The sequence below is a fragment of the Cohnella rhizosphaerae genome, from assembly GCF_029525575.1.
Lineage (GTDB): Bacteria > Bacillota > Bacilli > Paenibacillales > Paenibacillaceae > Cohnella > Cohnella rhizosphaerae.
This window is the reverse complement of sequence record NZ_JAPDIA010000003.1, coordinates 57,672-173,014: the sequence shown is the minus strand read 5'-3', so window position 1 is coordinate 173,014 and position 115,343 is coordinate 57,672. Positions and strand designations below refer to the sequence as shown.

General features: G+C 60.8%; 89 protein-coding genes, 2 tRNA genes, 3 rRNA genes and 22 pseudogenes (2 of these 116 cut by a window edge). 26 read left to right on the top strand and 90 right to left on the bottom strand.

Going from position 1 to position 115,343, the window contains the following annotated elements; translation table 11 throughout:
- From OMP40_RS06280 to OMP40_RS06240, 9 genes are all read left to right on the top strand, one after another.
- Positions 1-266, top strand: the 3' portion of a protein-coding gene (locus OMP40_RS06280; protein WP_277530051.1) for a hypothetical protein. The gene continues 151 nt to the left of window position 1, outside the view; the window shows 266 of its 417 coding nt (coding positions 152-417); its start codon lies beyond the left edge, outside the window; it ends in the stop codon at positions 264-266.
- A gap of 390 nt (positions 267-656) precedes the next feature.
- On the top strand, positions 657-2,441 hold the full coding sequence (locus OMP40_RS06275; RefSeq protein ID WP_277530050.1) for a TolB family protein: 1,785 nt from the start codon (positions 657-659) through the stop codon (positions 2,439-2,441).
- A complete protein-coding gene (locus tag OMP40_RS06270; protein ID WP_277533014.1) occupies positions 2,365-4,131 on the top strand; it encodes a carboxypeptidase-like regulatory domain-containing protein in 1,767 nt (588 codons plus the stop codon). The genes OMP40_RS06275 and OMP40_RS06270 overlap by 77 nt, the downstream gene beginning before the upstream one ends.
- Positions 4,055-4,681: a hypothetical protein gene (locus tag OMP40_RS06265; RefSeq protein ID WP_277530049.1), complete on the top strand. Its 627-nt coding sequence runs from the start codon at positions 4,055-4,057 to the stop codon at positions 4,679-4,681. The genes OMP40_RS06270 and OMP40_RS06265 overlap by 77 nt, the downstream gene beginning before the upstream one ends.
- A gap of 22 nt (positions 4,682-4,703) precedes the next feature.
- Positions 4,704-7,169 (top strand): S-layer homology domain-containing protein, encoded by a 2,466-nt coding sequence (locus OMP40_RS06260; RefSeq protein WP_277530047.1) that lies wholly within the window; start codon positions 4,704-4,706, stop codon positions 7,167-7,169.
- Positions 7,162-7,413, top strand: a complete 252-nt coding sequence (locus OMP40_RS06255) for an S-layer homology domain-containing protein (RefSeq protein WP_277530045.1) — start codon at positions 7,162-7,164, stop codon at positions 7,411-7,413. Before OMP40_RS06260 ends, OMP40_RS06255 begins: the two co-directional genes overlap by 8 nt.
- 238 nt (positions 7,414-7,651) lie before the next feature.
- Positions 7,652-8,086 (top strand): phosphotransferase, encoded by a 435-nt coding sequence (locus OMP40_RS06250; protein WP_277530044.1) that lies wholly within the window; start codon positions 7,652-7,654, stop codon positions 8,084-8,086.
- Positions 8,064-8,462, top strand: coding sequence for a phosphotransferase family protein (locus OMP40_RS06245; protein ID WP_277533012.1), 399 nt, complete (start codon positions 8,064-8,066; stop codon positions 8,460-8,462). Before OMP40_RS06250 ends, OMP40_RS06245 begins: the two co-directional genes overlap by 23 nt.
- On the top strand, positions 8,459-8,695 hold the full coding sequence (locus tag OMP40_RS06240) for a hypothetical protein (RefSeq protein WP_277530043.1): 237 nt from the start codon (positions 8,459-8,461) through the stop codon (positions 8,693-8,695). Before OMP40_RS06245 ends, OMP40_RS06240 begins: the two co-directional genes overlap by 4 nt.
- A 94-nt stretch (positions 8,696-8,789) precedes the next feature.
- Here OMP40_RS06240 and OMP40_RS06235 read toward each other — a convergent pair whose 3' ends face one another.
- Both OMP40_RS06235 and OMP40_RS06230 read right to left on the bottom strand, forming a co-directional pair.
- Positions 8,790-9,131: a hypothetical protein gene (locus OMP40_RS06235; RefSeq protein WP_277530042.1), complete on the bottom strand. Its 342-nt coding sequence runs from the start codon at positions 9,129-9,131 to the stop codon at positions 8,790-8,792.
- A 20-nt stretch (positions 9,132-9,151) separates the two neighbouring features.
- Positions 9,152-10,436, bottom strand: a pseudogene (locus tag OMP40_RS06230) (ArsB/NhaD family transporter).
- Between the two features lie 77 nt (positions 10,437-10,513).
- Here OMP40_RS06230 and OMP40_RS06225 point away from each other — a divergent pair.
- Positions 10,514-11,191, top strand: coding sequence for a hypothetical protein (locus OMP40_RS06225; protein WP_277530041.1), 678 nt, complete (start codon positions 10,514-10,516; stop codon positions 11,189-11,191).
- On the opposite strand, the gene OMP40_RS06220 is transcribed toward OMP40_RS06225, so the two are convergent.
- Entirely contained in the window at positions 11,192-11,479 is a 288-nt protein-coding gene (locus OMP40_RS06220; protein WP_277530039.1) for a hypothetical protein, read from the bottom strand. It abuts the gene before it with no gap.
- 18 nt (positions 11,480-11,497) lie between these two features.
- Positions 11,498-12,779 (bottom strand): annotated as a pseudogene (locus tag OMP40_RS06215) (ArsB/NhaD family transporter).
- Between the two features lie 305 nt (positions 12,780-13,084).
- On the opposite strand from OMP40_RS06215, the gene lepB reads away from it, so the two are divergent.
- The 3 genes from lepB to OMP40_RS06200 are packed head-to-tail and all read left to right on the top strand — an operon-like array spanning position 13,085 to position 14,465.
- Positions 13,085-13,567, top strand: a complete 483-nt coding sequence (gene lepB / locus OMP40_RS06210; protein ID WP_277530038.1) for a signal peptidase I — start codon at positions 13,085-13,087, stop codon at positions 13,565-13,567.
- A 16-nt stretch (positions 13,568-13,583) separates the two neighbouring features.
- On the top strand, positions 13,584-13,910 hold the full coding sequence (locus OMP40_RS06205) for a low molecular weight protein tyrosine phosphatase family protein (RefSeq protein ID WP_277533011.1): 327 nt from the start codon (positions 13,584-13,586) through the stop codon (positions 13,908-13,910).
- Positions 13,911-13,931: 21 nt separating this feature from the next.
- Positions 13,932-14,465 (top strand): GNAT family N-acetyltransferase, encoded by a 534-nt coding sequence (locus OMP40_RS06200; protein WP_277530037.1) that lies wholly within the window; start codon positions 13,932-13,934, stop codon positions 14,463-14,465.
- Between the two features lie 11 nt (positions 14,466-14,476).
- On the opposite strand, the gene OMP40_RS06195 is transcribed toward OMP40_RS06200, so the two are convergent.
- The gene (locus OMP40_RS06195; protein ID WP_277530035.1) at positions 14,477-14,959 is read right to left on the bottom strand and encodes a DinB family protein; all 483 of its coding nucleotides are present in this window, start codon (positions 14,957-14,959) and stop codon (positions 14,477-14,479) included.
- Positions 14,960-15,294: 335 nt separating this feature from the next.
- Here OMP40_RS06195 and OMP40_RS06190 point away from each other — a divergent pair, with 335 nt between their 5' ends.
- Positions 15,295-16,041, top strand: a complete 747-nt coding sequence (locus tag OMP40_RS06190) for a cupin domain-containing protein (protein ID WP_277530032.1) — start codon at positions 15,295-15,297, stop codon at positions 16,039-16,041.
- A 1,032-nt stretch (positions 16,042-17,073) separates the two neighbouring features.
- The gene (locus tag OMP40_RS06185; RefSeq protein WP_277530030.1) at positions 17,074-17,805 is read left to right on the top strand and encodes a L,D-transpeptidase family protein; all 732 of its coding nucleotides are present in this window, start codon (positions 17,074-17,076) and stop codon (positions 17,803-17,805) included.
- Positions 17,806-17,857: 52 nt separating this feature from the next.
- Here OMP40_RS06185 and OMP40_RS41235 read toward each other — a convergent pair whose 3' ends face one another.
- Positions 17,858-19,360 (bottom strand): GntR family transcriptional regulator, encoded by a 1,503-nt coding sequence (locus OMP40_RS41235; protein ID WP_420871901.1) that lies wholly within the window; start codon positions 19,358-19,360, stop codon positions 17,858-17,860.
- 150 nt (positions 19,361-19,510) lie between these two features.
- Here OMP40_RS41235 and OMP40_RS06170 point away from each other — a divergent pair.
- The 4 genes and pseudogenes from OMP40_RS06170 to OMP40_RS06155 all read left to right on the top strand — a co-directional run bounded on the left by OMP40_RS06170 (position 19,511) and on the right by OMP40_RS06155 (position 24,966).
- A tRNA-Pro gene (locus OMP40_RS06170) sits at positions 19,511-19,587 on the top strand.
- 148 nt (positions 19,588-19,735) lie between these two features.
- A pseudogene (locus tag OMP40_RS06165) lies at positions 19,736-20,420 on the top strand (response regulator transcription factor).
- A gap of 32 nt (positions 20,421-20,452) precedes the next feature.
- A complete protein-coding gene (locus OMP40_RS06160) occupies positions 20,453-21,856 on the top strand; it encodes a sensor histidine kinase (RefSeq protein WP_277530028.1) in 1,404 nt (467 codons plus the stop codon).
- A complete protein-coding gene (locus OMP40_RS06155; protein WP_277530026.1) occupies positions 21,853-24,966 on the top strand; it encodes an efflux RND transporter permease subunit in 3,114 nt (1,037 codons plus the stop codon). The genes OMP40_RS06160 and OMP40_RS06155 overlap by 4 nt, the downstream gene beginning before the upstream one ends.
- A gap of 71 nt (positions 24,967-25,037) precedes the next feature.
- Here OMP40_RS06155 and OMP40_RS06150 read toward each other — a convergent pair whose 3' ends face one another.
- The 33 genes and pseudogenes from OMP40_RS06150 to OMP40_RS05990 form a co-directional block, all read right to left on the bottom strand.
- Entirely contained in the window at positions 25,038-25,304 is a 267-nt protein-coding gene (locus OMP40_RS06150) for a hypothetical protein (protein WP_277530024.1), read from the bottom strand.
- 10 nt (positions 25,305-25,314) lie between these two features.
- Positions 25,315-26,218: pseudogene (locus tag OMP40_RS06145) on the bottom strand (Rpn family recombination-promoting nuclease/putative transposase).
- Between the two features lie 558 nt (positions 26,219-26,776).
- Entirely contained in the window at positions 26,777-27,457 is a 681-nt protein-coding gene (locus tag OMP40_RS06140; protein ID WP_277533008.1) for a GntR family transcriptional regulator, read from the bottom strand.
- 44 nt (positions 27,458-27,501) lie between these two features.
- On the bottom strand, positions 27,502-28,518 hold the full coding sequence (locus OMP40_RS06135) for a sugar kinase (protein ID WP_277530022.1): 1,017 nt from the start codon (positions 28,516-28,518) through the stop codon (positions 27,502-27,504).
- Positions 28,511-29,269 (bottom strand): 2-dehydro-3-deoxy-phosphogluconate aldolase, encoded by a 759-nt coding sequence (gene dagF, locus OMP40_RS06130; protein WP_277530021.1) that lies wholly within the window; start codon positions 29,267-29,269, stop codon positions 28,511-28,513. Before dagF ends, OMP40_RS06135 begins: the two co-directional genes overlap by 8 nt.
- A 1-nt stretch (position 29,270) precedes the next feature.
- Entirely contained in the window at positions 29,271-30,374 is a 1,104-nt protein-coding gene (locus tag OMP40_RS06125) for a DgaE family pyridoxal phosphate-dependent ammonia lyase (protein ID WP_277530019.1), read from the bottom strand.
- Positions 30,340-31,492 (bottom strand): annotated as a pseudogene (locus tag OMP40_RS06120) (amidohydrolase/deacetylase family metallohydrolase). Before OMP40_RS06120 ends, OMP40_RS06125 begins: the two are co-directional and overlap by 35 nt.
- A 311-nt stretch (positions 31,493-31,803) precedes the next feature.
- Positions 31,804-32,208: a hypothetical protein gene (locus OMP40_RS06115; protein WP_277530017.1), complete on the bottom strand. Its 405-nt coding sequence runs from the start codon at positions 32,206-32,208 to the stop codon at positions 31,804-31,806.
- Positions 32,209-32,415: 207 nt separating this feature from the next.
- Entirely contained in the window at positions 32,416-33,492 is a 1,077-nt protein-coding gene (locus OMP40_RS06110) for a hypothetical protein (protein ID WP_277530015.1), read from the bottom strand.
- Positions 33,493-33,643: 151 nt separating this feature from the next.
- Positions 33,644-34,571, bottom strand: a pseudogene (locus OMP40_RS06105) (YitT family protein); the annotation flags it as partial.
- 242 nt (positions 34,572-34,813) lie between these two features.
- A complete protein-coding gene (locus OMP40_RS06100) occupies positions 34,814-34,969 on the bottom strand; it encodes a small acid-soluble spore protein P (RefSeq protein WP_277530013.1) in 156 nt (51 codons plus the stop codon).
- 21 nt (positions 34,970-34,990) lie between these two features.
- On the bottom strand, positions 34,991-35,140 hold the full coding sequence (locus tag OMP40_RS06095) for a hypothetical protein (protein WP_277533244.1): 150 nt from the start codon (positions 35,138-35,140) through the stop codon (positions 34,991-34,993).
- Between the two features lie 44 nt (positions 35,141-35,184).
- Positions 35,185-35,532 carry a hypothetical protein gene (locus tag OMP40_RS06090; protein WP_217596726.1) on the bottom strand — a complete coding sequence of 116 codons (348 nt, stop codon included), beginning with the start codon at positions 35,530-35,532 and terminating at the stop codon, positions 35,185-35,187.
- 519 nt (positions 35,533-36,051) lie between these two features.
- Positions 36,052-36,140 (bottom strand) — tRNA-Ser (locus OMP40_RS06085).
- 78 nt (positions 36,141-36,218) lie between these two features.
- Complete coding sequence (gene serS / locus OMP40_RS06080) at positions 36,219-37,505, bottom strand: serine--tRNA ligase (RefSeq protein WP_277530008.1); 1,287 nt, start codon at positions 37,503-37,505, stop codon at positions 36,219-36,221.
- Between the two features lie 83 nt (positions 37,506-37,588).
- Entirely contained in the window at positions 37,589-38,176 is a 588-nt protein-coding gene (pdxT, locus tag OMP40_RS06075) for a pyridoxal 5'-phosphate synthase glutaminase subunit PdxT (RefSeq protein WP_277530007.1), read from the bottom strand.
- 160 nt (positions 38,177-38,336) lie between these two features.
- The gene (gene pdxS / locus OMP40_RS06070; RefSeq protein WP_277530005.1) at positions 38,337-39,218 is read right to left on the bottom strand and encodes a pyridoxal 5'-phosphate synthase lyase subunit PdxS; all 882 of its coding nucleotides are present in this window, start codon (positions 39,216-39,218) and stop codon (positions 38,337-38,339) included.
- Positions 39,219-39,304: 86 nt separating this feature from the next.
- The gene (locus OMP40_RS06065; protein ID WP_420871900.1) at positions 39,305-40,648 is read right to left on the bottom strand and encodes a D-alanyl-D-alanine carboxypeptidase family protein; all 1,344 of its coding nucleotides are present in this window, start codon (positions 40,646-40,648) and stop codon (positions 39,305-39,307) included.
- A gap of 150 nt (positions 40,649-40,798) precedes the next feature.
- A pseudogene (gene guaB, locus OMP40_RS06060) lies at positions 40,799-42,257 on the bottom strand (IMP dehydrogenase).
- A gap of 710 nt (positions 42,258-42,967) precedes the next feature.
- Positions 42,968-43,189 carry a hypothetical protein gene (locus tag OMP40_RS06055; RefSeq protein WP_277530001.1) on the bottom strand — a complete coding sequence of 74 codons (222 nt, stop codon included), beginning with the start codon at positions 43,187-43,189 and terminating at the stop codon, positions 42,968-42,970.
- 514 nt (positions 43,190-43,703) lie between these two features.
- Positions 43,704-43,820 (bottom strand): 5S ribosomal RNA (gene rrf / locus OMP40_RS06050).
- 182 nt (positions 43,821-44,002) lie between these two features.
- Positions 44,003-46,942: ribosomal RNA gene (locus OMP40_RS06045) — 23S ribosomal RNA — on the bottom strand.
- Between the two features lie 288 nt (positions 46,943-47,230).
- Positions 47,231-48,783 (bottom strand): 16S ribosomal RNA (locus tag OMP40_RS06040).
- The 16S, 23S and 5S rRNA genes sit together here, the layout of an rRNA operon.
- Before the next feature lie 502 nt (positions 48,784-49,285).
- Positions 49,286-50,807: pseudogene (lysS, locus tag OMP40_RS06035) on the bottom strand (lysine--tRNA ligase).
- Positions 50,808-50,947: 140 nt separating this feature from the next.
- Positions 50,948-51,424, bottom strand: a complete 477-nt coding sequence (greA, locus tag OMP40_RS06030) for a transcription elongation factor GreA (protein WP_217597019.1) — start codon at positions 51,422-51,424, stop codon at positions 50,948-50,950.
- A gap of 239 nt (positions 51,425-51,663) precedes the next feature.
- Positions 51,664-52,684, bottom strand: a pseudogene (gene dusB, locus OMP40_RS06025) (tRNA dihydrouridine synthase DusB).
- A pseudogene (folK, locus tag OMP40_RS06020) lies at positions 52,653-53,199 on the bottom strand (2-amino-4-hydroxy-6-hydroxymethyldihydropteridine diphosphokinase). Before folK ends, dusB begins: the two co-directional pseudogenes overlap by 32 nt.
- A gap of 50 nt (positions 53,200-53,249) precedes the next feature.
- Positions 53,250-53,610, bottom strand: a pseudogene (gene folB, locus OMP40_RS06015) (dihydroneopterin aldolase).
- A gap of 15 nt (positions 53,611-53,625) precedes the next feature.
- On the bottom strand, positions 53,626-54,489 hold the full coding sequence (gene folP / locus OMP40_RS06010; protein ID WP_277529999.1) for a dihydropteroate synthase: 864 nt from the start codon (positions 54,487-54,489) through the stop codon (positions 53,626-53,628).
- Positions 54,486-55,163 carry an aminotransferase class IV gene (locus OMP40_RS06005; RefSeq protein ID WP_277529998.1) on the bottom strand — a complete coding sequence of 226 codons (678 nt, stop codon included), beginning with the start codon at positions 55,161-55,163 and terminating at the stop codon, positions 54,486-54,488. Before OMP40_RS06005 ends, folP begins: the two co-directional genes overlap by 4 nt.
- 1 nt (position 55,164) lies before the next feature.
- A pseudogene (locus OMP40_RS06000) lies at positions 55,165-55,332 on the bottom strand (hypothetical protein); the annotation flags it as partial.
- A gap of 72 nt (positions 55,333-55,404) precedes the next feature.
- Positions 55,405-55,985 (bottom strand): annotated as a pseudogene (gene pabA, locus OMP40_RS05995) (aminodeoxychorismate/anthranilate synthase component II).
- Positions 55,982-57,598 (bottom strand): anthranilate synthase component I family protein, encoded by a 1,617-nt coding sequence (locus tag OMP40_RS05990; RefSeq protein ID WP_277529997.1) that lies wholly within the window; start codon positions 57,596-57,598, stop codon positions 55,982-55,984. The pseudogene pabA and the gene OMP40_RS05990 overlap by 4 nt, the downstream one beginning before the upstream one ends.
- A gap of 223 nt (positions 57,599-57,821) precedes the next feature.
- Between OMP40_RS05990 and OMP40_RS05985 the strand changes: the two genes are divergently transcribed.
- From OMP40_RS05985 to OMP40_RS05975, 3 genes are all read left to right on the top strand, one after another.
- A complete protein-coding gene (locus OMP40_RS05985) occupies positions 57,822-58,973 on the top strand; it encodes a copper amine oxidase N-terminal domain-containing protein (protein WP_277529996.1) in 1,152 nt (383 codons plus the stop codon).
- Positions 58,974-59,136: 163 nt separating this feature from the next.
- Positions 59,137-60,540 (top strand): NAD-dependent epimerase/dehydratase family protein, encoded by a 1,404-nt coding sequence (locus OMP40_RS05980; protein WP_277529994.1) that lies wholly within the window; start codon positions 59,137-59,139, stop codon positions 60,538-60,540.
- A gap of 117 nt (positions 60,541-60,657) precedes the next feature.
- A complete protein-coding gene (locus OMP40_RS05975) occupies positions 60,658-60,969 on the top strand; it encodes a hypothetical protein (protein ID WP_277529992.1) in 312 nt (103 codons plus the stop codon).
- 417 nt (positions 60,970-61,386) lie between these two features.
- Here OMP40_RS05975 and cysK read toward each other — a convergent pair whose 3' ends face one another.
- The 7 genes from cysK to nadA all read right to left on the bottom strand — a co-directional run bounded on the left by cysK (position 61,387) and on the right by nadA (position 68,705).
- Entirely contained in the window at positions 61,387-62,325 is a 939-nt protein-coding gene (gene cysK / locus OMP40_RS05970) for a cysteine synthase A (RefSeq protein WP_277529990.1), read from the bottom strand.
- Positions 62,326-62,498: 173 nt separating this feature from the next.
- Positions 62,499-63,428, bottom strand: coding sequence for a peptidylprolyl isomerase (locus OMP40_RS05965; RefSeq protein WP_277529989.1), 930 nt, complete (start codon positions 63,426-63,428; stop codon positions 62,499-62,501).
- 64 nt (positions 63,429-63,492) lie between these two features.
- On the bottom strand, positions 63,493-64,371 hold the full coding sequence (gene hslO, locus OMP40_RS05960; RefSeq protein WP_277529988.1) for an Hsp33 family molecular chaperone HslO: 879 nt from the start codon (positions 64,369-64,371) through the stop codon (positions 63,493-63,495).
- A gap of 75 nt (positions 64,372-64,446) precedes the next feature.
- A complete protein-coding gene (locus tag OMP40_RS05955; protein ID WP_277529985.1) occupies positions 64,447-65,211 on the bottom strand; it encodes a type III pantothenate kinase in 765 nt (254 codons plus the stop codon).
- A complete protein-coding gene (nadC, locus tag OMP40_RS05950; protein WP_277529983.1) occupies positions 65,208-66,107 on the bottom strand; it encodes a carboxylating nicotinate-nucleotide diphosphorylase in 900 nt (299 codons plus the stop codon). The genes OMP40_RS05955 and nadC overlap by 4 nt, the downstream gene beginning before the upstream one ends.
- Entirely contained in the window at positions 66,100-67,713 is a 1,614-nt protein-coding gene (gene nadB / locus OMP40_RS05945) for an L-aspartate oxidase (RefSeq protein WP_277529981.1), read from the bottom strand. Before nadB ends, nadC begins: the two co-directional genes overlap by 8 nt.
- Before the next feature lie 53 nt (positions 67,714-67,766).
- Entirely contained in the window at positions 67,767-68,705 is a 939-nt protein-coding gene (nadA, locus tag OMP40_RS05940; RefSeq protein WP_277529979.1) for a quinolinate synthase NadA, read from the bottom strand.
- A gap of 333 nt (positions 68,706-69,038) precedes the next feature.
- Here nadA and OMP40_RS05935 point away from each other — a divergent pair, with 333 nt between their 5' ends.
- Together OMP40_RS05935 and OMP40_RS05930 are read left to right on the top strand one after the other, a co-directional pair.
- A complete protein-coding gene (locus OMP40_RS05935) occupies positions 69,039-69,575 on the top strand; it encodes an RNA polymerase sigma factor (protein ID WP_277533007.1) in 537 nt (178 codons plus the stop codon).
- Between the two features lie 245 nt (positions 69,576-69,820).
- On the top strand, positions 69,821-70,714 hold the full coding sequence (locus tag OMP40_RS05930; protein ID WP_277529977.1) for a hypothetical protein: 894 nt from the start codon (positions 69,821-69,823) through the stop codon (positions 70,712-70,714).
- A gap of 88 nt (positions 70,715-70,802) precedes the next feature.
- Here the strand turns inward: OMP40_RS05930 and ftsH are convergent, their stop codons facing one another.
- From ftsH to OMP40_RS05850, 16 genes and pseudogenes are all read right to left on the bottom strand, one after another.
- Positions 70,803-72,821 (bottom strand): ATP-dependent zinc metalloprotease FtsH, encoded by a 2,019-nt coding sequence (gene ftsH / locus OMP40_RS05925; protein WP_277529975.1) that lies wholly within the window; start codon positions 72,819-72,821, stop codon positions 70,803-70,805.
- 104 nt (positions 72,822-72,925) lie between these two features.
- Positions 72,926-73,468, bottom strand: coding sequence for a hypoxanthine phosphoribosyltransferase (hpt, locus tag OMP40_RS05920; protein ID WP_277529973.1), 543 nt, complete (start codon positions 73,466-73,468; stop codon positions 72,926-72,928).
- Positions 73,469-73,491: 23 nt separating this feature from the next.
- Positions 73,492-74,034, bottom strand: a complete 543-nt coding sequence (gene tilS, locus OMP40_RS05915) for a tRNA lysidine(34) synthetase TilS (RefSeq protein ID WP_277529971.1) — start codon at positions 74,032-74,034, stop codon at positions 73,492-73,494.
- A gap of 64 nt (positions 74,035-74,098) precedes the next feature.
- Positions 74,099-75,886 (bottom strand): tRNA lysidine(34) synthetase TilS, encoded by a 1,788-nt coding sequence (tilS, locus tag OMP40_RS05910; protein WP_277529968.1) that lies wholly within the window; start codon positions 75,884-75,886, stop codon positions 74,099-74,101.
- Positions 75,870-76,623: pseudogene (locus tag OMP40_RS05905) on the bottom strand (vWA domain-containing protein). Before OMP40_RS05905 ends, tilS (OMP40_RS05910) begins: the two are co-directional and overlap by 17 nt.
- 113 nt (positions 76,624-76,736) lie before the next feature.
- Positions 76,737-77,138: pseudogene (locus OMP40_RS05900) on the bottom strand (hypothetical protein); the annotation flags it as partial.
- 10 nt (positions 77,139-77,148) lie between these two features.
- The gene (locus OMP40_RS05895; RefSeq protein WP_277529964.1) at positions 77,149-77,277 is read right to left on the bottom strand and encodes a hypothetical protein; all 129 of its coding nucleotides are present in this window, start codon (positions 77,275-77,277) and stop codon (positions 77,149-77,151) included.
- Between the two features lie 116 nt (positions 77,278-77,393).
- Complete coding sequence (locus OMP40_RS05890) at positions 77,394-77,876, bottom strand: GerAB/ArcD/ProY family transporter (RefSeq protein ID WP_277529961.1); 483 nt, start codon at positions 77,874-77,876, stop codon at positions 77,394-77,396.
- Positions 77,877-77,894: 18 nt separating this feature from the next.
- Entirely contained in the window at positions 77,895-78,128 is a 234-nt protein-coding gene (locus OMP40_RS05885; protein ID WP_277529959.1) for a hypothetical protein, read from the bottom strand.
- Complete coding sequence (locus OMP40_RS05880; protein WP_277529957.1) at positions 78,118-78,402, bottom strand: Ger(x)C family spore germination C-terminal domain-containing protein; 285 nt, start codon at positions 78,400-78,402, stop codon at positions 78,118-78,120. Before OMP40_RS05880 ends, OMP40_RS05885 begins: the two co-directional genes overlap by 11 nt.
- A gap of 101 nt (positions 78,403-78,503) precedes the next feature.
- Entirely contained in the window at positions 78,504-79,313 is an 810-nt protein-coding gene (locus OMP40_RS05875; protein ID WP_277529955.1) for a Ger(x)C family spore germination protein, read from the bottom strand.
- A 1-nt stretch (position 79,314) separates the two neighbouring features.
- Positions 79,315-80,754 carry a spore germination protein gene (locus OMP40_RS05870; protein ID WP_277529953.1) on the bottom strand — a complete coding sequence of 480 codons (1,440 nt, stop codon included), beginning with the start codon at positions 80,752-80,754 and terminating at the stop codon, positions 79,315-79,317.
- 820 nt (positions 80,755-81,574) lie between these two features.
- Positions 81,575-82,309 carry a hypothetical protein gene (locus tag OMP40_RS05865; protein WP_277529952.1) on the bottom strand — a complete coding sequence of 245 codons (735 nt, stop codon included), beginning with the start codon at positions 82,307-82,309 and terminating at the stop codon, positions 81,575-81,577.
- A gap of 59 nt (positions 82,310-82,368) precedes the next feature.
- The gene (locus tag OMP40_RS05860) at positions 82,369-84,744 is read right to left on the bottom strand and encodes an Ig-like domain-containing protein (protein WP_277529950.1); all 2,376 of its coding nucleotides are present in this window, start codon (positions 84,742-84,744) and stop codon (positions 82,369-82,371) included.
- On the bottom strand, positions 84,674-85,024 hold the full coding sequence (locus OMP40_RS05855; RefSeq protein WP_277529948.1) for a hypothetical protein: 351 nt from the start codon (positions 85,022-85,024) through the stop codon (positions 84,674-84,676). Before OMP40_RS05855 ends, OMP40_RS05860 begins: the two co-directional genes overlap by 71 nt.
- A gap of 264 nt (positions 85,025-85,288) precedes the next feature.
- A pseudogene (locus tag OMP40_RS05850) lies at positions 85,289-86,165 on the bottom strand (SDR family oxidoreductase).
- 118 nt (positions 86,166-86,283) lie between these two features.
- Between OMP40_RS05850 and OMP40_RS05845 the strand changes: the two are divergent.
- Complete coding sequence (locus OMP40_RS05845; protein WP_277529947.1) at positions 86,284-87,561, top strand: helix-turn-helix transcriptional regulator; 1,278 nt, start codon at positions 86,284-86,286, stop codon at positions 87,559-87,561.
- A 207-nt stretch (positions 87,562-87,768) separates the two neighbouring features.
- Here the strand turns inward: OMP40_RS05845 and OMP40_RS05840 are convergent, their stop codons facing one another.
- The 5 genes and pseudogenes from OMP40_RS05840 to OMP40_RS05820 form a co-directional block, all read right to left on the bottom strand.
- Positions 87,769-88,341, bottom strand: a complete 573-nt coding sequence (locus OMP40_RS05840) for a hypothetical protein (RefSeq protein WP_277529946.1) — start codon at positions 88,339-88,341, stop codon at positions 87,769-87,771.
- Between the two features lie 83 nt (positions 88,342-88,424).
- On the bottom strand, positions 88,425-89,564 hold the full coding sequence (locus tag OMP40_RS05835; RefSeq protein ID WP_277529944.1) for a SpoIIE family protein phosphatase: 1,140 nt from the start codon (positions 89,562-89,564) through the stop codon (positions 88,425-88,427).
- A gap of 100 nt (positions 89,565-89,664) precedes the next feature.
- Positions 89,665-89,916 (bottom strand): annotated as a pseudogene (locus OMP40_RS05830) (hypothetical protein); the annotation flags it as partial.
- A gap of 37 nt (positions 89,917-89,953) precedes the next feature.
- Positions 89,954-90,598, bottom strand: a pseudogene (locus tag OMP40_RS05825) (stage II sporulation protein E); the annotation flags it as partial.
- Positions 90,564-90,881, bottom strand: a complete 318-nt coding sequence (locus OMP40_RS05820; protein ID WP_277529943.1) for a hypothetical protein — start codon at positions 90,879-90,881, stop codon at positions 90,564-90,566. The pseudogene OMP40_RS05825 and the gene OMP40_RS05820, both read right to left, overlap by 35 nt.
- A 588-nt stretch (positions 90,882-91,469) precedes the next feature.
- Here OMP40_RS05820 and OMP40_RS05815 point away from each other — a divergent pair.
- A pseudogene (locus OMP40_RS05815) lies at positions 91,470-92,116 on the top strand (peptidylprolyl isomerase).
- Positions 92,117-92,543: 427 nt separating this feature from the next.
- Here OMP40_RS05815 and OMP40_RS05810 read toward each other — a convergent pair.
- The 23 genes and pseudogenes from OMP40_RS05810 to OMP40_RS05705 all read right to left on the bottom strand — a co-directional run.
- Positions 92,544-92,771, bottom strand: a complete 228-nt coding sequence (locus OMP40_RS05810) for a hypothetical protein (protein ID WP_277529940.1) — start codon at positions 92,769-92,771, stop codon at positions 92,544-92,546.
- A 150-nt stretch (positions 92,772-92,921) separates the two neighbouring features.
- A pseudogene (locus tag OMP40_RS05805) lies at positions 92,922-93,381 on the bottom strand (S1 domain-containing RNA-binding protein).
- Between the two features lie 144 nt (positions 93,382-93,525).
- A complete protein-coding gene (locus OMP40_RS05800) occupies positions 93,526-93,843 on the bottom strand; it encodes an FtsB family cell division protein (protein WP_277529937.1) in 318 nt (105 codons plus the stop codon).
- 119 nt (positions 93,844-93,962) lie between these two features.
- Positions 93,963-94,385, bottom strand: a complete 423-nt coding sequence (locus OMP40_RS05795; protein ID WP_277529935.1) for a hypothetical protein — start codon at positions 94,383-94,385, stop codon at positions 93,963-93,965.
- 16 nt (positions 94,386-94,401) lie between these two features.
- A pseudogene (yabQ, locus tag OMP40_RS41230) lies at positions 94,402-94,587 on the bottom strand (spore cortex biosynthesis protein YabQ); the annotation flags it as partial.
- Positions 94,584-94,865 (bottom strand): sporulation protein YabP, encoded by a 282-nt coding sequence (gene yabP / locus OMP40_RS05790; RefSeq protein WP_277529933.1) that lies wholly within the window; start codon positions 94,863-94,865, stop codon positions 94,584-94,586. The pseudogene yabQ and the gene yabP, both read right to left, overlap by 4 nt.
- 124 nt (positions 94,866-94,989) lie before the next feature.
- Positions 94,990-95,271, bottom strand: coding sequence for an RNA-binding S4 domain-containing protein (locus OMP40_RS05785; RefSeq protein ID WP_277529931.1), 282 nt, complete (start codon positions 95,269-95,271; stop codon positions 94,990-94,992).
- A gap of 3 nt (positions 95,272-95,274) precedes the next feature.
- Positions 95,275-95,547, bottom strand: coding sequence for an HU family DNA-binding protein (locus OMP40_RS05780; protein WP_090117831.1), 273 nt, complete (start codon positions 95,545-95,547; stop codon positions 95,275-95,277).
- Between the two features lie 190 nt (positions 95,548-95,737).
- A complete protein-coding gene (gene yabN, locus OMP40_RS05775; protein WP_277529928.1) occupies positions 95,738-97,222 on the bottom strand; it encodes a bifunctional methyltransferase/pyrophosphohydrolase YabN in 1,485 nt (494 codons plus the stop codon).
- A gap of 294 nt (positions 97,223-97,516) precedes the next feature.
- On the bottom strand, positions 97,517-99,208 hold the full coding sequence (locus tag OMP40_RS05770) for an oligosaccharide flippase family protein (RefSeq protein ID WP_277529926.1): 1,692 nt from the start codon (positions 99,206-99,208) through the stop codon (positions 97,517-97,519).
- 293 nt (positions 99,209-99,501) lie between these two features.
- On the bottom strand, positions 99,502-100,227 hold the full coding sequence (locus tag OMP40_RS41225; protein WP_420871899.1) for an alpha-galactosidase: 726 nt from the start codon (positions 100,225-100,227) through the stop codon (positions 99,502-99,504).
- A gap of 233 nt (positions 100,228-100,460) precedes the next feature.
- Positions 100,461-101,339, bottom strand: a pseudogene (locus OMP40_RS41220) (glycoside hydrolase family 36 N-terminal domain-containing protein); the annotation flags it as partial.
- Between the two features lie 19 nt (positions 101,340-101,358).
- Complete coding sequence (locus tag OMP40_RS05755) at positions 101,359-101,646, bottom strand: hypothetical protein (RefSeq protein ID WP_277529919.1); 288 nt, start codon at positions 101,644-101,646, stop codon at positions 101,359-101,361.
- Positions 101,647-101,774: 128 nt separating this feature from the next.
- The gene (locus OMP40_RS05750) at positions 101,775-103,940 is read right to left on the bottom strand and encodes a glycogen debranching protein (protein WP_277529917.1); all 2,166 of its coding nucleotides are present in this window, start codon (positions 103,938-103,940) and stop codon (positions 101,775-101,777) included.
- Positions 103,941-104,362: 422 nt separating this feature from the next.
- Complete coding sequence (locus tag OMP40_RS05745; RefSeq protein WP_277529916.1) at positions 104,363-106,468, bottom strand: spermidine synthase; 2,106 nt, start codon at positions 106,466-106,468, stop codon at positions 104,363-104,365.
- On the bottom strand, positions 106,419-106,787 hold the full coding sequence (locus OMP40_RS05740) for a hypothetical protein (protein WP_277529913.1): 369 nt from the start codon (positions 106,785-106,787) through the stop codon (positions 106,419-106,421). The genes OMP40_RS05745 and OMP40_RS05740 overlap by 50 nt, the downstream gene beginning before the upstream one ends.
- Before the next feature lie 7 nt (positions 106,788-106,794).
- Complete coding sequence (locus OMP40_RS05735) at positions 106,795-107,637, bottom strand: carbohydrate ABC transporter permease (RefSeq protein WP_277529911.1); 843 nt, start codon at positions 107,635-107,637, stop codon at positions 106,795-106,797.
- 6 nt (positions 107,638-107,643) lie between these two features.
- Positions 107,644-108,591 (bottom strand): carbohydrate ABC transporter permease, encoded by a 948-nt coding sequence (locus OMP40_RS05730; RefSeq protein ID WP_277533005.1) that lies wholly within the window; start codon positions 108,589-108,591, stop codon positions 107,644-107,646.
- A gap of 238 nt (positions 108,592-108,829) precedes the next feature.
- Positions 108,830-110,203 carry an ABC transporter substrate-binding protein gene (locus OMP40_RS05725; protein WP_277529908.1) on the bottom strand — a complete coding sequence of 458 codons (1,374 nt, stop codon included), beginning with the start codon at positions 110,201-110,203 and terminating at the stop codon, positions 108,830-108,832.
- A 104-nt stretch (positions 110,204-110,307) separates the two neighbouring features.
- Complete coding sequence (locus OMP40_RS05720; protein WP_277529907.1) at positions 110,308-112,467, bottom strand: amylo-alpha-1,6-glucosidase; 2,160 nt, start codon at positions 112,465-112,467, stop codon at positions 110,308-110,310.
- A gap of 144 nt (positions 112,468-112,611) precedes the next feature.
- The gene (locus OMP40_RS05715; protein ID WP_277529903.1) at positions 112,612-113,631 is read right to left on the bottom strand and encodes a LacI family DNA-binding transcriptional regulator; all 1,020 of its coding nucleotides are present in this window, start codon (positions 113,629-113,631) and stop codon (positions 112,612-112,614) included.
- Positions 113,632-113,831: 200 nt separating this feature from the next.
- Positions 113,832-114,374, bottom strand: coding sequence for a stage V sporulation protein T (gene spoVT, locus OMP40_RS05710; protein WP_277529898.1), 543 nt, complete (start codon positions 114,372-114,374; stop codon positions 113,832-113,834).
- Between the two features lie 312 nt (positions 114,375-114,686).
- A protein-coding gene (locus tag OMP40_RS05705) for an Ig-like domain-containing protein (RefSeq protein ID WP_277529896.1) crosses the window boundary here: on the bottom strand, positions 114,687-115,343 show its 3' portion. The gene runs 3,393 nt beyond the window's last position; the window shows 657 of its 4,050 coding nt (coding positions 3,394-4,050); its start codon lies off the right edge, out of view; its stop codon occupies positions 114,687-114,689.

Here is a 115,343-nt window from a genome sequence, read left to right as displayed (position 1 = left end):
CAGCAAGCTTGGCGGAACAATCGGTCACCCAAACGGTGAAGGTCGCCGAGATCGAGACGCCCGCAAGCGACGACAGCCTTCCGCCTGTTGACCCGAATCCGTCGCTCGGCGTCGCTGCCGCGGCGGACTGGAGTCAAGGCGAAGTCCAAATGAGGTGGGAATTGGCAGCTTACGACGAAATCGAGATTCGTTGGGACGCATTGACGATCCCCGACCCCAATGATCCCAATCAGCGGATCCCTGCGGAGGGGGGTCGACCATTATGAGCTGAAATGGAAGGTGGGAGGAACGTGGGAGACCTTAAAGGTAACGGAGGATGATTTCTATTTCCTCCATACCGGGCTGCCCGAGGCGAGCTTCGCGGACTACAGACTTTATGTCTACGACGAAACGGGCGGCAGCGTAGATTTCTTGTTCGGCGGAGCGACGAATCATAAGAGCGAACGGCCGATCCTCTCCGGCGTCGAACTCGGACTGTACGATGAGACCATCAGCGCGGACGGCCAGTCGGTTGTCTTTATGGCGAACGGCCAGGATCCTGCACTCCCCGGCTCGGCTGACGGCCAGAGCGGGCTTTATCTGTATCGCGCAGGGGGGCAACGGAAGCATCGTCAGGTTGGACGACGCCGCACCCCATATGGGGGGGAGCGGGCCCGATGCTGGCAATCAGCAGCGACGGCAGATATGTCGCTTATCCCAAGGGAGCGTACGATACGGGATATGGACTATACCGCTACGACACGGCCGACGGCACCAGTCAACTGGTCGCTCCGCTAGGCCCGGCCGGCTTCGATACCGTCGGCATGAGCGGAGATGGGAGCAAGCTGGTATTCGACTCCTCCTCCGCCGATCTGGTGCAAGGAGATACGAACGAAGTGATGGACGTATTCCTCTGCGACTTTGCGCTGCCCGAAGCCGACCGGCTGCGCCGGATCAGCCTGACCGCGGACGGCGGGCAGGCGCAGGATGACAGCATACAGCCGGCGATCAGCGCGGACGGACGTTATGTCGCGTTCGTATCCGAAGCGTGGGAATACGTGCCGGAGAAGGACGACAATGGCGAAGACCGCAGCCGGCTTTATCTCTATGACATGCACGCCGTGACGCACCTCGAGATCGTGGACGAAGAGACCGATTCCGGCACCTTCTTGTGGCCTTCTTTGTCCGCGGACGGCAGTAAAATCAGCTATCTGAACGAATATAACCGACGCAAAGTCCGCGTCGGCGTGTACGACCGGATCCAGTCCGCGGAGATCTGGCATTTGGGCACCATCAACAACATTTCAATGGATGTCCCGAAGCTGACGGGCGACGGGAATTATGTCTATGTCAAGCTGCACAACGCCGACATCTATTCCCCGGCGGAGCCTTATCGATCGCGCGCTTACGTGCGCTACGATATCCGCGAGGAAAATACGTACAGCTACGTCGGCAGGCCGTTGACCGACAGCTCGCTCAGTCTGAGCGAGGACGGAACGAGAGGCGTTTTTGCCTATGAGCGCTATGACAATCCGGACGATTATGAAAATTCGAGCGAACCCCAAGGCATTTACCTCCGATACGTATGCCTTGCCTCATCTTGCACGGACACGCTGCCTCAGGACGCTGTGACGAAAGCGAGCATCGAGCTGCCGCAGCAGGTGAACGGGGCCGTTCCGATGAACGGCAAGATGGTCATTCGCGCCCTGGCGCAGCCGAATTTGCAACTGCAAGCGAGCGTTGCCTACAAGTTGGCGGGGCAGGACGACAGCCTGACCGCCACCGTGACGCTTGCGGCCGCCGCCGATGAGCCGCGCGCGTACCGGGCGGACTGGACGGTGCCGGCCGGCGCGCGAGAGATCGTGTCCGTGCGCGTGCAACCGAAGGACAAACCCGAGAATGGGAAGACAGCCGACGGCGTACCGGTGGAAGTCGCGGGCGCGCTCAAGGTGAAGCTGACCACGGCGGACGCCGCCCAGCTGAAGGGCGCTCGCGTGAGTCTGTGGAGCCCGGCTGCCAAGCTTGGCGGATCGTCGGCTTTTCCGGACACGCTGGATACCGTGCTCGCGGCGAGAGCGGCGTCCGATTATACGCTGCGCGTGGTCGACGCAAGCGGCCAACTGCTGAAGGAAATGACGGGCGTTCAAGTGAAAGCGGGGGAACAAAGCGAATTGTCCGTTGATGTCGTGCCAGCAGCGCAACTTGCCGTTACGACGGTTGACGAAAGGGGAACGCCGGTTGCGGATGTGCGGGTGGAAATCCGCAGTTCGGCCGGCGGGGAATTGCTCTTTGGCGGAAAAACGGCCGGAGACGGACGGCTCAAGATTACGGGCAGCTTTTTCGCCGGACAGCAGGTCGAGATCCGATTATCCGCTCCCGCTCCTTATCAATCGCCGGCTCCGCAGGGGGGTTACCCTGAAGGCAGGCAGTCAGGACCGCGAGTTCAATCTGATCAACCTTAATTTCGGCACGCTGGAAGGAACCGCGATCAGCGACGGCAAGCCGATTGCCGGCGTGACCGTCAAGCTGCTGGCGGAGTATGGCGGCATCGTCGGCAAAACCGTAACCGACGCGCAGGGTCGATATCGGCTGCGGGCGATCGCACGTAAATATACGGTGGTGGGCGAACGAACGGAAGCGCCTTTGTATACGAGCAATAATCTGCAAGTAACGCTTGGAGAAGGAAAGACGGAAACGCTTGACCTCCCGCTGAGCAATCAGGGCTTCGGCCGGATCAAGCTGGACGTCAAGGTGCGGCTTGTGGACGGAAGCCTGAAGCCAGTCGCGATTACCGACTGGAGGACGGCCCTCGACTACCGGCTGGAGGTTAGCGCCGTCAATGCCGCGCAAGGCTACCGTTCAGGTACCGTTGACGAACGCGGCATAGCTGTGTACGGGACGCCGGGCGATGTATACCGGGTATGCGCCACCGGCATATGGGCCGGCTTTAGCAGCGCTTGCGCGCAAGTCACGCTGAATGACGCCCGGGAAGCCGCTGCGTCTCTTGAGATGAAGGAAGCAGCGCGGCTTACCGGCATTGTCGCCAATTACACCTTAAATACCCAAGGCACCTTCCAGTGGCGGGAGAAGGAAGACGACTACTGGATCCCCGGGCAGAGCTTGTCCTTTAGCGACAAAGGCGAGTACAGTCTGTCCATGCCTAAGCCCGGTCAGTATCGGCTCTATTTTTACGACAATAAAGGAGGATTGTCTTATCAGTCGAATGGAGAAATCGCCCAAGATCAGTGGGCGAGACTCCCCCCGGCCACAATGACTTCTTACCTGCCGCGGTTTGCGGAAAAACGGGGCAACGGCTATGCGCAGAGCGATCTCCGGGCAACGGCTGGCGGTACGGTAACCTTGCAGGCTGCTTATCGGCTTGACGGTGCTGCGGCGGTCGACGATGCCGTATTGATCATCTCCGTTCCGGCCGGCGCCACCTTGCTCCCGGACAGCGTCATGTTGAACCGGATGCCGGTCGCGGTTACCGACGAGGGCAGCGGAGCGTTTGCGATTAAGCTCGGCCGTCTGGCGTCGGGAGCGCAAGGCTCATTGTCTTATCGCGTCGCGCTCGACGAGATAGTCCCCTTTGAAATGCTGCACCAGATCTTCATGCGCTACAACAAGCCGCAGGACGGCGGCACGAACCGTGAAACCATCGGATCGGCCTATATCCGCACGGCCGAGGTCACTTTGGAAGCGCCGGAGACATCAAGCCAGCTCTCATTCACGGTCAACGGACGCGCCCCGGCCGGCAAACAGGTGCTTGTCTACGCCGATCGCGCCCTTGTCGGCACCGCGCAGTCGACTGCCGGGGGGGCTATGGCTCGCCAAAATCGACCTGCCGGACAGGGCGTCCGATCTGGTCTGGCGGAAGCAAGCCGTATATCGTCTGACCGCCAAGGTCGAGGAGGAGAACGGATATGTGGAATCCCGTCCTTCGCTCGTCGAATTCGACCCCGATGCGCCTGCCGTTGTAGAAGTGACGATGTACCAGGACGGCGGACGCAAGGCCGTATTCAGTCCGGCAGACGGCGTCGCCCGTTTTCCGTTCGTTATCGTTCCCGGTCAGTCGATGTTCTTCAACGTACACATTTCGAATGCCGAGCGAATCAGCAAGCCGACCGTCTCGATCGGCAGACAAACGGTTGAGCTGACGGAGAGCAGCCCCGGTCAATTCGAGGCGGTCCTCGCTCCCGATTATAATATGGGAGCCGGCGTATTTGTCAGCTACGACACGGCGCCGGCGGAATTCCAGGCAAGAGTCGAGGAACCGACCGAGGAACAATGGGAGGCGCAGCAAGCCGCACTGGCCGCCGATTGGGGTCCGGTCGAGGGCAGCGTCGTATCGAGCACGGACGGGCCGGATCCCGATGCGACGTATACGCCGACGTACAAGGTCGTGTTTCCTGACAAAAACCGTACGGAAGCGGAAGTCCGAATGAGCCTTAAAGCCGAAAAGCTCGGCGGCGCTCCCGTCCCGTACCGCGGCTTCACGCCTTACCTGGACTCGACGGGCGTGCTGACGGTGAAAGGCAGCATTTCCCGCGCCGCCTTGAGTCAGGATCAACTGCGCGAGCTGGCTGCATTTTCGCCCAAGCTGAAGGCGCTCGCAGACCCCGGGGACCCGTTGTCGACCGATTATCTCGGGATCGCCATCTCCGTCTCCTTCCCCCAAGGCAACGGCGGAATTCGCGGATAAATTCAATAAGACGTTCGGCGTATTGAACAGTCTGAAAAGCTATGTCAGCGACACGATGGACTTTATGGATTACGCCGACCAGCTGCTGCAATTCCAGGACTATGTCATTCAGAACGAATGCAACACGCCGAGCGTCAATTATTTCATAAACCGGACCAATGCGATGTTCGATTTGGCAAGCACCGGTCTGCTCCTCAAGAACACCCTCACCGGCGTCGGGCTCGTTGCGGGGTTTGTCACGGACAAGCTGCCGTCATGGGCGACAGGCTCCGCTTCCTTGTATATGACGATGGTCAACGACGCCATAGGGAGCAGTTGGACCAAAGGTTTGAAAGAATTGAAAGAAGAATTCGAGGAAAACAAGGAATGGCGCGACAAAATGGCTGCAGCCGGCGCCATCGAGCGCTGCAACGAAAGGCCGAAGGATGAGGAGGAGCCGCAGAAAAAGGTGGCCGATCCGGTATGGATCTGGGACCCGAGCGGTTACGTCTATGAAGCCGTGACCGGCAACCGGATCGAAGGCGTGACTGCGACGCTGCTGCAGGAGGATCCGGCGCATCCGGGCGAATGGAGACAATGGGATGCCGACTGGTACGGCCAGACCAACCCGCTGATCAGCGACGAGCTGGGCAAGTACGGCTGGGACGTGCCGGAGGGAAGATGGCGGGTCATGTTCTCCAAGGAGGGGTATCTGCCTGCGCAAAGCGAGGATCTGACCGTGCTCCCGCCCCACTTTGACGTCAATGTCGCGATGGTGTCGCTTGAGGCTCCGGTTCCGACTGCAGGCCAAGCTGTTGCCGGTAAACCGATCGGCCTCGCGTTCAGCAAGTATATGGTCGCAGATACGGTCGTATCCGGCGGCGTTATCGTGGAGAATGCCGCGGGGGATCAGGTGAGCGGCCATATCGAAGCCGTCGATCCGCAGACGGACGAGGCCGGCCAGACGCTAGCCCGCAGCTTCCGCTTCGTGCCTGAAGAGCCTGCGGCCCAGGGGGAAACCTACCGGATGCGCGTACTGGCGCACGTTCAAACCTACGCGCATGTCGGGATGGATATGGAACGAGCATTTGATCTGACCGTCCTGCCCGCCGATACTCCCGTACAGGAAGCGGCAAGCGGTTTGAAGGCGATCGCCGGTCAGCGCGAGCTGCTGGCGGAATGGAACAGGCAAGGCAGCGCCGATGCCAAGCTGTATCGGCTGACCGCCACGCCGCAAGGCCGCTCTGGCTGCGAGCCGGTTGCGGCGGAGATCGGCCTGGACCGCAGCAGCGCCTCGTTCACCGGACTGTGCCCGGGAACGGAATACGTGCTGCGATTGACCTCGGTAGATTTCAACGGCGCGGAATCGGCCGGAATCGGCGCGACCGCGATTACGAAGGCAGTAACGGAGCTGCGGGCCGATACGACGCCGCCGGGCGAGCCTGCGAACGCCTCGGCTCAATGGGATAACGGCCCGTTGATTGTAACCTGGACGGACCCCGCCGATGCGGACCTTCACCACGTGGAAGTATCTTACAAAGTCAAGGGCACGGCGGAGTTTGGCAATACGTCGTATGCGGCCAAGGGCGAGCAGCAGATCCGCTTGGCGGGGCTCGAAGCCGGCAAAACGTATGAAATTATGCTGCGTTCGTTCGATCAGCGGCTGAATGGTTCGACCGGCGTCGTTATTGACGGCCAAACTTCGGAGCCGGGGGGCAACCCTGGCGGCAATCCGGGCGGCGACCCGGCGGATCCGCTGCAGACCGAGATCGACCTGGACGCTTCGAAGGGCGAGCATTCGCTGTTCGAGGGCGCACTGCGGCTCACCTATCCGGCCGGCGTCTACAAGGAGCCGCGCAAGCTGAAAATCGAGCAACTGCCGATCGGCTCGTACCCGCACGCATCGGGCTTGATCCCGCTCAGTCCGGCGTTCTCGCTGACCTTGGATCAATCCGCTGCTGCGCCTGCGAAGCCGACCGTGCTGCAGATCAAGTACGATCCCGCGCTTCTGAAAGGCCAAGATGCGCGCAAATTGGGCGTGTATCGGCAGGATTCGGCCAATCCCGCGAACTGGATCTATGTCGGCGGCGTCGTGGACGTCGGCGCCTCGACGGTTCGGGCGGAGGTGTCCGCGTGGGGCGCGTATGCCGTCTTCCTGCGCGACATCTCGTTCGCGGATGCGCAAGGTCACTGGAGCCGTCCGGAGGTGGAGGTGCTGGCGAGCCGCGGCCTGCTGTCGGGCGTCGCCCCGGGTCGGTTCGAGCCGAACCGGCAGTTGACGCGCGCGGAGGCGGTGAAGCTGCTGCTCTCGCTGCTGCGAGCTTCCGGCAAGCTTCCGGAACCGCAAGCAGGCGCCGACGGCGTCGAATTCACGGACGTACGGAACGAATCGTGGTATGCGGCCGACGTCAGCCTGGCCAGCCGCCTCGGCCTCGTTCAAGGAGCGGGGGGGGCGATTCCGGCCGAACGATCCGATGACCAGAGAAGAGCTTGCCGCTATCGTGTATAGAACCGCGATCTGGCGCTCCGAGGAACAATCCGCGAACGACGATGCCTGGATGTCGGGATACGAGGACGCCGATTCCGTAGCAGCGTGGGCGATTCCAGGTATTCGGGCGGCGGTCACGGATGGCTGGCTGAAGGGGCGCACCGCAACCACGCTCGTGCCAAAGGCAAATATCACGCGCGGCGAAGCCGCCGTCATCCTGTACCGCTTTTTGGATGGGGCAGGTTTGATCGAGGATCAAAATTAATTTTTCTATTTCATAGGGAAGAGAAGCCGTCAGGGGAAATCAAATTCACCCTGACGGTTTTTTATGAATTTGGCCATGCTGACGGCGATCGGTCAGGCGATCTCAGGCCGACAGCACTTCGCCGTCCGACCGGGCCTCATCGTGATCCCGCGCTGCCCAGGTGCAGGTATAGCGCGGTATTGACGAACCTCCTAATTCAAAATATGATCCGTATAGATGAACGTAAAGGAGACTTGGCATGTACGGTACGCGCATCGGCGCCGGAAGAACGGCCGAGATTTACGAGTATGGCGAGCAGCGCGTCCTTAAGCTGTACCTGCCGGGCATGCCCGAGGCGCAGGTGGAGGCAGAGTACCGGATCAGCCAGGCAGCCTGTCGCGCAGGCGTCCGGACGCCAATGGCGCTGGCCCGCGTACGGCATGACGACAGGCACGGAATCGTATTCGAGAAGATCGCCGGCGGCACGATGCTCGCAGCGCTCGCGCGCCGCGACGGTGACGTAGAGCTGGAGTCCGCGCGAATGGCGCAGCTTCACGGTGAGATTCACCGCATAGCCGTACCGGGACTGCCCGACCAGAAAAGCAGTCTCCAGGATCGGATTGCGCACGCCCCTCTGTTGAGCGACGAGGTAAAAAAAGCGCTTGGCGCGGATGCTGCGAGATCTGCCCGATGACGACCGCCTCTGCCATGGCGATTTTCATCCCGACAATATTATGTGGGGCAATCAGGATTGGATCATCGACTGGATGACGGGGATGAGCGGACACCCGGCGGGCGATGCGGCCCGAACCGCGCTGCTGCTCCGATACGGGAGCTTGCCGGACGACGCGCCGGCCGAAGTCGCCGAATGGCTGGCCGACATGCGTGCCGAGCTGCTCGACGGGTACCTGCGCTCATATGCGAAGCAGACCGGAACGACGCGCGAGCAGATCGAACGCTGGATGCCGCCCGTCGCCGCAGCCCGCCTGTGCGAGGGAATTCCCGAGGCGGAAAAAGAAGCGCTGGCTACATTTGTTCTGCAAGCTCTGGAAGGGTATGAACCTGGATGACCGCGCGCGCGTGGCTTCTTGGCGCGGGAATCGCGGTCGCGTTCCCGGCGCTGGTTCATCTGCTGCTCGCTGCCGCATCGCGAATGTTAAGCACGAACGATACTGGCGACTTTGCTTATCACGATACGACGTTCGTCGTTTACCATATTGGATGGGCAGGAAGCATCGCCTTAGGCCTTGTTGCGTTTATCCTGTACACGCTGATGTTTGTGCGCTTACGGCCCAAGAAATAACGAAACCAAACCCGCTGCAAAAGCTATCCTAGCGGCTCAGCCGACTTGTGCCGTACGCTTCACGATCCTGCGGAGATAGAGCCGCTCACCCGTTTCAAACAGCAGACGTCCCGCCGATATGGATAAGCCAAGAACCATACCTCGCTGCGCCATCGCTCCCCCCTTCCAGCACGCCTAACAGCAGCCCTAAGACGACGGGAATCAGGATCAGCTCCCAGATAAAGCTTCTACTCCACATTCGACCGGAGGTTTTATGCACCGTGTAGTCTTCTCGCCTGATATCCTGCCGATACCGGAATCCGATGCTCGTCAAGATCACGAGCATGGACACGTACAGATGATCCGCGCCGTCCGCCGCGTAAAACGTCGCGACCATCGGGACGCCAAACAGAACGAGATAGAGCAGATATAGGACGTATTTGTCGATGCGCTTCACAGGGCAGCCTCCCCCCGATTCTAGATCAGGTATCGAAGATACACATACACGCTCGCGATCGCCACGGACAGCAGCATCAGCGGAAGGCCCACCTTAAGATATTGAACGAACCGGATCGGATAGCCTTCCTTGGCGGCCATACCTGCGACGATCAGGTTGGCGCTCGCGCCGATGAGCGTGCCGTTGCCGCCAAGACACGCCCCCCAGCGCCAGACTCCACCAGAGCGGCTCGAGGTTGCTCACGCCCATCGTGCCCATCTCCTGAATCATCGGAATCATCGTCGCCACGAACGGAATGTTGTCGATAAAGGCGGAGGCGATCGCGCTCAGCCACAGGATGAGCATCGAAGTCGCGACCAGGTCGCCGCCGGTGAGATCGACCGCCCGCTTCGCGAGCTCGGCGATGACGCCGGTCTCGACGAGACCCGATACGAGCACGAACAGGCCGACGAAGAAGAAGATGGTCATCCACTCGACCTTGGTGAGCGCATGCTCCAGCTTATGCTCGCCGGTGAGAAGCAGCAGGAGGAAAGCGCCGGCAAGCGCAACGGTAGCGGATTCGAGATGAAGCGTCTGATGGGTGAAAAAGCCGATCAGCGTCAATCCCAGCACGATCAAGCACTTGCGCAGCAGTTTCGGATCGGTGAGCAGTTCCTTCTCGCTCATCTCCATGATGCCGCGCTTCAGCTCGTCGGTCGTCCGGATTTTTTTTGCGGTACATCCAGATGAAGAGCGGCACGTAAACGGCCATGACCAGAATGGCGACGGGGGCCAGGTTCTCGATAAAGGCCATAAAAGTGAGCTCCGGGACGGCGCTCCCGATCATAATATTCGGCGGGTCGCCGATCAGCGTCGCCGTGCCCCCCGACGTTGGATGCGATAATCTGCGTGAGCAGGAACGGCGCCGGATGGACGCGCAGCTGCCGCGTAATGCTGAAGGTGACGGGTACGATGAGCAGCACTGTCGTCACGTTGTCCAAAAAAGGCGGAGCAGACGGCCGTGATGAGCGACAAAAGAATCAGAATGCGGATCGGCTCGCCTTTCGCCTTCTTGGCTGCCAGAACGGCGATATATTTGAACATGCCCGTCTCGGCCGTCGTGCTCACGATGATCATCATGCCGATCAGCAGCCCAAGCGTATTGAAGTCGATGTGATGGATCGCCGTCTCCTGATCGACGATGCCGAAGACGACCATGAGCAGGCCGCCGATCATGGCGACGATCGTCCGGTGAATTTTCTCCGAGATAATAAGTGCGTAGATCACCAAAAATATGCCGATGGCCCAAATCGCTTGCTGTTCCATTCCGATCCTCCCAATCAATTGAATACCTTCATCCATTTTAACCGACAATGGGAATTAATATGGATAGGAGGATCAACATGTATCGAATCCTCGCGGCGTTGGCCGCCTGTATGGTGTGGTTTGGCTATTCCCTTACTCCGATTGCCGTCGCGGACGCGGATCCTTATGCCGCGCTCAAGCGTCTGTCCGCCGGCGGCGGTACTTCCCTGAAGATCCGAATGGACGATCGCACGCAGACGCCGGCCCTGCTGGCCGGCGCCTTGTCCAAGCCCTCCAAGCATTCGCCGGCTTGGATCGCGCTTGAATTCGCGAACAAAACCAAGCGAATATACGGCATTCAAAGTCCCCACTCCACGATGCGGGTGGCGGAGATCAGCGGCCACTCGGCCTCGATTGTCCGCGTGCGGCTGGTCCATCTGCTCTACAAGACGCCCGTTTGGGGAGACGAGCTGCGAATCGATATCGATCGCGACGGGATCATCCGGCGCGTAGAAGGGCGAATACACCCGAATCTGGCGAAAGCGACCCTCAACAGGCCGCGTCATGCCGCCGTCAGCCGAGCGGAAGCCGTGCGCATCGCCGCGGCCGCGACCGGCATTGGACGCGCGGATGCCGGCCGTGCCGAGGTTCGTCCTTATTACCTCCCCGACCGCGCCGGCATCCCGCTCGTATACGCCGTAACTTTTCAACGCTCCGGCCAGCCGCCGCTGCACCTCACGATCCATGCCTTGACCGGCCGCGTCATCCCGCTATAGTCAGGCCTCGGCCCACCCTACGCGCTGCAGCAGGCGCTGCTTCATCAGCTCGAGCACGAAGTCCACGTAATAGTCTTTGCGCACGATCACTTTATATTCGTGATTCGGATAATGGTAGAACAATACGTCCGTATAGACACGATCCTGGTCGAATTCCTGCTGCACTCGCTTGAGCCCCTCCAGCAGCGACGGCTCGTCGGTCAGGAGAACGATATTGAACTCCACATCGTTCTCGTTGACGGACTCGCTTATACGCAGCACAGCTTCGTCATAGCTGTAATTTAACATCGTATGACCTCCCGGAGGTTAGATTAGATAGCGAAGATAGACGTACGCGCTTGCGATGACGATGGACAGCAGCATAAGCGGAAATCCGATTTTCAAAAACTGAACGAACCGGATCGGATGGCCTTCTTTGCCGGCCATGCCCGCGACGATCAGGTTGGCGCTCGCGCCGATGAGCGATCCGTTGCCGCCGAGACAAGCGCCCAGCGCCAGACTCCACCAGAGCGGCTCGAGATCGCTCACGCCCATGTTGCCCATCTCCTGAATCATCGGGATCATGGTCGCGACGAACGGGATGTTGTCGAGGAACGCGGAGGCGATCGCGCTCAGCCACAGGATCAGCAGCGACGTCGCGACCAGGTCGCCGCCCGTCAGATCGATCGCCCGCTTCGCGAGCTCGGCGATGACGCCCGTCTCGATCAGGCCGGACACGAGCGCGAACAGGCCGACGAAGAAGAAGATCGTCATCCACTCGACCTTCGTGAACGCCTGCTCCATCATATGCTCGCCTGTGAGCAGCAGCAGCAGGAAGGCGCCCGCAAGCGCGACGGTGGCGGATTCGAGGTGGAACATTTGATGGGTGAAAAACCCGATCAGCGTCAGTCCTAGCACCGTCAGACACTTGCGCAGCAGCTTCGGATCGGAGATCAGCTCCTTTTCGTCCATCTCCATGACACTGAGCTTCAGCTCGTCCGTCGTCTGGATCTTTTTGCGGAACATCCAGATGAACAGCGGTACATAAAGCGCCATAACGACGACGGCGACGGGCGCCAGGTTGTTGATGAACGCCATGAACGTCAGTTCCTTGACGGCGCTGCCGATCATGATGTTCGGCGGATCGCCGATCAGGGTCGCCGTGCCTCCGACGTTGGATGCGATAATCTGCGTCACGAGGAACGGCACCGGGTTGACGCGCAGCTGCCGCGTGATGCTGAACGTCACGGGCACCATGAGCAGCACCGTCGTCACGTTGTCCAGAAAGGCGGATCCGACCGCGGTGATGAGCGACAGCAGGATCAGGATGCGGACCGGCTCTCCTTTCGCCTTTTTCGCTGCCAGCACCGCAATATACTTGAATACCCCCGTCTCGGCCGTCGTGCTCACGATGATCATCATGCCGATCAGCAGCCCAAGCGTATTGAAGTCGATGTGATGGATCGCCGTCTCCTGATCGACGATGCCGAGGACGACCATGAGCAGTCCCCCGATCATGGCCACGATCGTCCGGTGAATCTTCTCCGAGATAATGAGCGCGTAAATGACCAAAAAAAATGCCGATTGCCCAAATGGCTTGCTGCTCCATATGCCCCCTCCTTCTGTCTTCCATGGAATAGAATGTCCGCTATCGTACCGCGTATGCCGTTCAATCCCATTTTGGAGAGGCCAAAAAAAGCAAAGAGAAGCCCCCAAAATGGCAGGCTCCTCCGGTATTTCCCGATATGCAGTTACTGTCTATATTAAACGAAAACGCCGCGCTTGTAAACCTTTTTAGGTCCGACGCCGACCGCCATCTTCGAATGCGATTCGTTCCCATGAGCGCCGATTTGCGCTATGCTGGTTTTATATTTGTATAAAACAGGTAAATTTGTGCTGGAGTACTCATTCTCGATGAAGAGAGGAAGCGAGACCGTGAAGAAGTGGATGTGCGTTCTCTTGCTGATGCTTGCGGCGACGCTCGCCGAGTGCACTTCGCCGCTATCCTTGAAGTCCTACGTGGCGGACGGCAACTCCATGTCCCCGACCTTGAACGATGGAGACCGAATGCTAGTCAGCACGGATCTATCGGAAAAAATCAAGGCGGACGATCTCCTTATCATTAAAGTGAGCGGTAAAGAATATTGCAAGCGCGTAATCGGCGTGGCAGGCGACCGAATCGAAGCTAAGGAAGCGGGGGTGTACGTTAACGACCGGCTGCTGTACAAAACCGATTTTATGCCTGAAAATGCCATAAAGCCCGCGATCGTCCTTGGCGAGGACGAGTATTATATGCTCGGCGACAATATCGACAACAGTCTGGACAGCAGGATGTACGGACCGATCCGAAGTGATCAGGTTATCGGGCGCGTTACGAAAATCATACCAAAGAAATGAGGGCGGGGAGGAGATGATGAAGCTCCTGTTCGTGTGCAGCCGCAACAAGTGGAGAAGCCTTACGGCCGAGCATATTTTTAATGCGCTCGAGGGTTATCAGGTTCGATCCGCAGGGACGGAGGACGCCGCACGGATTAAGGTGAACGAGGGCCATATCGGTTGGGCGGATCTGATCTTCGCGATGGAAAAGAAGCATGTGCGGCGGCTGCAAGAAAAGTTTCCGCACATGCTGCAGGGGAAGCGAATCGTCTGCCTCGGCATTCCCGACGAATACGGATATATGGACGAGGAATTGATCGAGACGCTTCGGTCGGGCGTATCGGAATATATCGAGATCTCGTGACAGTGAAACAGGAGGCAGCCCATGACTCAGAAGATCGTCATCAAACAACTGGCCGAAGAAGCCGAAGTACGCGAGTTGGATACTGTATTTTCCCGTACGTATCCCTGGTATCATCCCGGCCATTACGATAATCGGTACCTTGAGGAGAACCGCCAAGGTTTGAGAATTACGCTGATCGCCAAGGTAGACGGCAACGTCGCCGGGTGCTGCCATCTGCTGTATCGCTCGGATTATCCGGGATTCGCCGAAGCGGGCATACCAGAGGTTAACGCTCTGGACGTGCTCCCTGCTTACCGAAGATCAGGCATAGCGAGCCGCATGCTGCAGGCGTTGGAGGACATCGCCTCGCGCGGCTCCTCGTACATAGGATTAGGCGTCGGGCTGTATCGGGATTATGGGGCGGCGCAGATTTTGTATGCCAAACGCGGTTATGTCTTGGACGGACAAGGCATCATGTATAAAAACCGGGCGGTCGCCCCGGGACAGACTGTCGCCGTTGACGATGACCTGCTGCTTTACTTGATCAAAGATCTAACGAAAGCGAACAAAGAATAGCTCGATCTTCGTTACGTCGACGGTACAATTAATCCCTTTCGGATCACATTGGCAGACACCGGCGCGCGGCCGATCTCCCGCGCCCATACGGACAGCTGCCCGACATGGTGAATCTCGTGCGCGATGACGTGGCGCATCACTTCACCCCAGGCATGCACTTCGGACGTGCCGTCCGGACGCTCGCTCGGCAGCGGCCGCGTCTCCATGGACGGCTCCCAGGCCGTCACGAACGCCTCGACATCGGGCCGAAACCTGCGGTCCAGCGCCCGGATTTGTTCGAGCGAGGCGTACATGTCGAACGGATCCTCAAAGTCCGGTTGGTCTTGCATGAACATGATCCAGCTGTATTCCACGTCCACGATATGGAACAGCGTCTTCAGGATGCTCCCAACGCCGCCCGTACGGGCTTTAAGCAGCTCTTCTTCGGGTACCTCTTCGCACCATGCGTACCATTGCTCGCGGACGATCCAGTTGTATCGAAAAAAAGGTTGCATCGCGTACCTCCTGCTGGTTTAATCAGACTCAGCTGTCTATCAACGTCACGTCTCTTACCTATCAACGACTCTATTCTACTATATCCATTCTAATCGGGGTGTCTCATGGATCAAAGCGTCATTCGACAGGCGATAACATCGGCAGAGCAACTCGTCTGACAAGCAGGCGCCATCGCGCTGGAGAGATTCGACGTGAAGCCGGGAGAATGAACCGGACAACTTCGAATCTTAGCGAGCAGGACGAGTTTAATGAAGAAAATGTCGGAATGCCGCGCGCGCCTGCCTCATATACTTCTGCGATGCGATTCGAATCGCCTATGCGGGAGGTATGGAGGATGTCTTATTCCGAAGCGACCGTGCTCCAGACGTCGGCGCCTCAGACACCGGTGCTTCAATCGCCGGCTCTGAATTTGTCGGCCGACTCGACCCAGAAGGTCAATTATGCCAAAAACGATCAAAACGTCATCACACAGCTGTTCGCCGAGCAACTGCCCGCCGTCAGAACCGGTTTTTTCAACATCTATATGAGTCAGGGCGTCGTGGTCTCGCCGCACTGGCACACCAACGCTGCCGAGCTGGTCTTCTTGATTAGCGGCGAGCTTCAGACGTCCGTCTTCAATCCGTTCACCCAGCAGCTCATGACGTATCGGCTCAAGCCCGGCCAAGTCTCCCAGTTCCCGCTCGGCTGGTTCCACTGGCTGGTGGCGCTGACCGACCACACGCACCTGCTGACGATCTTCGACGTCCCGACGCCCGACATCGTGTACGCGGGCGATTTCCTGCGGACGCTGCCGCCCGAAGTCGCCGCGCGCGCCTACTGTATCAATCCGACTTCCTATGCGCAAACGGTGGCCCCGATGCAAAAGCCGGTCATCCTTGGCCCGCCTCCCGGCTGCGCTCCCGCAACCGGCGCCGTGCAGGGCGCGTCCGCGCAGGCCGGCTATCCGCATGCGGCCGCGCAAAGCGCGGCTTCGCCCGGCCCGATGTATCCCGGCACGATGCCGGGCGTGATGCCGCAAAGCGTCATGCCGCAGCAGGGAGTGGCGGCGGCGCCTTATCCCCCTGGGTCAGGGTGGAGATAGCGTTTGGCTTTGGCGAATCGGTAGGGAACCCACCATAGCAACAGCTCGAAGCCTGCGGCGGGTGCCGCAGGCTTTTTATATGTTTGCGTGAAAATGACAGGTGAAGGCTTCGAATGTACTGTCCAGGGAAAGCACATGGTCGAGGGCACGAGTCGCAGGCGCGAAAGTGCTGCCGTGGGAAAGCACATGCGCGGATTACTGGTGAAGGCGTCGAATGTGCTGTCCTGGGAAAGCGCTTGGTCGAGGGCACGAGTCGCAGGCGCGAAAGTGCTGCCCCAGGAAAGCTCATGCGCGGATTACTGGTGAAGGCGTCGAGTGTGCTGTCCTGGGACAGCGCTTGGTCGGGGGTACGAGTCGCAGGCGCGAAAGTGCTGCCGTGGGAAAGCACATGCGCGGATTACTGGTGGAGGCGTCGAATGTGCTGTCCTGGGAAAGCACATGGTCGAGCGTACGAGTCGCAGGCGCGAAAGTGCTGCCGTAGGAAAGCACATCCGCAGATTACTGGTGAAGGCGTCGAATGTGCTGTCCTGGGAAAGCACATGGTCGAGCGTACGAGTCGGAGGCGCGAAAGTGCTGCCGTAGGAAAGCTCATGCGCGGATTACTGGTGAAGGCGTCGAATGTGCTGTCCTGGGAAAGCGCTTGGTCGAGGGCACGAGTCGCAGACGCGAAAGTGCTGCCGTAGGAAAGCACATCCGCGGATTACTGGTGAAGGCGTCGAATGTGCTGTCCAGGGACAGCGCTTGGTCGAGGGCACGAGTCGCAGGCGCGAAAGTGCTGCCCCAGGAAAGCACATCCGCGGATTACTGGTGAAGGCGTCGAATGTGCTGTCCGGGGACAGCGCTTGGTCGAGGGCACGAATCGCAGGTGCGAAAGTGCTGCCGTAGGAAAGCTCATGCGCGAAACCGCCGCGAGAATCCGACAGCGCAAACACCCCATGTCTTCAAAGCACCCTCACGCGGCATACTACAAAGGCGCCACGCGATTCGCAATTCGCATCAAGAGGTACGCTTATAGAAAGGGGGGAACGCTTCATGAGATGGCGTCGACCGAAAGGCCAACCTACATATCCGATCGTCCTGGCTCTCATCGCAGCAGGGATCGTCCTCGCCATGCTGCCGGCGCTATCCCGGGCACCCGCTCATGCTGCCGCGGCCGGCTTCACGGCCTCTTGGCCCTACAAGGCCGACTTGCTCGGCGCGGAGCAGGTCGTCGTCGTCGAGACCAAGTCCCTCCGGTCGAGGACGGGTATTCTATCGCTGCGCGAGAAGCGGCCGGACGGCGGCTGGACCGTCGTCCTGTCGGGCATTCCTGTCGCGCTGGGCAAGAACGGCATCGCCAAGACGAAGGAAGGCGACGGCCGTACGCCCTCCGGCGTGTACCCGCTGGGCGATGCATTCGGCACCGCGAGCAAGCCAAAGGCGCTGAAGCTCGCTTACAAGCAAACGACCAAGCAAGATTATTGGGTCGACGACACGACTTCCGCCGATTACAATCGATGGGTCGCTTACAGCGGCGATCCGGACCGCAAATGGCATTCCTACGAGCGCCTCGATCAGCCGCTCTACAAATATGCGATCGTCGTGCGCTATAACGACGATCCGATCATGCCCGGCCGCGGCAGCGCCATCTTCCTTCATCTGTGGCGCGGGGCGGACAAGCCGACGGCCGGCTGCATCGCCATGTCCGAGCCGAACCTGCTCAAGCTGATGGCCGCGCTCGATCCGGCCAGATCGCCGGCGATTGCGATCGGACTGGCCGGTTAACGGCGACCCGGCACCGCCGAGCGGAGCGAACGGCACAGACACTTGTCGGCAGTCAGGCGAAAATCGCCACCAGCGCGATCACCGCGATCGGCACGAGCAGCATCGCGGCGAAAACGAGGATACCAAGCGGATGCGCGAAGTTGATCGTCCAGCCGACGCCGTATCTTTTCTCCGCCATTAACGCCGGATCCGCTTTGTTGTAGTAGAAAACGCCGCCGCGCCATGCTTCGTCTTCTTGCGTGCGAGCCGCACCGGACGCCTCGTCCAGGCCTTGCCGCGCCACGTACCAGACGAAGCCGAAAACGGCGAGGATGAGCAGCGCGGGCAGACCAAGCATCGCGGGACTTAGACGTCCTGTCGGCCAGCCGTACAGCGTCACGGATTGGCCCAAACCCAGCATCACGACGACGAACAGCGAGAGTGCGTAGATGAACACCGAGTTCGCCTTTCTGAACCGCAGTTGCTGCGCTCTGGAAGCCTCCGGGCGTTCTGGATCGAGCTGCTGCCGCGCCTGTCGAATGCTCATGTTGACCAGCAGGAACACGATGATCAGCACGAGCTGCACGATATTCAGCATAAAGACGGATCCGAATGCCTTGGGCGAATATTCGTCGGGCTCTCCGGTAATGCCGAAGTGGGTCGGTACCGGATTCGGGATAACGTCCCAATGCAGCGCGGCCGAAGCGGCGCATACCATAACGATCGCCGCATGAATCAAAAACCACCAGTTGCCCACGAGCCGCTGGCGCTGTCGGAACAGCAGATCGATGACGATCTTGGACGGCTTTTCGGCGCTCCAGTCCCTCGCGTGCTTCAAGCGCAGCGCCTGCGATCGTCCCGAGCGCCAGACCGGGATCAGGCCGCCGATCTGGATGATCAGCGCCGTGACGAGCGCCGTCTCCGGACGGCCGCCCGCCTCGCCGCCGACCGAGAGACCGACGGCCGCGCCTGCCGCCAGTCCCAGTACCCACAAGACGACCGTCGCGCCGACATGCCTGCCGCGAATTCGCCGGACCTCTTCGCTGCCGCGATCCGCCTCCGGCACGTACAATCCGAACAATAGATGCTTCGGCGCAAGATATACGACTACGATCATCATCAGCGAAATTACGATATCCAAAATTCCGATGACCAGCCATTCCATCTGCGTTGCGTTCATTTCGCATCCTCTCCCTTCTTCGTCAGTTGCCTGTAGACCGCTGCGCTCTGCTCGGCAAACTCCGCTTCCGTCATGCCGCGGACCGCCGCCTCCGCAGCGAGCGACCGAATGCCCCTCGCCAACTTGGCGCGAAACGCCGCGTCCGTACCGGGCATCCCGCCCGGCTGTACGACGACCCCCCTGTTTGCGGTGCACCTGGAGGAACCCGTCCTGCTTGAGTACCTGATAAGCCTTGTTCACGGTATGCAAATTAATGCCCAGATCCGCGGCGAGGCTTCGAACGGACGGCAGCGGGTCCCCGGGCTTCAGCTGCTTGGAAGCGATGCCCTCGATCAGTTGATCGACCAGTTGCGTATATATAGGCACTTCCGATTGCAGATCGATCTCCATCCACATGGCACGCCATCCTCTACTTTTCTGTTATATTTATTATATAACAAATAATTGTACGATAACAGACCATATGCTTAAAATAGCCTAAATCCGTTCTTTGCTTTTGCGCCGGGCTGTGCTATAATTTCTCTTGCCGCTAAAATTCGGCATCTTCGAGACGTGGCTCAGCTTGGTAGAGCGCTTGCTTCGGGAGCAAGAGGTCGCAGGTTCAAATCCTGTCGTCTCGACCATCCAATACAACGACGGAAGCCTTGCATTTCAAGGCTTCTTTTTATTTTCCCCCACAACTTGTAATCCCCCCGTACATATACGGTACAAATGGAAACGATACGATAAAAGGAAGAACGCAGACAGCCGCAGACGGAAAGGAGCGCCATTATGACAACCGTGATGGTCGTGGACGACGAAGCGCATATCCGCGAGCTGGTCCGGCTGTACCTCGAGGACGAAGGCATGGAGGTCGTGGAGCAATCGGACGGCGCGGCCGCATGGGCGTATATGCTGAAGCAATCGGTCGACCTCGTCGTGCTCGACGTTATGATGCCGAAGATGGACGGTTGGGATCTGTGCCGCTTGATCAGGGAGGAAGGCGATACGCCGATTCTGATGGTGACGGCCAAAGGCGAGCCTGCCGAGCGGATCAAGGGCTTCCGGCTGGGAACGGACGATTATCTGGTCAAACCGTTCGATCCGATGGAGATGGTGATGCGGGTAAAGGCGCTGCTGAAGCGCTACCGGATCTCGACCTCGCAGACCATTCGTCTCGGGAACGTCCTGCTCGACAAAAAAAAGTTATCTGGTGGCGTTCGAAAACACCGGGCAAACCGCTACCCTGCCCATGAAGGAATTCGAGCTTCTGTATATGCTGGCCAGCTACCCGGGACAGCTGTTCACCAGAGACATGCTGATTCAGAAAATATGGGGCATGGATTACGACGGGGACGAGCGTACGGTGGACACGCATATCAAGCGGCTCCGGGAGCGGTTCGCCGATTACGCTGCCGATTTCAAGATCGCGACGCTGCGCGGGCTCGGTTATCGGTTAGAGGCTTACCATGATTAAGTCGCTTTACGTCCGGATCGTTCTCACCTTTTTTGGCCGCCGTCATCGTTAGTCTGTTCCTGTCGTTATGGTTAATCGTCCGGCTGTCAGAGTCCCGGATCACCAGCTACGTCCAGGACGAGTTGATCGCAAACGGCAAGGACATCATCGAATCGTATGTCGAATCCTATCCCGCGCATGCCGAGATTCTGGCCAAAGGACTCGCCGTCACGTCTGCCGTCAATTTTTACGGTGCCGGCGGCCAACTGCTCCATGACGACGTATTGCCGACGGACAAACGGATCGCGGTCGACGCCGACAGGATCGGCTTCGTGCTGGACGGAGGCGTCTACCGCGGCAAATCCCGCGGTCCGGAAGCATTTGTCGTAGGACTCCCCTTTCAGATCGGCAGCGAGCGCTTTGCCTTATTCATGGCGCCGGCCATCGGTCCGTTCATGCGCTTGATCGTCAACTTTTTCCAGTTCGAGCTGCTGTTCGTTCTCCTCATCGGCAGCGTGTTGATCCTGATCGCGGCGCGATTCATCGTCCGACCGCTCAGGCGCTTGACCGATGCGACCCGCAGGATGAGCAAAGGCGACTTCGGCGTCGTGCTCCGGACGAAGCGAAAGGACGAGATCGGCCAGCTGACGCGCAGCTTCAACCTGATGGCGCAGGAGCTCGGGGCGCTGGAGAAGATCCGCCAGCAGTTCGTATCCAACGTTTCGCATGAGATTCAATCTCCCCTCACCTCGATCAAGGGCTTCACGAAGGCGCTCAAGCACAAGAAGATGGACGAGGAAAAGCGGCTGCAGCTGCTGTCCATCATCGAAGAGGAGACCGAGCGCCTGTCCCGTCTAGGCGACGATCTGCTTCAGCTGTCCTCCCTGGAATACGAGCACTTGGAGCTTAATCTTCGCGCATACCGGCTGGACGAGCAATTGCGCAAAGCCGTCATCGCCCTGGAACCCCAATGGACGCAAAAGGGGCTTCGCCTGGAGCTGGATCTGGCCTCGCTGGATATCGTCGCCGACGAAGATCGCATTTATCAGCTGTGGATCAACCTGCTCGGCAATGCGATTAAATTCACGGACCCGGGCGGAGAGATCCGGCTCGTCGCGGGGCAGCAAGGCGAGACGGCGGTCGTATCGGTTCACGATACCGGGTCCGGCATTCCCGAAGGACAGCTTGACGCGATCTTTCAACCTTTCTACAAGGTCGATCCATCTCGCACAAGCGCCGTCTCCGGCAACGGCATCGGCCTGTCGATCGTCAAGCGAATCGTCGGTCTTCACCATGGAGACATCCAAGTGACGAGCGTGCCGGGGAAGGGAACGACGTTCCATATTCTGCTCCCCCCTGGTCCCGCCTCCCCGCAATATGTAACCGACACTTCACATTGGCGACAAAATAGCCCGGTATACTCCTCTCAGACAAGGAGAGGAGAGAAAGAAAGATGAATATGCTAAGCCGCATCAGTCTTAAAAACGGGGCGGCCGTTATTATCCTATGCGTACTCGTGCTGGGTTACGGCTTCTATTCGACCACACAGATCAAGCAGCAGACGTTCCCGGACATCGAGCTGCCCGCCGTATCTATCCAGGCCGTCAATCCCGGCGCTTCCGCAGAGGAGATCGCGTCGGAGATCACCAAGCCGATTGAGGATGCGCTAAAAAGCTTCAAAGGATACGATTCCCTCACAAGCACGACGTTGGACAATGCAACCAGTCTGTTCATTCAATTCCCGTTCGGGACGGATATGGACAAGATGTCCGCCGACGTAGAGGCGGCGCTGGCGAAGCTGCCGCTGCCGAGCGGCGCCAACGTGACGGTCCAGCGGCTGTCAGCCGGCGCCGCGCCGATCTATCAGGCAGCTGTGTTCGCGGACGGGGGTGACGCCGACGCCGACGCGCTGGCGGCCAAGCTGGCAGCCGAGGTCGTACCGAAGCTGCAGAAGCTGGACGGCGTCAACTCGGTCACGCTGACCGGGACCGAGACGGAGAAGCTCAATATCGTCGTCGACAAAGACAAGGCGAGCCAGCGCGGCATCACGCTCGGCTCCATCCGCAGCGCGCTGCAGTCGCTTCAGTACGCACTGCCTCTCGGGAACGTCAGCCAGGATGAACAGACGATCCCGATCCGTCTCGTCGGCGGCGTCGATTCGATCGAGCAGATCCGCGCATTGGAGATCGGTGGCGCGTCTGCAGGACAAGCCGGGCCGGGAGGCCTCGATGCATCCGCAGGACAAGCCGGACCGGGCGGCGCCGGTGCGTCCGCCAAGGTCAAGCTGTCGGATATCGCGACGATCTCTACGGTCGCGTCCCAGGATACGATCGCCAGGTATAACGGCAAGCCGAGCTTCGTGATCGGCGTCGTTAAAGAACAGGACGCCAACACGGCTGACGTCGCGAACGAAGTGAAGGACGTTTTGAACGCCTATCAAGACAAGGGCGAACTGGACGTCCATATCATCGAGGACCAGGGCAAGGAGATCGAGGAGTCCGTGTCGGCGCTGGTCCGCGAAGGCGCCTTCGGCGCACTGTTCTGCGTCATCATCATCTTCCTGTTCCTGCGCAATATCAGGGCGACGCTAATCTCCATCGTCTCTCTGCCGTTATCGATTTTTGCCACGATCTCGGTTCTGAACCAGATGGATTATACGCTGAACATCATGACGCTGGGCGGCATCGCCGTCTCCATCGGACGCATCGTGGACGACAGCATCGTCGTCATCGAGAACATCTTCAGGTGGCGACAGGAAAAAGGAAGCGAACTGAAGGGCAAGGAGCTCGCTTTTAAAGCCACCAAGGAAGTCATCGGCGCCGTCGGTTCTTCGACGATCGCGACCGTCGTCGTCTTTGCGCCGCTCGCGTTCGTGAGCGGGATCATCGGCGAGTTTTTCCGTCCGTTCTCCGTGGCGGTCGTCGTCTCGATCCTGTCGTCCTTGCTCGTGGCGATCATGCTGATCCCCGTGCTCGGCGCGAAGTTCTTCAAGAACGTCAAGCCGCACAAGGAAGGCACCGGCGCGCTCGCCCGCGGCTACGAAAAGCTCATTCAAGGCGCTTTAAAACGCAAGGCGCTCGTCCTGAGCGCATCCGTGCTGCTGCTCGCCGGCTCGCTCGGCACGATCCCGATCCTCGGCGTCGCCTTCCTGCCGGCCGACTCGGTGCCTACCGCAACGATCGATGTGTCGCTGCCGGCGAAGAGCTCGCTGGCGCAGACGAACAAGGCAACGGAGAACATCGAAGCCTATGTTAAAGCGCTCAAGGGCGTGGAGAACTACCAGGTCACCATCGGCGGCTCCGGAGGTCCGTTCGGCGGCGGACCCGTGCAGCACAATCAAGCAAAGGTAACCGTTCAATTCGCTAAAAGCGCAAACGTAGAGAAGATGGTCGAGCAAGCCAATATCGACCTGCCCGCCTTGGTAGCCGCAGAGGTTGACGGCGCATCGATCAAGATTCAGGAAGGCGAGCAGCAAGGCTTGCCGGACGGCAGCGGCGTCAATGTCACGCTCTACGCCGACAATGTCGATCATCTGTCCCAGGCGGCCAAGCAAGTCGCTCAATTGATGCTCGCGAATCCGGAGCTGAAGGATATCGGCAACAACATGAGCGGCGTCTCGCCGAAGTGGGTGCTCACGTTAAATCAAAAAGGCATCGATGCGGGCGTCAGCGCCATGGCCGTGATGCAGGCCGTGAATGAACAGCTGAAGCCGATCGACGCCGGCACCTATCTGCTCGACGGTCAGAGCCAGGACGTCGTCCTCTCGTACGACCAGCAGATCGGCTCGCGCGCGCAGCTTGAACAGATCGCGGTTCCGACCGCGCTCGGCACGAAGAAGCTGCAGGAGATCGCCAATGTCGACGTTCAAAGTGCGCTGGCCACGATCAATCACGACGACGGCAGGACGTATGCGGCCGTCACCGCGAATATCAAGGCAGGCGGCGACACCGCGGCCGTCACCAAGCAGGTGGAGGCGGACATCCGCAGCCTGGCCCTCCCTTCCGACGTAGAGCTCAGTTTCGGAGGCGGACTCGCCATGATCAACGAAGGCTTCGCCAGCATCGGCATTGCGATGATCGCCGCGGTAGGACTCGTCTTCCTCGTCATGAGCGTGACGTTCGGCGGCATCGTCACGCCGCTGATCATCCTGTCTTCGCTGATCTTCATACCGGTCGGATCGCTCGGCGCTCTGCTGCTTACCGGCCAGGCCTTATCCATGAGTTCGATGATCGGGATGCTTATGCTCGTCGGCATCGTCGTGACGAACGCCGTCGTGCTTCTCGATCGCGTCGAGAAAAATCGCAAAGCGGGCATGGCCGTCACGGAAGCCATCGTCGAGGCTTGCAAGACGCGTCTTAGACCGATTCTGATGACCGCACTCGCGACGATGCTGGCACTGTTGCCGCTCGCCTTGTCCGGCTCCTCGACCAGTCTCATCTCGGGCGGCCTTGCCGTGACCGTCATCGGCGGGCTGTTCACGTCCACCCTGCTCACGCTTGTCGTCGTTCCGGTCATTTACGAGCTGGCTTGGAAGAAGCGGAAAGTGCGCGAGGTAGAGGATTTCTAAGATAACGATAGGTTAAGATAAAGACTGCCGGTAAGTTACGGCAGTCTTTTATATACGATAGAGGTTATATGCTACTCCATATTTTTCAACGCAAGGATCTCTTGCTCAGACAACCCGGTTGCTTGGGTAATGATCGAGATATCCACGTTCAATCGCAGCATGTTCTTGGCGGCTTCCTTGATGCCTTCCTCCCTGCCTGCCTTCATGCCTGCCTGCATGCCCGCCTGCTTCGCTCCTTCAAGCATCGACGCCTCATCATGCAGATACTTCTGGCGAGCTTCGTATAAAAGGCGGGCCTCCGAGTCTGGTTTATTCATCTTCAGCACCTCTACCAGCAATACTGTATATCTATTTACTATATTTCAACGCAAGAATCTCCTGCTCAGACAATCCAGTCGCTTGCGCAATGGTGGGGATATCCACGTTCAACCGCAGCATATTCCTGGCGGCTTCCTTCATGCCTTCCTCCCTGCCTGCTTTCAAGCCTTCCTTGATGCCTTCCTCTCTGCCTTCCTCCCTGCCCGCCTTCATGCCTGCCTGCATGCCCGCCTGCTTCGCTCCTTCAAGCATCGACGCCTCATCATGCAGATACTTCTGGCGAGCTTCGTATAGACGGCGGGCCTCCGAGTCTTGACTCAAGTATTGCAGCGTATCCATTGCTTTTTCTAGTCCCGGTTCATTCATCTTCAGCACCTCCCAGTAGGTCGTATCCACGCCTTTCAGAAAAAGCAGCCAGTTTTCCAAGCCGCCTTGCGTCGGGATCACGTCTTCCAGCTTCGTCAATTCGAGAAAATGCACTTCGATGTCGTCGCATAGCGTGATCAATGTCCGGTCTTCGCGAAGATGGAACACATTATGATACTCGCCGTTCGGCAAAAAGGCATAGTTCAAAATATTGATGGTGACGCACTTCTTCAGCGCTTGATATCGCTCGCCTTCCTGAAGCTGGCCGGCATAACGCTTGCTCCAATAGAACAACGTCCGCTTCTCAATATCGTATTTGTTAAAAAAGCTGCATTTCAATGTCAATCAGCTTGCCCTCCGCCGTCTTGGCATAAACGTCGAAGATGGATTGCTTGTCAAGCGGATCGTCCTTGTCGGTGTAAGGATTCATCAGGATAATCTCGGTCAATGGCGGCTCCCCGGTTTTGTTGAGTATCTGGTTGAGAAACGCCAACAGCACATCCTTGTTATTCTCGCTGCCGAAAATACGCTTGAATACAAAATCCACCCTTGGATCAAGCAATTCCATTCCGACCCACTCCAACTCGGTTTGATAGTCCCATTATAACAAAGTTTTCTGCCTTTTCTTTGCTAAAAGCGGCGTTTGAACCCTACTCGTCACAAAAGCGTGAGCGGCGCCTATACGTAATAAACCGTCAGGGGAGAACGTCCTGACGGTCTCTTTTATAGGTAGGCGGATATCCGAAAGTGGATTGGCGAGGAACGCCTGTCGATGTTTCATCGGGCAGCCATTCCGACAGGTTGGGCAATCGTAATACGAGTATCGCCTTGCGTCGTTCTTTCGTCGTAATGCCTGCAAATATACATCTATTTCCGCCGATATCGGCCCTTTTAAACAGGATTGATGCGAAAATGCATTTATTTTCCTCCATCTATCCCGATTCCGACTCGTGCTTTGAATTTACATGCATATTTGCAGGCATTTTATTAAGTGCCGTTCGTCGACAGAAAATACATGTACGGATGCAGGTTTTTTTGATCGGCAGAACGCTGTTCGCCTGCAGCGGCAGCTTTCTTCTGTTTTATCCTGTTGCCGCGCTTCAAGCCATCGTCCGGCGACCCTCGCTCACCCGTCGTAATTCACCACATAATGCTGCAGCGCCGTATTATAATACCCCTCGCTGTACTCGACCACGCCGCCCGCCTCGTCGTAGGCGTAGCGCAGCCGCTTGAGCAGCGGCGTGCCTGCCGCGAGGTTCAACTGCTCGGCAACGCCGGCAGGCACGGCCGACACCGCGAACGCATCCCGGAACCGCGCCAGCACGATGCCGCTCTCCTCCAGAAATCCGTACAGCGACTGCTCCGCCAGTCCCGTCAAATCCGCCTTCTCCAGCCGCGCCGGCAGGTAATGCGCATAGTGAATATACGGCGCCCCGTCCAGCAGATACAGCCGCTCGACCCGCAGGCCCTCGTCCCCCAGCAGCCGATGCGGCTCGGTGTCCGGCGCGTAACGGACGGCCTCCGCGCCAAGCAGCTTTTTCTGCATCGCATGGCCTTCCTCGACGAGCAGCTCGGTGAAGCTCTTCCACGTCGAGCGCTTGGCCGCCCGCGTATTGCGGATGACCCGCGTTCCCCGGCCGCTACTCGGCTCCAGGTAGCCTTCCTGCACGAGCTCCTTGATCGCGCCCCGAATCGTGATCTTGCTCACGCCGAACTCCTCCTCGAGCCGCGGCTCGGGAGGAATGTTGGTGTCGAGCGGATACTGCCCGTGCAGAATCCGGTCCTTCAATATATTTTTGATCTGCATGTACAACGGCCGCTTGTTGCGGGACAGATTCACGGTCTCGATCTCTACCTTTCTATGTCGCCTGCCGTCTCCGTCATGGCGCGGACGATCTCCGCCTCCGACGACATCGGCGTGTCGCCCTGCACCGTATGGGCCAGCATCGCCGCGGCAGCCGCGAATTCGACGGTCCGCCCGGACGGCATCCCCGTCAGCGCGCCGTGCAGGATGCCGCTCGCATAGGCGTCTCCTGCCCCAATTCTATCATAGACCGCGAACGTCAGCGTTCCAGAAAAAGCGAATTGCCGGTTTTCGTACAAAAAACCTTGCAGGGCATGCGTCCCGTCTCCGAGGATGGCACGATGGGTGCCCGCGATCGCGGCGATGCCGTAGGTATCGGCAACGGCCGGGATGAGCTCCTCGAGCTGATCCCTGCGGACCGTCCGGCTCGTCTCCATGCCGAGGATATGAATCGCGTCCTTCTCGTTCATCATCGCGAGGTCCGCAAGCCTCAGCATCTCGATATAATGCGGCTTCGCCTTCGCATAGCCGTCTTCTCCCCATAGCGTCGGACGGTAGTTGCAGTCGAAGACGACAAGACCGCCCTTGCGCTTGACCGCGCGCGCCAGCTCTACCATGTGTCCGCGCACCGTATCGTTCATCGCGAGCGTGATGCCGCAGAAATGCACGGCGTCCAGTCCCTCCGCGATCGCTTCCCAGTCGTAGGCACCGGCGGGCGCCGTGTTGAAGCTGCTCTCCAGCCGGTTCGTGTAGGTGACACGGCTCGGCCTGGCGCCGAAGCCGTTCTCGAGGAAGTAGAGGCCGACGTATTTCCCGTCCCGCCGAATGAAGTCCTGCGCTACGCCCAGCTTGCGCAAATACGCGACAGCGGCGTCGCCCAGCGGATTCGCGGGCAGCGTCGTGACCAGATAACCGTTATGCCCGAACCGCGCGAGCGCCGAGACGATGTTGACCCCGGTGCCGGAGAAAGAGTACTTCAGCGTATCCGCCTGGGTGAGCAGCTCGTAGCCCGGCACCTGCAGGCGCATCATCACCTCGCCGAAGGCGGCGACTTTTTTAGGCATACCGGTCGACCAGCTCCTTCATCGTCGCCAGCAGGCGGCGCACATCGTCGGTCTTCGTCTTGCCCGTCGCCTTGTCGACGATCGAGGAGTAAACGTGCGGGATTACCTGCGGCACGCCGGCCTCAAGCGCCATGCGAAGGATCGGCTCGAAGTTGTCCAGGTCGATGCCGCCCGTCGGCTCAAGCGCGAAGCCTTCCGCGGCGCAGGCCTCCACCACGGCCTTGTACTCGTCTTCGCGGCTCAGCCCGTTCATCGGAAAATACTTCAACGCGTTGCCGCCCATGTCGCGCACAAGCGCGATGGCCGCGCGGACGGGCAGAATCGCTTGCTCGGCCGCAGCCGCGCTGACCGGTCCCGTCGACACGTTGACATAGCCGACCCGGCCTGTCGGGGAGACGAGGCTGTTGATCCAGCTATCCTCGCCATCCAAGTTCGCCCGCGTCGCGCCGACTGCCGGGAACACCTGATTGATGTGGCTGCCGGGATAACGCTTGACGATCTCCGCCACGACGGCGGCCTGCCGATTGTCGCCGGCGCCGAGGCCGATCGATACCGCATCGTCGATCGCGCGGCCGTATTCCTTCATGGCCGCCACCGCGGCCTCCACAGTCGGATAATCCTTGGACAGCACGCCCACCAGCACATGCCCTTCGGCCGCGTCGAATACTTCCTTCGCGTTGTCCACGCTGTTCGCCAGGACGTTTAACGCCGCCCGCTCTTTGTACAGTCTCTTCGTCAAACCGCTCGTCATCTTATTGTCCTCCTGCCAGCTCGCGAATGCGCGACGCGATAATGTGAATGTCGTCGCCCTGAAGCGGGCGCGGGTCGATATCGAAGTAGCCTTGGCGGACGCCGTAATCGCGGGTGTAGATGGCGATGTCGCCCTCCTGCAGCGCCTTCGCCAGGCGCACGGCGGTCGTTCCCGAGAGCGCGGGATCGATCCGGACGCGTGCGCGGTAGATCGCGCGTCCCGCTTCGTCCTGCACGATCGACACCTGCACGCCGTTCAGATCGTTCAGGGGCGCCAGCGCCTGCAGCGATTTCTTTTCCCGCTCGCTCGTATCTTCCTTGACCATATACTCGTCCAGCGCCTGAAGCAAGCCGAACGTCGTCTCCTTGCCCACCTTCATGCTGCGCCCGATGCCGTGCAGCTGTACCTTCAGCCATTCGACATACTGGCGTTTGCCGCCGACGATGCCCGAGGTGGGGCCTTCGATCGCCTTGGAGCCGCTGTAGATCGCCAGGTCCGCGCACTTCACGTACTTTCGCACATCCTCCTCCGCCGCGGCGTCCACGATGAGCGGCACTCCGCGCCGCTGCGCAATTTCCCACGCTTCCTCGACGGAGATCATGTTCTTTTGAACCGCATGATGCGACTTCACGTATAAAATAGCTGCCGTCCGCTCGCCGATCGCGTCCTCGATATGCTCGGCTTTGCCTTCGTTGGCGTAGCCTGCCTCGACGACCTTGCCGCCCCCCAGGTATACCATCGTCTCCACAGGCGCGCCGTACTGTACATTGTGCCCCTTCAGCATCACAATCTCGTTTCGTGCGATCGGCTCCTGATGCAGACGCTCGCTGAGACGCCGGCTGCCCTGCGTGACGATCGCCGCCACCGACAGCGCGATGCCGCTCGACGCGGAGTTGACGACGACCGCCGCCTCCGAGCCGAGAATGCCCGCGATCCGATCGCCCGCCTTGTCGACCAGATCCGCGATCTCCACATATTGCTGCCCACCCTGCTTCATCGCTTCCATGACGGTGTCCGTCGGCGCGGACACGCCAAGGATGCTCATTCTCCCGCTTGCATTGATGACGCGCTTAAGTCCGTACTTCGCATGCCATGAATTCGCCATTCGTCACGACTCCTCTCGGTACGATCCGTTGATTGGCCTTTCGTTCGATGCCTTCTGAATCCAAGAGCGACGCCGGCTCTTCCCGGACCTCAAATACCGTCAGATGCGCGGGATCCCCCCGCCTGTATCCGTCCGAGCTCGGGTCGCCCGAGCCACTGCGCCGCGCCGGACGTGACCGCCGCGACGACTTCCTGCAAGGAATAGCCTAGATAAAGGAACTTGCTCATCACGTTCGCCAGGCTGTACACCGGACCGTTCAGGCGATTGCCCCGGTAAATGTCGGAGCTGATCGTATGCAGCCCGATGCCGTGCCGCTTCGCCGCCTCGGCGACACGGAACGAAAAGCTCGCCGTTCCGTGCCCAACGTCCAGACGCACGCCGCGCCCCAGCGCGTCCAGCAGCGCCGGAATCGGCCGGCCCTCGGCGTCGAACAGATTGTTGGGCTTGCCGTTGAGGTAGTGCGTGACGATATCCCCTTCCCTCAGGTAGGAGAGCACCTCCTCGATGGCCGGCGGCGCGGAGCCGATATGGACCATGAGCGACAATCCCGTCGATGCCGATAGCTCCCGGGCGACGCGCAGCGGCGCGATGCCGCTGTCGCCGACGACGCTGCGGCTGATGCGGGCCTTCAGTCCGACGATGAAGTCGGGGTAACGGGAGATCGCCTCGCGGACCCGCTCCCCGTCGAGCCATTCCAGCTGCGACAGTTCGTCGATTCGGCTCAGACCTATGCGCGAGATGTTCAGAAACGCCAGCAGATTCGTTTTCGCGCTCCCCCCGCTTGCCGCCAGCTCCCCGATCCGGTCCGCCCCGCAGCTGCCCGCGTCGACGATCGTCGCCACGCCCTGCTTCACGCCGATCTCGTCGATCTCGTCCCCGTAGGGGTCGAAGGCCGGAAAGGCATGCACGTGCATGTCGATCCAGCCGCTCGATACATAAGCGCCGCCGCAATCGATCGTGCCAATGTCAGCAGAGAAACCCGCGACGCCGTCCGATGCGCTCTGCGCCGCACCGTCTTCCCCCTCGACCACGCGAACGATTCGGCCCGACGCGATCTCGATGTTCACTTGCCGTCCGTCGAGCTGCTTCAGATTGCGCAGCAAGAAGCGATTGTCCATACTTTCACCCGCTTGTCGTGGAATTACGATTTTTTTCTAACCTCTGCTCTTTAAAGATAGCATATAACACGACAAATACAATATATCGTTATAATGTTTATGAAAAAAAGGGAGCAGTCCCGTCAAAAGACCTTTAACCAAAATGGAAAACGACGCTTCGCTATGCTTTAAAAGCCATCCCTTTCCCGCTTACATTTCATCCGAGAGCACACCACAGCGTAAATCATGATGCAGGATAGCGCCAATTATGGCTGCCCGGTTTTTCGTAAAATGCCAACTGCGCATTAAGAAATCCGACGGCAAGTCGGTCGTCATCGTGGAATTGCCGGGTGGGCCGGAAAGAGATATCGCCAGGTCTGGAACGTCCGTTGACGGATATCCGCAGCTTCATTGGCGCGGAATGCCTCTAGACGGCTCATCCGCGGCCGTTCCGACAGGCCCCGCCGACCGCGATCGTCGCCGCATCTTGCTTTCGCCGCAAAGCCTGCAGATTTACATCTATTTCTGCCGAAGTCGGCCCTATTGAACAAAATACCTGCAAATGCGCATTTATTTTCCTTCGTTGGGCCGATTGCCGGCTTGCGATCTGGAATTACCTGCACATTTGCAGGTTTTTTATCAACTGTCTGGGGCCGACAGAAAAAGCCTGCACAAATGCAGGCTTTTCGATCCACAACGGATGTATGATCTAAAAGTGTTTCTGCGTTTTGCAGCAAGATCCCGATTGTCGCATCGCGAGACCATGGTCGAGGGGCGAATGACGCTTCGCAGCGTTACCTGACGGATTTTACTTTCGCCGCCCTTAAGACGGCGATACGTTTTTATCGGAAAGATTCAGAAAAGTATAGGTAGAACTTATACTTTCTGAATCGTTAAAAAAGGCGGCCCGAAGGCCGCCTGCATAATTGGGTATCCGTATAATGTTAGAGACTGCCGCCGCCAAGTCCTGGCAGACCCAGCTGGCTCAGCTGATCCTCGGTCAGCACGTCTTCCGCCTTCGGCTCGCCCGACAGCTTCACGTCGCCGTTGATGTCGGTCAGCTCCTGGACGATCTTGAGCGTGCCGCTGGTAGTCTGACCATCCTCTGTGCCCGCGAACGCGATCTTGGCGTCGGTGTAGCTGGCATAACCCTTGCCGTCGATGCCGATGTTGGAGAGGATATCGAGCGTCTGCACGCTCTTTTTGAATTCCTCAAGATCCTTCGAAATATCGTTGTCTTTGGATTCGGCCAGGCTCTTCTTGGCTTCGTCCAGGTCGGACTGCTCGAGCTTCAGCATCTTGCGATACGCTTCGTTCTTGGAGAGCAGATCGATGACTTCCGGTCCGATATCGTTCGTGATCGTCTGGATGAGCGGTTCGACCTGATCCTTCGTCACGTGCGTCTGCACGACCTTATCGATGCCGTCCGTCGTAATGCCCGCATCCTTGGCGGAGACATCCTTCAGGTAAGTGTCCTCGTCGATATGCTTGAATACGATTGCGGACACGTCGTTCAAGAGCTTCTGCGTCGTGCCGATGTCGAGCGACTGGATATCTTGGCCCTCCTGCTCGGCCAGCTTCTTCAGGTCGACTTCGATATACTTGCCGACGATCTCTGCGGGCAGGCCCAGCATCGGGATATTCGGCACCTTGACCCAAAGCTTTTCCTTGTTCATGACGATCGGCACAGTGAAGGTCATCGCGAGATCGCCTTTAATATTGATCTGCAGGTTGATCTCGGCGAGCATCGGATCCTTGCGGTAGCCGCCTGTCCATGACAGCTCCGCGTTGCTCAGGAAGCCGCTGGCCATACTTGCATACCCTTCGTCGTCCGCGGTTTCGGGCAGCTTCAGATCGGAGACCTGGAGGCTTCCTTTCATGCTATAGGAATCGATTTGAGACGATTTCTTCAGGGCGTCTTGAAGTGTCTCCGATGCCGACTTGGAACCTGTGCAACCAGCCAGCAGGATGAGCACGAGGAGCGCTGCTATGGCGGCCAGTACTCTCTTATGGTTAAGCAAAGTAACAAAATCCCCCCTTCAAATTCTGGATGATTGCTTCTAGAAATAGAAGCAGCCTCCATTTTAGTCCATTAAGGACCAAGATGGAAGCTATTTTTGTTAAAGAGTTGATTAATCCGGATTGTAAACGGTTGCTCGCTAATGAATGTCCTTTTTTACGGAAGCGACCGCCCTTGACATCATGAATGTTGCCGACGGCGAGGAAGGCGACGGGGTCGAGCTCGTTGACGATCAGCTTGAGCTTGGCCTCCTCCAGACGGGAAATGACGCAGAAGATGACTTGCTTGGCATTGCCCGAATAGCCGCCTTCTCCGTTCAGATAAGTCACGCCCCGGCCGAGACGGCTCACGATGGCATCGCCGATATCGCGATAGTTGTCGCTGATGATCCAGACGGATTTGGACTCGTCGAAGCCTTCGATCGTCAGATCGATGACCTTGAACGCTATATAATAGGCGATCAGGGAGAACATGGCGTTGTCCCACCCGAATACCAAGCCTGCGCTTCCTCAGGATGAATACGTTGATGAACATGACCATTTGGCCGACGGAAAAAGGGCTGCGCTTGCTGAACAGGATTGCGACGATCTCCGTCCCGTCCGTCGTGCCGCCGAAGCGGATGACGATGCCGACGCCCACGCCGAGGAAGATCCCTCCGAAGATAGCGGCCAGCAGCGTTTGATCTGTAAAGGGTTCTACGTGGTGCAGCGCCTGCGTCGTGATCGCAAGCGTAACGACGCCTAGCAAGGTAGACAGCGCGAAGGTTTTGCCGATTTGCTTGTAGCCGATAATGAGGAAAGGCAGGTTAAAAAGGAACAGGAAGATACCGATAGGCCAATGCGTAAGATAGGCGACCATGATGGAAATGCCGGTGATGCCGCCGTCGATGATGGAGTTCGGAACCAGAAATACTTCAAGCGCCGCGCCGACGAGTACGGCGCCGACGATGATGGCGATGACGCGCTTCGCGATTTCAAAGACCGGAAGGCCTGTATGCTGCGCTTTCTTGGCCGGCGCTTGGACCGCCGCTTGGCTTTGAGCCGGGGGAGACTTGAGCTTGGATTTCTTCGAACTGGTCATAGGCACCTCCTGCTAAACAATTTCTGATTCTATTATAACAGTTTAAAGTATGCGGAGAAAAGACACAGTATTAAAAAAATGAGCATTTTTCAGCGAATTTGGCCATTTTCGACGCAAATAAGCGATTCAGGCCGCTCAGTAGCGGCTTAAATCGCTTAATGTTCGCAGGAGATGACGTTGCGGCCTCGCGCTGGGTTGCCGTTCGTCGCCTTTAGACCCTCGCGCGGCCGCTACGGACTCCGTTAACCCTGCGGATTATTGTGGCTCACATGATTGCGATTTTTGACTTTTTTGGAGCCGGACAACGGCGCCTGTCCGCCGCGGCGTCCCGGACTCCGCTCCTCCCGCTCTTCCTGCGGATTCGCCTCCGGCACCGGCTGCGATTTGGGCTTGCTCATCGGAAAAGCTCCCTTCGCTCGTTAGTCGTGGTGCTTCAGCGTCTTGTCGTTAACCGGCTGATCATGGTTCATCGAATCCTGGTGACGTCGATCGTTGTGCTGCTGATTAAGCTGCTGGGCGTGATGCGCGTTAACTTTTTCCTCCGCGAGATCCTCCACGACGTTGCTCAAGTTCTTATCCGCCATTCCGTTATCATTGGCCAATTCGTTCACCCCTAAGCATGCGTGTAAGGCTGCAGCGTCTGCGCGCATTCGTGCAGATGTCTGCGATAGTCGACGATAAGCTCCTGCAGCACGTCGCTGCGCTCATCCACCGCTTGACCGTCTCGTTCGACGTCGGAGAGACCGATCTCGATCTCGCGGCTGTCCACGTAGCGGACGGAGAAGTCGAATTCGAGGTTCTGACGTCCGGCGCTGCGAATCTGAACGAGCAAACCGTCCGGGTTCGCTTCGTCCGCGCGTACTTCGGCCTGGTCGCCGCCGTGCAGATGCTGCTGAAGCTCGCTCTGCCATCTTTGCACAAGCTCGGATTGGGGAATCGTAAGTTTATCTTCGGTTGACATGGATCATGCACCTCCGCTCCGTTAGATTGGCCCGGGACGGCGCAGTTCATGCAGAAAAGCCGGGACGCGTATGGAGAGCATACTCGGTCGCGAATACTTGCCGGGAAATGCTGAACGGCTTTGTTAATTTTTCCAAAAAAGCCGCAGTTTCTTCTAGGCGCGTAAGTCGCAGCCTTGCCGCACCTGTCGGTGCTGCCACGGCCAAAGCGACGATCACGCCGGGGCCTACGAACATGCCTTGGGGCATGTTCGCTTTACGGCCCGTTCGAATCCCACCCGCCATACGCAAAAAACGATTCCCTTGAGGGAATCGGCTTGTTTTTTTGCGTATGGCGGAGAGAGTGGGATTCGCTCCGTCGCAGCCATGGCACACCTGTCGGTGCCGCCATGGCCAAAGCGACGATCACGCCGGGGCCTACGAACATGCCTTGAGGCATGTTCGCTTTACGGCCCGTTCGAATCCCACCCGCCATACGCAAAAAACGATTCCCTTGAGGGAATCGGCTTGTTTTTTGCGTATGGCGGAGAGAGTGGGATTCGAACCCACGTGGGCTTGCACCCTAACGGTTTTCAAGACCGCCCCGTTATGACCGCTTCGGTATCTCTCCAAGAATAGAGCGCATTGGACTCCTCGCGTGAGGTCGGCCAACCCGCTCCGTAATCATATCATAGGCCCGAGAGCCCAATCAACCCCTGCGAGGCGCGATAATCTCAAGTCCGCCCATGTAAGGACGCAGCGCCTCGGGCACGACGACCGTGCCGTCCGCCTGCTGGTAGTTCTCGAGGATCGCGGCGACCGTGCGGCCCAGCGCAAGACCGGAGCCATTCAGCGTGTGCACGTACTCCGGCTTCGCGCCCGTCTCGCGACGGAAGCGAATGCCCGCGCGACGCGCCTGGAAGTCCTCGAAGTTCGTGCAGGACGAGATCTCGCGATACGTCGACATGCTGGGCAGCCACACCTCGAGGTCATACGTCTTGGCGGAGGCGAAGCCCATGTCGCCCGTGCACAGCGCGAGTACGCGGTAGGGGAGGCCCAGCTGCCGCAGCACGCGCTCGGCTTCGCCGGTCAGCGACTCGAGCGCCTCGTACGATGTCTCCGGATCGACGAGCTGGACAAGCTCGACCTTGTTGAACTGGTGCTGCCGGATAAGCCCGCGGGTATCCCGTCCGGCCGCGCCGGCTTCGGAACGAAAGCATGCGCTGAACGCCACGAGCTTGCGCGGCAGTTGGTCCTTGGCCAGAATCTCGTCGCGATGCAGATTCGTGACCGGCACTTCAGCCGTCGGAATCAGGTAATACTCCGTGTCCGCGAGCTTGAACAGGTCTTCTTCGAACTTGGGCAGCTGGCCCGTGCCGACGAGGCTGTCACGATTAACGATGTACGGAGGCAGGATCTCTTCATAACCGTGCTGATCCGCATGCAGGTCCATCATCAGGTTAATCAACGCACGTTCGAGGCGGGCGCCCAGACCTTTATAAAATACGAAACGCGAACCCGTAACCTTAGCCGCCGCCTCAAAGTCGAGAATGCCGAGTCCCTCGGCAATCTCCCAGTGCGCCTTCGGCTCGAAACCGAGGCTGACCGGCTCGCCGACGCGACGAACCTCGACATTGTCGGCTTCGCTCGCGCCGACCGGCACGCTCTCGTTCGGAATGTTCGGCACCGCGAGCAGCATTGCGTCGGACTCGGCTTCAAGCCCGCGAAGCTCCTCATCGATCTGCTTGATGCGATCGCCGACTTCCTTCATCTCGGCGATCAGCCCGTCGGCGTCGCCGCCGCTTTTTTTAAGCTTCGCGACTTCTTGGGAAACGACGTTGCGCCGGTTTTTCAGATTGTCGCTCTCGGTCTGCAGCTCGCGGCGTCTGGCGTCGATCGCCGGAAACGCGGCGATGAGCTCTTCCGAGGCGCCCCGCTTCTTTAGCGCGTCCGCTACCTTGCCGTAGTCGGCGCGCAGCAACTTGATATCGATCATCGGTAGGTGATCCTCCTGACCCTGCGAAGGGAAATATACGTCGGCGCAGGCGCGTGCCCTTGCCTATGCGCGAACAAGCATGCTTAGCGCTGGCCTTGACCGGCCGCCTCGCGCGCCATGTCGATGAACAGGCCGTGCAAGCGGTAGTCGTCCGTCAGCTCCGGGTGGTACGAAGCGGCGAGCAAATGACCCTGCCTTGCGGTGACGATCTCGTCCTTGTAGACGGACAGCACCTCGACATCCGGCCCGACCTCGGTGATGAGCGGGGCGCGGATGAACACCGCGCGAAGCGGAGACTCGATGCCCTTGACGGGCAGATCGGTCTCGAAGCTCTCGCGCTGGCGGCCGAACGCATTGCGCGCGACCGTCATGTCCATCAGTTGCAGATGCGGCTCCTCGTCGCCCGTCAGGCGCTCCGCCAGCACGATGAGACCGGCGCATGTGCCGAATACCGGCTTGCCGGCGGCAGCGTAACCGCGCACCGCTTCAATGAACCCGTACTTGCGCATCAGCTTACCGATCGTCGTGCTCTCCCCGCCGGGAATGATGAGACCGTCGATCTCCTCCAGCTGCTCCGTGCGCTTGACCGCCACGCCTTCGCCGCCGGCGAGCTCAATGCTTCGGATATGCTCCGCTACCGCGCCTTGCAGCGCCAGAACTCCGATTTTCATGGATGTACGACCTTCCTTCGTGTTCAGCCTTCTAAACCAATCGGGGCGGTCTCGCGACCGGCGATGTGCCGGGGCGAGACCGCCCGAATCTGTGGCTTGGCCGCGGCGACTCGCGTGCGCCCGTTCAAGCGATGGGCCGCCCGTAGGCGGCAAGCCGCGATTAGATGCCGCGGTCTTGCATGCGCTGGGACAGGTCCAGCTTGGAGATCTCGATGCCCTTCATCGGCGTGCCAAGGTTCTTGGAGACGCGGGCGATCAGCTCGTAGTCCTCATAGTGCGTCGTCGCTTCGACGATCGCGCGCGCGAACTTCTCGGGGCTGTCGGACTTGAAGATGCCGGAACCGACGAATACGCCGTCGGAGCCCAGGTGCATCATCAGCGCGGCGTCCGAAGGCGTCGCGATGCCGCCGGCCGCGAAGTTGACGACCGGGAGGCGGCCCGTCTCATGAACGCCAAGCAGCAGCTCGTACGGCACGCCCAGCGTCTTGGCCTCGTGGTACAGCTCGTCCTTCGCCAGGTTCTGAACCTTGCGGATCTGGCCCGAGATGAGGCGCATATGGCGAACGGCCTCGACGATGTTGCCCGTGCCCGGCTCGCCCTTCGTACGAAGCATGGAAGCGCCCTCTTGAATGCGGCGCAGCGCTTCGCCAAGGTCCTTGGCGCCGCAGACGAACGGCACCGTGAAGTCGCCCTTGCTGATATGGAATACGTCGTCGGCCGGCGTCAGCACTTCGCTCTCGTCGATGTAGTCGACGCCGAGGGACTCGAGCACCTTCGCTTCGACGTAGTGACCGATCCGCGCCTTCGCCATGACCGGGATGCTGACGACCTTCATGACTTCCTCTACGATCGTCGGGTCCGCCATGCGGGCGACGCCGCCGGCCGCCCGGATATCGGACGGTACGCGCTCGAGCGCCATGACCGCCGTAGCGCCTGCCGCTTCGGCGACTTTCGCTTGCTCGGCGTTCATGACGTCCATGATGACGCCGCCCTTTTGCATCTCTGCCATGCCGCGCTTAACTCTCGATGTGCCTGTCTCCATTTTACCTACGCCTCCAATACATTCTAAGCATTTATTTTACAGGAAGGGCCAAAGATAGACAACCCGTACGGTCGGGATTGTACCGATCAAAACAGATTGACGATCCCCTTGAAAAGACCGCTGAAAAATGCGCCGATCGCCCGCAGCATAAGCTTGAACCAGCCGGCCTTGTTCACGTCCTCGGTCGCGACCAGATCGACGGTGACCGACTTGTCCTCCTGCGTGACGGGATCCTTGTATGTGTAGGTGGCCTTGCCCACCTTATCCCCTTGCTTCAGCGGCGCGACCAGCGGATCGCTCGTCGGGACGACTTCCTTAAGCTGCGCTTCGACCTTGCTTGTCTTCGGCAGCATCACGGTGACATCCTGTCCGGTGACGACTTGCACCGACTTTTTGCCGCCTTTTTTCACCTTTAGCGTCTCGTGTTCGGCAATCGCCGTCTTGGGCTGCACAAGCGTCTTCTTCTCGAAGCTGCCGAAGCCGTAGTCGAACAGCTTGGCCGTCTCGAGGAACCGCTTGCCGTCGTTCGAGTTGCCCGGCACGCCCATGACGACCGCGATGAGCCGCGTGCCGTTCTGGAGCGCCGTCCCGGTGAAGCAATTGCCCGCATTGGAAGTATGACCCGTTTTCAGGCCGTCAACGCCGGGATAGGCGAATTTCTTGAAATTTTGCACGTTCTTGTTCGACTCGAGCATCCAGTCCCAGTTGATCAGCGGCTGTTTGTCGCGTTCGCGGAACTGATACGTCTGCATCTTGGAGTACTCCAGAAACTCCGGGTAGTCCTTCAATATATGGTAGGCCAGCAGCGCCGAATCGTGAGCCGACATCACCGTCTCGCCTTCGATCGAAGTGGGGCGATAAGCCTCCGGCATATCCGCGCGATCAAGACCGGTCGAGTTGATAAAATGGGAGTCGTTCATGCCGAGCTGCTTGGCCGTCTCGTTCATGAGTTTGGCAAAGGCCTCTTCGGACCCGCCGACCGTCTCCGCGAGCTGCGTCGTCGCGTCGTTGGCTGAGCCGACCGCCATCGCGATGTAGAGCTCCCGCACCGTATGCTTGTCGCCAACGGCCAGGAATACCCGGCTGCCAATCTGCTTGGCTGCGTTCTCTTGTACGGTGATCTCCTGGTCCCAGCTGATCTTGCCTTCTTGAATCGCCTTGAATACGAGATATTCCGTCATCATCTTGGTCATGCTTGCAGGCGGCAGCGCAGTATCCGCGTTGTTCTGATACAGCACCTGGCCGGTATCCGCATCCATCAGATAGGCGGACTTAACATTTAGTTGAAGACCGCTGATATCGTTCGTGGCGGCCGAAGAGCGCGGCAGCAGCATCGCTTGCAGCAAGGCGGCTAGAAGTAGGATGGCTAGAAGCTTGAACATGACAGCGCGGGATTGCTTCGCATAGCGAACATAAGCTTGATTCAACACGCGACTCTCCTTTTGCCTAACTTATTTATGAGTCGGACGAGGCCGTGAACTCCGTCTGTTATTGTAACATACCGCACCCAAAGGCAAAAGCCGCAAGGCGACGTTAGCTCGCCCTGCGGCTTTTCGTATCGATCGGGTGCAACATGCCGATTACATCGAATAGTTCGGCGCTTCCTTCGTGATCTGAACGTCATGCGGATGACTCTCGCGCAGGCCTGCGCCGGTAATGCGAACGAACTCGGTATCGTTCTTCAGCTCATCGAGCGTCGCCGTGCCGCAGTAGCCCATGCCGGAGCGCAGGCCGCCGAGCAACTGGTGCAGCGTGTCGCGCAGCGGCCCCTTGTATGGCAAGCGCCCTTCGATGCCTTCCGGCACCAGCTTGGAGTCGTCCTCCTGGAAATAACGGTCCTTCGACCCTTCCTTCATCGCGCCGATCGAGCCCATGCCCCGATAGGACTTGTAGCGGCGGCCCTGATAGATCTCGGACTCGCCCGGGCTCTCTTCGGTGCCGGCGAACAGACTCCCGAGCATGACCGCGCTCGCTCCTGCCGCGATCGCCTTCGTGATCTCGCCCGAATACTTGATGCCGCCGTCCGCGATGATCGGGACGTTGTACTCACGCGCGACCGTCGCGCAGTCGTAGATCGCCGTGATCTGCGGCACCCCGATGCCCGCGATGACGCGCGTCGTGCAGATCGAACCCGGCCCGATGCCGACCTTGACGACCGAAGCGCCGGCTTCGATCAAGTCGCGCGTCGCTTCGCCGGTCGCCACGTTGCCTGCCACGATCGTCAGTTCCGGGAACCGCTCGCGCAGCTTGCGGACCATCGTGACGATATCGATGTGGTGGCCATGCGCCGAATCGACGACGAGCACGTCGACGCCGGACTTCACCAGCGCGTCCGCGCGTTCGAACGTATCCTTCGACACACCGACGGCCGCGCCTGCGAGCAGGCGGCCTTGCTTGTCTTTCGCAGCGTTCGGGAACTGGATCGCCTTCTCGATATCCTTGATCGTAATAAGGCCCTTCAGCGTATTGGAATCGTCCACGAGCGGAAGCTTCTCGATCTTGTGCTTCTGAAGCAGCAGCTTCCGCCTCTTGAAGCGTCGTGCCCACCGGCGCCGTCACCAGATTTTCGCTGGTCATCACTTCTTTGATCTTAATGGAGTAATCGTGCACGAAACGCAGGTCGCGGTTCGTCAGGATACCGACCAGCTTGCCGCCGTCGTCCGTGATCGGCACGCCGGAGATCCGGTACTTGCCCATCAATTCTTCTGCGTCATAGACATGATGTTCGGGCGTCAGCGAGAACGGATTCGTGATGACCCCGCTCTCCGACCGCTTGACGCGATCGACTTCTTCGGCCTGCTGAGCGACGGACATGTTCTTATGAATGATGCCGATGCCGCCTTCGCGGGCGATGGCGATCGCCAGAGCCGATTCCGTGACCGTATCCATCCCGGCGCTGATCAGCGGAATATTCAGCTTCACGGAAGGGCTGAGCGCCGTCTGGACGCTGACGTCCCTCGGCAGGATCGACGACTTGCGCGGGATGAGCAGAACGTCGTCGAACGTCAAGCCTTCCTTGGCGAATTTATTTTGCCACACGAACTTTTTCCTCCTTTGGAAATGCGATAATTTATCGTTACCGAAATTGAATTATAGGCAATCTTAGCAGAGGCTCTTGGGGCTGTCAAGGCGCATGGCAGGCCTTATCGGGCGGTTTTGTTTATAGGACCATTCAACGATCCGCGCACGATTCCGATCCTTCCTTTTGCTGGCGAAAACGTCCTTCGAGACCGTCCGAAGGGAAACTGGAATCTCAACTAAACGCGCGACCCATCCGTGGCAGTCGTTTATCGGGCGATCCGTACCAGACTCGGATATAACGCTATTCCAGGTTCGCAGTATCTAAGGGGGCAAACGAAAGCGGCTCTAGAACACACCATCTGCTCGAGCCGATGATTCAACCGCTTCCAGGGAATTTAAACAATAGCCAGAAGTGCAGGAAATTTAAATAGAAGGGAGGCAACACTAACAAACCTTTTCGTTTAAAGGCAAGTTATCCTGAAGGATTTAGGAGGGAATATATGTACTGTACATGCTGGAACACAAAGATAGGTACGCTTCCGTTCGCGTCGGAGGAATCTGCAGGATCAACGGCTGCGGGAATCAACTTTAAAGCTTGTCCCGGCGGAAATGTGCGATGAAGCTCTCCCATGAGAACAGCATGACTAAGAAACTTGTTAACGACATCCTTGCGGTTTAAGCGATCCGCGAGGTACGCGAACGCCTAAGCTTGAATTCATTCCTATACGCTAACTTTGCACTTCCGCCGAAGCTCCGACCGTTCCGTCCTCGCTCTGATCTTCCGGCTGGTCGTTCGATCCGCCGCTGTTGACCAACGCCGCCATGCTCCACATCCATTGCTCCGTTTGCAGCTTTGCGCTAGACGTCGAAGCTTGTGCGCCGTTGCCCCAGAACGAACCGCCAATACTAATCGCAAGCGCCAGCGTACTTGCCGCTATGATCTTTGACATGAGATATCCGCCTTCCGATATTTCTCTTTATTAAGTGGTATGATTGTATCTTAACCTCTGTTTTTGAACTGAATATGAAATGCGCCTTAAGAGTTACTTAAGATTGGACTTGATTTAAAGCTGTTTACTATTCTTTACCCGCTCGAACAAGAAAGTACAACGTTTTGGGCGGATTCCAGATCCGTTATTTCTTGCGTTTTCGCACATACTTGGTTGATTCCGGCCCCCCCGTCGCTAAGCCCTCTGTACGCGGACCCAGCATACGTTATTTCCATTCTTTCCGCCCATTTAGGCGAGTCTGCGGACCCAGTTGCCGCTATTCGCACGGTCGCGGCGATTTTAAGCGACTTCGGCGCCAATAACGACTTTCCGGTCCGCAACTTACGCAAAACGATGGATATCCGCAAAATAACGGCCACTGTGTCCGCTAACCCATCCGAAGCCGCGCATCCCGCCCATACTGTTCGCAAAACACAAAAGAGAACCACCCTCCGAAGAAGGTGGTTCTCTTTTAGCCTGGCGACGTCCGACTCTCCCAGGACCCTGCGGTCCAAGTACCATTGGCGCTGGAGGGCTTAACGGTCGTGTTCGAGATGGGTACGCGTGGGACCCCTCCGCCATAATCACCAGACCTGTTGCGCAGCGAAGCGCGCAAAACGGTGTAGCCTGTTCAGGCTTAACCTCCTGTTTGGCATAAGCCAACCAGCTTTGCAGCTTCACAGAGCTTGCGCCCTGAAAACCGGATGCGAAACGAAGATGCGCTAGAAATGCTCTTACCTGTGCGGCTTGCCGTTTGTTCCTCGGAAGGAACGGTAGGATAAGCCCTCGACCGATTAGTACTCGTCAGCTACACATGTTGCCATGCTTACACCCCGAGCCTATCAACCTGGTGTTCTTCCAGGGGTCTTACATACTGGGAAATCTCATCTTGAGGCGGGCTTCGCGCTTAGATGCTTTCAGCGCTTATCCCTCCCGCACTTGGCTACCCAGCGATGCTCCTGGCGGAACAACTGGTACACCAGCGGTGCGTCCATCCCGGTCCTCTCGTACTAAGGACAGCCCCTCTCAAATTTCCTACGCCCGCGACAGATAGGGACCGAACTGTCTCACGACGTTCTGAACCCAGCTCGCGTACCGCTTTAATGGGCGAACAGCCCAACCCTTGGGACCTACTTCAGCCCCAGGATGCGATGAGCCGACATCGAGGTGCCAAACCTCCCCGTCGATGTGGACTCTTGGGGGGAGATAAGCCTGTTATCCCCAGGGTAGCTTTTATCCGTTGAGCGATGGCCCTTCCATTCGGTACCACCGGATCACTAAGCCCGACTTTCGTCCCTGCTCGACTTGTAGGTCTCGCAGTCAAGCTCCCTTATGCCTTTGCACTCTTCGAATGATTTCCAACCATTCTGAGGGAACCTTGGGGCGCCTCCGTTACGCTTTAGGAGGCGACCGCCCCAGTCAAACTGTCCGCCTGACACGGTCCCTTCACCGGATTCACGGTGACAGGTTAGAACCTAGATACGATCAGGGTGGTATCCCAACGGCGCCTCCATTGAAGCTTGCGCTCCAACTTCTTAGGCTCCCACCTATCCTGTACAGACCGTACCCAAGTTCAATATCAAGCTACAGTAAAGCTCCATGGGGTCTTTCCGTCACGTCGCGGGTAACCTGCATCTTCACAGGTACTAAAATTTCACCGGATCTCTCGTTGAGACAGCGCCCAAGTCGTTACGCCATTCGTGCGGGTCAGAATTTACCTGACAAGGAATTTCGCTACCTTAGGACCGTTATAGTTACGGCCGCCGTTTACTGGGGCTTCGGTTCACAGCTTCGGGTTGCCCCTAACCGCTCCCCTTAACCTTCCAGCACCGGGCAGGCGTCAGCCCGTATACTTCGCCTTACGGCTTCGCACAGACCTGTGTTTTTGCTAAACAGTCGCTTGGGCCTATTCACTGCGGCCCCCCTCGGGCTATTCACCCTACCGAGGCACCCCTTCTCCCGAAGTTACGGGGTCATTTTGCCGAGTTCCTTAACGAGAGTTCTTCCGCGCGCCTTAGAATTCTCTTCTCGCCTACCTGTGTCGGTTTGCGGTACGGGCACCTTCTCCTGGCTAGAGGCTTTTCTCGGCAGCGTGAGCACGGAACCTTCGGTACTGTAATTTTCCCTCCCCCATCACAGCTCAAGGTTAAAGCATGCGGATTTGCCTACATGCACCCCTCACTGCTTGGACGAGCTATTCCATCAGCTCGCGTTCTTGCCCTCCTGCGTCCCCCCATCGCTCATAACGGATTACGGTGGTACAGGAATTTCAACCTGTTGTCCTTCGACTACGCCTTTCGGCCTCGCCTTAGGTCCCGACTTACCCTGAGCGGACGAACCTTCCTCAGGAACCCTTAGGCTTTCGGCGGACAGGATTCTCACCTGTCTTTTCGTTACTCATACCGGCATTCTCACTTGAATGCAGTCCACCGGTCCTCTCGGTCCGACTTCTACCCGCATTCAACGCTCCCCTACCCAAGCGTTTCTAAAAGAAACGCGAGCCATAGCTTCGGTGGTGTGTTTAGCCCCGTTACATTTTCGGCGCAGAGTCACTCGACCAGTGAGCTATTACGCACTCTTTAAATGGTGGCTGCTTCTAAGCCAACATCCTGGTTGTCTTCGCAACTCCACATCCTTTCCCACTTAACACACACTTGGGGACCTTAGCTGATGATCTGGGCTCTTTCCCTCTTGACGACGGATCTTAGCACTCGCCGTCTGACTCCCGAGCATACATCCATGGCATTCGGAGTTTGACTGGACTTGGTAACCCTTGGCGGGCCCCGCACCCAATCAGTGCTCTACCTCCATGATGCTAAATCTCGAGGCTAGCCCTAAAGCTATTTCGGGGAGAACCAGCTATCTCCGAGTTCGATTGGAATTTCTCCCCTACCCCCACGTCATCCCAGAGCTTTTCAACGCTCACGAGTTCGGGCCTCCAGTAAGTGTTACCTCACCTTCACCCTGCACAGGGGTAGATCACCCGGTTTCGGGTCTACGACTACGTACTCAAGCGCCCTATTCAGACTCGCTTTCGCTGCGGCTCCGCATCTCCTGCTTAACCTCGCACGTAAACGTAACTCGCCGGTTCATTCTACAAAAGGCACGCCATCACCCCTAGATCGGGCTCTGACTTCTTGTAAGCGCACGGTTTCAGGTTCTTTTTCACTCCGCTCCCGCGGTGCTTTTCACCTTTCCCTCACGGTACTGCTTCACTATCGGTCGCCAGGGAGTATTTAGCCTTGGCAGATGGTCCTGCCGGATTCCCACGGGGTTTCTCGTGTCCCGCGGTACTCGGGATCCGTCTCGGAGGGAGCAGACTTTCGGCTACGGGGCTTTTACCCTCTATGCCGGGCCTTTCCAGACCTCTTCGCCTAACCTGCTCCTTTGTAACTCCATGTGAGACGTCCCACAACCCCTGAGAGCAAGCTCTCAGGTTTGGGCTAATCCGCTTTCGCTCGCCGCTACTGACGGAATCACTCTTGTTTTCTTCTCCTCCAGGTACTTAGATGTTTCAGTTCCCTGGGTGTGCCTTCTCATGAGCTATGTATTCACTCATGGATGACTGGGCATGACCCCAGCCGGGTTTCCCCATTCGGACATCCCCGGATCAAAGCCTGCTTACGGCTCCCCCGAGGCAATTTCGCTGTTCGCCGCGTCCTTCTTAGGCTCCTGGCGCCTAGGCATCCTCCGTGCGCCCTTAATAGCTTAACCTAACGCTCCGAGTTGTCGATGTCACTACGTTCTCCGATCAACCCGCCGTTCTGCTTGCGCAGTCCGGCCGATCCTCGAAAGGCTGTTCCATTCGACATCTCTTCGCTCTCAGCAAAGTCTACACAAGGCATTGTAGAGAATTTCTAATTTGCGCATTTTCGTTTCGCTATCCGGTTTTCAAGGTGCAAGCAAGTGATCGTAAGATCAGCTTGCTGAAGGATTTCTCCTTCAAAACTGAACTCGAGCGTTAAAACCACGGACTTCGTATTGCCCCGAAGGGCTCCTTAGAAAGGAGGTGATCCAGCCGCACCTTCCGATACGGCTACCTTGTTACGACTTCACCCCAATCATCTACCCCACCTTCGACGGCTGGCTCCCTTGCGGGTTACCCCACCGGCTTCGGGTGTTGTAAACTCTCGTGGTGTGACGGGCGGTGTGTACAAGACCCGGGAACGTATTCACCGCGGCATGCTGATCCGCGATTACTAGCAATTCCGACTTCATGCAGGCGAGTTGCAGCCTGCAATCCGAACTGAGACCGGCTTTGGTAGGATTGGCTCCGTCTCGCGACTTCGCTGCCCGTTGTACCGGCCATTGTAGTACGTGTGTAGCCCAGGTCATAAGGGGCATGATGATTTGACGTCATCCCCGCCTTCCTCCGGTTTGTCACCGGCAGTCGATCTAGAGTGCCCACCCGAAGTGCTGGCAACTAAATCCAAGGGTTGCGCTCGTTGCGGGACTTAACCCAACATCTCACGACACGAGCTGACGACAACCATGCACCACCTGTCTCCTCTGTCCCGAAGGAAAGGTCTATCTCTAGACCGGTCAGAGGGATGTCAAGACCTGGTAAGGTTCTTCGCGTTGCTTCGAATTAAACCACATACTCCACTGCTTGTGCGGGTCCCCGTCAATTCCTTTGAGTTTCAGTCTTGCGACCGTACTCCCCAGGCGGAGTGCTTAATGTGTTAACTTCGGCACCGAGGGGTGGACCCCCCCAACACCTAGCACTCATCGTTTACGGCGTGGACTACCAGGGTATCTAATCCTGTTTGCTCCCCACGCTTTCGCGCCTCAGCGTCAGTTACAGTCCAGAGAGCCGCCTTCGCCACTGGTGTTCCTCCACATCTCTACGCATTTCACCGCTACACGTGGAATTCCGCTCTCCTCTTCTGCACTCAAGTCTCCCAGTTTCCAGTGCATCACGGGGTTGAGCCCCGCACTTAGACACCAGACTTAAAAGACCGCCTGCGCGCGCTTTACGCCCAATAATTCCGGACAACGCTTGCCCCCTACGTATTACCGCGGCTGCTGGCACGTAGTTAGCCGGGGCTTTCTTCTCAGGTACCGTCATCGAACCAGCAGTTAACTGGCCCTTATTCTTCCCTGGCAACAGAGCTTTACGACCCGAAAGCCTTCCTCACTCACGCGGCGTTGCTCCATCAGGCTTGCGCCCATTGTGGAAGATTCCCTACTGCTGCCTCCCGTAGGAGTCTGGGCCGTGTCTCAGTCCCAGTGTGGCCGTTCACCCTCTCAGGTCGGCTACGCATCGTCGCCTTGGTGAGCCGTTACCCCACCAACTAGCTAATGCGCCGCAGGCCCATCCCAAAGCCACAGCTTGCACCGTGTTTCTCAGCAAGATGATGCCATCTCGCTGCCTATCCGGTCTTAGCATTCGTTTCCGAATGTTATCCCGGTCTTCAGGGCAGGTTGCCTACGTGTTACTCACCCGTCCGCCGCTAACCTCGTCAGGAGCAAGCTCCATCTGAGATCCGCTCGACTTGCATGTATTAGGCACGCCGCCAGCGTTCGTCCTGAGCCAGGATCAAACTCTCCATAAAGGGTAGTTCGACTTGCTCATGATAAAGCTGGTATAACTTTTGCCTCAGCCTCGAAAGGCTTCAGCGTCCGTTTGTTTTAACGCTCGATGTTCAGTTTTCAAGGAGCAATCTCGTCTTCGCTCTCGGCCTCTTGCTCGGCGGCCTCTCAGCGGCGACTTGAATAATATATCACAGGCGCCCAGACGATTGCAACACCTTTTTTTAAAAAGAATTTAAAAACATGAAAATCGGTCTGCACCGCATATCGGAGGCGTCTTGCCATGCGCCGCTATCCCCGCCAAACAGACGCTCTCTATATAGAAGCTTTCCCATAAACAACGCCCCAGTCTGCCGCCCCCAGTCCCCCTTCTTCCTGTGCAAAGGGGATACCGTTCAAACGGAGCACGCACGCAGTTGCATTGGATCATCGCTCCGTTCTGCGCCTGTCTCGCTACACTCACAAGCGCAACGAATAAAAAGGAGAGCCGACCGCCTCCCGGCGTTCGGCTCTCCTTTTATTCGATTATTCCCCGCGCATATGTGGGAACAGCAGCACGTCGCGTATAGACGGCGCGTCGGTCAGCAGCATGATCAGACGATCGATGCCGATGCCCAGACCGCCGGTAGGCGGCAAGCCGTACTCGAGCGCGCGGATGAAGTCCTCGTCGAGATCCTGCGCCTCGTCGTTGCCCGCCTCCTTCTCCACCAGCTGCGCTTCGAAGCGCTGGCGCTGGTCGATCGGATCGTTCAGCTCGGTAAAAGCGTTCGCGTGTTCGCGGGCCACGATGAACAGCTCGAAGCGGTCCGTGAAACGCGGATCTTCGGCGTTCTTCTTCGCCAGCGGCGAGATTGCCACCGGGTGCCCGGTCACGAAGGTAGGCTGAATGAGCGTGTGCTCGACAAACGTCTCGAAGAAGGCGTTCACGATATGGCCGAACGTCATGTGCGGCTCGACCGGCACCTTGTGCTCCTTCGCCAGGCGATGCGCTTCCTCGTCGCTCATGTCGACCGTGAAGTCGATGCCTACGGCCTTCTGGATCAGCGAGGTCATGGACTCCCTGCGCCAAGGCGCGGACAGATTGACCTCCTGCCCTTGATAGACGATCTGCGTCGTACCGAGAACTTCTTCAGCCAGATGGACGACCAGGTCTTCCGTCAGCTTCATGATGTCCTTGTAATCCGCATAAGCCTCATACAGCTCGAGCATCGTGAATTCCGGATTGTGACGCGTCGACATCCCTTCGTTGCGATAGACGCGTCCGATCTCGTATACCTTCTCCAAACCGCCGACGATGAGCCGCTTCAGGTGAAGCTCGATCGCGATCCGCATGTACAGCTGCATGTCGAGCGCATTGTGGTGCGTGATAAAAGGCTTGGCCGCGGCCCCGCCGGCGATGGCGTGCAGCGTCGGCGTCTCGACCTCGAGGTAGCCGCGTCCGTCCAGATAACGCCGCATCGACTGGATGATGCGCGAGCGCGTGATGAACGTCTTTTGCACGTCCGGACTGACGATCAGGTCTACGTAACGCTGGCGATAACGCGTCTCTACATCCTTGAGGCCATGGAACTTGTCCGGCAGCGGCAGCAGCGACTTGGTGAGCACGGTCAGCTCCGACACCTTGATCGAGGTCTCGCCGGTACGCGTCTTGAATACCGTACCCTTGACGCCGATGACGTCGCCGATATCGAGAATACCGAACGCTTTGTATTGATCCTCGGCAACGGAATCCTGACGCACGTAGATCTGAATCTTGCCGGTCAGATCCTGAATATGCGCAAAAGAGGCCTTGCCCATCGAACGCTTCTGCATGATGCGTCCCGCCAAGCTGACTTCTTCGGCGAGCTCGTCCAGCTCTTCGGTCGTCTTGGCGTCCAGACGCGCGAGGATATCCCCCCGCGGCAGCCGTCCGATCGAACTTCGCGCCGAACGGATCGATGCCCAGCTTGCGAAGCTCGTCCAGCTTGCCTCGGCGGATCTGCAGCATCTCGCTGAGTTCGGCGGCGGTAGGTTCGGTACTTGCTTGTTGCTCCAAATCTTGACTCATGATGTACACCCTTTCCCAACTGTTATCCGTCAGAACGCGGCCACCCCGCTTTCGTTCAAAAAAGCTTCCGCTGCCGGAAGCTTTTTTTGCGCTCACAGATGGCCTTTTTTTAGCTGGCTGGCACGAGGCCTCGCAGCAGATTACCGTTTGATATCGACGATCTTGTATTGAATAATGCCCGCGGGTACGCTGACTTCGACGGTCGTGCCCTTCGCCTTGCCGATGATCGCGCGTCCGACCGGGCTCTCGTTGGAAATCTTGTTCTTCAGCGGATCGGATTCGGCCGTGCCGACGATCGTATATTCAAGCGTCTCGTTGAATTCGAGGTCTTCGACGACGACGGTGGAGCCGATGCTCACGGTGTTCAGATCGATCTCGTCGTTGTTGATGATGCGGGCGTTGCGCAGCATCTTCTCGAGCGTGATGATGCGGCCTTCAATGAATGCCTGTTCGTTCTTGGCATCTTCGTATTCCGAGTTTTCGCTGATGTCGCCGTAACCGATTGCAACCTTGATCCGTTCGGCGACCTCGCGGCGCTTGACGGACTTCAGGTTCTCCAGTTCCTCTTCGAGCTTCTTGAGCCCATCCGGGGTCAGAAGCACTTCCTTTTCGCTCATCTCACCGATCTCCTGTCGAAGATATGATATCCATGCCGGGCATGAAGGCTTGCTTGCGGAGGCTGCGCCGCGAACCGCGCGGCGGACGCGCACCTTGAATACAGTTATATGGCGAATTGCCGCCGACATGACTGGGAATGTCCCGGCCAGCCGCGGCAATCTCGACCGTCTTGCGAATATTGCTTAGAATTATATTTCAACCCCTATTAAATGTCAATTAACAGGAATCGGACGTGAAATCAATGCACCACGGCGGGCCCGTCCTCAGTTTGCGCGGCGGCTTCGAGGTCGGCCAGCGACTCCACGTATTCGTCGAGCCTGCGCGCGACGTCGGCGCGGCGCGTCATTTCCATGATCTCGTTTTTCACTTGCGCGGCGTCCGGCAGTCCCTTGAGGTACCAGGCCAGATGCTTGCGCATCTCGCGTACCGCTTGCCCCTCGCCCTTGAGGTTGATCAGGCGGTCCATGTGAAGCATGGCGATGCGCATCTTCTCTGCAGGATCCGGGTCCGGGAGCTTCTCTCCCGTGGTCAGATAATGGACCGTCCGGTACAGCATCCACGGATTGCCCAGCGCGCCGCGGCCGATCATGACCCCGTCCACGCCAGTATGCGCGAGCATGCGCTCCGCGTCTTCAGGTGAGAACACGTCACCGTTCCCGATGACCGGAATGGAAACGGCCTCTTTGACGTCCTTTATGATATCCCAGTTCGCTACACCGGTATACAATTGTTCCCTGGTGCGTCCGTGCACGCTGACGGCCGCGCCCCCGGCGCGCTCGACGGCCCGGGCGTTTTCGACCGCGTAAATATGTTCGTCGTCCCAGCCGATCCGCATCTTGACGGTCACCGGCTTCTCCGCGGCGTCGACCGCATACGAGACCATCTCGTAAATCTTGGCCGGATCGAGCAGCCATCTGGCGCCCGCGTCGCACTTCGTGACTTTTGGCACGGGGCAGCCCATATTGATGTCGATAATGTCGGCGTTCGTGTTCTTGTCGACGAACTTGACCGCCTCGACGAGCGACTCCCGGTCGCCGCCGAAAATCTGCAGGCTGAGCGGCTTCTCCCGCTCGTCGACGAACAGCATCTCGAGCGTCCGCTGGTTGCCGTGCAGGATCGCCTTGTCGCTGACCATCTCCGCGCACACGAGGCCGCAGCCGAACTCCTTCGCGATCAGCCGAAATGCCGGGTTGCAAACCCCCCGCCATCGGCGCCAGCACTACGTTGTTATTCATCTCCACATTGCCGATCTTCAGCATGTGATGTCCCTCCTAGAGGCCGCGCGGCTCCAATCCCGAAGCCAGACGGCGAATGCCTTCCCCCCTCAAGCGTATCCGGCCCGAGCTGCGCTTCCCAAGGGAAAGCCTCGCCGGGCGCCCACACGTCCCGCAGCGGCGCAAGCACGAACGCCCGCTCCCCCCATGCGGGGGTGCGGGAGCGTCAGCTCGTCCGTCTCGAACGTCTCGTCCTCGTACGACAGCAGGTCCAGATCGATGACGCGCGGTCCCCAGCGGAACTCGCGGACCCGGCCCATCTCAAGCTCCAGCGCCAGAAGCGCGCGGAGCAGTTCGAGCGGCGGCAAGCTCGTAAGCAGCGCCGCCGCCATATTCAAAAAGTTCGGCTGGTCCGTATAGCCGACCGGATCGGTCTCGTACACGCCGGATACGCGCGCCACCCGCATGCCGGGCGTCTCGTCCAATCGGCGCAGCGCCTCCGCCAGAGACCGCTCCCGATCGCCCAGATTGGCGCCGAGCGCCACATAAGCCAGCTTCATCCTCGCTCAGTCCTTCTTGTCCCTGCGGGCGGCATTCCCCCCCGCTTCGGTCATCTGGCGCGCGTAAGCTCCACCGTGACGCCGTCGAACGTAATGTCGAAGGGCGGATTCGGCTTCGTCACGCCTACCGTGACTTCATGGATTATAGTATACGTACCGAGTACCGCCGTTGCAATGCTCGCGGCCAGCTTCTCGATGAGCTTTACGGGCGGGCCTTCCACGATCTGCTTGACGAGGGCGTGGACCTCCGCGTAATTCACCGTATCGGCGACGTCGTCGCTCTCTGCCGCGCGGCTCAAATCGAGCTTTATGTCCAGATCCACGTAGTACTTCTGGCCGAGCTTGTTCTCCTCGGGGTACACGCCGTGATATCCGAAAAAAAACCATGCGTTTCAGCTTCATCGTATCCATTCGTTCGTCGCTCCTTCAGGATCGTACGTCTTCGTGCCTGGCTTGGCGATACACGATCGCGTCAGTCATCGCCGCTACCCGCTTCATGGCGCGAACGTCATGGACGCGAACGATCTGGCAGCCCTGCGCGATGCCGAGCGCCGTCGTCGCGCCCGTTCCCTCGACCACGTCGTCGGCCGGAAGATCGAGGGTGCGCCGGATGAACGTCTTGCGCGACGTCGCCAGCAACACCGGGTAACCAAGCGCGTTCAGCTCGCCGAGGCATCCCATTAGCGCCAGGTTCTCCTCGTAATCCTTGGCGAAGCCGATGCCCGGATCCAGCCAGATGCGATCGTCCGCAATGCCGGCCGCCCGCGCCAGCGCCACGCTCTCTCGCAGGTCTGCCAGCACGTCGGGCACGAATTCGCGGTAATCCCGCTGCTTGCGGTTATGCATGAGGATAATCGGCGCGCCGGCGCGGGCCGCCACCTGCCCCATGCGAGGATCGTGCTTGAGCCCCCAGATATCGTTTAAAAGGTGCGCGCCGGCCCGAAGCGCGAGCTCGGCCGTCTCCGGCCTGTACGTGTCGACGCTGATCGGCAGCGGAACTGCCCTGCGGACCGCCTCGATAACCGGCAGTACGCGGCGCTGCTCCTCTTCGGCCGTCACGGGCTCGTGCCCGGGACGCGTGGACTCGCCGCCGATGTCGATCAGGTCGGCGCCCTCTTCCGCCATCTCGACCGCGCGCCGAACCGCCGTCTCGACCGAATCGAACCGGCCGCCGTCGGAGAACGAATCGGGCGTCACGTTCAGAATGCCCATGATGAGCGTCCGTTCGCCGAGCGAGAGTTCAAGACCGTCCGCGAACCGGTAGCGTCTATGGTAAACGACAGGATTCATGCTTCATCGCCTTTCTCCGCGGCTGCCCTGTAAGCGTCCATCAGCCTGCGGGTCCACGGACCCGGGACGCGCGCCGCATCCGCCGCGGCGCGATTCGAGGCGAGGCCGCCCGTGCCGCGTGCAAGCTGCCCGTCCGGCTCCTGCAGCGCGAGGACCGGGACGATCTCCTGGATCGAATTGGTTACGAAGCATTCGTCCGCACCCAGCAAGTCGTCCCAGGCATACCTGCTCTCCTGACAAGCGAGCCCCGCTCGGCGCGCCTGCTCCAGCACGTAGGCCCGGGTCACGCCGGCCAAAGGCCCCGTGTCGAGAGACGGCGTGTGCAGCACTCCGTCACGCACCCAGAACACGTTGCTGACCAGGCCTTCCACGATCTCGTCCCGCTCGTTCAGGAACAGCCCTTCGACGCTCGCCGAAGCGCCGCCGGCCTGAAGCTCCCGCTTTGCCGCGATATTGTTCATATAGTGGAACGACTTGAGCCGCAGCTCGCCTCCCTCCGGACGCGTCCGCCGCAGTCGCAGCAGCCGCAGCGTCTTGCCCGGCCGCGTCGCCGGATCGTCCGCCGTGAGCGGCTTGGCGTAGACGATCTCGCGCGGCGCTTCGTATTCGCCCGGGGGGAAGGCCGACTTCGCCGCTGCCTGCGGACACCGACCAGCGGATATAAGCGTCGCCAAGGCCGTTCGCCTCGAGGAGCCGCGCCACGCCGTCCGCCATCGCTTCCGGATCGGGCCGATAAGCGATGCCCAGCGCCGCGCAGCCCTCGGCTAACCGCTCCGCATGCCTGCGCAGGCAGCCATGGCCGACCGCCGTACGTGCGGAACGTCTCGAACAGGCCCATCCCATACAGGAAGCCGTGATCGTAGACTGAGATCACGGCTTCCCGGCTATCCGTCAATTGTCCGTCGAGCAGCAGCTTCATTGCCGCAAGCCCGACTTGTAATTCAGAAAATTCTGCAGCAGCGTGCGTCCATGGTCCGTCATGATCGACTCGGGGTGGAACTGCACGCCCTCGACGACGTATTCCTTGTGGCGCAGCGCCATAATCTCGCCGTCCGTCTCCGCGCTGATCTCCAGACAGTCGGGCAGCGTATCGCGCTTCACGATGAGCGAGTGGTAGCGCGTCGCCGTGAACGGCGAAGGCACGCCCTCGAAAATCGTGCGGCCGTCGTGCGACATCTCGCTCGTCTTGCCGTGCATGAGCTGCGGCGCGCGCACGACGTCGCCCCCCGAAGGCTTGTCCGATCGACTGATGCCCGAGGCAGACGCCGAAGATCGGAATCTCCCCCCTTGAAGCGATCGATCAGCGACAGGCTGATGCCCGCCTCGTTCGGCGTGCACGGTCCCGGCGAGATCAGGATGTGGTCGGGCTTAAGCGCCGCGATGCCGTCCAGATCGATCTCGTCGTTGCGCTTCACGACGATGTCCTGACCGAGCTCGCCTAAGTACTGCACCAGGTTATAAGTAAACGAATCGTAATTGTCGATGACCAGAATCATGTTATGCCCAGTCCCCCCTTCGCATCGGCTGCCGTCCCGTCCGGACTGAGCCGCTCCCCGTACTGTACGGCCTTCCAGAGCGCCTTGGCCTTGTTCAGGCATTCGTAGAACTCCCGCTCGGGATCGGAATCGATGACGATGCCGGCGCCGGCCTGAATATGGCAGAGGCCGTCCTTCGCCACCATCGTACGGATAACTATATTAAATTCCATATTTCCCGCGTAGTCAATCCATCCGATCGAGCCGGTATAAGCGCCTCTGCGCACGGGTTCGAGCTCCTCGATGATCTCCATCGTGCGGATCTTGGGCGCGCCGGTGATCGTGCCGCCGGGAAACGAAGCCGCCAGCACGTCGAGGCTGTCCTTGCCCGGCGCGATCCGCCCTTCGACCTGCGACACGAGGTGCATCACGTGCGAATAACGCTCGATCGTGAGCAGCTCCGGCACGTGCACGGAGCCGTAGGCGGAGACGCGTCCCAGATCGTTGCGCGCCAGATCGACGAGCATAATGTGCTCCGCGCGCTCCTTCACGCTCGAGAGCAGCTCGTCCGCCATCGCGGCATCCTCCTCCGGCGTGCGCCCGCGCCTGCGCGTGCCGGCGATGGGCCGCATGCCGACGCGTTCGCCCTGACGCTTCACCAGCAGCTCCGGCGACGCCGACACGAGGCTGAAGCCGGGCAGCCGCAGCAAGCCCATATAAGGCGAAGGATTGATCAAACGAAGCCACTCGTAGAGCGCTTCGGGAGTCGCCATCACGGGCATCGTCTGCCGGAGGGACAGGTTCACCTGGAAAACGTCGCCCTGACCGATATACTGCTGGATGCGGCGAACCGCGTCCTCGAACGCTTCTTTGGAAAAGGAGGTGCGCAGCCCTCGCGCGAACGCTTCGACGTCAAGCGCCAGCCCCTCCTCGGCCAGCAGCGCGCGCGCAGCCGCCAGCGCCGATGCGGCCTCGGGCGCCGCGGCCCTCGCCACGATCCGGTCCCAATCCGCCTTCATCCGCGCCGCATGCGCGCGGGCCGCGTCGTAAGCGGACGCGATCGCCGCCTCGCTCCTCGCATCGCCCGGGTCCATATGAACGGCGAGGTACAATTCGCCCGCCTCGTGATCGACGATCCACAGCTCGTCGATCAGCAGAAACGCGTAATCCGGCAGGCCCAGCTCGTCCGCCGCCGTCTCCGGCAGCCGCTCCAGCGAGCGGGCGACGTCGTAGCTCCAATAGCCGACGGCGCCGCCCGCGAACATCGGCAGGCCCGTGTCCGAAGGCGCGCGGAAGCCGTCCATCGCCCCGCGCACGACCGAGATCGGAGCGCCGCGCAGCCGCTCCGCGTCCCCGCCCGCACCCGCGCCGCCGCAGCGCCTAAGCTCGGCTTCCTCGCCGCTTCCGACCAGCACCGCGCTTGGCCGGAGGCCGAGGAACGTATAGCGGCCGCCTTTGCCGCTTTCCAGCACGAAGGCTTCCTCGCCCGCCGCCTCCCACGCGCCGCGCCAGAGCGGGACGCGATCTTCGCCCGGGGCCAAAGCATGCTGTTCTATATAAGGCAGACGGTTGTATCCTTCGCCACCCTCGCCTGCATCCGTCCGTTCGCCCAACCACTTCCGCCATTGCTCCAACGATATCCGCGCTTCCAACTCCGCATATCCCCCCTCGGAAGCTTTCTCGCCGGCAGCCGAACCGCGCCGCTTCCTATTATCTTCCCTAAAGTATACAAACAATCGCATGTCGAGGATAGACCGGCCGCGCTTGCGAGCGAGAAACTTTAACAACCTCCGAATCGTCTCTAAATATGGGTATTGAAGGATGCAGCATGAATAAGGAGATGAGGATGGCATGATCATGAAAAATAAAGTCCGGATGTCCGCGCTCGCCCTGCTGCTGGCGGCGGGTACCGTCGCGGCTCCCGGCGGTTCCCCGGCGCAGGCGGCGGCAGCCCCCAAGCCCATCAAACTGGTCGTCAACGGCAACGAGATCGCGGCCGGCGCCGCGGCGCCCTACCTCGACGCGAGCGGCAGCGTCTATATCCCGCTGCGCATGGTCTCGCAGCTGCTCAAGTCTTACGTCGACTGGGACGGCGCCAAGAAGCTCGTCTCCGTCTATGCGCCCAACCGTACCGTGAAGCTGACGCTCGGCAGCAAGACGGCGCAGGTGAACGACAAGTCCGTCGCACTCAACGCAGCGGCCGTTATGAAGAACAATACCGTGTACGTGCCCGTCCGCTTCGTCGCGCAGTCGCTCGGCGCAAACGTGAAGTGGCAAGGCTACACGGTAACGATCGACGACGGCGATCCGTATGCCGTCGGCTATGCGATTACGTTGACACCGTCCATGTTCTGGCTCGACAGGAAGACAGGCGACCTGTACCAGTCCGATCCGTCCAACAGTCCGGCCGTGAAGACCGGCAAGCTCGATTTTAAGCAACAGGAGTTCTTGCGCCTATCCGTGGACAAGCTCGGTACAGGCGGCTATGTGGTGACGGCGTCCGATATTTACGGCGAACCCCACATCAACGTCAACTACACGACCGCCTACGTGAAGAACAAGAAGCTCGTCGACCAGGCCGCGGTCCATTACTGGCAGCGCATGACGGCGAACGTCACCAGCTTGGGCAACCAAGCGGTACTGACGGACGGAAAAAAGCTGCGCATCCTTAAAGCGGACGGCACTGCGAATAAGGAATACGATCTGCAGAAGCTGGGCGGACTGGACGAGATCTACGGCGTGGAGGGCATCGGCGCGAACTATCTGCTCATCCGGCCCAACACGACCGGCTTGCTGATGCTGGTCGACCCCGAGACGGGGAAAAAGAAAGCGCTATACGAGCTGCTCGACCCCGCGGATCAGGAATACGCCAAGCTCAACGACGTTCCTTATCATGGCGACACGTTCATTGTTGGCGGCGAGCACGACGGCGTCATCGACCTCATCTACACCAGCGTTAAGGATGGCAAACAGCAGACCCTTGCGGTTAAAATTAAAGACTGGCTATAAAAAAAGCCGTACACCGGTTGCCAGTTACGCTCGAATGCCCCGCCCCGGCGGGGCTTGTTACTTTTCAAACGATAACGGGTATGTGTCGGCAGAAGGATTCGAAGGAGCGCAGGCCTCATGAACGAGCGGGAAGACAGTCCGGCAAAAAAGGCCCGTCGTCGCCTTGACGGGCGCAAGCGGCTACATCGGCCGCAATCTGCTTCAACGGTTGGCGCCTTTCGCGGACGTGATCGCGCTGTCCCGTGGAGGCGGGAAAGGGCGGGAGCCCGAACCGCATACGAGCTGGCGGGCTTGCGATTTGTTTTCTTTGATCGATGCGGAGAAGGGATTGGCAGGCGCGGACTTCGCGATATACTTGGTCCACTCCATGCTGCCGTCGGCCAAGCTGACGCAAGCACGGTTCGAGGACATGGACGTGCTGCTCGCCGACCACTTCGCCAGAGCCGCCAGCAAAAACGGCGTGCGCCAGATCGTCTACCTGAGCGGCATCATCCCTCCTGATGTGCCGCCCCGCGAGCTGTCCCGCCATCTTCGCAGCCGGTTGGAGGTGGAAAAGGTGCTCGCTTCGTACGGCGTGCCGGTGACGACGCTGAGGGCCGGCCTGATCGTCGGTCCGGAAGGATCTTCTTTTCCCATCCTCCTGAAGCTGGTGCGACGCCTGCCCTTCATGATCCTGCCGCGGTGGACGCGAACCCGCACGCATGCGATCGCCTTGCCCGAAGTGCTGGACGCCCTGACGGCCGCGATCGGACGGACCGACCTGTACCGACGCGCGATCGATATCGGCGGGCCCGACGTGTTGACCTACAAGCAGATGCTCCGCCAGACGGCGGAGGCGCTGGGGAAAAAACGACTATTTATCCCGTTCCCCGCCTTCTCCGTTTATTTATCCCGCCTGTGGCTGGCGCTCGTCACGGGAACGCCAAAAGAAATGGCCTACCCCTTGATCGAGAGCCTGATTCACCCGATGGTGGCAAGAAAAGAAGGGAGCGCGAGCGGAATCGGCGAAGGCGCGATCACGTTCCGTCAAGCGGCGGAAGACGCGATACGAGAAGAGGGCGAACGAAAGCGTAGCCGAAACGGGGCTGGAAGCGCGCAAAAGCGAAAATCGGAAAAAAACGCGCGCGACGCCGTGTCGGACGTCCGCTCCGTGCAGCGCGTCAGGCTGCCCGCGGGGATGGATGCGCATGCAGCCTCGAAGTCTTATCTCCACTGGTTGAATCGCGCGGCCGGTCCGCTGATCCGGGTAGCGCACGATAAGAAGGATATTTATCGGATTCGTGTCGCCGGTCGCAAAGCGCCTCTGCTCGAGCTCACGTACTCCGAAGAGCGCAGCTCGCCGACCCGGGCGTTGTATTATATTACAGGCGGCTCCTTTTCAAGCCGAAAAGAGACGCATCGCGGTCGACTCGAGTTTCTGCAAGTGCCGGACTCCGACGAGTGCATCATCGCCATTCACGACTACTTGCCGGCGCTGCCCTGGTTTCTCTACAAGTACACGCAGGCCAAGATTCATTTGTGGGTCATGCATGCGTTCAGGCGTTATTTGAGGAAACGAATTCGGTAGGCGCTCCGCTCCGGTTCGCTTTGGCTACCGAATGAGAATGCGAATGCCGTCGTTCGCGCCTATACTACGGTGAATCAACGCCGGTGCAGACGGTGCCGGCCAAAGGGGGACGACGCCATGGCAGAACGGGCGGTGCTCGCCTACTTCAACACCCCGGACCAAGCCAGACAGGCGCCGGAGGGGCTGAAGTCCTTTCGCCTGATCGAGCATGCAATCGACCGGTTCGACGGGTATCCGGGCGCCGGCATGGAGCATCTCGACCAGCTGGGCAACACGATCGCCGAGACGTTCCGCGGACTCGGATTCATCACGCTTGGCGGAGACTTTGACAATCCCGATGCCGCCGTGCCGGCCGCAGCCAGCGTCAGCGCCAGCGGGATGAGCTCGGGTGGGCCCGACAACCGGGTGACGGGACGCGATATCTGCTGACGGCCATCGTCGAAGAAGACGACTACGACCGGGCGGTCGCCATTTGCCAGGATGCGGGAGCCATATAAGCATCGGGCAAATAACGATGTCCGACATCGCTATTCCGTCGCATTCACGCATCGGGCAAATAACGATGTCCGACATCGCTATCCCGTCGCACTTCACGCATCCCCGGCCAAATAACGATGTCGCACATCGCTATCCCGTCGCATTCACGCATCTCCGGCCAAATAACAATGTCGCACATCGCTATCCCGTCGCATTCACGCATCTCCGGCCAAATAACGATGTCTCACATCGCTATTCCGTCGCACATCGCTATCCGCCGCCTACATTCATATCCCGTTCCCGCCGCCGACCTGAAAACGCCAAAATCCGGCCGCCCCAAAAGGACGGCCGGATCGTCGGCCAACTCTATTAGTTGTCGAAGTTGAACAGCGGCGTGCTCAGGTAGCGTTCGCCGTTGGACGGAACGACCGCGACGACGCGCTTGCCGGCGCCCAGCTCCTTCGCCACTTGCAGCGCCGCGAAGATCGCCGCGCCGGAGGAGATGCCGCACAGGATGCCTTCCTTCTTGGCGGCGGTGCGCGCCCATTCGAACGCGTCTTCGTTCTCGACGGCGATGATCTGGTCGTAGATCTCGCGGTCCAGAATCTCCGGCACGAAGTTCGCGCCGATGCCCTGGATCTTGTGCGGGCCGGCCTTGCCGCTCGACAGCAGCGGAGACGCCGCAGGCTCGACGGCGACGACCTTGATGCCCGGGAAGTTGTCCTTCAGCACCTTGCCGGCGCCGGAGATCGTGCCGCCCGTGCCGATGCCCGCCACGAACGCGTCCAGCTTGCCGTCGAGCGAGTTGATCGCTTCGACGATCTCGGGACCCGTCGTCTCGAGGTGGATCTTCAGGTTCGCCTTGTTCTTGAACTGATCGGCGAGGAAGTAGTCCGGGTTCTCCTTGAGAAGCTCTTCCGCCTTCTTGACGGCGCCGTTCATGCCTTCGGATCCGGGGGTCAGCACCAGCTCGGCGCCATAGGCGCGAAGCAGGTTGCGGCGCTCGAGGCTCATCGTCTCGGGCATGACGATGACCGCGCGGTAGCCCTTAGCCGCAGCGACGAGCGCCAGGCCGATGCCGGTGTTGCCGCTGGTCGCTTCGACGATCGTGCCGCCCGGCTTCAGCTTGCCTTCTTTTTCGGCTTCTTCGACGATGCTGATGGCGATCCGATCCTTGACGCTGGCGCCCGGGTTCTGATATTCGACCTTGACGTAAACCTCCGCGCTGCCTTCGGGTACGATGCGGTTCAGACGGACGAGCGGCGTATCCCCGATCAGGTCCGTGATATTCTGCACGATTTTTGCCATGGCGAATGATTCCTCCTTGGATAATGGCGGACGGCCTCGTCCATTCCCGTATTTCCGACAATTTCAGTCGGCTTTTATCTTTTCCCATCTTATCAACGTTAGGTGGCAATGTCAATAGAAGGATAAATCCGCATGGCTAATCGTATGGCTAGTGCTAATCGTATGGCTAATGGCTAATATTGAAGCGCTCCATCCAGTGCCTTGGCTCCGTACTTGTCCAGCAGCGACTGCTCGACCTCCGACAGCGGCGGCGCCACCGACAGCGCGTATTGGCGCTTCGCCTCTTCCCGCTCCGCCTGCGCGTCCCGCTCGCCAGTTCCTCGCCGGCCCGCCATGAGCACGACCTCGTAGCCTGCGTCCGTGCGGATCGGTCCCGCCGCCTCTCCAATCTCCAGCTTCGCCGCCGCTGCCAGCAGCTCGGGCGCGACGAACGGATCTTCGGACTCGACCCAGCCCAGATTGCCGCCCTCCGCGGCCGTATCCGCGTCCAACGAGTTCGCGGCCGCCAGCTCCGCGAAGTCCTCGCCTTGCCGAAGCAGGTCCAGCAGATGCTCGGCGTCCTTCTGCCGCTCCACGACGATATGGGAGAGCTTCAGCTCCTCCTTCGGCGCGAATTCTTCGGGATGATCGTTCATATACTGGTCCGCGTCCGCTTCCGTCGCCGCTACGCCGCGGATCGCGAGCGCTTCAAGCTGCAATTTATAAAGAATATCTTCCCGCACGTCCTCTCGCGACATGCCGAGCTGCTGCAGTCGGGCATCATAGAAGGCTTCCAGACTCTCGTAGCCTTCGCTCGCCTTGCGAAGCTCCCGGTCCACCGCATCCTCCGTTATCGAGATGCCCGCGGCTTGCGCTTCCTTCTGGACGGCCACCCGAAGCATCATCGTCCGCAACGTCTGCTCTCCGTACGAACCCAGCAGGGCGTCCAGCAGCTGTCTGCGCGTGATGCGCGTCTCCCCTACGATCGCCACGGTGTCGCCCGCTCCTCCCGGAGCTCCCGTCATCGAACCCGATGGGATCGGCTCGGTGCCGGGCGGCTCCGCCGTATGCGCCGGCTTGGCCGTACATCCCGCTTCGGGCAGCCAGCGCCCAAGACAGGGCAAGCAGAACGATCGGCTTCCCCAGCCGCTTCGTCTGCCACATGGCCGTATCCCTCCTTCCGCTCTATTAAGAAGTCGCGCGTTCCAGAATCTCGCGGAGCTGCTCGCTGTCGAACTGATAAGCTTCATTGCAAAAATGGCAATTCACTTCGGCCTGTCCGTCCTCGTCGATCAGCTTGCGAAGCTCAGTCTCGCCCATGCTGATCAGCGTACGCTCGACGCGTTCCCGCGAGCATTGGCAGACGAACCTGGGCTCGATCGTATCGTGAATCGTCAGGTCGTCGCCCACGAGGAACCGTACGATGCCTTCGGCGGTCTCGCCTTGGTCGAGCAGCGCGGTGACGTGGGGCATCGACGCGACGGCCTGCTCGAGACGCGCCAGCTGCTCGTCGGTAATGTTCGGCAGCACCTGGATGACGAAGCCGCCCGCATGCAGCACGGTATTGTCGGTATCGACGAGCACGCCCAGTCCGACGGCGGAAGGCGTCTGCTCGGATGCAGCGAAGTAATAAGTAAAGTCCTCGGCCAGCTCGCCCGAGATGAGCGGCACGCTGCCGCGGTAAGGCTCCTTCATGCCGAGATCCTTGGTCACGTTGAGAAAACCGGTCTTGCCCACGGCGCCCGATACGTCCAGCTTGCCCAGGCTGTTGCTGGGCAGATGCGTATGCGGATAATCGACGTAGCCTTTGACTTCGCCGGCGGCGTTGGCGTCGACGACGATCTGGCCGATCGGCCCGTCGCCCTTCACCTGCACGGTGAGCTTCTCGTCTCCCTTGAGCATGAAGCCCATCATGGCCGCCGCCGTCGCGGTCCGGCCGAGCGCGGCCGATGCCGTCGGAAACGTGTCGTGCCTGCGTTGGAGCTCGCGCACGAGCTCCGTCGTCTTCGCGCCGAAAACGCGCACGGCGCCGCCCCAGGCGGTGCCTCTGATCAGTTCGTCCGTCACTTCATCCGCTCCTTTGCCTCTGTTGTCGCGGCTCGCCGCGCGCCCGCGAGAGCGGACGCACGGCGACCAGTATGCTTATAGATTGCGTTCGTAAATGATTCTTAATCCTTCCAGCGTCAGCATCGAATCGACCGACTCGATCGTCTCCGACTCGCCCGCGATCAGCTCCGCGAGTCCGCCCGTCGCGATGACGCGCGGCGCGCAGCGCTGCTCGGCGCGGATCCGCTTCACGATGCCGTCCACCTGGCCGGCATAGCCGTAGATCGCGCCGGATTGAATCGCCGCCACCGTGTTGCGGCCGACGACCGCCTTCGGCTTGGCCAGCTCGACGCGCGGAAGCCTGGCGGCGCGTTGGTAGAGCGCCTCGGCCGAGATGCCGATGCCAGGCACGATGACGCCGCCAATATAGGCGCCCGACGGGTCGATATAATCGAAGGTCGTCGCCGTGCCGAAGTCTACGACGACCAGCGGCGCGCCGTAGTGCTCGATGCCGGCGACCGCGTTGACGATCCGGTCGGCGCCGACCTCCTTCGGATTTTCGTACCGGATGTTGAGGCCCGTCTTGATGCCGGGTCCGACGACCAGCGCTTCGCGGCCGACATACTTGACGAACAGCCGCTCGAGCGTGGGCATGAGCGGAGGCACGACGCAAGAGACGATGACGCCGTCGATCTCGGCGGCCTCGATGCCCGCGATGGTGAACAGGTTGGTCAGCATGATCCCGTACTCGTCGACCGTGGCCGAGCGGTTCGTGCTAAGCCGCCAATGATGGAGAAGCTCCGGGCCCTCGTACAGGCCGAGCACGATATTGGTGTTGCCGACGTCGACGACCAGAATCAAGAGACTTCCCCCTTCTTGACTTCGTTCAGGTCCAGGCTGATGTCCAGCGCGTTAAAAGAATGCGTCAGCGCGCCCGCGCTGATCACGTCCACGCCCGACGCCGCCACCTCGCGAACCCGCTCCGGACGGATGCCGCCCGACGCTTCCAGGACGATATGCGGCGCAATGCCGCGCACCTCGGCCGCAGCGGCCTTCATCTGTTCGGGCGACATGTTGTCGAACATGACGACGTTCGCGCCCGCCCGAGCGGCTTCGAGCGCCTGCTCCAGCGATTCGGCCTCCACCTCGATCATCATCGTGTGCGGGATGCGCGACTTCGCCGAAGCGACGGCAGCGGAGATCCCGCCGGCCGCCTTGATATGATTGTCCTTGATCATGACCGCGTCGTACAAGCCGAAGCGGTGATTGTACGCGCCGCCGATGCGGACGGCGTACTTCTCCAGCGTGCGGTGGCCCGGCGTCGTCTTGCGCGTATCGGCGATCCGCGCCGGATAGCCTTCGGCCGCGTCCACGTAGACGCGGGTCTTGGTCGCGATGCCGGACAGCCGCTGCAGCAGATTCAGCGCAAGACGCTCGCCGGTCAGGATGCTGTGCGTAGCGCCTTCGACGACCGCGAGCACGGTGCCGCGCTCGACGCGGTCGCCGTCCTGCGCCCGCGATTCGACCGCGAGCGAAGGGTCGATCACGCCGAAGACGAGGCGCATGAGCGGCATGCCCGCGAGCACGCCCGCTTCCTTGGCATGGATAATGCCCCTCGACCGGTGGCCGGCCGGAACCGTCGACATCGTGCTCACGTCCCCGCTGCCGATGTCCTCGGCCAACCACGCGCTAAGCTGCGCCTTTACCGCGTCGACCGCGGGTCCCGCGATCTCCCAGTCCTTTTCCGATTCAAACATCGCCTATGAACTCCTCTCCGATGCCCCGTTCCCTGTGCATCAGCGTATGCTTGCGCCAGAACAGATCGTCCTTGTCCGGGAAGTCCTCCCGGTAATGCGCCCCGCGGCTCTCTTCGCGCATGAGGGCCGCCTCCATCATCAACGTGGCGCAGGTGAGCAGGTTCGCGTACTCGAACGCCTCGCGCGTCGTCATCTCCGTCTGATACAGCGGCGCCTGCCGGCGCAGCTCCTCAAGACCTTTGGTAAGGCCGTGGGCCTCCCGCCTGAGGCCGGCGAAGCGCACCATGAGCTTCTGCAGCTTGAGGCGACGCTCCGCCATCTTGCCCGCAGGCGCGCCGATCCGCTCGGAAGTATAGCCGGTTCGCGCCTCGAGTTCGAGCGGCGGCAGCGCGCGAGTCCGCTCGACGATCCGGCGGCCGAACACGATCGCTTCGGACAGCGAGTTGCTCGCCAGCCGGTTCGCGCCGTGCACGCCCGTCGACGATACTTCGCCGCAGGCGAACAAACGAGGGATGCTCGATTCGCCGTTCATGTCCGTGCGGACGCCTCCCATCATATAATGGGCAGCCGGCGCCACGGGAATCCAGTCCGTCGTCATATCGAGACCATAATTGAGACAAAATTCGTAAATGTTCGGAAACCGGTGCTTGATGAGATCCGGCGTCTCGTGCGTAATATCGATATAAACGTAAGTCGACTTGGTCAGCTCCATCTCGCTCACGATCGCCCGCGCCACGATGTCGCGCGGCGCCAGCTCGAGCTGCGGATGGTACTTGTCCATGAAGCGCTCGCCCCGAATATTGCGAAGAACGGCGCCCTCGCCGCGCACCGCCTCCGAGATCAGGAAGCGCGGCGCGCCAGGATAACACAGCGAGGTCGGATGGAATTGATTGAACTCCATGTCGCGAATGACAGCGCCTGCACGGTACGCCATCGCGATGCCGTCGCCCGTCGCGACCTCGGGATTCGTCGTATACCGGTACAGCTGTCCGGTGCCGCCCGAGCAGAGGACGGTCGCGGCGCCCCGCACGATGACGCGCGAGCCGTCCGGCTTCTGCACGAGCGCGCCGACGCACTCGCCCTCCTCGGTCAGCAGGTCCAGCACGAAGTGGTCGTCCCACACCTCGATGTTCGGCACGCTCTGAACCTTGTCCGCCAGCGCGCGCACGATCTCGTAGCCGGTGGCGTCGCCGTTGGCGTGAAGAATGCGGCGCTGGCTGTGCGCGCCTTCCTTGGTGAGGGCGAGGTGCCCGTCCTCCTCGTCGAAGTGCGTGCCGTACTGGATCAGCGCCTGGACGCAGTCCGGTCCTTCGTGCACGAGCACGTCTACGGCTTCGGGATCGCACAGCCCCGCGCCCGCGATCAACGTATCCTGGCGATGGAACTCGGGCGAATCGTCCTCCGAGATGACGGCCGCGATGCCGCCCTGCGCGTAGCGCGTATTGCTGTCGAACAGCGACTTCTTCGTAATCATGAGGACGCGGCGGTCCTTGGCCGCTTGAAGCGCCGTGAACAGGCCCGCGATCCCGGCTCCGATAATGATCATATCCGTCTGTACGGTCTCTAGCGCCGCCGGATCGAAATCGACGATATAACGTGGTATCATGGCCCTCTGCGACTCCCCGCCTGAAGTTATTGGTCTTCCGGTTACCTGACCGGTTACTTGACGAGCAGCATGCGCTCGAGCGACAGGCGCGCCTTGTCGGCGACGTCTTGCGGCACGTGAATCTGAGGCTGCATCGTTTCAAGCGCCTTGACGACCTTCTTCAGGTTGTTGACCTTCATGTTCGGGCAGACGAGGAACTTGCTCGCGAAATGGAACGTCTTGTCCGGGCTGTCCACCCGCAGCTGGTAACCCGTGCCGTCCTCGGTGCCGACGATGAATTCCTTGTGGCTCGATTCGCGGCAATACTTCAGGATGCCTGTCGTGCTGCCGACGAAGTCGGCCAGCTCGACGACCTCGGGGCGGCATTCCGGATGCACGACGAACTGCGCGTTCGGATACTTCGCCCGCATCTCGTACACGTCTTTGACGGTCAGCATGTCGTGCGTGTTGCAGTAGCCTTCCCAGATGATCATCTTCTTGTCCGTATGCTGCTGCACGTAGTGACCGAGGTTCTTGTCCGGGCACCAGATGACCTCATCGCCTTCGACCGAATTGACGACCTTGACCGCGTTCGCCGACGTGCAGCAAATGTCGGTCTCGGCCTTCACGTCCGCGGACGAATTGATATACGTCACGACCTTGGCGTTCGGGTGCTTCGCCTTCAGCTCCCGCAGGCCGATCGGATTGACCATGTCCGCCATCGGACAGCCGGCCCGCTCGTCGGGGACGAGCACGGTCTTGTGCGGCGCGAGGATCTTGGCGCTCTCGCCCATGAAGTGTACCCCGCAAAAGACGATGACGTCCGCTTCGGTCTGCGCGGCCTTCTGGGCGAGCAGGAACGAGTCTCCGCGGAAGTCGGCTACCTCTTGAATCTCGTCGCGCTGGTAATAGTGAGCCAGAATGATGGCGTTGCGTTCCTTCTTCAGCTGTGCCAGGCGCTCGCGCAGCTCGCGGTTCTGCTCCGCTTTGCGTTCAAGGGCTAAAGCTTCCATGGTGAGTCTCCTCCTGCGGCGTTGACGCCTGGGTATGGTTAATTGTGAAAATAAGCACAAATTAGGCCGCTTAACAAAAACGGGTTGCCAAAATCGCAACCGACGTCAGTGAGTCAACAATAAATTTACACTTGCCGGGGGGGCAGTGTCAATGAATGTTCACAGATTTTTGGAAGAAGTTTGCCGCTTCGAACTTTTCCCAATAAGGCAAGCTTTCGAGAATGACTTCTTCTTTAGTTATCAGGTGCCATTACGATTAATTTTTGGTTCGGGACGGAACCTCTTTGCGCGCTGCGGTGTCTAATCCTTGGAGGTGTTGCCAGCTTGGAGGAAATGTACTGGTCCTTTACCGGAACTATGGATGAGGGCGGTCTTCGCGAGCTGATGCTGCAGCACGGGTCCGAGGTGTGGAATCTGGCGTTCGTGCTCACGAGACGGCGGGACCTGGCGGACGATGTTTCCCAGGACGTGTTCCTCATCGCCTACCGAAAGATCGATACCTTTCGAGGCGCCTCCTCCCTCCGCACTTGGCTGCTGTCGATCACGCGGAATACGGCGATCAACGCCATGAGAGCAGCCTTCATAAGGCGCGTGACGCTGACGGATCGTCTGCACGAGCGGTCGCATGAATTCGGTCCGTCCGCCGAATCCGAGATGCTGCGCCGTTCACTGTCCAATGACATATGGGAAGACGTCCTGCGGCTTCCGCTCAAGCTGCGCGAAGCGCTCGTGCTGCATGCGAGGTATGAATTGACCGTGCGAGAGATCGCTCAATTGCTGGAGCTGTCGGAGGGCACCGTCAAGTCCAGGCTGTCGCGCGCCAGACAACGCATGATCAGACTGCGAAAGGAAGCGAACGCGCATGATTGACCATCGGCCGTCTTGGTACGACAAGTTAAAGGTGGACGCGGCGCGGACGCCGGGATTTACGGAAGCTCGCATGGCGCATATCGAGAAAATGGCGCGGCGCGGCGATAAGACGAGTCGCGAATCCTCACGACGCGGAGGACAGTCTCGCCTTCGTACGACGGCGCTTTTTTGGCATCGCGGCTATCTTGATCGCAGGAACCGTATACTTGGGGTCTCTGCGTCACGAAAGAGGAGGCTCCTCCCGGTTGAACAGCCCGACCCCGACGGTTGCCGCGTCCCCATCGAACATCGCCGGCGCCAGACCGATCAAGATTGCGCGCTTTTCCGGCCTGCTGGGCGAGCAACTGCCGTTCAAGGCCGAAGACATCGTCGGCATTCGCTGGCTGGACCGGCATCTCAATCGCTCGGTTGAAGTCCCTAAGGAACGATACGACGTCATCCTGCAAAATCTGTACCAGTTAAATCTGGCGGAAGCGATCGTACAAGGAAATGACGATACGATCGCCACGACGGCTAGCCTGATGACCTTCACGACGAAGGATGGGGGAAGCTATGCGATCGATTACGACCCATCCAACAACGTTTATGGCTTGCCCGATACAAAACGGATATTTCTGGCAAGCGCCCGGGTATGGTTGCTGAAGGAGACGCTCTTCAATAACAGTGAATGGTCTGCGTACGGCCAGCTTTACGAGCAAGCGCGGAATGAACCGTTAATAGACAGCACTGCCCAACGTAGCGCACAATCGTACGACCGGTCCCGTCTAGCGATAGGCGGTCTCGATTACCTCGGCTGGGAGAAAAAATTTTTGCTTAAGTCCTCCGGCATCCCCAGCTACGACGATCTCGCCGGCGGCCGCGGATTGATCCAGTTCGCGGAGCGACCGGAACGCAATTCCTTGTACCCGGAAGTCATGAAGCTGCCGGGCACCGTCGTTTTTTCGATCGGAATATCCGACTACGCGACATCGGACGGCGTCAAGGTGGGTTTGTCGCAGGACGAGGTCGTCGCCAGGCTGGGTTCGCCCGACGCTCGCACGGAGACGAAATGGAGTTATCGAATCGGCGATTCCCTTTCTTTCCATCTGCTGTTCAAGGACGGCAAAGTGCGCTTCGTCTCGCTGACCGAGCCGGAATAGAACGATCCTGCTTAATTAAGCGCAACGCGCAAAAAACCGCGATGCCGCTGCAAAATGCAGCGGATCGCGGGTTTGTTCGTATAACGCGTTACTTCGGCTCGTTGCCCTCGTCGTTCCGTTGATCCGGATTCGGAGGGGTCTGATTGGCGTTCGTCTCTTCGTCGCGCGGCGTGATGCGGACACGGACGTTGCCGCCGAGCGTGTCGATGGTCGGGTCGACGCCGGTCGGCTCGCCGCCCGAATCGCCGCCGTCGCCATCGGATGCGGCGTTGATATCGCCCTTCTCGATGAGTGCTTTGATCTGCTCCAATTCGAGCGTCTCTTGCGAGAGTAGCGTATTGGCAAGCAGATGAACTTCGGCGCTCTTCTCGGTGAGCAGCTTCTTCGCCCGATCGTAGCAGGTCTGGATGATCGTCTGCATCTCTTGGTCGATCTCGTACGCGATCGCGTCCGAGTAGTTCTGCTCGTGGCCGATATCGCGGCCGAGGAACACTTGGCCCTGCGTGGCGCCGAACTGCATCGGCCCGAGCTTGTCGCTCATGCCGTATTCCATGATCATGCTGCGCACGATGCCCGTCGCTTGCTTAAAGTCGCTATAGGCGCCGGTGCCGATCTCGCCGATGAACAGCTCTTCGGCGACGCGGCCCGCGAGCAAGCCCGTGACTTTGTCGAGCAGCTCCTGCTTCGTGACCAGCATGCGGTCTTCCTTCGGCAGCATGATGACGTAGCCGCCCGCGCGTCCGCGCGGAATGATCGTCACCTTGTGAACCATGTCGGCATGCTCCAGGAAGAAGCCCACGATCGTATGGCCGGACTCGTGATAAGCGACGATGCGCTTCTCGCGCTCGCTGATGACGCGGCTCTTCTTCTCCGTGCCGACGATGACGCGGTCGATCGCTTCGTCGACCTCTTGCATCGCGATGTCCTTCTTGTTCTTGCGCGCCGCGAGGAGCGCCGCTTCGTTGAGCAGGTTCTCCAGGTCGGCGCCGGTGAAGCCGGTCGTCCGCTTGGCGATCGTGCCCAGCCTGACGTCCTTGTTCAGCGGCTTGTTGCGCGCGTGAACCTTGAGTACCGCCTCGCGGCCCTTGACGTCCGGACGATCGACCGTGATCTGACGGTCGAAGCGGCCCGGGCGAAGCAGCGCGGGGTCGAGAATGTCCGGACGGTTGGTCGCGGCGACGATGATGATGCCTTCGTTCGCGCCGAAGCCGTCCATCTCGACGAGCAACTGGTTCAGGGTCTGCTCGCGCTCGTCGTGTCCGCCGCCGAGGCCTGCGCCCCGTTGACGGCCGACGGCGTCGATCTCGTCGATGAAGATGATACAAGGCGCGTTCTTCTTCGCGTTCTCGAACAGGTCGCGGACGCGGGATGCGCCGACGCCGACGAACATCTCGACGAAGTCCGAACCCGAGATGCTGAAGAACGGCACGCCGGCTTCGCCCGCTACGGCGCGAGCCAGCAGCGTCTTACCGGTACCCGGAGGGCCCACCAGCAGGACGCCCTTCGGAATGCGGGCGCCGAGCGCGGCGAACTTGCGGGGATCCTTCAGGAACTCGACGACCTCGACGAGCTCCTGCTTCTCTTCGTCCGCGCCCGCCACGTCCTCGAACGTCACGCGCTTTTTCTCTTCATTATAGAGACGGGCCTTGCTCTTGCCGAAATTCATCACCTTGCCGCCGCCGCCCTGCGCCTGATTGATCAGGAAGAAGAACAGGATGAACATAATGACGAACGGTATGATGGAGGTGAGGAACGTCAGCCAGAAGCTCTCGCCCTGCATCGCTTTGTTCTTAAGCTCGAAGCCTTGCTCCACCGCCGCGGCGTTGATCGTCTCGGCGTCGCGCTCGGTCTGAATCCGAGTCGAGAAGGCCTCGCCCTTGTGACCCTCCGGCGCCTGCCCCTCCTTGAAGTGGCCGGTCAGCAGATAGGTCCCGCGGTTGACCTGCATCTCGAGGTCCTGAATGGTCTTCGACTGGATCGCAGTCATGAGCTGATTGTAGGTGAGCGGCTCGGTCGTCGTATTCTTGCCGATGAAGAACTGGACGATGCCGACGGTCACCAAAAATATAAGCAAATAAAATCCCGTATTCCGGATAAACCGATTCATCCCTGACCTCCTCCCGACACGCTTTCATCATTTTACCATAGCCTGTCTTGGTATCTCAATAAAACGCGCGGCTGCGCGGAAAAACCATCGGAAGGCTGCAGTACTCAGCGGTTCGAGTAAATTTCTTCTTTTAAAATGCCGACATACGGCAGGTTGCGGTAATGCTCGGCATAGTCGAGACCGTAACCGACGACGAACGCGTCGGGAATGCTGAAGCCGGTATAGTCGGCGTTCAGATCGACGGTGCGGCGGCCCGGCTTGTCGAAGAGCGCGACGACCCGGACGGACTTCGCGTTGCGTCGCTCGAGCACGTCGATCAGATAACTGAGCGTGAGGCCGCTGTCGATAATGTCCTCGACGATCAGAATGTCGCGGCCCTCGACCGAAGTGTCCAGATCCTTGACGATGCGGACTTCCCCGCTTGAGCGGGTCGAATTGCCGTAGCTCGATACGGCCATGAAGTCCAGCTCGATCGGGATCGCGATATTCTTGGACAGGTCGGCCATAAAAATAAAGGCGCCCTTCAACACGCAGATTACCAGCGGGTTGCGCCCCTCGTAATCGCGGCTGACGGCGGCTCCCAATTCCCGTACCTTCGATTGGATCTGCTCTTCCGAGTAGAGTACTTCTTGAATGTCATTCTGCAATGCTGGGACCTCCCGGGCCGATATTAAACGGTATGATGGCTTGACTCCGAACATGTCACGCGGATGGTCGCTCCCGCTCCCGAGTCCGGCTTAGGCACGGCGTGGCGCGAGCGCCTGAGACCGGGTATCCAGAGGATGCGGCCTTCGCCGTCGACGAGCAGCGGCTTCAGATGACGCAGGCTGCGGGGAACCTTCGCGTCGACGAGTATATCTTGCACCTTCTTGGAGCCGTTTAGTCCCAAAGGCTCCATCCGGTCTCCCGGCTTCCGGCTGCGCACCGCGAGCGGCATCGCAAGCTCCGCCTCGTCAAAAAAGGCCTCCCAGCGGGAGCCCGGCGAAGGGTCGCAAATCCCGGCCTCCCGGCTGAACCGGAACACAAGGCCGCACTCCGGCACCGCCACCACGAGCCGATCGGAACGCGCGGGCAGCTCCGCGACGTAGGCATAGCCGGCTTGCGCGTCCGGCACGGGTCCTATGTACGCATGGCTATACTCCCGAAGCAGCGCAAGCCCGCCCCCGATGTCGATGCGGGCGACGTCCGGCCGTTCTGCGGTCAGTATCGCCACGATCTCTTCCACCTGCTCGAATCGAGCCTGGGCATGCGGTCCTGCAAGACCATTTAATATTAGTTTAATCATTCTGCGTTGTAAAGCAAGGTGAAGCCCCCCGGACGAAACGCGCGTCGAGCCGCCATCCTTCGCCCGAGCGTCTGGCCCCCGCGGCCAGCGCGCGACGGGCTTCGGCCTCCATATATTCGTCGTCGGCCGATGCAAGCTCGGCCAGGCGGGCCAACCCGGCGCGCAGATCCGGATTGTACCGTTCGAGATAGGGAAGCGCTTCGAGCCGAATCGCGTTCCGGACGTAACGCGTCTTGACATTGCTGCTGTCCGTCGCGTACGGCACGCCGTTACGCTCGTTGTATGCGAGCAGCTCGCCTTTGGTTATACGCAGCAGGGGGCGGATGAGTTCCAACTCTTCCTCGGCGCGCCGGATGGGAATGCCCGCCAGTCCGGTCACGCCGCTCCCGCGCAGCATTCGCATGAGCACCGTCTCCGCCTGATCGTCCGCATGATGGGCGACCGCGATCGTCTTGGCGCCGCGGCGCCGCGCGACGTCGCGCAGGAACGCATACCTCCGCTCCCGGGAGGCGGCCTGCGCATTCATGCCCGTCGCTTCGATATACGCGGGCATATCGATCTCCGCCAGTTCGAACGGAATCCCCCAGGCGGCCGCGGTCTCGCGCACGAGCGCCGCTTCGGCGTCCGACTCCGTCCCGCGGAATCCATGGTTGACGTGCGCGGCGATGACGAGCGAGCCGTCCCGGACGGCCGCCGCCTGCAGCAGATGGAGCATCGCCATCGAGTCCGGTCCGCCGGAGACGCCTGCGACGATGCGCGCGCCCGGACCGATGCCGAACGTATCCTTCAGCGATCCCGCGACCCGGACGGCCAAATCGTCTTGCGCCTCCACTCGTACTTCCCCCAATTCCCCTTCTATTGAAGCAGCCAGAACGCGGCGGCGGACACGCACAACAGGAGCGAAGCGGCGAACAGTCCCGCCATCCACCCCGGCACCTTGCCGCGGCTCACGTGAACGGCCTCTTCGGCCGCCGCCCGCATGCGATCGCGCCAGTGCGCGGACGCCTCGCGGGCGTCCTTGAACTTGCCGTAAAGCGCCAGCTCCATCCAGCCTTCCATCTTCTTCAGCTCGGCATGGCTGCGGACCAGCGCCATCAGCTCGCGCGGGTGCCGGTTCTGCGGCAGCAGCATCTTGGTCATGTGCAGCAAGCCGCTTGCCGTCGAGCGCGTGGATCCATAGCACGGCCACGGAAAATACGTCGTACGACGGATCCGCCGTCCGGCTGCCCGCCGACCAGTAGCCGCGGTCGTACACTTCCGTGAACTGCCGCACCGAACGCCCCATCGCCGTCATGCCGCCGTAGTCGACGAGCGACACCCGGCCGTAATCGGTGACGAGAATATTGTCGCTCTTGACGTCCCCGAATGCCCAGCCCGCCGCATGCAGCTCCGCGAGCCGGTTCAGCAGGCGATACCCGACGACGCCGTACCAGGCGCCTCCATGCTCGGCCAGATAGGTCTTCACCGGTACGCCCGGCACATATTGCATGACGTAAAAAGGCAAGACCCGGCCCTGCCACTCCGCATCGTCCACGTCCAGCAGAAAAGGCGGACGCTTCCGCTCCCGCCGGTCCAGCGAGGCGAGCACGTTCGCTTCCGCTTGAAGGTCTTCGAGCTGCATGCCGATCTTCAGCGCATAGGTACGCAGTCCGCTGACCGCCATATAGACTTGCCCGTTCGCCCCGATCCCGAGCATGCGCTCCAGCCGGTATGAACGTCCGTTCCACTTGCCGCGCAGTACCGTTCCGGCCGGCACGCGCGCGTCAGACGACGTAGTCACTCCGCATCCCGTCCGTATCGTCGCGCCTCGCAGGCGCGGTGTGCTGCGGTTCTGTTTCCAGTTTACCACAAGTTTCCCGGAAAAACTCCACCACGCGCAAAAGCGCGGGGCCCGTCGGCGTCGTCCCTTTCATGCTGATGCGCCCGAAAATCTGACCGATGCGATCGGCGCGGTCCGTCCAGTCCAGATCAAGCAGACAGGCCTCGTGCGAACGCTCGCCGGGAAAGTGAAACACCGAGACCGCGCTCTCGCCGCGTCTCGCCTGCAGGCTCAGCGCCAAGTCCCGCACCGCTTCCTCGACGGCTCTCATCTTCGGCTTCATGCTCGCGCTGGCGTCGATCAACAGCGCCACGCGCAGCTCCGCCGTTTCGCCCAGATCCTCCATGACGCGCACGATCTCCGCCCGCTTGTCCGGCGGCAGCTCCGCCGCGGAATCCACGCCGAAGATTTGCCGAAGCTCCCTGTTGACCTCGCCGCGAATCGTTCCTTGCACCGTCTGCCGCGTCATCATCTGCACCGTCCGGGACAGCAGCGCCGGCGATACGATCCGGCTCATGCCGCCGCCCGCCCGCGCGATCTCCGCGATCTCCAGCGCCCCCCTGCTCGCCGATGCCTCCATCGTCCACGATGCCGACGACATTGACGGATATGCCCTCCGCTTGCGCGATGGACGCCGCGATGGCCGGGCTATCCCCGACGTTCGAGCAGCCGTCCGTGATCAGCAGGATTTGTCTCATGCGCCTCACTCCTTCTATCGCTATCATTCTAGCTCCAGTGTCGCCAGAAGAAGGAAGATTTAACCGTCTCATCGCAGGAACCGTCAGGAACGGGATGCGCGCAAGACAGCCATTCAGTCGCGAGGTGACCGTAAATCGTCCGGACCCGCAAGGAGTGGCGGACCTTCCGCCCGACCGTCCGTCTTTTTCAGCAGCGAGACGAGCAACAGCAGCAGAGGAACGACCACCGTAGGAAGAAACGTTGAAAAAGGAGCGATTCGAAAGTTATAAAAGGAGAGGTCGTCCTGGTGTATAAAGCTTCTGTCCGCCAGCGCGAAAAACAGCAGCCCCACCGGCAGCCAAAAGACGCGGTCGCGCTTGATGCCGAAAAGATGGACGAACAGCTGCATAAAAACAAATTGAAGAACGATAATTTCGAACAACGTGAAAACGGTCCAAATGCCGATGATCACGATCTCGATTCGTTCGAGATACTCGCCGAACTTAACAAGCTGTATCGCCGAGAAAAAGGGGAAGGTGGCGCTCTTAAAAAAAGTTCATCCCCAGCGAACCGAACGACAGGTACGTCGCCGCGAACAAATAGAGGCCTGCGAGCAGCAGCGCGATCAGCGTGTACGGCAGCAGCTTGCGGCCGTTGTCCACGCGGGAGAACAAAAAAACAAAAGACGATCGATTTGCCGAAAGGAAAGTAAAAAGTGAGAAAGCTGCCGTAAACGATCTCGGGCGCCCGATGCTGAAAAATCGGCAAAAACGGATCGATCGTGACGTTTTTATAAATAAACACAATGATGAGGAGCATAAAAAAACAAGAAGAACGACAGCAGCACCTGCACCGTCCGGACGATCGTGCCGAGACCGAGACTCGACGCATAGGCGGTCGTCAAGGCAAGGAGCAGGATGATGTGGCCGGAAGAGGCGTTCGGAAGCACGACCGTTCGGTAGAACGAGGTCAAGGCCTGAAAAGCCGCGCCCTGAATTTCCAGGATATACGCCAAATAGAGTCCAAGAACGATTTTCGCGGTATTTTTGCCCAGCAGCCGGTCGAATACCGCGGGCATAGGCAAGTCCGGATAGGACCGCTGTATGGCATAAAACACGCACAAAACGCCGAACGATATCGCGATGCCGCATATGTACGACATCCACACGTCCGGCCCGAGCAATTTCGCTTCCTGAAGAAACAGCGTCGAAAAACCCGAAATAAAGCTGAAAATCAGGCAAATCCATGCGCCGGGGGATATACGATCCAGCATCCGCTCGCTTCAGTCCTCCTAGCCGATTCCCAGTTTCTTAAGCGCGTAGCCGGATACCGGGCCATAGATCCATTTGTTTACGGACTCCACCGTCGGCATCTCTTTGCCGACGACCGGCGCGCAATAGGCCGCGACGACGGCGCACAATGCAAGGATGACGGCGCCTTCGCGGAATCGAAGACGTCTCCAGCAGGAGAGGCAGGCTCCGATCCCGTACCCGATCGCGACCAGGCATACCGCGTTAGTCAGCATTGGCGCGCGCCTTAGAATATTGAATCATGCCCAGCCTGTCGATCCTCACGTCCGCCCGAACGCGGATCGGCATGGATGGGTATAGCTCGGACCAATCGGCCTTCGCGGCCGCCCATCCCTTCGGATGCCGCTGCGCGAACCGATCCGAGAAGCCGATGACGTCCGTACGAAGGTCGCGCTGAAAATAAGCGACGCTGCCGCCGATCCTGCGTTCGAGCGCGCGCGATGCGGCCTGTTCGAGCGCGCGGATCTCCGCCGGGTCGTCGAGCGGCAAAGGCTGGTCGATCTCCCCCCAGCGTCGCAGAAAAGCTCAATGCGATATCGACCCATGGCCTGCCGTTCCTAAAGCCGGTATGGACGGATTGCCAGGTCTCCTTAACAAATAAAGTGGCGCGCTGATTCGCCTTCTGCGCAACGGAAATCACGAACTCCATGTCCTTCCATTTCTTTTGGGCGGACAGCAGTTGAACGGCGAGCACGTCGTCGCCGCCGATCCATTGCTTGAACTTGCCCTTGTCGATCACCGCCCCTCCCCCGCAGGCTCAGCGCTTGCTCCCTGTTGGCGGGCTGACTTTCGACGCTTATTTTGCCGGTTGCGAATCCTCTGTAGGGACTGGGATACCAGTTCGCGATTTCATGAACGCTCAGCATGATGCTTTTTCCCCATTCTTTTTCATTTCGGACTTTGCCCAGCAAATCGTTGGACAGCAGGTCTCCGCTGGCGACTTTGACGTTCAGCTTGTCGGCGGCCTTGCCCTCGCTCACGATCAAGTAGCTCGACAAGCGGACCTGGCGATTGCGCATCAGAAAATCCATAATGCCGTAAAAGGAATGCCGGGCGGCTTCTTCCCCGATCAACGCGAATTTATTGTGCTGCCAGATCATCCGGTTGCCGACGAGTCCTCTGAGATTTCTGGCGGTCTCCAAAATGGAGGCCCCGCTTGTGCTGACCACCCAACCCGTAAGCTTGGCGGATTTTTCGGTGCTTAGCGAAGTCGGCATGACGTTGTAGGTCGATATCGTATACCGATCCGTCTTCGGATCGTAATCGATGGCGACGGCCATGATGAGCGTCAGATCGCTAATCTCCGTCACGTCGGGCGAACAACCGGCGGCAAGCGGGAAAAGCATGGCCAGCAGCAGCACGCCCTTGAGGCCGGCTTGATTTTTTCTGCGGAATTCCACGCTAGGAGCCTCCCTTGTTCCGGGCTCTGTATTTAACGGGGGGGAGAATGAATTTTTGGAGCGTCTCTCTCCATCCTTTGTCGCTGACGGGATTCAGGAAAGGTACGCCGCACGACTGAAGCGAGCACAGATGACAAAGCAGCGCGAGGAACCCCAGGGAGATGCCCAGCACGCCGTCGTAGGCCGCCAGCAGCATGAAAGGAAACCGCAGCATTCGAAACGAGATCGCGGTGCTGAAGGCGGGAATCGTAAATGAGGCAATGCCCGTCATCGCGACGACGATGACCATCGGGCGCGAGACGATCCCGGATTGAACGGCCGCCTCCCCGATAACCAGGGCGCCGACGATGCTGACCGACTGTCCTACGGCTCTCGGCAGCCGCAGGCTGGCCTCCCGGAGAATTTCAAACGCGACTTCCATCAGGATCGCTTCGACGAAGGTCGGAAAAGGAACGCCGGCCTTGGAGGAAAGGAAAGCCATCATCAGCGGCGTCGGGATCATTTCCAAATGAAAAGTCGTGACTGCAATATACAGGGCAGGGCCGAATAACGAAATGAATAAAGTGATCAACCGGAGGGCGCGAAGGAAGTTGGCGAAGTAAAAACGTTCGTAAAGATCTTCGCTGGGATGCATCATCTCGAAGAAGGTGGTCGGCGCGATCAGCGCGATCGGCGTTCCGTCCGCGATGATGGCCGCCTTGCCCCGGTTTAAAGCGGTAACGACGCGATCGGGACGCTCCGTGTTGAAGATTTGCGGGAAGGGCGACCACGTGCTGTCCTGAATTCGTTCTTCGATCTGCGTGTTCACGGTTAAAATATCGAGCTGAATTTGGCCGATTCTGCGCTTGAGCTCGTTCAAAACGTTCGGGTCGATCTTGCTTTCCAGGTAGAGCAGCGTGACTTTCGTACGGCTTTCGGATCCGATAATATAAGTGATCGTCTTCAGGTCCGGCGTCTTCAGCTTTCGGAAAATCAGGCTGAGATTCGTGTGCAGATCTTCGATAAAGCTCTCGCGCGGACCTCTGACGTTAACCTCGATCTTCGGCTCTTCGATCGCGCGGGTCTCGTAGCCGGGAAGCTTGATTCCGTAAGCAGACGGATGATCGTCCGCGAACAGGACGATGCCGGCATCGGCGATGAACGCCGCCGCCGCGTCGATCCGCGGGATCGATACGACGCTGCTTACCGTATGCAGGGAGTCCAGAACGGAGCCGCTCGATATCCGGCCCGGCCGGCTTTGATCTTCGCTGATTTTGCGGATCACGAATTCGTTCAACGCTTTTTCGTCGATCAGCACGTTGATATAGACAAGAATCGCGCGCCCGCTCGCCGCGGCGCTTATGTCGCGGACGACCAGGTATTCGTTTTGCTGGAATAACTCGCGTATGGAACGCACGTTGCTTGCGGCGGACGCTTGAACGGGCATTCGCCTGGTCTCCATGATTCCACCGCCTTGAACCGTTCTTCGGCGCGTTCGCCCGCCTAGTCGCTCGTTTATTATGGGAAAAATGGCTGTCGGCTATTCGTTTATGAAAATTCAGGCTTGTCGCAGCCGACCGCCCGTCAACGCACGCAGCTTGCGCTTGCGCCCCGTCTTATATCCCCAAGTTTCCCGCTCAACTGTGTCAGGATCAGCGTAATCGCGCAGGATCTTCCCCTCCAATTGAATGCTCCAGTGAATGCTCGAGTGAATGCTAGGGCTATACCTGAACGGTCTCTATTTGTGTTGCAATGCAAATAAAAAAGCCCCCAACGGGCTTTGGGTTTGTGCATTCGCGTGGCTGACGGACTGAGGCGCCCTTATTATTGTTCAAATCGCCATTGGCGGCCTGCTCGCGGACCCAGGCGCCGCTATTTCGGGGTTGCCGGCCTTTTTTTAACCGTGATCCGGATGAATAACGCCCTTCCGGTCCGGAACCATCGCCATTTGGACCGGTTTTTAAGAAATTAAGGCTCCTGGGTCCGATACCCCTTGCCTGACTTGCCTTCCGCGGCTGCACGCCGTTTCCGATTTGAACCACCCCGCTTACCTTTCCGACTGCCCCCCTGACGCTTAACGAGTGAAGCCGTGATTTCTCCGTGATTTTATCCTTTCAGATTCGTCGTCCTTAAAGACGGCGATACGTTTTTATCGGAGCGTTCAGAAATGGATAGGTAAAACTTATACTTTCTGAAACGTCAAAAAAAGGGGCCGTCTCCAAGGTCGGTTAATGAACCTTTCGGGACAGCCCCTTTTCAGAACGGATGCGCGGAAGTCGGCTCTACCGCCTGCCGATCCGGTCGATCTGGCGCACGTCCGCGAGCAGCGGCTCGATCCGCTTCGCGGCGGCCTCCGCGCGTGCGCGCGTATCCTGCACTTTGGTCATCAGGTCGAGCTGGATGAACTGGACCCTCTTCTTGGCGGCGCCGATGAACACTTGATCGGCCGGGATCGTCGGCGTCATGGCATTCAGTTTGTCCAGAATCGCCTGCGCCTGCTGCCGCGTCTCCTGCTCCATCGCCCTGCCCTGCGAAGCGGCGTTGGAAAGCCCGGAGAGCGCGAGCTGCGCCGCCTTCTGGTAGGTATCCAGAATATCGTCGTACGCCGCGGCAGCCTTCGGGTCTCTCGCGATCTCCAGGATGACTACGGGATTGCGGATGCCGGCAAGCGGATCGGCAGAGAACTGCGCGACGGCGTCGAGCAGCTGCCCGGTCTCCCTCAGATAGGCGTCGACGTTCATGCGCACGCTCTCGATCTCCTGCTCGATCGGCGCCATCTTGCCGACCGCGTACAAGATCTGGGCCAGATACTGCGCATGGACTTTGTGATAATCGAAAAAGTGATTGGCGTTCGGACTCTCGGCGATCAGGTTCACCAGCTGCTTGAGCAGGAAGTTGCCGCCCTCGCGCGCCGCGAACAGCTTGTATTCGTCGTAAACGGCCTTCGCCGAGCGCAGAAGCGACTTTTCCTCCAGCACCTTTTCCTCATTGCGCTTTAACTTGAGCGGGTCTCCCATCGCGGACCCGCCCTTACCTGGTGCCGGCGGCCACGAGCGAAGAGCTGCCCGCGCCGGCGTCATCCTGATCCTCTTGAACGACCGGGGCCGGGTTGAGCAGGGCATAGATCTGCGCCGCCGCCTCGTCCTTGTCGGTGAGAATCTGGACCGCCAGCCGCTTCATCTCGACTTCGGCTTCGAGCAGCGAGTTGCGGAGCTCCTTCTCGCGGACCGATTCGGTCTGCAGGTTGCGGGAGTAGCTGTCGAGCGCCTCGCCCTGGCCGAGCAGCGCTTCGACGACGATGCCGTCCGTCCGCAGCACATGGCGGTTGACAGCCAAGATGATGCCCGGCACCGAGATCGAAGTTCCCGTCGACTCGTCGTGGTAGACGGACGTATAGTCCTTTTTTGACGCGCAGGTAGTTCGACGACGGGATGACGTTGCCGTCCTCGTCCTTGAACGGTTGCTCCTCCACGAACCGATGGTGCTTATCCTGATAGTCGAAAATGTTGGCAAGCTGATAAATGATGGCGTTGCGAACTTCCGTGCGTTTGTCCGGCACGATCATCTCTTCGAGCAGCGCGTCGAGCTGCGGCAGCGTGACTTCGCGGTACACCTTCTCCTCTTTGCCGTTGACCGTGTCGATCGTGAAGTAGCCGATGCGCACGTCAACGAGATGGAGCAGCGTGATGAACTCCTGGTTCATCTGGCGGAAAACGAAGTTGAGCGTACGGCTGACGTTGATGTTCTCGATCTCGCGAACGATCGTCGACTCTTCGCCGGTCGTGCTCTTGTCCTCGTAGGTCGTGTTGATCTGCACGTCGCGCCGCGCGGATGCTTTGGCGACGTGCTTTTGCGTGTTGTTGGAGACGTTCTTGGCGAACTGCTCCCGCGCCGCGTTGGTGCCGCCGCTCATGCTGGCGCTTACCTTGGCGCTGCCCCAGCCCCAGCTGGCGCCCACTTCGGCGCCTACCTTATACTCGTTGCTCTCCTCGTAGTTCTTCTGATCCGCCTGCTCCTTGGCGATCGACTGTTCGAACTCCTCGGAGATATCGTCCGTCACGGAATCGAGGATCGTCGCGGCGCTCTTCATCGTCGACTCGCTCTGCGCGTAGGAGCGGATGCTGATCTTGCTCTTCTCGCCGGGCAGCAGGGAAAACGTCTTGATCGTACGCCCCGCGCCATAATTGGCTAAATACGAAGACAGCCGGTACGACTCGACGAGGATGATGCGCTTGAGCCGCGAGTTGACCTCGGGCGTGATCGTGACGTTCACGGCGATCGTCGTCTCGACCAGGTTGCCCGCGTTGTCGTAGGCCCGCGCCGTAACCGTATGCTTGCCCGGTTCATTCAGCGTGAGCGTGCCCTTCCAGGCCGACCAGTCGCCCGGCGACTTCTCCGCGGCGCGGACGCCGACCGGACTCAGGTCGAGCGCCAGCTCGACGTAGGCGATCCCGCCCGCATCCGCCGCAGAGCCCGTCACCTGGATGATCGCCCCTTGCGAATACGGACCCGATACCTGCGCGTTGTTAGCCGGCGTGGCGATGCTCACCGTGGGGGGCGAGGCGTCGACCAGCAGCGTGATGCTGTGCGTGCCCGTATTGCCCGCCGCGTCGAACGCTTTGGCGACGATCGTATGGCTGCCGCCGGTGAGCGTGACCGTCTTCTTCCAGTTCGCGTAGCCGTTCGCGCTCTCCGCCAGCTGCGCGGCCGTGCCGTCGACCGACAGCTCGACGCGGGCGACGCCACGATTGTCCCCCGCGGTCCCTTCCACCGTGACGTTCACCGCGGCCCCGCCCTTGCTGCTGAGCAGCGCGCCGGCGGACGGCGTGACGATCTTCACGGTCGGCACGGCCGTGTCCGGTTCGGCGGCGAGCTGAACCGTGACGTTGATCTTGCTCGACGTCGTGAGCAGCGAGGCCGAGTGCTTCGCCTTGGCCGTGATCGAGACCGGTCCCGGCGTCGTCACCGTGGTCGTATAGGACCACTGGCTGCCGGACAGCGTGGCCGCCTGGAACGCGCCGTTGCCGACTTGCACCTGCACGTAGGCGATGCTCCCTGCGCCGCTTACGACCGATGCCGTGCCGCGAATCTCCAACGTCGCACCCGTATACGGCCCGGTGACCGTTCCGTTCGCTGCCGGAGACGCGATGCTGACCGACAGCTCGACCGGATCCGGTTCCGGATACGGATCGGGATCTCCCGGCAGCGGCTCGCGCGGCAGCATCGAAGGGACATAGCCGTCCGTCTCCGCGGCGACGCCGCCTTCGGCCGATCTCAGCATGCCGGCGCGGGCGGACGGCCCCGCGTCCAAAGCCGGTTCGATCACCGGGGCCGCCTGCGTGAATACATAAGAAAGCGCTCCGGTCATCGTCTTCGTGACGTTAAACTTGCGGCCCTCCGCTTCCTGGCGCTCGACCTCCTCCGGCGTCAGATTGGCGAAGCGCGTCGTCATCCGCTCGCCCGAACGCTGCTTCGCCAGAAGCAGCTCCGCGGAGGAAAGCTCCGGCGCCGCGGACGCAAGCCGTCGCTGCGGCGAGCAGCCCTTCCCGCTGCAAGCCGCTGCGCGCCGCCGTCGGCAGGAAGTAGCCGTCGTGCAGCTGCAGGTCGATGAAGTTGCGCCCGCTGTACGCCGTCGGTTCCGGCACGTTGTAGCTGAGCACCGGCGCGACCCCGTTCGGTTGAAGCTTGATCATCGGTTCCTGGCCGGCCTTCGAGGGATTTTCGTTTGCCATTCCATCATTCATCTCCGTTTCGCTGTTAAAGGTAAAACGGCGGAAGCACCGTCCGTCATCCATCCTAATTTTGTCAATTCGAATGGTAACAAGCTAGTGTCGCCGGTCATGTGACCGTCATGAGACAAGAGTCTCGCCCGGACCCGGGCCGCTCCGCCGGAACCTGTCGAAGGGAAGCCGAGTTTGTCGCGGAAACGAAAAACCCCCCGCGCGCCGGCCGCCGATCGCTCGCCATGCCGAATCGCAAGGGTCTCGCCTCCTAACTTAAAAGCCTTGCTCCGCCGCGTACTTGCCCCAGTGCGGGCGGCGTCCGTCCACGTCGACGATGCCGTATTCGTCGGACAAGCCCCAAGACGTGCAAACGCCGCCGGTCTTGTCCATGAGCTTCGTGTCCGCGGCCAGCGCCGCAATGCCCCTCGCCGCGTAGTAAGGCGTCTCGGACTGCAGGAAGTGCGGGTCTTGCGCCGCGCCGTCGCGCCAGTTGGCCTCCGTGACGCCGAAGTGGTCGAGCATCTCCTCCGAGCGCAGAAAACCGGGCGTGACCGCCAGCGCCGCAACGCCGTGCGGCTTGAGGTCTGCGGCCATGCCCTGCGCCAGATGGATGGCCGAGATCTTGGTCAGGCTGTAGTAGAGACTGCCGCGATACCGGTAATCCCAGCCATCGGTAATTTCCAGCATGACTCCCCGCTTCCCTGCGACCAGCAGCGGCGCGGCGTAACGCGCGGTGATCAGATGCGACCAGACCGCTCTTTTTTTGCATGGTCAGCCCCTTCTCCAGATCGTGCTCCCAGAACGGCACGCCCCACTGCGTGAGCGACTCTCCGCCCCAAATGTCGTTGACCGCGATATCGAGCCTGCCGCCCTGCTCGTCCGCGATCCGCTCGAAGAGCGCGCGAACCTGCGCTTCTTCCGTATGATCCGTTCGCACCGCGATGCCGCGGCCGCCCGCGCGGGTGATCATATCCGCCGTCTCGTCAATGGTCTCCCCCCGTCCGATGTCGGACAAGCTGCCGCGTACGCTTCGCCCCGTGCAATAGACGGTCGCGCCTGCGGCGCCGAGCGTCGCCGCGATCGCTCTTCCCAATCCCCGCGTCGCGCCCGCCACGACCGCGATCCGTCCTTCCAGCTTCTTCTCGTTCATCCTCGCCAGCCTCCTGTTCGCTCATGTCAGAATCATTGTAACGGATAATTCAAGACATCCTTTGTCATATATAATGGTTAACATGACAAAGAACCCGCTCGCGAAGGAGAAGATGACGATGAGAGCCGATCGGCTGCTCGATATTCTGCAATGCCTTCAAACGCAGCGTCTCGTGAACGCGCGGGAACTGGCGGCGAAGCTCGAGATCTCCGAGCGTACCGTTCATCGGGATATGGAGGCGCTCGCCAGGGCGGGCTTCCCCGTCTACGCGGAGCGCGGGCCGCGCGGGGGGTGGATGCTGCCGGAGGGCTACCGGACGCGATTGACGGGCCTGACCTCGGACGAGATCGCCGGACTGACGGTGCTCCAATCGTCCAGCGCGGTCAGCGACCTGAACCTGTCAGGGCCGACGGGCAACGCGATCGCCAAGCTGGCCGCGGCGCTGGCCGGGCCGGCGCGCGACGAAGCGGCTTATGTGCGCAAGCATCTGCACATCGACGGCGCGGGCTGGCATGACGCCAGAGAACCCGCGCCCTATCTTGGACTTGTGCAGCAAGCGGTATGGGAACAACGCAAAATGCGCATTCGTTACCCGTCCGGGGAAATGGCGGACGGCGCCGTAAGCGTGGTGATGCCGTGGGGGCTCGTCGCCAAGCGGCATACCTGGTACTTCGCGGCGGTCAAGGATCATCGTGAGCCGGGCGGGATGCCGGCTGCGGGGAGCGCTGCTGCGCGGGACCATGCCGATCAATGCGGTGCAGTCAGAGGCGACGTTGTTGGAAGCGATGTTGTCAGAGGCGATGTTGTCAGAGGCGATGTTGTTGGAAGCGATGTTGTTGGAAGCGATGTTGTCAGAGGCGATGTTGTTGGAAGCGGCAATGCGGCAGCCGCGGGCGCCGATAGCGACGCGAAGGGAAAGGACGCTGCGAGCGACGCCGCGAATCGCGACCCTGAAGGTCGCGCAGCGTCCGCGCTGCCCGAACCCCGCACCTACCGCGTCTCCAGGCTCGCTGCAGTCGAGCTGCTGGAGGAACGGTTCGAGGTGCCGGACGACTTCGATCTCGCCTCGTGGTGGGAGCGCTCGGTCGCGCGTTTCCGCCGCGAGCTGCCCGTCTATCCGGTGCGGCTGCTCGTTCGCGAGGAGGCATGGGCCCGATTCTCGCGGGAAATGTACGTGCGCGTTCGATCTTGCGCCGACGCCGCGGACGGGTGGAAAGCGACCGATGCCGATTTTCACACGCCCGACTCCGCGCTCGGCATTCTCCTCGGATACGGCGCTTCGATCCGGGTGCTGTCGCCCCGAGCGCTCGCCCGCTCGGTCTTCTCCGAGGCAAAAGCCCTTCTGGCGCTGTACGAGGGGCCGGATTCGGCTCCCCAGGACCAGGGCCAAATATAAGTCATTCTTCGCGGCGCAAGACCGCTGCTGTTCATCATGACCGATTGCTTGTTGTCGTAGAGCCAGAAAACGTTACTCACCTCCGTGCGCGAACGCCGGCGTGGCATGCGCTGATTCGTATATTTATAGGAACCCCTTCAGGGGACAAGGTAAAAGGCGATGGCGGGAGATTCTACACCCGCGCTGAACGAGGACGAACGGACTGCCTCATGACCGGATGGAATTGCGTGCCGTCTCAGCGTTCCCTGCCTGCGGCGGCCCGGTCGTGCTCACTTCCGCTTGCTGCCGGTCCACGCCCCGGGGGCGGCGCCCCCTCGGCGGCTCTCCTTGCATGGAAGCCGTCTTCGGGCGCGCAAGCCGGCGAAGATCCGGCATCGTTCGTTCGCCCATGCCTTTCATGCGGTGAACGTTCATCGGTATAGAGAGATCTCGTCGCGCCTTCCTTGGCGCGATCCGCGTCTGCATCCGTGTCTGCGCATCTCCCGCGGCGTCCGGCTTGGCCGGCATCTCCAATGCCAGGGCGGCCGCCTGTTCGGTCGCCGCCTGAATCGGCTGGACCAGGTGCAGCAGGCCGGACGAACGCTGACGATCCAATAAGCTTCGTTTGGGCTGCATCGGCAGCGCCGTTCGGGCGTTCGACGACAGATCCGGCGACGGTCGCACTGCCGATGCCTCCAGCCGCCGTACGGCCAGATAGACTTGCTCCGCGATCGCCTCGATGCGCTCGTCGGTCAGCGTGCGCGTATCTCTGCCGGGCATCGTCCGGGCCTTGAGCCTCACCTTATTACCCCCCGCCAAGCTTGCTCTGAATCCGCAGCGCCATTCGAATCGCTCCCTCTTTTATTTTTGAAAATCGCATCGCTTCAGCTCACCGTCCTTGGCCGCTCGAACCGGGTTGCGCCCGTCCATCGGAAGGACGCCCATTCAGGCTGATGCCTGCTGATGCGGGTGACGACGACCGTCATATCGTCCTTGACGCTGCCGGGATGCTGCCGGAGCGCGATGTCGAGCAGCTCGTCGGCGATCTCCTGCGGATCCTCGGTCTCGATCTCCTGCAGCACGCGCTTCATCCACAGCTCCTTGTTCATCGCGTGCACGGCGTGCCCCGGCGAATCGAGGATGCCGTCCGTCATCATGACCAGCGTATCGCCCGGCTGCAGCTGAACGCGCAGCACGTCGATCTCGATGTCCTGCAGAATGCCGATCGGCAAATTGCCGGCGGCGATCGGGATCACCTCCCGTCCGCGCTTGATGAAGCTCGGCGTGGAGCCGATCTTGAGCATCGTCGCACCTGCGCTGTACAGATCGATGAGCGCCAGGTCGACCGTCGCGAACGACTCCTCGGGCGAGCGCAGCATGAGCACCGAGTTGACGGACTTGATCGCGAGCCGCTCGTCGATGCCCGACTGGAGCAGCTGCTCGAGCATCGAGAGCGCCGCGCTACTCTCCATGCGGGCCCGCGCGCCGTTGCCCATGCCGTCGCTGAGCGCCACGGCGTACTTGCCGCTGCCGAGCTCGATCGCGCTGAAGCTGTCGCCCGAGAGCACGTCGCCGTCCTTGGCCGCGCCCGCCATGGCGGTCTCCACCTCGAAGGCCTTCGCCGAGCCGAAGGACACCGTCGTGATCCGGTCCGGACGGTCGGAGGTTCGCTCGTGGCGAACGGACACGGTCTCGCCGAGAATGTCCGACAGGAGCGGCGCGATCACCTTCCGGCACTCGTCGAAGCCGGGCTTGAACGCATGCACGATCTCGATCTCGATCTGGCCCTCCTCGAGGCTCACGATATCGATGTGCTGAATGGCAAGGCCAAGCTTGTCCAGCTCCTCGCGAATCTGCTCCTCCTGATGGCTCTGCTCCCGCGCCTCCCGCCGGATCTCCCTCACCAGGTCGTCCATGACCTGGGAGACGCCGGACAGCTGCTCGGCGACGAGCATGCGGCTGTCCTGCAGCTGCGTCCGCCAATGCAGGTCGTGGCGGTACAGCTCGTATTGGCGCTTGAGCACGTCGAGGACTTGGGGGGACTCTGACGCACTGCTTGTGCAGCGGCTTCGGGATGTCGGCCGGGGAGAGCGCCGGCCGTTCCTCTACGGCGGACATGAGATCGGTCATCAGCTTGTAGGTTTGAAAAAACTGCTCGTCCCAGCAGGCGCCGCGCTTGTGACAAGTCGCGCAGTTGCGTTCGTGGACGGCGTTGATGAAGTGCTCGAAGTCCTGATTCTGCCTCGCCGTCTCTCCCGCCTGCGTCATCTGCGTGAAGCTGCGGGACAGCTGGCGGAACACCTCCGAGAAGCGTTCGACGCGCGCGGCCGTGAGGTCCCGAACTTTTTTGCGCGTATTCCTGCTGATTGCGTGCATAATTGGAGGTACCCGGCACATATTGTGCTATAGAGTCCGTCCAAGACTTCGGCGTGAAGGCGATCAAGACGGACGCGGCGAGCGAAGCCCAGATCGACGCCATCGTATCGGCCGAGCTGCCCGTGTACAGCGCGAGCACCGTCGTGCCCAGCAGGAGGCCGAACACGGCGGCCGCCTTGCCGCCTTCGCGGAGCAGACCTGCCAGCAAGCCGCCGAAGGCGAGCAGGCTGATCTGCGGCACGGAAGCGAGATCCGACAGGCTGAGGATGATGCCCGCGACGACGCCCGCCGACGTCCCGAGCGCCGGTCCCGCCGATAGCGCGAACAGCAGGACGATATAGCGCGTGAACACGGCGCACAAGGCGACGCCGTAGATCGTCCAGCCGGTAAGCCCCGTCATGACCGAGGCAAGCAGGATCATAAGGCCGATCCACTCTTCGTGCCGCAGCTTCGCCGCCTTCGAGGCTTTGGTCAGCAGCGGCATCGCGTGAACGAAGAGCAGCGTAAGCACGAGGGACAATCCCGACTCCACGCCAGTCAGCAGATACGGCAGCCAGCCTCTGTCTTCCTGCATGACGGTGCCGAACAAGCCGACCAGGAGACTCGAGGCGAGGACGACGATCGGCGCGTGGGACAGGTCCGCGCGTTCATACGCTTCCAAGCCGCGATACAATAGATAGATGACGCCGATCTGCGCAGCGATCGCAGCCGGCTCCGGGGCCTGCGCCCAGAAGCTCCCCCGCGATCAGCCCAATCGCCGCCCACCAGGCATGCTCCCTGCGCATATAGAGCGTGACGCCGTAGTAAGCCGCCGCAAAAGGCGCAATCCCCTCCAGCATGGAGGCGCGGCCGAGCAAAAATCCGAGCAGCGCCGCCGCCAGCAGCCATAACCCCTTTTTCCTTTCCAGCGACGTTCCCCATATGCTCCGCTCCTTCGCGGCGCCCGAATGGTCGACCGCAGCCAATGCGCCCCCCTCCCGACATGACCGGACCCTCCTTCCTGCCGAACCACTGCTTGCTTCTGCTTTTCCCGCTTGCTTTGCGCTTGTCCCCTCCTGCCGCGCCCGCGTCTTGTCCGGACCTGGGAACGAACGGTATGACGGATGGCTTGTCCATGCTTTGGCACCTGCTTTCCTTTGTTCGATCGCGTGAATGTTTTTAATTATAGAAGGGCGCATCGAGGAAGTTTGTCAGACCGCGTTGGCGAACGAAAAGTTTTTTCCGACAGATCCCACGTCCGGAAAAGGCGTTTGGCGCGGTTCCGATTTATCGCGTCGCAACGCGGTTTATCCGGCTGTTCGCCCCTCCGCGCCCTCTGCAAAACGTTCAAAAGCGCCGCTATCCGACGGCATATCGGAGCCGCTATGCTGACGGCATTCGCGAATGCTTTGGCGTACGGACGCGAATCGCGGACGACCTGCGGCGACATGGAATTACTTTCGGGCGATATGCTATGATACGGGGGTGAAAACAGGACAAGGGGGGCTTATGAATCATGAATCGTAAAAAAGACGCGAGCCGTCGGCGTACTGCTCCTGCTCGCTGCCGTCTTCCTGCTCGTGGCAGGCTGCGGCAAACGCAACGATCAAAACGAAACGGGCGGCGCCTCGTCCGCAGCCGCGACGGCATCCGCTTCCGAATCGGCGGCGCCTTCATTCGATCCAGCCTCGGACAACGACCCGGTCGTCACGATCGAAATGGACAGCGGCGACAAGATCGTCATCGAGCTTTATCCCAAAGTCGCGCCGAATACCGTCAACAACTTCATCTCCTTAGTTAAAAAAAGGCTTCTACGACGGTACCGTCTTCCACCGCGTCATCCCCGGCTTCATGATTCAGGGCGGCGATCCGGAAGGTACCGGCTCTGGCGGACCCGGCTACACGATTAAAGGCGAGTTCGCGGCGAACAACGTGGACAACCAGCTGCTGCACACCCGCGGCGTCCTGTCGATGGCGCGAGGCCAGGGCAATGACACCGCGGGCTCGCAATTCTTTATTATGGTGGCCGAGACCTATCCGTCTCTGGACGGGCTCTATGCGTCCTTCGGCAAGGTCGTGTCCGGCATGGAGACGGTGGACGCGATCGTCGCGCTGCCGACCGTGGATCCGGATCGTCCCAAGCAGCCCCCCCATTATGAAGAAGGTCACCGTCGACACGAAGGGCGTGGATTATCCCGAGCCGGAAAAGTTGGCCGAGTAACGACGCGCATGTCGCGTATGTATGGAGCGATAAGAAGGCCGTCTGCGGTCTTGTTAGGTGCCCATTCGCGCGAGGCGGACGGACCGAGGAGCCGTTATTTTTGTCTCTATCGTTATTCGCGGCCCGTTGGCGGACTCAGCGGACGTTATTGCGTGATCTGGCGGTCATTTTGGCCTTGATCCGGGTGTATAACGTCCCTCCGGTCCGTAACGATCGCCATTGGACCGGTTTTTACGAAAATAACGTCCACTGAGTCCGGTTAGCAAGGAAGCCTGAGCGTTGATAAAAAACCGTCGGGACGGACGCCCGACGCAAGCGCCAGGCCCTGCTTCGCCGCAGCTCGCAGTTGCGGCCTTGGCGGCGCGAACATGCAAAAACAAGCCAAGGATGCGCTCGCGCATCCTTGGCTTGTTTGTTCGGGTTAACGCTATTTGACGATACTGACGATGAGCAAGACGGCAAATAACGCGATGATCGTCATGACGAAGTAGAAGAACCATCTCAACGCCGCCGGCATGGCGCCAAGATCCGCCCGGCGCGAAGGGACGCCGACGATTCGATTCATATGATCGGTCACGTCGTTGAAGACGAGGTTTTCCTCGGCTTCTTCCCTTGCGGCCTCCCCATGCGTCTCATGCATTCGATCCTTGCTCATCGGTATCCCTCCGTATTCGCTTTTCGAATAGGATGCCCTTCGCATGCCAACGCCGCCGAAGCCGTCTGCAGGAAACAAATAAGCCGGACTCGCGAGTCCGGCTGCATATCTATATCGCACGACACGGTCCAATTCCGGGAGGGGCTCCGATCAAGAACGGCGGCCGCCTCGTCCGCCACGCTTGGATTCTGTGCTCTTCTTCAGGTTGGAGATGCGTTCTTCGCTATCCTTCAGGAAGCGGGATACTTTGTCCTCGAAAGTGGCGCGGACCGGTCCTCCGGGTCTGAAGTTCCTGCCTCCGCGATCGCCTCCGCCGCCGCGTGGTCCGCGCGGGGGGGTATTGCTGCTGCTGCTGCTGTTGCTGTTCTGGCGGTTTGTCGACCGCTTGCCGGATCGACAGCCCGATCTTCCCGTCTTTGTCCACGTTGATGACTTTGACGGTGACGGCATCGCCCACCTTAAGGTGGTCCTTGACGTCCTTGACGTAGCTGTCTGCGATCTCGGAGATGTGCACAAGGCCCGTAACGCCGCCGGACAAGTCCACGAACGCTCCGAAATGCGTGATGCCGGTTACTTTACCCTCTAATTTGGAGCCCACTTCGATGGCCATAAAAACCGAATTTCCTCCCTGAAGAAAGTGTGCCGAGATCCTAGCGGCTTCAAAACGATAAGTCCGGCTGTGCTGATTATAACCGATCTAGAAAAGCAAGGTCAACCGACGTCCGCCCTTGCAGGGCTTGGCCTCGCAGATTTCTCAAGGGCTCTTCGGCTCCACCAGGATGGATTGCTCGCCGGGGCGGATCATCCCCTGCTGCCTTGCAATCTGTCCGATATACTCATCGTCATGCAATCTGACGATCTCCTTTTTCAGCGTCTCGTTCTTCTGCTGGACCGCGGACAGCTTGGTCTTCACGTCGCGCAGCTGCGTGGAGCGTTCGTTCGTGTGCTGCTGCTGTACAACCAAAGTGTAGGCTGCCCAACTCATGAACAAACTTACGAAAAGAAGGAGGAGCTTGAGACGTCTTTTCAGTCCGACCGAAGCCGGGGTATTCGCTGTCGTATGGGTTGGCATTCGGTCCTTCCTCCCAGCAATCTCTTGCACGCGCGCAATTTAAGTGTACCAATTATAGCACAATCCCGATCTGCCGAAATATCCTTCTTGCGTCATGCTTTGCGGACGGATCATGTCGATTATTCGTCGGGACCGGGCTTGTCGGGAGGATCGTCGGGTCCTCGTAAAACGCGCCATACTTCCTTTACCCGTAACCCGATCCGCTGAAACAGCTGATTTGCGCGGTTGAATTGCCTGCGGACCGGCAGCAGCCTGTCCCACAGCCAACGGCCCGGCGGTCGCAGCGGACGCAGGAGCAATTTGGCCAGCCACAGCAGCAGCGCCGCGGTCACGACGAAGACGGCGTCAAGCAGGCTCGCGAGCGTGCGCACGATCCACGTCAGCGGGACGACAAACAAGATCCGCACGATGCGCCAGAGGAGCAGCCCGAGCCTGCGCAGCGTCTCGAAGATCCAGCCGGCCGCCCGCAGCACATGCGAGCTGAACAGGCCGAAGTAGGCGCACACCCCGATACCGATGCCAAGGAACACGTAAAGACGCACTTCCCCCGTAGTTGACGCCGAGCAGTATACGGAACACGATTAGCGTAGCGGCAACCCAGTAGAGAAGATCGATCGCGGGGAGCAGCCATCGGCGGAAACGAAGGCGAACGGCGGCGGCCCGGTAAATATCGAATACGGTCCCCATGCCGAGCCCGCACAAGATCATCGCGCCGATCGTCGACCAGTGAACGGCCGCGTTCACCGGAAGAGCTTTCCGAGCAGGCCCTTCGATTTGGCGGCGGCTTTGCCGTCCAGATAGACGAACGAGTCGATCATGCCCTCGATCGTCACGAGCCCATGCTCCAGACTCAAGTTTTTCATATGAAGGTTATGCCCGCGAACCGCGAGCGGCCCGCAGGACGTGTCCAGCAGAAACTCCTCGCTGTCGAAGCTCTCGACCTGGCTCACGCCCGTGATATCCATTAGTTTGCGGTTCTGCAGACGAACATCCTGCACCTTGCCGCTCTTTCCCTGGTCCATGGCGCGTCCCTCCTTTAGATGAGACTAGCATATGGGCCCGTATCTGGAATTAGAACGGACATGCCGGGAGAATGCCGGCGGGCATAAAAAAATCCTTTATCCCCGGACGGGAGATAAAGGATGCTCAGAGGAACAAGTCATCGCTCTCGCGCTTGCGCACTTCTTCCTTGACGATCGCGTAGAGGCCTTCGGCGTCTTCCTTCTTGGTCGATTCGAGCAGCTTCTCCACGCGGACCGTCAGGATGCGCTGGCCGTACTGGATCTCGAGCTCGTCGCCGATCTTCACGTCGGCGCTCGGCTTGGCTTCGCGCCCATTGAGAAGGACGCGTCCCTGATCGGACACGTCCTTCGCGACGGTGCGCCGCTTGATCAGCCGCGACACCTTCAGGAATTTATCGAGGCGCATCGATTACTTGACTGCGTCCTTCAGCTTGTTGCCGGCTTTAAAGGCAGGAACCTTGGAAGCGGCGATCTCGATCGTCTTGCCCGTTTGCGGGTTGCGGCCCACGCGGCCGGAGCGGCTGCGCGTCTCGAACGTGCCGAAGCCGATCAGCTGAACCTTGTCGCCGGACGCGAGCGCGTCGGATACTTCGCCCAGAAAGCTGTTCAGGACGTTTTCTACGTCTTTTTTCGTCAGGCCGCTTTTTTCGGAGATGTTGTTGATCAGGTCGGTCTTGTTCATGGTTAATATTCCTCCCGTAATTGGAAATCTTAAATTGGGTTGGCGCCGTTCGCCATAGAATCTTGTTGTTGACGCAAAAGCACGAAGGTTACTATTCTTCGCCTGCCGATAAAATCCTGCAAATTCCGCGAAAAATAATTCGAAAAAAAGCGGAAAAGCGCGGTCTTAAGCGAAAAATAGCGCCTTCGAACTAGTCGGCGGCTCTTTTAGCCTCTTGCCACCAACCTTCCATCTCTAGTAAATCAGTGTCGTCAAACTTGCGGCCGCTTATACTTAACTGCTCTTCGATATAGCGAAAACGGGCGGCAAACTTGCGGTTCGTGCCCGCGAGCGCCTCCTCGGGGTCCGCATGGATGAACCGGGACGCGTTCACGACCGCGAACAGCAGATCTCCGAACTCTTCCTGCTGGCGCTCGCGCGATTCATCTTTCACTGCCGCTTTGAGCTCTTCCAGCTCTTCGGCAATCTTGTCCCATACGCCTTCGAGATCCGGCCAGTCGAAGCCGACGCCGGACGCCTTCTTCTGAATCTTGTGCGCACGCGGCAGCGCCGGCAGGTCCTTGGGTATGCCGTCGAGCAGCGACAAGCGCTCCGGGCGTCCCTTTAGCCGCTTCTCCTCCGCCTTCATGGCCTCCCAGTTGCGCAGCGCTTCTTCGGCGTCGCCCGCATTCTCGGTGCCGAAGACATGCGGATGGCGGAAAATGAGCTTGTCGTTCAGCTCGGCGAGCACGTCGAACACGTCGAACGCCCCGGTCTCCTCCTCCATCTGGCTGTGCAGCAGGATCTGCAGCAGCACGTCTCCGAACTCTTCCTTCATCCCGTCCGGATCGTCGAGATCGAGCGCTTCGATCGCCTCGTACGTCTCTTCGATGAAGTTGCGGCGGATCGACTGGTGCGTCTGCTCGCGATCCCAGGGACAGCCCTCGGGACTGCGCAGGATCGACACGATCTCGTGCAGCCGCTCGAACGAACGCCGCTGAAGCCGGAGATCTTCGCTGGCCGGCACGTAGACCAGGGTCAAGTTGCCGTAGCTTCCTTGACGGTCAAGCTCGTGGAGCGGAATGCGCGCAATCCGCTCTTCCCCCGCGATGCCGAGCGACTGCCCGAGTACGATCTCGTGATCGTCCGGATAGACGCTCATCAGCGTGAGCTTGACGTCCGAGGCGGTATAAGCGTCGTACACCTGGCCGACGACGGTATGCATCGACGGACGGAGGTGCTCGCGCTTCAAGCCGGCGGCGTCTAGCAGCTGGAAGCCCTCGATCGGATCGAAGCCCAGCCGCACGAACGCCTGGTCGAGGAAGCTCTCCCCGCCCAGGATGGTCAGCGAGACGCCGCGCGCTTCGGATCGCTCGCGCAGCAGCTGCACGGTGCGCTCCGCGACCATCGGATGGCCCGGCACGGCGTACGCGACGGTCTGCTCGGGATTGGCGGCCGCCTGGCCGAGCAGCGTCTCGGCGATGTCCTCGTACACCCGCTCGAAGCTGTCGCTGCGCTCGTACGACGCGTCGAACGGCTCCATCGCGACGCCGCGCTCCGCGAGATCCGCCACGGCAGGGTGGTCCGCGGTGCGGCAGTAGCGGATGCCGGCGGACTCCAGCGACTTCAGGATGCCGAGCGTCAATTGGTCCTCTCCGCCGGAGCCCAGCCCGACGACGATGATGGATGGGGGCATGCGATACTCATCCTTTCCGGTGCTCGAAGGTCGATAAGCCAGTATAGGTTTAAAATGGGGACGAAGTCAAAATGCGGGCTCGATAGGCACCGTTATCCGGTTTCAAGTCCGCCGTTTGCGCGAAGTTGCTTTTTTCCGTTTTAACCGTATCCCTTTGGATCAGGAAACCCTTGGATTAGGAAGTCCTTGGATCAGGAAGCCCTTGGATCAGGAAGCCCGATCCGAAGCTTCACCTGATCGAAAGGGATAGCGTTCAAATGCCGCGCAGAAGCCGGCGACAGCGGGCGCGGGTTCCTAATGCGCGGACGGCGGGCCGCCGGAGTCCGGCGCGGACTCGACCGTCCGGCGGGAAGCCGGCTGCAGGCGGAGCAGCCAACGCTCGGCGCGCGAGCCGGCGAGGCTCGGGAGCGCCCGCCACTCGCGCGGGCCTAGCGCGCCGACGGCGACCAGCGCCGCCGCGAAGGCGAGCGCGCCTAGCGCGATGCAAGGCAGCGCCGTGAGCAGCGCGGCGGCGCGCGGAGCAAGCCCGCGCGTGAGCGCGGACAGCGCGAGCGCGCAGCCGCCCGCGGTCGCGGCGAGCGCCGCCAGCGCGAGCGCGGGGCGGACGGCCGCGGCGACGCGCAAGGCCGGCAGCGCGCCCAGGCGGCGCAGCGCGCGAAGGTTGAGCGCCGCCGCGGCGCCATAAGCGCAGGCGGCGGCTGCCGCGGCGCCGGCGATGCCGAAGGCCGGCACGAGCGCGACGTTGAGCGCGGCCTTGGCCAGCGCGGCCAGCGCCAGGTGGACGGCCGGCGCGCGCAGGTCGCCGAGCCCCTGGAGCACGGCGGCGCTGACCGCCTGCAGCGCGGCGCCGAGCGCTGCCGCGCCGAGCACGGCCATCGCGGCGGTGCCGCGCGCGTCGGCGAACAGCGCGACGTTGATCGGACGCGCGAGGATCGCGAGGCCCACGGCGGCCGCGCCGCCGAACCACCACGCCAGCCTCATCGCGAACGCGGCGCGGGCCGCGCTCTCGGCGTCGATGCCGGGTGCGTAGCCGCGGCGCATCGTGAGACTGGGGACCAACGCCGCCGCCGCGCCGCCTGCGGCCATGGATACCAGCTGCAGCAGCGCGACGCCGCGATTGTATTCGCCGAAGGCGGACATCGCCGCGGCCGCCGTGTCGCCCGCGCCCTGCAGGAACCGCGGAAGCGTAAACGCGTCGATCAGGCCGAATAGCGGCGCCACGACCGAGCCCGCCGCGACGGGCAGCGCCACGCGTACGATCCGTCGGAGCAGGACGCGGCCCGGCTCTGTCGGCGCGTCGGCTACCGCGGAGCTCGCGGAGGCCCGGCGCCGGTCGCGATCTCTGGCCCGGCTGCGCCGGCCCAGGATCAGCATCGCGGCCAGACCGGCCGCTGCGCCGGCCGCCAGGCCGCCGTGCACGGCGGCGGCCGTCGAGGCCGCCGACCAATCCCGCTGCAGCGCCCAACCGAGGGCGCACAGCATAAAAGCGACGCGCGCGCACTGCTCCGCGAGCTGGGACAGCGCCGGACGGCCCATCTCCAGCCGTCCCTGCGAATAGCCGCGCAGCGCGGCCGTCAGCGGCGCGGCGAGCAGCGCCAGCGAGGAGGCGCGGATCGCGGCCGCCGCCTCGGGCGCGCCCATCCAGGCGGCCAGCGGACCGGCCGCCGCCCACAAGACGGCGAACGCGAGCAGCCCGCTCGCCGACAGCAGGACGGCGGCATAGCGAAGCAGCCGCCGCGCGCCGCGTTCATCGCCGGCGGCGACGCGTTCGGCGACGAGGGCGGACACGGCGACCGGGATGCCGGCCGCCGCCAGCGTCATCCACATGACCGCCAGCGCATAGACCGCGCTGTAAAGGCCGAAGACGCGGTCGCCCGCCAGATTTTGAAGCGGTATCTTCTGCAGCGTGCCGATGAGCTTGGACAGCAGAGCGGCGCCGCCGAGCAGCGCCGCGCCGCGCATAAGTTGCGAGGATTGACTTTTCAAGACGCTTGGCCGGCGCGGCATGCCGCGAGCGGCGCTCCTCCGTTCATGCGATAAAGTGAGACCATTATAGCACAGTGCGCCAGGGCTCGAATTGCACGGAAAAACCGGCTAACTCCCCGCTCCCCGACAATTTTTAACCGGGCCGCACATCGTAGCGGATGGTCCGCCTCTCTCGCCGCCAACCCGGCGACCAAAGCAAAAAAGAGCGCCGCTCCGTCCGCCTCGCGGACAGCGCGACACTCTTTAGGCATTTAACTTCGCACGCATTTCTCACGACAACGCTCGCAAACTCGTTACGCTCCGCCTTCCAATTTTCGCAAAACGAACAGTCCCGACTGCTCCTCCGCGTACCCTTCAAACCATAGTCCCGCATCCATCCATTCCGCGCCGCTCGCCCGTCTGGCCGGCCCGCCGTCCAGATCTTCCAACTCGTACGCCGCGTCCGCGTCCAGCGCTCGCAGCGCGATGCGCCGCCGCTCCTCGCCGCCGTCCAGCCGGAACACGACCAGCAGATGTTCGCCGCGCTCCGCCAACGCGTATTGAAACGCGGCCCAGCGCGAGCCCCTTCCCTCGCGCAGCGGCTGCGCCGTTAGCCGATACAGGTCGCCTTCGCGCACGAAGCGGCGGACGACGGTCCGGTATTGCGCCGTATGCACGGCCAGACGATCGCTTAGACGCGCCGGCAGGTTCGGCAACCGTTGGGATACGCCGAACGCGCCAAGCATGCCGATTCGCGTGTAGTAATCGAACTGGGCGAGCGTGAGCGCGGGATCGTGCGGGTCGAAGCGCTGGCGCGGGTGCTCGCAGATCCAGTCGGAATAGCTCCAGTGCAGCGCCCGTTCGGCCGCGAGGAACGTAGATGCGCCCCAGAAAATTTGCAGACTGTGCTCGGGCCAGTCGGGATCGCTGAGAAAGGAGGCGTGGGTATGGCGCGCCATGCCCAGATCGAGCCGCAGGCCGCCTGAGGAACAGTTCTCGAGCAGCACGTCCGGATGCGCCCGCCGCAGCCGGTCCAGCACGTCGTACAGGCCGCGGATATGCTCGTAGAGACCGTCCCCCCGCGCCGTGTCCGTGATCGCAGCGATCGCAGCCGGCCTTGGGATCCACGTTGAAGTCCAGCTTGATCCAATCGCAGCGATAGGTCCGGATCAGACGGTCCATCTCCGCCCAAGCCCATTCCCGCGCCTCCGGATTGCCCAGGCACACGTAGCCGAGCGGCTCGCCCCCCGCGAAGCGCGGGAAACGACGGCCGGCGCTTGGCCAGCGACGCATGCGGGCCGAGTCCCTCGATCTCGCACCATAGACCGAAACGCATGCCGAGGCCGCGCACGAATTCCGATATCTCACCGATGCCGTTCGGAAAGCGGTCGACGTTGACCTTGTCCCAATCTCCCCGTATATCGTGCCAGTGCAAGCTGCCTTCGGCGTCCCCGAACCAACCCGCGTCGAGCGTACAGGCTTCGAAACCGAGCGTTGCCGCCTTGGCCGCGTTGTCCTTGAACGTAATCGCGTCGATGAGCTGATCCTCGTAGCTGAACCAATGGTTCCATTCGGCCGGCAGCTCGTCGGACACCGCGCTCCGCGGATACCAGTGCCGCCTGCCGACGCGCGCCAGCGGAATCGACACCGTATGGAGGTCTCCGCCGCTGCCCAGCGCCGCCGCGACGCGAGGGCTTTCCATCGTCTCGCCCGGCGCCAGCGCTTTGGCGAATTCCCAGTCGTTCAGTCCCGCCGAGACCGAGACGCCGCCGTCCTCGCGGCGGTCGCAGCGAACCTTCCAGTTGCCGGACCACATCGGATTGATATGGAGCAGCGCCCCGTCCTCCCGCGCGAGCGCGACCCAGGGATGCATCCCCTTGGAGGAACGGCCCCAACGCGTCTCTGCAACGAAGGACTCGCGAAGCGGCGCCTCCTCCGGCTCGAATTCGGCGCCCCAATCGCTGCGGTAGGACAGCACCCGCCACTCGCCTTCGGACAGCTCCAGCCGGAGCGGATCGACGCGTTCCACTTGGAGCGAGGTCTCGCTCACGTTCGTGATGACCAGCCAGCGCTCGAAGACGGGCTCATCCTCGTAAACGGTCGTATGGCTCTCGATCTCGAAGCCCGGCTTGTCGCAGCGCAGACGGACCATATAATGCCGGGCCCCGGCTTCATCCGCGAATACGCGCGAATCCAGCGCTCTGATGCGGGGGGGAACGGCTTCCGAAAAGCTCGCCGCCGCATTGCAGCGCAAACTCGCTGCCGGCTCTGGAGCTGTGGCTGAGCGCCCGCCGTCCTTGGAGCCCAAGGCGGCATAGCCCGGCGCCTGCGGCATCCGCGTGCGCATATTCAAGGGCTTCGGTCGACCAGTCCGCACCGGCGGCGGCGATCTCGCCTTCGTTCCGATGGAGTCCTCTCCTTGCGTTCAAACCGTCGTTCTGCAGCTCTTCGCCAGCCATCCCCGGCCCTCCCTCGCGATCCGATGCGGCATCCCTGGATGACGCCCCGTTTTAGTTCACATTTTCCGGACCGGCCGACGTCGCAGGTTCATGCCGATCCTGTTCGGTGTCAGTTGAAATTGGTTTGCCTATCCCGTTCCACGCGCACTTCGAACGTGCCGTCCCCCCCCGATCGCGATAACAGCCTCGCCCTCCGGGCCCTCCTCCCGATGCTCGGCAAGGCGGCCCCCCACCAGAATACGGGCGCCTGCGGCTCGCGGCAGGTTCATGCGCACGGTCCAGCCTTCGCCGCTTAGGCTCAATCCGTACAGATCGGCGTCGTCGCCCAGCGAAATCTCCAGATCGAGCGAGGCGGCGCAGGCGCCTTCGCCGATCGCGACCCGCCGGATCGCGGCTTCGCGCCACTCGGAAGGCAGCCGCGGCCGCAGCGTCAGTTCCCTGCGATAAGCCTTGGGCGCGACGCCGAACATAAACCGCACGATCGGCCAATGGACTCCGTAATTGGTCCAAGCCTGGACAAAACAGCCGTAATCGGGCGACATCTCGCTGATCGAGCCGGGCAGCCGCCGTCCGATGGTGGAGGCGATCAGCTTCACCAGGCGCAGCGACTCGTCCATCCGGTCGTAGCGCGCCTCGGCCACCGCTTGAACACCCGTCGAGATCGTCATCATCTGCGTTCGGTACATGCCCGACAGATACGTGCCGGCGTCGCCCGTGAACTCGTCCGTGCCCATGCGCGCGAGCGCCCGGACCGCCTTGTCGCGCGGCGCCAGCCCCGTCTCCATCGGCGTATTGATGACCCAGTTCTTGAACAGCCAGGGACGCTCCTCATCGGGCGGCAGGTCCTTCATCTCCGCCTGCATCGCCTTCATCTCCTGCACCGCGCGATCCGCGCCCATGCTCTCGGCCCTCGCGATATATACCGGCATCCGCCGGCGAACGGCATCGACACGTGCCATGGCGTCCGCGTACAAGCCCTCTTTTTCCAGCCACAGATCCGTGTTGATCTTGTCCGCCAGCCGCGCGGCCGTATCGCGCCAGCCCGCGGCAATCTCCCCGTCCCCGAGCAGATCCGCCATCTCCGCTCCCGCGAGCAGCGCCGACCAAGTATAGACCGCCGTGTCGATCAGTTCGACGTTCAGTCCTTCGATCTCCGTAATACCGTAGCCTTCGGGGAGCAGGTCGCCGTCCGGGTCCATCTCGCCGAGCAGCCACGCGATGCCTTGACGAACGGTCGGGTAAGCCCGCTTCAGATAGTCCAGATCGCCCGTCCAGTCGAAAATCTCGCGCACGCTCTGGATGTAATGCGGCGTTTCCTGCGTATTGCCCGGGTTGGCCACGAGGCCCCAGGTCGTCAGTTCGTGAATGATGCGGCCATTGCCGTTGGTCCGCTCGGACGTCTCGCGAATGAGATCCGACGTCTCGACAGCGAGCGCCTGCCGGCCGACGGCGAGCAGCCCGAGCAAGGCGTAGCTGTTGTCGCAGCCGAACCACCAGGGGTACTCGGGAATGCCGGCGGTCAGGCCTCGACCGACGCCGGGTACGTCCAGGACGAGCCATTCGCTATGAATCTTCACCCAGTCGAACACGCGGGCGAGACCTTCGTCCGGAATCTCCAGCTCCGTTCGGGCCAGCAGCGATTCATAGCGCAGACGTTTCGCTCTGCGCATGTCGGCGTGGCCGTCGCGGATGCGCCGGTACGCGTCGGCCGCTTCCGTCTCCGATCGAACGGAGCCGGCAATGAAAAACCGCAGCTCGGCCGTGCCGTTGGCCGGCAGCGATAGCTGTATGCGCAAGCTGCCGGCGGCGCCGTTGCCCGCGGTCGGCTCGCGCGACGGGGCAGAAGACGCGCCGGCACTCGGCTCGCATCCGGGCGAGTCGCTGCCGAATACGACAAACCAGGGGTGGTCGCGGTCCTTGGCGACGACGGCGCCCAGCTCCGCATCCGCCCGCGCTTCGTCCGGCGCGTCCTGAATGCCGGCCTCCTCGGAGAACCACACTGGACGCAGCTCCGTCCGCCCCAGGAAAACCGCGCTCAGCTCGCGGCTCCGGCCGCTCGTGTCCCGCAAGCGGTATTCCACCACGAAGCCCGGATGTTCGTCCGGACAAAACTGGTTGCGAAGGACTTCCAGACCGAGGTCCGGCATCGCGTAATCGTGCTCGTTGAAGTATGCGAAGTTGCGAAACGCGTCCGCCTTCTCCAGCCAGACGCCGCCGGACGGATCCGCTGACTCGGCCAGATGCAGCCAAAAGCCGTCCATCAGCTTGATCGGATGCGCCCAGAGGCCGCCCATCTCGTCCGGTATGTGATGGCCGAAGTCCGGAAATCCCCCCGTCCTGGCCCCCGATCATCGTGCTGCGGCGACCGGCGCAGACGAACAGATCCATGTCGTCGGTGACTTTGGTGTCCCGTCCTGCTGTCAGTCTGGCGAGGCGAAGAGCCGCTTCCACTTGCGGCTGGTTGTCTTCCAAACGATGCGTCATGAAGCGATTCGCTCCTTCCGATGTGTGCGAAGTTGGCCAAATTCGGAATTTTCGTGGCAAATAAGTCTCTCCGGCGGCGGTTCTACGGGAGTTGCACGGTTTTTCCGTGCTGCTCCGCTACCGGGCGGCGGGGCGGCGAGCAGCGGAGATCCGGAGGCGCAGTACGATGAAAGTACAGGCAAACGAGTCTCGCGATGTCGGCTGCACGCGCTATCTCTTCACGCGTCACGCGCTATGCGCGGCCCGCATCCTGCGCTGCGGCGGCGCTCGCGCCTTCCCGCCGGAGCGTAGACAGCAGCGCGACCAGCGCGTAGCAGGCGATGGCCGCCGCAAACGCCCAGCGCAACCCGGCCGCGAGCGCCAGCGCAGCGCCGAGCCAGGAGCCCCACACGCCCGCGATGCCGTTCACCGCGAACAGCAAGGGCGAGCTGCCGCGCTGGCCGCGTTCAGCGGCTTCCATGCGCAGCGGCAGCGGAACGCCCATGAGCAGCCCCAGCGCGGCGGCTGCAACACCGAGCAAAGCGAGCCTCGCGCCCGCCGCCAGCTCGTACAGGCCGCCGCCCCACAGCGCTTCGGCTGCGGCCAGCAGCGCGATCAGCAGCGCGGCGCCGCCCGCGCCCGCGGCTTCGGACAGCCGGCGGCGTCCGGCGAGACGGCTGCCCAGACTGCCGCCGACCAGCATGGCCAGCAGCACGACCGCGGTCGCGGCGGCAGGGCTGCCGGCGTATTTCATCGCCTTCTGGATGAAGGCCGCCTGCAGGCACATATAGCCGACGCCGACGAGCAGGCTGACCAGCATGGGCTTGCCGCCGATGCGGAAGCGGGCGGGGTGCGCGGCCAACGCGCGCTTCGGCGGCGCCACCTCGCGCCACCACACCCAGACCGCGAACAGCGCGGTCAGGCCGGCGATGACGCCCAGCCACGTCTTGAGCGAGCCAGGCATGCCGGGCGCGAGCTTGTAGAAAAACGGCTTGTCGTCGGTCGTGGGATAGACGCTGAAGTCGCTGTCCCGCACGAACGCGTCGAACGACTGCTTGCCCTCGATCAGCGGCTGCAGGAATTGCTCATGGGTCCCGGGCAGGAACAGCGGCTGCAAGGCAAGGGCATTCGCGCCGGCGCGCAGCGTGTCGAGCTGGGACGCGGCGAGCGGGGCGCGCTGGATGACCGTCAAGGTCAGGCCGGGCCCGGTAGACTCCTCGGAGGCCATGAGGAGCGCGGCATGCTTCACTGCCGTCGCCGGCGCCGCTCCGGTCGCGTCCATCAGCGCGCCAAGGCCGGTGTAGAAGGCGCGGACGCCCTCGACGCCCTGGTGCGAGATGACGATGAGGCGGCCGCCTTCGTTCAACCGTTCCAGATACGCGCGGAACGCCTCCCGCGTGAACGCATAGTTTTCCGTCAGCGCATGCCCGTTCACGCCGCCGACCTGCGAGTACACGAGGTCGAGCGCGATCAGGTCGTAGCGCTCGCCGCTGCGCGCCAGAACGGTGCGGCCGTCCCCGACGACCGCAGTGACGCCCGGGCGATCGAGCAGCCCGCCGTTATAGGCGGCGTCCTCGCGCATGGCGCGCACGATGCCGTCGCTCAGCTCGACGGCGGTCACCCGCTTCGCGCCGGCAAGCAGCGCGTACAGAATGTCCCGGCCGCCGCCTGCGCCGACGATCGCCGTCTTGTCCGCCGGGCCCGCCGCGAACGGCAAAAATTCGATATCCTTCGCCAGCCCCGCCACCGAGGCGAGATCGCCGTCGAACTTGTACATGTAGCTGCCCGCGCCGCCGTCGATGAACACGGTCTTGCGCGCAGGGTCGCTTCCCGAGACGACGTCCGCCCGCGCGAACGCGTCCCATTCGGTCCGCTCCAGCTGGGCGCCGGGCTGGCGCAGCGCGCCGACGATCGTCTTGTCCGGCGCCGCGCCGCGCATGCCGGCGTAGTCGATGCGCCACCAGCCGGCGCCGGCGAGCAGCCCGGCGACGACGGCCGCGAGCGGCAGCAGCGGCGCGAAGCGCAGCCAGCCGGGGCGCCCCGATGCGATACCGGCCCCGACCCCGGATGGTGACGGCGCCAGCAGCAGCACGGCCGCGACGAACGCCGGCACGGACAGCGCGAACATCGCCTGCAGGCCGCCCCAGAGCTGGATCAAGCCGTAGGCGGCGGCAACGCCCGCTCCTGCGCCGAGCAGATCGGCGGCATACAGCGAGCGCGTGCGGACGCCGCTCGCCAGCGCGCGTCCCATGCACCAGCCGAACAGGACGAACGGCATGGCGCCGAGCAGCGCGTACAGCGCGAGCTGGTTAACATAGGGGAACTTTGCCAGAAAGAGACTGAGCAGGGCGATAAACAAACCGAGTCCCAGCGCCGCGACACCCGCGGAGCGGCTGGCGGAGACATCCGGGGATCCCGGGGAACCCGGGCCGCCTCCGGCGGCCGGGACCGCCCCCCGCGCGTCCGCCGGACGCCGCCTGCCTGCGCGCCGCATAGCTGCCCGCGCCGATGCCGAAGACGGCCAGCGAGACGACGAGCGACACGTAGTGGTACTGCAGCAGCACGCCGAATACGTTGGTCAGCGCCATCTCGAGACCGAGCGCCGAAGCCGACAAGCCGCCCAGGCCCAGCATCCATCGAAACGTTCCGCCTTTTCCACCATCGCCCGCTTCAGTCATCCGTCCGTCACCCCTTCATCCCGGTCAGCGTGATGCTCTCGACGAAGTATTTTTGACCGATAAAGTAAAACAGCAGCGAAGGCAGCATCGTCACCATCGAGGCGGCCATCAGGTAATTCCATTGCACGTTGTTCTGGCTCTTGAAGAAGTTGATCCCGAGCGTCAGCGTGTACAGCTCCGGCTTGCTCAGATACAGGATCGGCTGCATGAAGTCCTTCCAGCTGTCGTTGAACTGGAAGATCGTGATCGTCACGATCGCCGGCACGGTCAGCGGGAGGATGACCCGCCACAGGATGCCGAAGGTGGACGCGCCGTCGATCTTGGCCGCTTCCTCGAGATCGGCCGGGATGGACATGAAAAACTGTCTGAGCAGGAAGACGAAGTAGGCCTTACCGAAAAACAGCGGCACGATGAGCGGATAGAAGGTGTTGATCCAGCCGAACTGGGTGAACATGTAGAACTTCGGGATCATCGTCACGGTGTCGGGCAGCATCATGGTCGCGAGCGTCAGGATGAACAGGAACGAGCGTCCTCTCGCCTTGAATCGGGCGAAGCCGTAGGACACGATGACGCAGGATACGACCGCGCCGACGATGGAGAGTACGGTGATGACGACCGTGTTGTTGAACCATTGCCCGAACGGCAGGCTGGTGAAGGCCGTCTTGTAGTTGACCCATTTGACCGGATCGGGAATCCACTTGGGCGGCCAGGTGAACACCTGGTACGACTCCTTGAGCGAGGTCGAGAGCATCCAGGCGAAAGGCACGAGCATGACGAGGGAGCCGATCGCCAGCAGGACGTAAATCAGCGAATTTTTGAGCAGCAGTCTGCCCCGGTTCGTAGTGGTCATGTGGCGTCAGTTCCTTTCCCCTTCGTAATAGACCCAAGCCGACGAGGACTTCACGACGAGCGCCGTAAGCGCCAGGATCAGGACGAAGAGCACCCAGGCCAGCGCGGAGGCGTAGCCCATCCTGAAGTTCTGGAACGCATGGTCGAACAGGTAGAAGTTGAAAAACAAGGTGGAGTTCATCGGGCCGCCCTTGGTCATGACGTAGGCTTCGCCGAACGTTTGCATCGCGCCGATCACGCCCATGACGAGGTTAAAAAAGATCGTCGGCGTCAGCATCGGGATCGTGACGTTCCTGAATTTCTGCCAGCCGCCGGCGCCGTCCAGCTCCGCAGCTTCGTAGAGCGAAGGCGGAATGCCCTTGAGCCCGGCCAGCCAGATGATGACGCTGCCGCCGACCGTCGACCAGAGGCTCATGATAACCATGGAGGGCAGCGCCCAGCGCGGATCGAAGATCCAGCCCGGTCCGGCGATGCCGAAGTAGCCGAGGATCGTGTTCAGCAGGCCGATCTGCGGGTTGAAGATCCACATCCACAGCACCATGACGGATACGCCGCTGACGACCGCCGGCAGGTAGAAGATGGTGCGGAACAGCCGCATGCCGCGCACCGCCTGGTTGAGCAGCAGGGACAGGAGCAGCGAGGCGACAAGGCCCAGCGGCACGGAGAAAACAGCGTACAGCGCCGTCACCTTGAGCGACTGCCAGAACAGCGGATCGCGATTGAATGCGGTGCTGTAGTTTTTGAAGCCGACGAACTTGGCGGGGGTCAGCATATCCCACTGGTTCAGGCTGATCCAAAGCGACGCGACCATCGGCACCGCGAAAAAGATAAGCAGGCCGATCAGCCAGGGCGAGGTCAGCAGGTAGAAGGTACGCTCCTCCTTGCGCTCCGCTTTGGACAGGCGGCGTTTCTTTTGAACGGGCTTGTATTCGGATGCTGTCGCTGCCTTTTCCATGGTCACCGCACCTCTTCCTTTTTGAAAATGCCGCAGAAGCGGCCGATAGCTGCAAAAATGCAATTAACTCCGGTCATCCGTCGAGGTCTCGTTGATTTGAGCCGATGACGTGCCGCTTGGCGAACTAAGTGCATTTTTACGGCTATCGCCTTCGAATGCCGGCGCCGGAGAAGCCGGCGGGAGCGAGCCTCCCGCCGTCGTTCCGACTGTCTCGCACGTACGATGCCGAGGCCGGTCTTTACTGGTTCTTGGCCGACGCGAGGTCGGTCGTCGCTTGCTTGGCCGCGGCGTCGAGCTCCTTTTTCACGTCGATCGGCTTGCCCAGCATCATCTTGTCGAGCACGGTCTGCATCGCCTTTGCGCCGGAAGCGCCGAAGAACTCGCTCGTTTTTTCCGGGAATTCCTTGATGTTCGGGATGTCGTCGAGGAACGGCTTCAGGTGCTCATCCGTTGCCTGGCCGAGCTTCTCCGTCGTGGATTTGACCGCCGTGAAGGCGAATTCGGCCATCACTTCCTGTCCTTGCGGACCGGTCAGATACTTCAGATAATCCCAAGCCGCATCCTTGTTGGCCGACTTGGAGTAAAGGCCGTAGCCCGCGTAACAAATCGTGTTGGCCGCACCGCTCGGACCGACCGGCATTTGCGCGACGCCGAAGCTGAGATCCGGATTTTTCTTGTATTCGGCGACCGGCCAGCGGCCCGTCATCGACATCGCGACCTTGCCCGCCGCGAACAGGTCGACGCCTTGAAGCGCCGCGGAGTCGGAGCTGGACGGGCTGATCTTGTCTTTCAGATACATATCCTGGTACAGCTCGAGCGCTTTAACCGTGCCGTCGCTGTTCATGTAGCCTTCGAACGATTGGCCGTCCGGGCTGATGACGCTGCCGCCGTAGCTATTGATAAGCGGCAAAATCGCGCGCAGCCAGCCGCCCGGCAGTTCTACGCCCCATTGCGTCGTCTTGCCGCCTTTTTGCACCGTCAGCTTCTTGGCCGTCTCGTAGAATTGATCCCACGTCCAGCCCGTCTGCGGATATGCGACGCCCGCAGCGTCGAACAGCTTTTTGTTGTAATAGATCCCGATGTCCGAGTAGTCCTTCGGCAGCGTGTAGTATTTATCGCCCAGCTTGCCGACGTCCAGCACGCTCGTGTAATAATCGTTCAGGTCGATGCCGGAGGCGCCCTGGATGTAAGGCGTCAGATCCTCGAGCGCGCCCTTTTGCATGAACATCTTCACGTCGCCGTCGCCGATCTGGAAAATATCGGGGGCCTGGCCCGCCGCCACTTGCGTCAGCAGCTTTGTCCCGTACTGGTCGGGCACCGACTCGATGTTGATCTTGACGTTCGGGTGCTCCTTGGTGTAGTTGTCCGCGATCTGCTGCTGCTGCTTCAGGCCGTCTCCGCCGTCCCATGTGCCGACGCGAAGCGTGACGTTTTTCGCTTCGGCGGAAGCGGATGGACTGGCCGAGGTGGAAGCGCTTGCGGATTGGGTCGCGCCGTTCGTCGCCGCAGCCGAGGAAGAGGCCGCGTTATTGTTGTTGTTCCCTCCGCATGCCGTCACCGCCATTGCAGAAGCCAAACCGAGTGCAAGTAATGCCGTTCCCCTTTGTCTCATGGACGAACACTCCTTTGGTTAGGTGTGAAAATATGTTAAAGGGAATCCGCCGCCGCGAAGGCGCGCGGCGGAGCCTCTAAAACCGTTGTCGGCGCCTGCGCCGGCTAAACGCCGGCGCCGGTCGGCCGCCGCTCGTCGACCTGAACGGCGAACCCGCTCGTATTGCCGACGACGTCGACCTCATAGCCGCCTTGCGGATCGCGCCGAACGTCGACGTCCAGCGTACCGGCGCCAAGCTTGATGCGCCGCGCCCGGAGCCGGTTCACGCCCGGCGGCAGCGCGGGCGCGAGCCGGACGGCGCCGCTTGCGCCGTCGATCGCGAGGCCGAGCATCGCCGTCAGCATGACGAGCGGCGTGCCGGCCGCCCAGGCCTGCGGCGAGCAGGCGACCGGATAGCGGACCGGTCGGCCGCGCTCCTTCGCATAGCCGCAGAACAGCTCGGGCAGCCTGGCATTCTCGAAGTGAGCCGCTGCCGCCAGCAAGCCTTCGATGACGGTGCCGCTTTGTTCCGGGAAGCCGCCGGCCGCGAGTCCCATCAGGCACATCGAATTATCGTGGGGCCAGACGCTGCCGTCGTGATAGCTCATCGGGTTGTAGCCCGTCTGACCCTCCGCCATCGTGCGGATGCCGTAGCCGCCGAACAAATCCGGCGCCGTCAGCCGCTTCGCCACGGCGGCCGCCCGTTCCGGCGCGAACATGCCGGAAGCCAGCGCGTGTCCCGGATTGGAGGTGACCGAGCGGACCTGTCGGCCGTCGCGATCCAGCGCGATGGCGTAGTAGCCTTCGTCCGCCATCCAGAACGCCGCTTCGAAGCGTTCCCGCAGCGTCTCCGCCTCCTCGGCGAGCCGCGCGGCCCATCCGCGCCAGTCGCGGCCCGGCTCCTCCGGCAAACGGGGAAGCTGCTCGGCCAGCAGCCGCTTCGCCTGATACACGTAACCTTGTACTTCGATCAACGCGATCGGCGTCCTCGCGTAAGCGCCGTCCTTGTGGACGATCGAATCGGCCGAGTCCTTCCAGCCCTGGTTCGCGATGCCTTTGGCCGACTCGCTGTGATAGGTGACGAAGCCGCCCGCGTTCGCGGCATTGCGGTCGATCCAGCCGAGCGCGGCTTCGGCGTTCGGCAGCAGCTCGCGCAGCGCGGGCAGGTCGCCGGTCCACTTGACGTACTCGGCCAACAGCACGAGGAAAAGCGGCGTCGCGTCGACCGTGCCGTAGTAGGGCGTAAACGGCACCTGGTTCGTGTTCGCCAGCTCCCCGCGGCGCATCTCGTGCATGATCTTGCCCGGCTGCTCGTCGCGCCAGGCGTCGTCGCGCTCGCCTTGATAGCGCGCCATGGTGCGGAGCGTGGCGAGCGCAACCTCCGGCCTGACGGGCAGCATCTGCAGCGCGGTGATGAGGCTGTCGCGTCCGAAGAGCACCGCGTACCATGGAAGTCCGGCGACGGGAAAGCGGCCGTGTCCTTCGTCGTTCAGCAGTACGCGCAGATCCATCAAGCCTCTCGCATACAAGGCGTCGAGCTTCGGGTCGTCCGTCTCAAGCGTCGCGGACGTTGCCGTCCACTCGGCATAATCGGCCTCCAGCCGCGCCAGCGCCTCCGCCCTTGGCGCGGCATCCGGCTCGACCTCTCCGAGCGACGGAATCAGCAGCAGCTCGAGCGACCGCGAGGCGCCAGGCGGCAGGGTGACCGCCAAGCGAACCGTTCCGTCGCCGCCTGCTTCGGCCTCCGGATCGTCCCAGCGAATCCGCAGCGCGCGCCGGATGCCGTCCGCCCCGGTATAGCCGAAGCGCAGCGCGCCCGCCGATGCTTCCGGCGATTCAGTCGTGCCTAGTTTGCCCCCCATGAACCCTCTTACGACAAACATGTCCGTGAAATCGGCCTCGAACCGAAGCGACAGGTCGAAGGACAGCTGCGCCGGGCTGAAGTTGGTCATCGTCAGCTTGTCGTAGAGCACGTCGCCGTAGATAAATCGCGTTCTGCGCAGTTCCACGGATTCTCGCCAAAGGATCAGCTTGCCGTCCTCCTCCATATGAGGGTTGGTCAGCACGGTCTCGGACAGATAGTTCTGATCCGCTTCGGAAGAAAGGACAATCGGCTTGCGGCCATTGATCCGAAGTTCCATACGGCTCAAAAACCGGGTATCGCTGCGATACAGGCCATATCCCGCCTGCTGCCCTTCGCCCGCGTCGGCGGGAGGCGGAACGACATCGCCGGAAAGATCGGTCAGAAGGAAAAGGTCGTTGTCTTTAATCACCCGGTAATCCATGCGGCATTTCTCCTTCTTGCAGTTGGTCGGCGGCGCGCGTTGTCGAATGAACCGCTTTCAATTTATCTTCAAGGTTTTCCAAAACGTTTCGGTTTTTGTGGAAATAAAAACGCCTCTCAGTCATCATGGCTTGAAGCCAGGCGATTACCCGGAAAAAGGCGCTGTGCTCTGACGGACGATCAATTCAGATTGAAGCGTGATCTTGCGGCCGATGTCCCGGTTCTCCAGCATATCCACCAAGAGCTGCGCGGCCTGGTAGCCCATCGCGTAGCGGTCCTGGCGAATCGTGGTCAGCGGCGGCGAACAGTGCGAGGCGATGGCGATATCGTCGTAGCCGACGATCGACATGCGCTCCGGCGCCCGGTGGCCGTGCCGTTCAAGCGCCCGCAGCGCGCCAAGGACCATCAGGTCGCTCGCCGAGAAAACGGCGGTCGTGTCGGGATGCTGGTACAAGATGCCGTACATGGCCTCGAAGCCGCCTTCTTCCTTGAAGCCCCCGTTATATACGAGCTTGGGGTCGAAGGGGATGCCTGCACCCGCAAGCGCCTGCCGATAACCTTCCAGCCGGTCCCGGCTGACGGCCGCTTCGTCATGGCCGTTGATCATGGCGATCCGGCGGTGGCCGAGCCCGATCAGGTGATTCACGGCCGCGGCGGCGCCGCGTACGTTATCCGTCGTGACATGCCCCACGTTGCGGCTCTCCGCCGGAATATCGATGAGCACGCATGGAAAGTTGGTCTTGTGCACGACCTCCTCGAGGTACGGATCGTGCAGCCGAAGGCCCGACAGAATGGCGCCGTCGACATTGCGTTCCTTGCACAAATCGGCGTACGACTTGGACAGCTGCTTCTTCGGATTGGTGCTGAAAAGCAAAATGTCGTAATCCAGCTCCACCGCGCGGTCGTTGATGCCGCAGAGCGTCTCGAAGGCGAGCGAGTCCTTGGCGCCTTCGCGGTTGATCTCGGACAGGATCACGCCGATCGTGCGCGTCTTCTTCGTAACCAGGCTCCTCGCTACGGCGTTCGGCCGGTAGCCCATCTCGTCGGCGATCGTCTGTATGCGTTTGCGCGTCTTCTCGTTCACGTCGCTGTAACCGTTGAGCGCCCGGGAGATGGTCGTAATGGACACGCCGGCGGCCTTGGCCAGGTCTTTGATTGTCGTCAACGTATCCACCCCTTTACCAAAACGTTTCGGAAGCTCGTGTAGTCATTATAAATCCGGATGTAAGCCTTTGCAAGAGTAAAAATTAAAAACGTGTTAAGAAAGAAGACAACAAAAAAAGCTTCCGGTTCCGGATCTCTCCGTTCGCGAAGCTTGATTTGTATGCGGCGCGAGGTTCGCGAATATATCCGCGGCGTGCGCCTTTATTGCTCCATTTGTTTGGCCAGGAAGCCGGCTGCCGTCTCGACCATCTTGCTCTCCATCTCGCCCATTTTCATGCCTTCTTCGCGGCTAAGCAGCACGACCGTCCCGATCGGATCGCCCCCGGCTACGATTGGCGCGGCTACGAAGGAGCTCAGACTTTCGCTGGTGTCGCGCAGCAGCTCGAATTGACCGGCGCTGGCTTCGAGCGTGATCTTGCGGCTCTCCATGCAGTTCTCGAGCGTCTGGCCGATGGCCTTGTCCAGATATTCCTTCTTGGATGCGCCCGCTACGGCGATGACGGCATCCCGGTCCGAGATCAGGCAGATGTGGTTCGTGCTCTCGGCAAGCGATTCGGCATACTCCTTGGCGAAGTCGCCCAGCTCGCCGATCGGCGAATACTTCTTAAGAATGACTTCCCCGTCGCGGTCCACGAAGATCTCAAGCGGATCGCCTTCGCGGATGCGGAGCGTCCTGCGGATTTCCTTCGGGATGACTACCCGGCCCAGATCGTCGATGCGGCGTACTATTCCGGTTGCTTTCATGGTTTCGAGATGCCCCACTTTCCTTGGATGTTTTGGACCATGGCCCGAAGCCGCATCAGGTACGGCATACGGCATGTATGACGAACGCGGTAGCTCAGGGATAAGGATTGATCTTTTACCATGGGAGTAGTATTTAACCCCTCCCAAATTCTTATGCGCTCGCCCACCGGCAGGCGCGCGACCAGCCCTCGTTTTCCAGTTATTACCCTCCGCCGTCCGGGCATGAATCAAAGAATAGGTCGGCGAAAAGAAAAGGCCGTCCCGGTCCCCATGAAGAAGGAGACCTGCCGGACGAGCCTTTTTACGATTTGCCTATTGAATGTTGTCTGCGATGCTCTTCGCGAAAATCTCGCTGCCGTCTGCGGCGCGCGTGGATTCGTGCGATCTCGTGGCTTCTTCGATCTGACCGAACGACCAGCTCGACGCAGGTACGTCAGGGAAGGAAGCCTCCACGCCGCCGAGCGGTCCGCGGTACAGCAGCCTGTTGATCATGGTCACCGCTTCTTGGCGGACGATCGGCGCGGATGGCTTGAAGGTGCCGTCTTCGTAGCCGGTCGTCAGCGCGTTGCGGAACAGCGCTTCGATCGCTGCCGACGACCAGCGGCCCTCGGCGTCCGCGAACTTCGAATCGAGCGGCTTCGCGACCTTCAGCTTCAGGTAGCGGACCATGACCGCCGCCAGTTCCTCGCGGGTGACCGGGCTGTCCGGGTGGAAGCTGCCATCCGTATAGCCCGTGAAAATGCCGTTATCCGAGGCGATGCGGATGTATCCGCTCGCCCAGTGTCCTGTGCGCACATCGCTGTATTGCGCCTTAAGCGTCGTGCCGCCGCCGTCGATCAGGCGCGCGATGATCGCCGCCAGTTCCGCGCGCGTCAGCGTCCGGTTCGGAAGGAACTTCTTGTCCGGATAGCCAAGAATGTAACGAATATGCGAAACGTTGCCATAGCGGTTGGAGAAAATAAGCAGCTT

Excerpts from the sequence above, each read along its gene's own strand:
- OMP40_RS06275 (WP_277530050.1), top strand. The coding sequence starts at position 657 with ATGCTGGCAATCAGCAGCGACGGCAGATATGTCGCTTATCCCAAGGGA.
- OMP40_RS06265 (WP_277530049.1), top strand. The coding sequence starts at position 4,055 with ATGTTCTTCAACGTACACATTTCGAATGCCGAGCGAATCAGCAAGCCG.
- OMP40_RS06250 (WP_277530044.1), top strand. The coding sequence starts at position 7,652 with ATGTACGGTACGCGCATCGGCGCCGGAAGAACGGCCGAGATTTACGAG.
- OMP40_RS06245 (WP_277533012.1), top strand. The coding sequence starts at position 8,064 with ATGCTGCGAGATCTGCCCGATGACGACCGCCTCTGCCATGGCGATTTT.
- OMP40_RS06240 (WP_277530043.1), top strand. The coding sequence starts at position 8,459 with ATGACCGCGCGCGCGTGGCTTCTTGGCGCGGGAATCGCGGTCGCGTTC.
- OMP40_RS06225 (WP_277530041.1), top strand. The coding sequence starts at position 10,514 with ATGTATCGAATCCTCGCGGCGTTGGCCGCCTGTATGGTGTGGTTTGGC.
- OMP40_RS06220 (WP_277530039.1), bottom strand. The coding sequence starts at position 11,479 with ATGTTAAATTACAGCTATGACGAAGCTGTGCTGCGTATAAGCGAGTCC.
- lepB (WP_277530038.1), top strand. The coding sequence starts at position 13,085 with ATGAAGAGAGGAAGCGAGACCGTGAAGAAGTGGATGTGCGTTCTCTTG.
- OMP40_RS06205 (WP_277533011.1), top strand. The coding sequence starts at position 13,584 with ATGAAGCTCCTGTTCGTGTGCAGCCGCAACAAGTGGAGAAGCCTTACG.
- OMP40_RS06200 (WP_277530037.1), top strand. The coding sequence starts at position 13,932 with ATGACTCAGAAGATCGTCATCAAACAACTGGCCGAAGAAGCCGAAGTA.
- OMP40_RS06195 (WP_277530035.1), bottom strand. The coding sequence starts at position 14,959 with ATGCAACCTTTTTTTCGATACAACTGGATCGTCCGCGAGCAATGGTAC.
- OMP40_RS06190 (WP_277530032.1), top strand. The coding sequence starts at position 15,295 with ATGTCTTATTCCGAAGCGACCGTGCTCCAGACGTCGGCGCCTCAGACA.
- OMP40_RS06185 (WP_277530030.1), top strand. The coding sequence starts at position 17,074 with ATGAGATGGCGTCGACCGAAAGGCCAACCTACATATCCGATCGTCCTG.
- OMP40_RS41235 (WP_420871901.1), bottom strand. The coding sequence starts at position 19,360 with ATGTGGATGGAGATCGATCTGCAATCGGAAGTGCCTATATATACGCAA.
- OMP40_RS06155 (WP_277530026.1), top strand. The coding sequence starts at position 21,853 with ATGAATATGCTAAGCCGCATCAGTCTTAAAAACGGGGCGGCCGTTATT.
- OMP40_RS06140 (WP_277533008.1), bottom strand. The coding sequence starts at position 27,457 with ATGCAGATCAAAAATATATTGAAGGACCGGATTCTGCACGGGCAGTAT.
- OMP40_RS06135 (WP_277530022.1), bottom strand. The coding sequence starts at position 28,518 with ATGCCTAAAAAAGTCGCCGCCTTCGGCGAGGTGATGATGCGCCTGCAG.
- dagF (WP_277530021.1), bottom strand. The coding sequence starts at position 29,269 with ATGACGAGCGGTTTGACGAAGAGACTGTACAAAGAGCGGGCGGCGTTA.
- OMP40_RS06125 (WP_277530019.1), bottom strand. The coding sequence starts at position 30,374 with ATGGCGAATTCATGGCATGCGAAGTACGGACTTAAGCGCGTCATCAAT.
- OMP40_RS06100 (WP_277530013.1), bottom strand. The coding sequence starts at position 34,969 with ATGAGCAAGCCCAAATCGCAGCCGGTGCCGGAGGCGAATCCGCAGGAA.
- OMP40_RS06090 (WP_217596726.1), bottom strand. The coding sequence starts at position 35,532 with ATGTCAACCGAAGATAAACTTACGATTCCCCAATCCGAGCTTGTGCAA.
- serS (WP_277530008.1), bottom strand. The coding sequence starts at position 37,505 with ATGATCGATATCAAGTTGCTGCGCGCCGACTACGGCAAGGTAGCGGAC.
- pdxT (WP_277530007.1), bottom strand. The coding sequence starts at position 38,176 with ATGAAAATCGGAGTTCTGGCGCTGCAAGGCGCGGTAGCGGAGCATATC.
- pdxS (WP_277530005.1), bottom strand. The coding sequence starts at position 39,218 with ATGGAGACAGGCACATCGAGAGTTAAGCGCGGCATGGCAGAGATGCAA.
- OMP40_RS06055 (WP_277530001.1), bottom strand. The coding sequence starts at position 43,189 with ATGTCAAAGATCATAGCGGCAAGTACGCTGGCGCTTGCGATTAGTATT.
- greA (WP_217597019.1), bottom strand. The coding sequence starts at position 51,424 with ATGAGCGAAAAGGAAGTGCTTCTGACCCCGGATGGGCTCAAGAAGCTC.
- folP (WP_277529999.1), bottom strand. The coding sequence starts at position 54,489 with ATGAATCCTGTCGTTTACCATAGACGCTACCGGTTCGCGGACGGTCTT.
- OMP40_RS05985 (WP_277529996.1), top strand. The coding sequence starts at position 57,822 with ATGAAAAATAAAGTCCGGATGTCCGCGCTCGCCCTGCTGCTGGCGGCG.
- OMP40_RS05975 (WP_277529992.1), top strand. The coding sequence starts at position 60,658 with ATGGCAGAACGGGCGGTGCTCGCCTACTTCAACACCCCGGACCAAGCC.
- cysK (WP_277529990.1), bottom strand. The coding sequence starts at position 62,325 with ATGGCAAAAATCGTGCAGAATATCACGGACCTGATCGGGGATACGCCG.
- nadC (WP_277529983.1), bottom strand. The coding sequence starts at position 66,107 with ATGTTTGAATCGGAAAAGGACTGGGAGATCGCGGGACCCGCGGTCGAC.
- nadB (WP_277529981.1), bottom strand. The coding sequence starts at position 67,713 with ATGATACCACGTTATATCGTCGATTTCGATCCGGCGGCGCTAGAGACC.
- nadA (WP_277529979.1), bottom strand. The coding sequence starts at position 68,705 with ATGGAAGCTTTAGCCCTTGAACGCAAAGCGGAGCAGAACCGCGAGCTG.
- OMP40_RS05935 (WP_277533007.1), top strand. The coding sequence starts at position 69,039 with ATGTACTGGTCCTTTACCGGAACTATGGATGAGGGCGGTCTTCGCGAG.
- ftsH (WP_277529975.1), bottom strand. The coding sequence starts at position 72,821 with ATGAATCGGTTTATCCGGAATACGGGATTTTATTTGCTTATATTTTTG.
- OMP40_RS05890 (WP_277529961.1), bottom strand. The coding sequence starts at position 77,876 with ATGCTGGATCGTATATCCCCCGGCGCATGGATTTGCCTGATTTTCAGC.
- OMP40_RS05885 (WP_277529959.1), bottom strand. The coding sequence starts at position 78,128 with ATGCTGACTAACGCGGTATGCCTGGTCGCGATCGGGTACGGGATCGGA.
- OMP40_RS05870 (WP_277529953.1), bottom strand. The coding sequence starts at position 80,754 with ATGGAGACCAGGCGAATGCCCGTTCAAGCGTCCGCCGCAAGCAACGTG.
- OMP40_RS05865 (WP_277529952.1), bottom strand. The coding sequence starts at position 82,309 with ATGGGAGACCCGCTCAAGTTAAAGCGCAATGAGGAAAAGGTGCTGGAG.
- OMP40_RS05860 (WP_277529950.1), bottom strand. The coding sequence starts at position 84,744 with ATGACGACGCGCTTCGCCAATCTGACGCCGGAGGAGGTCGAGCGCCAG.
- OMP40_RS05855 (WP_277529948.1), bottom strand. The coding sequence starts at position 85,024 with ATGGCAAACGAAAATCCCTCGAAGGCCGGCCAGGAACCGATGATCAAG.
- OMP40_RS05845 (WP_277529947.1), top strand. The coding sequence starts at position 86,284 with ATGAGAGCCGATCGGCTGCTCGATATTCTGCAATGCCTTCAAACGCAG.
- OMP40_RS05810 (WP_277529940.1), bottom strand. The coding sequence starts at position 92,771 with ATGAGCAAGGATCGAATGCATGAGACGCATGGGGAGGCCGCAAGGGAA.
- OMP40_RS05800 (WP_277529937.1), bottom strand. The coding sequence starts at position 93,843 with ATGCCAACCCATACGACAGCGAATACCCCGGCTTCGGTCGGACTGAAA.
- yabP (WP_277529933.1), bottom strand. The coding sequence starts at position 94,865 with ATGGACCAGGGAAAGAGCGGCAAGGTGCAGGATGTTCGTCTGCAGAAC.
- OMP40_RS05785 (WP_277529931.1), bottom strand. The coding sequence starts at position 95,271 with ATGCGCCTCGATAAATTCCTGAAGGTGTCGCGGCTGATCAAGCGGCGC.
- OMP40_RS05780 (WP_090117831.1), bottom strand. The coding sequence starts at position 95,547 with ATGAACAAGACCGACCTGATCAACAACATCTCCGAAAAAAGCGGCCTG.
- yabN (WP_277529928.1), bottom strand. The coding sequence starts at position 97,222 with ATGCCCCCATCCATCATCGTCGTCGGGCTGGGCTCCGGCGGAGAGGAC.
- OMP40_RS05755 (WP_277529919.1), bottom strand. The coding sequence starts at position 101,646 with ATGGCTGGCGAAGAGCTGCAGAACGACGGTTTGAACGCAAGGAGAGGA.
- OMP40_RS05750 (WP_277529917.1), bottom strand. The coding sequence starts at position 103,940 with ATGGGCGGCCTCTGGGCGCATCCGATCAAGCTGATGGACGGCTTTTGG.
- OMP40_RS05740 (WP_277529913.1), bottom strand. The coding sequence starts at position 106,787 with ATGACTGAAGCGGGCGATGGTGGAAAAGGCGGAACGTTTCGATGGATG.
- OMP40_RS05735 (WP_277529911.1), bottom strand. The coding sequence starts at position 107,637 with ATGACCACTACGAACCGGGGCAGACTGCTGCTCAAAAATTCGCTGATT.
- OMP40_RS05730 (WP_277533005.1), bottom strand. The coding sequence starts at position 108,591 with ATGGAAAAGGCAGCGACAGCATCCGAATACAAGCCCGTTCAAAAGAAA.
- OMP40_RS05725 (WP_277529908.1), bottom strand. The coding sequence starts at position 110,203 with ATGAGACAAAGGGGAACGGCATTACTTGCACTCGGTTTGGCTTCTGCA.
- OMP40_RS05720 (WP_277529907.1), bottom strand. The coding sequence starts at position 112,467 with ATGGATTACCGGGTGATTAAAGACAACGACCTTTTCCTTCTGACCGAT.
- spoVT (WP_277529898.1), bottom strand. The coding sequence starts at position 114,374 with ATGAAAGCAACCGGAATAGTACGCCGCATCGACGATCTGGGCCGGGTA.